Below are 112,798 nucleotides of genomic sequence, written 5' to 3'. Positions count from 1 at the left end.
ACGGTTTGGACCGCGGCTCCAAAGTTTACGCACTGGTGATAACCGCCGACTGCAAAAGCGTTGAACGTGATTTAAAAGCGCACTACCAAAACATCGACTCGGCCTTGGGCATGCCGGTGGAAAAGTACCTGTTCGACGCCATGCGCCGCTTGGTCAAGTCCGGACAATGGACCATCAACGAAAAAGGCGCTCGGCTATGGCGTTTTGAGGATGGCCTGCATATCGTCTGGCGGGCCGGTGCGCAAGACATCGTCACCCTGCTGGCCAAGGACAAAGTGCCCGGCATTCCGCGCGACGAAGACACCTTGGCAGACATCCTGATCGAACGCGGCTTGGCAATCCCTAAGTCCTGGCCAGATGGTCGGCAATACCGTTATTGGCAAATGCAGCCTGAAGGCTTGGACAACCCACTTTATTTGTTGCGCCTGAAATCCGCGGAACTCATTTTCAGCGGCGAGCCGCCGCTTGTGGTTGCAGCGCGCGAAATCAACGAATCGGATGCGATCATCGTAAAAGCCGAGCCCGTTACCGATCAGGCACCGCAAATCAACAAACCGGCAAAAGCCAAAAATGTCGCGACTCTGAAGCAATCCCAACGCACTGATAAGCCGAAGCCAGTTGAGCCAAAAGAACCCCAGATAGAACCTGCTCATGACACGAGCGCTGAACTCGATCCGCCGGTCCTCGAATCGGCACCAGGCATTTTGAATTCCTTGCCACCAGATCCCGATCAAGGTCTGTCGGAATGCACATCAACCGATGGCGCCCCTGCGTTGTGTCAGACCGAGCAACCGAAAAACGCAACGCCAGCCAAACCGACCAACACAGAAAATACAGCTTCAGCAGCAAAGAGTGATTCTTCCTCTACTGATACGAAAAGCATCGCTAATCCGGTCGACAGCGCCAAGTACTGGTTGGAAAACCACGGCGATGCCGGCCAATGGCTAATGGACATCGCCAGCATGCTCAATCAAGGCCAATGGCAGTTAGGCAGCGATCTATTGGAAGTCCAAGACCAATACTTGCTCCCGTTTCCTGCGACCGCTGAAAAACTCGCCGTCGATCCGCCTCAGTTCATCAAAATGCTGGAGGAGACGGGTTGGCTGGTGACCGACGTCCTGTCGCCGATGCGCAAGGTACAAACCATCCAATCGGTCCGCGGCGTCCTGCTGGCATTGGAACCGAGTTTGGCTTTGAAGGCATTATTGAAATTCCAAGCCAAAGACACGCTTACAACGTCATCTCCGCAATCTCCAAGCAGCAATACTGACAAGACCGAAGATCCAGTTAAGTCTTCTCAGCCTCAAGACGCGGCGCCTCAGGAGCCTAAGCCTGTCCGCTCCAAGTCGAACGCGACAAGCAAGAAAAATTCAATCAGCGGCAACGCGTCAGACAGTTCGGTCAATTCCGAGCCTGATAAAGCAAGTGCTCCCCTAACAACCCCACCGGCAAAATCCGGAACAATCGACTTGCTGATCGCGTATGTGCGGCAACAAAACATTCCGCCCGATGAATCATCGCCAAACGGTCACTGGCACACAGTGTCCAATACCGCGCTGGAACAATTTCTGAGGCAGCATCAGACGATCAAGCGCACTCGCCTGATGCTGGATATCGCCAACCATCCGGATTGCCGCTCGGTGAGTGCCACAGAAGGCATCCAGGTTCGGTTACGCCCATGAAATCCGATTACGACTATCAGTTTCCCTGGCGGCCGATCTTCGAGGTGTATGCCATCTCGGGTTGGTTGGGCGGTGCCGGTTTGGCGCATTTCACCAGTCGTTGGTCGGGATTGCCGCACGAACCCTTTGATTGGTTGATGACGGCGTGCGGAGTGATGGCGTGTTGGCGGCTGTCGCCGGCATTGGGTCTCTGGTATCGCAAACGCCGGTTACGTCAGTTTCGTTTCCAATACCTGGATGCCGAGAAGCTTGTCACCCTGGTGAATCGCAACCCCGAGGCCTTGTGGTTCGGTTGGGGATTCGATTGGGTGCAAAAGCACGCGCAATTGGCGTATGAGATTTTGAAACGCGATGTCTCGACGTTGATACCGAGCGATCATCAACGTATGGGTTCGGCCTGGATTCACGGCCTGGAAGTATCCGAAGGTGACATTCGTCAGCCCTTACAGCATACCGCCGGTCATACGCTGCTGGTCGGCACCACTGGCGCCGGTAAAACCCGTGCCTTTGATGTGTTGGTCACACAAGCCGTATTGCGTGGCGAAGCGGTGATCATCATCGATCCCAAGGGCGATAAAGATCTGATGGCCTGCGCCAAGCGCGCCTGTACCTTGGCCAAGCGCCCGGATCGTTTCGTGTATTTCCACCCGGCGTTTCCAGAAGACAGCGTGCGACTCGATCCCTTGCACAATTTCAACAGGCCTTCGGAAATCGCCAGCCGCATTAGCGCCATTTCGCCCAGCGAAAATAGTAATGATCCGTTCAAGGCCTTTGGCCAAAAATCGCTGGATAACGTGATTCAAGGTTTAATGGTGATCGAGGAGCGCCCTACCCTGGTTAAGCTTCGCCGTTACCTGGAAGGCGGCCCTTCGACGCTGGTAATTCAAGCCCTGGAACGCTATTTCGACAACAACCTGGGCCATTGGCGGCAAGAGGCAAGGCCTTACCTGAAAAACGCCAAGGACATCGATTCCAAAGCGGTAGGTTTGGTCCGGTTTTATCGGGAGGTCGTGCAGTACCAACTGCCCAATTTGGATTTGGAAGGCCTATTGTCCTTGTTCGAACACGACCGAGCGCACTTCAGCAAGATGGTCGCCTCCTTGATTCCGATCATGAACATGCTGACCTCGGGCTCTTTAGGCCCCCTGCTCTCCCCTAACCCTCATGATATTGACGATCTTAGGCCGATCACCAATACCGGCCACATCATCGAAAAAGCCCAGGTCGCTTATATCGGCCTGGACTCATTATCGGATGGCATGGTGGGCAGTGCGATTGGCTCGATTCTGTTGGCCGATTTGGCGGCCGTCGCCGGCGATCGCTACAACTACGGTGTCTCGGACCGACCGGTGAATGTGTTCGTCGATGAAGCCGCCGAAGTCATCAACGATCCCTTCATTCAGGTGTTGAACAAAGGCCGCGGCGCCAAGATACGGTTGTTCATTGCCACGCAAACCTTTGCCGATTTTGCCGCACGTACCGGTTCTCAGGACAAAGCCCGCCAGGTACTGGGCAACGTCAACAACCTGATCGCGCTCAGGATCATGGACAGCGAAACGCAGCAGTACATCACAGACAATCTGCCGAAGACACGATTGAAGTACATCATGCGCACCCAAGGCGTGGCGACTAGCGCGACCAATCCCACGGTGTTCTCCGGCAATGTCGGTGAACGCCTGATGGAAGAAGAAGGCGATTTGTTTGCGCCGCAATTGTTGGGTCAACTGCCGGACTTGCATTACATCGCCAAGTTATCCGGCGGCCGCATAGTCAAAGGCCGTTTGCCGATTCTGCGGTCGGCACAAGATCGCCAAGGTGCGAACTTATGACGCGCAATCTGCTGTTCAGCCTGATGCTTTGGCTACTGGAAGTGATCCTGGTAGCCAGTTTTGTTTCCGACCGCTGGACGCGTGAACTGCAGCGCGCCGAAGACCGGATGATGATCGGCTATTTTGGCGCTGCAAAAGAATCTCAAATCAGCCACACCGCGCAACGCTGGTTCGATCGTTTTTTTGTCAGCACCGGTATCCGAGAAAGCGTGTTCCGCTACTTCATCCCGACCGAGCGCGAACGCCAGATGTCCAAAGGCTTCGAGGATGTGGGGCGCCACGATTTGTTTCCCTTTATCGAAAGCCGACTGAACGTGCTGTGGGACACGATCTTTCAAATGTTCAAGCGCCTGACCACGGCCTGCATCTGGTTGCCGTACCTGGCCGCCGCCTTGTTGCCGTTTGTCGTCGACGGACTGGTGCGGCGCAAGATCAGTCAGACCAATTTCGATTATCCAAGCCCCATGATGTATCGTTATAGCCTTTACCTGATTCTGGGCGCGTTATATATTTTGCTTGTCAGTTTGACCTTGCCATTTCCAATTCCACCGCAAGCCGTCCCGGTGGGGGTATTTGTCGTGGTCTACGCTGTCAACGTGCTGCTGGCCAACACGCAAAAGCGGGTTTAGTGATGCAAGCCTTCAATTCAAAACAGCATTTTCAAATCTCAATGACAGTACCCGGGATTTCTGATCAGGAATCTAGGCTTCAAAATGTTGCGCCAAAAAATTCGGCGCTATCGGCAAATTATGGTTGCTGTTGGTTGTGGCCTTATATTTCTTGGCTGCGTTAGCGATTAAACACCATCACCCGCAGACAAGCTTCGATATTGAACTCATGTTGGGTTTTCCAGAAAATCCGGCGCAACCTGTCAAAGCCAGGGCATGCTTGATGGCGAGCTAAGGGGAAAAAATCCGCCCATCATCCTAAAAAACAGTGGCAATGGGTGAGCAAGGCACTCAAGCAACCAGAATTCTAGCCTGAATCCTTCCCAAAAGGACTATTTTGGATCAAAATCTCCATCGAGTTTTTGGCAAAACTGAAATTTCGCACTTATTCAGAGATTCCTTAAATAAGCAATGCGATTTTTATAAAAAATATTTTTTCAATCACTAAAAAACGCATTAATTAAGCGCTTAGCAAAAAGTTAACGTGTATTTTGAGCCAAATTCGGCGCCAATTTCATCAATGGCCTGCTCAAGCTCATCCGGCATAAAAGTCTTGAAAGGAAACCATTCATATTTCATTTTGTGCCAGAGTAATTCAACACAGTTCAATTCAGGGCTGTAGGGTGGCAGAAAATAAAAACGCATGCCTTTTTCTTCTAACAAATCCCAGTAAGGTTTCAGTGTCTTGGCGGTATGAATGGATGCATTATCCAAAACTACCACCAAAGGCCTGTTCACATGTTCCAGCATGGCCATCAAAAAGCCAAAGAACCATAAGCCATTCACGCTTTCCTACAGCGTAGCATCATTAACCGGCCAGATGAAAGCAATGCGCCTATGACATTCAGTCGCCGTGCGCTTATGGCGGTAATGGCATATATCTCGCCGCTTTTAGTCCAACCCGAGCGATTCGGCGGTTGTGGCGCAAAACTTGCCTTGTCGACATAAGCCAATTCGAATGCACCGGCTTCTGCTTGCTGTATCAGCTCGGTGATGTTGTGCCAAGCCTGCTCGAAACGTTCGGGATCGCGCTTTTTTTAAACGTAAGCGCGTAGCGGTACCACGACTCCAGTTTACCGGTAGAAATTAATCGGGAGCAGCAAATGGCAGCAGTTCGTCGATGCGGTTGTTGGGCCAGGCGGGGAGTTTTTCCAGGGTGTCTTTTAACCAGGCGGCGGGATCGAGGCCATTGAGCTTGGCGGTACCAAGCAAGGTTTGAATGACCGCCGCCCGTTGGCCAGCGCGTTCGGAACCTGCGAACAGCCAGTTCTTTTTACCCAAGGCAATCGGCCGAATGCTGTTTTCGACAGGGTTGTTGTCGATGGGCAGATCGCCGGTTTCGGCGTAACGCATCAGCGCAGCCCAGCGTTTCAGACTGTAATCGATCGCTTTGGCCGTTGCACTGTTGGGCGCAGCGGTCAGGCGGGTTTGTTGCAACCAGTCGTGCAGGTTGGTTAGTACCGGCAGGCTTTTCTCTATCCGCAGGCGTTGCCGCGCATCGGCTGTCATATCCCGGCCTTCGGCTTCGTTGGTGTACAGCTCGGCGATGCGGTTCAAGGCTTCTTGCGCGACAGGGCTTTGACTGGTCTGGAACAGATCGAAGAACTTCCTGCGCGCATGCGCCCAACAGGCCAGTTCGATACACGATTCGAGGATGTATTGGGTTTCGGGATGCGCGCGGGTAGCCGCAAACAGGGCTTTATAGCCACCGTAGTCGTCAACGACGAGATGGCCTTGCCAGTCTTGCAGAAACTGTTGCGCATGCCGGCCACTGCGACCGGCTTGGTAGTCGAAGATGATGATCTTGGGACCTGGTTGTAAATCGTTGCTGCGGTAAGCCCATAGATAGGCTTTCTTGGTTTTACCGTTGCCAGGATCGAGCTGTGGCACCGGCGTCTCGTCGGCATGAAGACTCGACCGTTGCCGCAGGTGCCAAGCCAAGCGTTCCGCCAAAGGTTGCAAGGCCACGCCGAGTCGCCCCACCCAATCGGCCAGTGTAGAACGGGACAAACTCACACCGTCGCGGGCAGCGATTTGTTCCAGCCGGTAAAGCGGTAGGTGATCGAGGAATTTGCCGATTAACATCCAGGTCAGCAAACCGACCGCCGCCATACCACCATCGATCACCGCCGGTGGAATCGGCGCTGCCGTGATGGTTTCGCAGGCCCGGCAGGCATATTGCGGACGAATGTGCCGATGCACGAAAAACTTGGCCGGCTCGACATCCAGTTGCTCGCTAATGTCTTCGCCGATCTTGACCAAGTCCTTCCCGCATTGGCCACAGGTGCAGAACTCCGGTTCGTGGCGGTGTTCGATGCGCGGCAGATGAGGCGGCAACGGCTGCCGGCCAGCGCGCAGACGTTTCGGACGAGCAACGGTGGCGCACGGTTGGTCGTCCTGAAGCTGCTCGACTTCGGCTTCGATGGCCGAGATATCGGTATTCCAGGTTTCCTCAAACACATCCCGCTGCAATGGGGCCAAGGCTTCGCTTTTGGTACTGAAACGGATACGCTTGTAATAAGCCAACTCGTGCGTCAGGGCGGCGATTTTGACATCTTTGGCATTAATGACGGCATCTTTGGCTTGGATGATCTTGGCATCCCGTTCCGCCTGTTCGATCAGCGATTGAATCAGTGCCGCCACCTCGGTTTTGGCAGCCGGTTCCAGGTCTAATTGATCGAGTTTAGCGAGCGGATTCATGGTGGCTATTATACCGCAATGGCCTTTCAATGCCTTGATATTACTGGCTTTCAGAGGGATTTTAATCGCCGATTTTACACCGGGTCAGACCTGCCAATCGGGTTGGCATTTTGCCGACAGCCGCTGCCAGTCGACACCGGCCACCAACCATTGCCACTGCGCCTGACTGATCGCAAACACCACATCGTCAGCCTTGGGCCAGACAAAACTGCCCTGATGCAAACGGCGCTGACACAACCACACGCCATTGCCGTCCCACAGCAACAACCGCAAGCGGTTGCCGGCTCGGTTACGAAAGATAAAGGCCGATCCTGCGCAAGGCGAATGTCCCAGGTTCTGCTGAACAATGGCCGACAAGCCATCCAGGCCGCGCCGCATATCGACCGGGGTCACTGCCAACCAAATCTGTGCCGGCGTTTCGATCAAGCCAGGCATTGCAGCAACTCCGCGACCCAGCGCGGTGACACGGAAGCCGCTAATTCCAAGCGATGACCTTGGGCATGCGTAAAGACAATCGCAGCAGGTGGCGCCTGCTCAACCTGCACCGGTATCAACGCAGACGATACGGTGGCCGGTAATTTTCGATAGTCACTCAGTCGCGCCGTGAACGTGCGGACGTTAATCTGTTGCTCAGCGCAATACTCCGCTTGCGACAAACCACTACTTTGCCACGTTTCAATATGCTGACGCCATTTCGATGTGATAGCCATGCCCACTCCTGATCAAAAAATCACAGGATGCCGCAGGCAAATGATTTATTACAGGTGGAATGGCTGATTGCTTACTTTTAAACTATAGCGCGTGCACTTCCAGAAATAATCCATGCGTTTCAGTTCGTTACGCAAGGTATTCGCGCTGATGGTGACACCACATTCCGTTGTGGCGAGTGCCCAAGACCCGACACGTCAGTGGTTCTGCATCGAACCAATCTTTTAATTGGCTTCGATGAGCTTCGGTCAATTTACTCGGAGCACCGCAACGCGGTTGATCTGGCAAACTGGCCACCCCTTTCTTTAGTCATCTTCGGCGCCGCTCACGAATCGCTTCTGGCTTAACATTTTGTTGATTCGCAACCGCAAACACTATCTGAGCTTCGGATAACATCAGAATGGTCAGCGCACGTTCTCGCTCTCGCCAGTCACTACCCTTTTTGATAATCGTCAGCAGTTGCTATCGTTCGATTTCACTCAACCTGAATCCGTGTTCCATTCGGTTTAAGGGGTGGCCTCCGCATTTTCAGCGCGTTTTTTTAAAGAAACCTGCCATCCACCGAAACTTAAATGTCGCTCATCAAGCCTTCAATGGCCAAAATCAACCCTCTTCTGTCGCATTGCCGCCATTGTCGACCGAAAAACCTGACACCAAGACCAGCAAGCCTCTTCTCCGCCTAGAGACTCAATCGATAGCCAGCCGTCCAACATTCGCCGAGTTTATCCCGATGCGGACCCCGGCTGAGCCACCATTGCCGGGCCTTATGGATCACCTGCGCGGCGCGATACATGACTTCTTGCAGCACGGTGCGTAGCCGACGACGTTTTGCTGGGTGACGTATCGGTGCCAAGTGGCCCGTCAAGCCCAATTGACCGATCAGCCGCAAGCAATTGTAGGCCAACATGCCCATTCTCAATAGACAGTCGTTGGTCTCGAATTTACCGGAAGGCAAACGCTCCAGATCCAAATCGGTTTTGAATTCCGAATGGAATTGTTCATGGGTGCCGTGGTCGCGGTAGCGTTCAATGACGGTATCTTCGGATTCCTCCAGACTCGTCCACCAGCCTTCCAGTTGGATGTCCGGCAGCAATAACAGCTGACCGTGCTTGTTGATGGTGCGTTCGATGATCCGTATCACCAGCCTGAAGGAACGTGTCTGCTTTTGCCAGGCGCGATCCACCAACAGGGTCATTAAGGCTTCCCGTTTACCGGGACGCTTTTCAACAAAGGCACCGGCGGCTTCCGCCTTTTCGACCCAGGCGGCTTTATCCTGTTTTCGGGGGTTCCATTTGACCAAATAGTCAAAACTCCGACCCATGGCCGCCCAGCGCGCTTTTTCATCCGCGGCGGCAAATAACAGTTTGGCGCTATCAAACCCTGAGTCTTTGCGTAATAACACCGCTAAGTTCGGCGCCACCAAGCGCTCGACACGGGGAAATAACCGTTCCAGAAAATATTCAACCTCCAGCGAGGAATGCCAGCGACCGGGGCGCAATTCCAGGCCGATGCACCAGCCTTCATTGCCCAAGTAGGCCGCTACCGGCGTATAGCCATCGACGCCTTGATAAGTTCGACTGACCTCTTCCTTCTTAGTCCCGCTCTGATCCATGACGAAGGTATCCATGTCCAGGCAGACATAACCTTTATGCGGCGTCATCGGGGCTTGTGTTCGTTCAATGAGCCGAACCGATAGCTCGTCCAACGGCTCCAACAGGCTGCCGCTGACACGATCCAGTCGCTGCCTCAGCCACACACAGCTGGGAACCTTGCGGATATCCAATGCCGTTTTGAAAAAGCGATCTTCACGAAACGGCTCGACCGCTTCGAAATCGCTTTTGCCTATACACAACAATCCGACCATCGTTTTCAATAAATCCGAGGTCCTGATCCCTAGCGAAACCGGAATTCGTCCGTCCACTATCGCTTCGACATTGACGACTTCCAGGCATTGGCCGATTAACGACAGCCCTGCATAGGATATGAGTTACTTCTTGGATTCCTTAAGCTTAAATCGTGCCATAATCAAAATGGGTGAGTATAGGAAAACTATATTTTACCTTATTTATCATATGTATACAGCGAATTGGCTAAATTCAAACACGGATTCAAGACTCAACTCAATCGATTTTACGTTCATTCTCTGACTACCACTGCACTTAAAATCCCTCTATCTTAATGCATGGATACTTATTATTAATCGCTTATGGTATTACCTTCTAAACGAGCTGCAACACTGTCAAAATTGACAGTTGTTCATAATCAAAAATAAATATCAAATAGTTATCAACAAGGGAAAAAAGTATCAACTCATAGGTGCGTATTTTAGCTGCTGTGTGTTGTGTTTCAAAAAACAACTTTATCAATGCAAGTAGCTTGATGAAGCAGATGTTGTCTAATTTCCTAAATTGAGAGGACTAGATTATGAACGCTATTACCCCTATAGACTTCCACTGCCATGGTATCGGCCGATTTGATTTTGCCGATCCTAATTCATTAGTACTTGACGAGCTAGAGAATCACCTGAAAATCGAAGGTACTGCAGCAATATTAACACTGTACTTACCCAAGGCGCATCTGACTAACTTTATTGAGTTCATGTATGAGTTCGACGCAGGTAAAAAATCAGGACGATATAAACACATTATTGGAATAGCACTTGAAGGACCACTTTTAGCTAGTTTCGGCGGCACACCTGAGCAAGGTTGCTGGAAACCAACATTGTCGGAATGGGAACAATTAGCACGTCTGGGTTCGCATGGACTTGTTTACGTGGTTTTGTCACCAAACGCTGAGTTTAATCAGAAAGATGACTATCCGAAAGATATTATTGAAATCGCAAAAATACTCCTTAATCATCGTGTAAAGCCGGCACTTGGGCATTTTGGGAAAGAAGATGCTGAAGCAACGGCAATTTCTATTTCACATATTTGTGATTATGCTGAACAAGCAGGCATGACGCCTTTGTTTACTGACCATCTGTATAACGACATGCCTGTCAAATGCCAATACCACTGGCGCAACGGAATAGAAAAGTCTAAAAGAAAGTCAATAACTCCAGAAATACTCAAACAGGAATGGACCGATGAAAATATCGAAGACATATTAGGTCCAGTCCCTGCGACTTTAATTGGATATGCCAAAAAAGGTATTTTAAAGCTCTGCCTAAATTGTGATGGTGATCACGTAGATATTGATCTGTGCAAGCGAACAATTGAATTCGTTGGTGCTGAAAATTTGATGCTGATGACCGATCGGATTCAAAGCGAAATACTTGCTGGACAAAAACTAACCAGAAATACAGCCAATACGCTGCTGTATCAAAAAGCAGGTATTGTGGCAGGAGGCACACAATCTGTTATGCGTCAGCTAGGTAACTTGATGCTTATTGGCGTGCCATCAAGGGACATCTTTCAAATGGCTTTTGCGACAGCGGCAGGAGCGCTATTTGGTCAAGATACACTAAGCCTGGATAGGGTGGAGAGCGGTCTATGACTGGTAACACCGAAATTGAACATCATGTTCGTATTGTCACAAAAAATAATTATGAGGAAGGTGTACCTGTCCATACCCCAAAATGGCTGTCTATACATCATGTAAAACGATACCGGTATGGACAAGAACCTTATTACCAGGAAGCGCTTCAGGCTTTCCTTTCATCAAGTAACCCGGAGTATTGGTTGCAAAAACACACCTTTTTGCTCCTAAAGCCAGACGCTTTCCCTCCACGGAGTTTCGACAAGATTATTCATGGACTGACTGTTGATGGCTTTGGTGTCGTTAAGGCTATTCCGATTCGTCTTGGGCGGTTTCATATTCGTGAACTATGGCGTTATGAATATAACTTGGCGAATGTGCAACGTTATCCTTTACTAGATATGCTTTTATCATCAGGCGATTCTATTTTGTTGATCATCCGCGATATTTTAGGACAAGGGTGTGCTTCTGAAAGGCTTACGTCATTAAAAGGCGCCTCAGATCCTGCAATTCGTTCTAAAAATTCTTTAAGAACGAGAATAGGAGCTGCAAATGGTACGTTAAATTTTATACACACCCCTGATGAGCCAATTGACGTTGTTCGTGAACTTGGAGTGCTTTTACCTTCCAATGAAGTGGCTGACCTAATCACGGAAACAAGCAATAACGATGTCGTGTCAAACTCCATATTAAGCGAGATTGGAAAAAAAATAAGTAAAAATTACCCTTCCCATGAACTCACTCTGGATCATGTATTTAATCATTATGGAGACGAATTCAAACAACAAGTTTTTGATTCGACTCATGCACTCAGGTCTCAAACATTATTCGAGATTGAGCGGTTAGCATCAATATTCTCCTTAAACAACTGGGACAAGATCATTCTTGCGAATGAGTTTCTAGAGTTTTGCGTTCCTGGTGTCGTCAAGGCGTTCGAATTCGAAATTGCGGTGAATGACAATGCGATTGCTTAAAACCGATTTTGTTTACCGTAACGATCCTCTTGTGATTGCGGGCGCATCAGGATGCACACTTACAGAAAGGAGTGGGCGAAAATACATCGACTTGCAAGCCTCAAGTGGGGCTGCAATTTTGGGGTATGACTCCTCTATCATGGAAATGGCGGCACTCAGAGCAGCAACTCTTCCTTCAAAGCCGCAGTTTTGCGAGTCAGTTACACGATTAGCCTTAACCGAAAAGCTAGATCGAATGTTTCGAAATGCCTCCGGCTGTGAAGGACGTATTGCTTATGATTTAGGCGGGGCACAAGGAATTGAACATGCGATAAAAGTTATTAGTGCTGAAAAGCCTAATGCGACGTGCATTCTGGCATTCGATGGGGCATATCACGGGCGGTCGCTCGCCACGTCCTTCTTAAGCTCTGGCTCGCGCTACACCAGTTTGCCTGGCCCTGGATTATTCAAAGTGGTTAGATTACCGGTACCCGCTTTGATTTCAGCATCAAGCGGAATTTCCCTGGAAGAGGCTGATGAAGTCTGCCGACAGAAGGTTTCATTGCTTTTCTCAGACGAGCGCTATGGGGTTGTCGGATCCACATACGCACTACATTCACTGGTATTTGAACCCATTCTTAACGTCGCAGGAATGCACCCCTTTGATGAAAGCTATATTTCATTTGTTATTGAAAAAATTCGCTCCAATGGTGGACATATTATTGCGGATGAAATTTTTACGGGTTTTTACAAAGACAAGGGATTTCTAGCAAGCGCTTCTTACTCTTCAATGGTAGACATTGTTGTTATAAGTAAAGGGTTAACTAATGGCCTTGCGCCTTTGTCTGTTATTTGGGTGAATGAGGAATCTGGACTAGAGTCTGCAAAGCCAGGCCTGCACAGTTCTACTTACATAAATAATGAATTTTCATTATGTTGCGCTCTAGAAGTTATTGAGCGTATTGAATTATTAAATTCGAATGATCTTGAGCGACCGAAATCTGCACTTGAATATATTATAGGGAGTTTAAAGAGACAAGATTTAGTTTCGATGATCCATTCAAATGTAGGTGCTATTCGGTTTAAAAATCCAGACGAAGTCAGCGATATTTATTCTAGGCTCATGCACACCGGCGCGGTTGGAGTTGTGACCGCATCCACCGGACTAGCTAAAGATTCAATCATTCTGCACCCAGCGCTCACGTTAACGGATGATGAGATTGAACAAGCCAAAGAAATAATGGAAGTCTCACTTGAGGAATGTTGAGAGTTATGGCTATTAAGTTAACAAAAAACATTGTCTGCTTTTCAAGCCATGGCCCCGGTAATTTTGAAACAGTCCTTGATTATTGTGCTTTATCTTCTGGACGGGCCAGAGTTATCTCATTAATTACTGACAGAGAAAGAATACCATCCATTGATATGGCTAGGACACATGGCATTCCGTATCGAGTGTTTTCATTTTCAACTAACAAGATAAGTGATCCTAATTTCAATTCAGAAAGAGCTAGATCTTCGAATGAAATTTTATCTTATCTTCTAGAGATTGAGAAAAATGAAAGTATTGATTTAATTGTGTGTGCTTTCAGAAGAATACTTGTTGGAAATATTATCCACCACTTTGCGAGGCGAATAATTAATGTTCACCCAGCCGATTTATCAGTATGGGATTTTAATACAAGAACTCGGCGTTACTTGGGTATTGGAGGATTAAAAAAAAGCATATTAGATGGTAACAAAACCACCCGAACAACCATACATTATTTGGATGAAGGTGTTGATACAGGTGAAATTATCTGCCTAGGACCACCAATACCTGTTGAGCATAATGGAAACCCTTTTAATTTTGAAAAGCATGAGTCAGCTCAAAAACTGAAAAGCGATAAACCAGCCCTCATGTTCGCTCTAGATCACGTTTTATTTCCTAAGGGTAGTTTTGATCAACCGATCATTCTTTCTCAGGACACAACGTTTATAAATAGGAGATAGACCATGTCATGTCAGAAAGCTTTGCCAGCTTTAAAAACACTTTTCGATAAATATGACCTTCGGATGTCAGATTTTATTGAATGGTCTGAACTTACAAGGCCGCTATTAAAGGATCTTTATGAATTAGGATCAGAATTCCTTGGTGATTTAGTGCGAGAAGCAAGTGAAGATCATAATCTACGTTCACGATTCGAAACTCACCAGCTCCTTGACTATCTCGTATTATATGAAGATAAAAATACAGGAGTCCGGTTAAGACTTCATATTGCTACTGAAGAGCATCTGCAACGAATTCACGATCATCGGTTTTCATTTTCAACATTGATATTTACTGGCCACTATCAACATTGCTTGTACGGACTTAAGCAAAATCCATATGAAATATCTACACTCGAAGAGTCGCGACCGTACCAAGATCGCTTTCATCCAGATCCAAAGTTTGCAGGATTGACCTCTGACGACTTGTTTCAAATTGAGTGGATACGCAATGAAACGGCAGGAAGTTCATATTCGCTACATCATTCACAAACCCATACCGTATTCACCTCAAAAAACACCGTTTCTTTGGTGTTAAGAGGGCCAATTGAGAAGCCGAGATCTCTGATATTTGACCAAAAACAACAGCAACTCTGGTGGCGATTTGGTCGAGAAGAAGAATCCGGGGAGCGAATTTCACAAAAGATTATGAGTCCAAATAAACTCGAACAGGTTATCCAGAATCTTACTGAATTGGAGGTTATTTTATGAATTCTACCACTGCACATATGCACAACGTTTCGAAAAACTTTCTCCATGACTTGACGCCATTTGACTGGGAAAGCGACTTGCTTTCAACTTCGCTAATTGCCGAAACTTGTTTACGACGACTCGCTGGCGATAAGCGGTTGTTTCGTGAACTCATTGAGGCTGCAGTTGCGGATCCCTATGTTTGGTCAAAATGCGAAGAAGACCTTGTTGAAGACAAGATCGTGCTGTGGGATGACATGGAACGAAATATTCGAATTCGCCTACGGATGTCTACTCGTCGGCAAGAACGCCTTGCGCACAACCACCGGTTCAGTTTCACCAATCTGGTATTGCGGGGCAAATACGTTCATTGGGTATACAAGCCGCTTGCAACCTTTGACGAAACCACTGCCTTAGAAGACGTTGAAGAGGTTATGTTGCATGAAGATCGTGCAAATGATTGTTTTACGATTCACCACACAACTTTACATAGCACGCCCTTTATTGAGCCCCATACCATTTCGTTGGTCCTCCGAGGGAATCCTGTTAAGGAACGTGCTCCCGTCATGTTCAAGGAACCACGCGAACGTGACCAATTTATTGCCCAGCAATCTCAACGTGGAGGTGACATAGAACCAGAGATTGCCGCGAAAGGGGATATGTTTTGGCGTGTTGGTGAAAATCAAGAATCTACCGAACGTAGAAACGAAAGACAGATGGGCCGAGATCGCCATGCTTATTGGTGCCAGCAATTAGAGGAATATGGCCTCATATGACAGCGTCTGGGAAACTTAAAGTCGCGCTCATTGGCACGGGAAATCAGGGATTAGAACATCTGTTGCCCGCGCTACGCCGCTGCTCCAGCATCGAGGTAACTTTCGTTATCTCAAGATTGCTGGACAGCGCCAAAGCGGTTTCTACTGAATGGGGCGTTGGCCGTTATGGAAATTCATGGGAAGCAATGCTAGAGGATTTTGATTGTCCTGATGCAATCGTGATTGCTGTTAATCCGGAATTACATCAATCGGTAGCCAAAGTCGCACTTGAACAGGGTAAGTCGATCTTCGTTGAAAAACCACCCGCAGTGGGATTGAATGCATTGAAGTCATTATGCGAAATAGAGGCAAAGAGTAGTTCTGTAGCCTTTGTGGGGTACAACTTTGCCTTTTCTGAGCAATATAAAAAAGCGTTAGAAATAGCAAATCAACGGGGCGGCATTGCGAGTGCGGATTATCGGTTTGTATCCTCTAAGCCCACTTCACCTGGAACCTATGAAGGGATAATAGAAAGACTGGTGTGGGATACATTGATACACCCTGCAAACTTGGCAACGCGTGCCCTTGGTCAAATAGCAAGTACAGACGCGCGTTTGCTAAAGGTCAACTCGGATAATTACTCAATTCTGGTCACGACCATTCATAAAATTGGTTCAGTGTCCCACATTGAAGTGGGTAATTATCATAACCGGTTTCAATTCGACGTACGCTTTGTAACGCATGATGGAACCACTATTGAAATCGATGGACTCAGGGATATTGAAATTTCCTATGGAAAGGGGCATGTACCTTCGGTTGGTTCGAAGGAAGTTATTTTATATCAGTATCCCATACGTCGGGATAGTTCTCAGATTACTGGGTACCTACCGGCACTCAAGGAGTTTTTCAAGTCAGTAGCGACGTGCTCGCCCTCCAAGTCTTCATTAGCCGATTCAGTGACTACCTATGAATTATTGGAAGCCGTGCTTACTCAGATTCAGCTCAACCAAGGTGGAACGACAAGTTAATAAGATTCGGTTAATAATAAAAATGGACAAATTACTATCAATGAAAAATAGAGTGGCCATCGTTACTGGAGCATCAGGAGGAATTGGCAATGCTGTGACCTCGGTATTAATTAGACAGGGAGCATTCTGTTTGTTGAGTGACAATGTTCCGCCGACATTGGAGCAGAAAAAACTAATAGCCTCTGAGAGTGCTCAGTTTTTACAAGGAGATTTAAGTGAAGAAAAAACTATCAACGAAATATTTGATTCTGTGAAGACTTTATTGAATAGGCCGGCCGATCTCCTGATCAACTGTGCCGGTTTGTATGAACGTTGGGATTTGCTGTGCCTACCCAATTCGGTATTAGAGACGACAATGCGATTAAACGTCAACGTACCTTTCTTGCTTTCTCAGCGCGCCGCTAACGAAATGATCTCAGCAAACATTCCGGGCCGTATCATCAATATCTCCTCTGACGCCTGGATAAAAGGGCCAAGGCGAGGTGCCCACTATGCCGCAAGTAAAGCAGCTCTTGTTGGAATGACACGATCCATGGCTCGAGCTCTTGGGTCCTATGGAATTAATGTTAATTGCGTCAGTCCTGGAGTTACCAGAACGAGACAACCCGGTCTTAATGCGTCTGAATTTAATGACCGTGGAAAAACAATTCCTTTGGGTCGTGTAGCTGAACCAATCGATGTAGCACATGCAGTACTATTCCTCTGCAGTGATATTAGCAATTACATAACAGGGCATGAATTGATAATCAACGGTGGTGATTATTAGGCATGGATGTAAAACCTCGGAGATAAAATGTCTGCTGACTTCGGTGAAGAATCTAATCGGGTGCAGGACCATAACGTCCTAGAACGTTTCTCAAGTGAGCACAGGCCTGCTGAGCGTATTCTAAAAAAAAAGCGGGATGTGCTTGATGATTGGTCTAAAGAATTTATCGCGTTCACTCGGCTGATAATTCTGTCGACTATTGACGCTCATGGACAACTATACGTTTCTCCTAGAGGAGGAGAAAAAGGATTCCTGAAAATTTCAAATGCTAAGCATTTGGTTTTTAATGACCTACCAGGGAATAACCTTATTGAAAGCTATAGGAATATTATAACAAATAATAACGTTGGTTTGTTATGCATTATCCCCGGAAGAGAAGAGATACTTCGTATTCATGGTTTTGCAAAAATTAATGACCTAGAAAACAAAAACACTGGAACTGGGCTTCAAGTTGTAATTAGCATAACTGAATGGTACTACCATTGCGGACGTAGTTTAAGATTGTCCGGCGCATGGGATATGGACATAATCACAAAAAACAAGGATCATGGTTTTTCTAAAAGGCCAAAGTTTGTTCCATAGTTTATGATTTCACTAATTTTATTTTTCTATTAACCATCGAGAGTAATGATGAACATTAAGGCAGTGATTTTTGATTGCGATGGCACACTAGTAGACAGCGAGGTGCTAGCGAATCAAGTCCTCGTTGAGTATGCGAGAGAGTATGGACTTAATATGCCAGTAAATGAAGCAATTGAACTTTATACGGGATGCAAGATGGCAGACTGTATTGCAGATTTGGAGTATCGTCTTGGAAGAAAACTGCCTGATCATTTCGTCACGACATTACGAGAGCGAACACTAAAAGCATTTGAATCGCGATTAAAACCTGTTGAAGGTGCTCTAAATCTCATCAAGAACATGCGTCTTCCATACTTCGTTGCTTCAAGTGGTCCAAGAGTCAAAATCGAGAATAGTCTTCGAATTACCGGGTTATTGCCTTACTTTTCATCATCACAAATTTTTAGTTCATACGAAATCGGCCATTGGAAGCCTGATCCACGCATCTATTTAGAGGTTGCTCGAGAAATTAAGGTAGAGCCAAGCCTTTGTTCCGTTGTGGAAGATAGCTTGCCAGGCATTAAAGCAGGTATTGGAGCCGGAATGAAAACATTCGCATTTGGAAACGCAAGTCGTCTAACTGAAGAACTTAGTCAAGCTATTGCGATAGGACATCTGAGCGAACTCGAATCACTTTTTACACAAGGCGATGCTAAATTCTGATCGAAAAATACTTTCTGTGGTTTCTGGCGTTATTGCTGGTCAGAACGGGCGGATATTGTTGGCGAAAAGGCCAACTTTTAAGTCAAACGGAGACATGTGGGAATTACCGGGTGGTAAAAAAGAGGGATCAGAAACAGCCTTCGAAACTTTAAAGAGAGAACTAGCTGAAGAAATTGGAGTTCACGTATTTTCAGCTGAATATTTAACATGCGTTAAACACGATTATGTTGATTATTCCGTGTCAGCCGAGGGATGGTTCATATCGCATTATCATGGAGAGCCTTCACCTTGCGAGGGACAGACATTGCTATGGGCTAACAAACAATTAATAGCTAATTTAAATATGGTTCCAACTGCTATAGATATTTTATCTATTATTTTTGGTTAAAATTTTCATCGAATTATGAGCTCACTTGATAAATATCGTTGGCAATTCCTAAAACTGCTGTCATTCCGGATGTTGATTGTTCTTTCATATCAAATTATGACAACGGTGGTAGGTTGGCATATTTATGAAATAACAAATGATGTTTTAGCATTGGGCTTAGTTGGACTATCGGAAGTAATACCGTATTTCTGCTGCGCATTATTTGCGGGTTATGCAGTCGATCATTTCTCTCGTCGCATGTTTGGTTTGATTTCAAGCATATTGCTAAGCCTAAGTGGTTTTACGTTGTTTGCAGTTGCAGAAGGCTGGATCGAAAGTAATCCAATAATATGGATTTATGGGGCTATTGCGCTTACTGGTGTAGCCAGAGCTTTTATTAGCCCAACATACAACGCAATCTTCGCGTTAGTTTTACCGCGCGAAAAATATGCAAAGGCTTCAGGATTTAGCAGTTCAGTGCTCCAGATGGGATTAGTGTTTGGCCCAGCACTTGGTGGCTTACTAGTGGAGTGGAGCGACAAGTCTGTTGCTTATGGCGTGGCAACCTGCTTATGTTTATTTGCTGCGTTGGCCCTGAGAATAGTGAGATTCACAGAGCCCGCACCAATATTAAGAACGCCTATTATCGCTAGTATTGGTGAAGGGCTTCATTTTGTATTAAACAACCAAATTTTGCTTGGAGCCCTGTCGCTCGATATGTTTGCCGTACTTTTCGGTGGAGCTATCGCAATGCTACCAGTATTTATTCAATCAATATTTCATTATGGGCCGGAAGGCCTAGGAATCTTACGATCAGCGCCGGCAGTCGGCGCAGTAATGACGGGACTAATTATGGCTCATCGTCCAATCAATTTGTATGCCGGTCGATGGTTATTAACGGCTGTCGCTGGGTTTGGTTTGTGCATGATTGGTTTTGCGCTTTCAGTCAATTTCTGGGTAGGTTGCATGGTATTGATGTTATCAGGTGTCTTTGACGGAATTTCGGTAGTAATGAGGACGACAATTATGCAACTTGCAACCCCTAGCGCTATGCGCGGACGTGTGTCAGCAATCAATGGGATTTTTATTGGGTCATCCAACGAACTTGGGGCATTTGAATCAGGGATAGCTGCGCGATGGTTAGGATTAGTGCCTTCGGTGGTTTATGGCGGTGTGATAACACTTGTGGTCGTTATTGTTACGGCAAAACTATGTCCAAAGCTCCGCAGATTGGCCCTTCACCAATTGAATTAATTTTCCATCGTAAGCTTTAACAGGCTGTTGATTTTATCTCTCCCGCAAACCGCATTGAATCGTTGGACTAAAAACGATGAAAATTAATAAGACATTGTTTTTAATGTAAAATAATATCATTCATTACATATTGCATTGACCTCATGCGCGGCGCCGACATTACTCAAGAAGAACTGTTCAGTTACCGAACCCTGGAAGCGCGGATTCCTCAAAAGCATCCGCTACGCAAGCTGCGCGAAGTGGTCGATCTGTTGCTCGCCACGCTAAACGACGAGTTCGACACGCTCTACGCCCGCCGCGGTCGGTATTCCATCCCGCCAGAGCGCTTGCTGCGTGCGAGTTTGTTGCAAGTTATGTTTTCCATCCGCTCGGAGCGGCAGTTAGTGGAGCATATCGATTTCAACCTGCTGTATCGTTGGTTTGTCGGCTTAACAATGGACGACGAGGTGTGGGACCACTCTACCTTTAGCGCCAACCGTGACCGCTTGCCGAACGAGCGCATCAGCCGTTTGTTTTTCGAGCGGGTACTAGCCTTGGCGGAATGGAAAAAATTACTCTCCGACGAGCATTTCTCGGTGGATGGCGGTCGCAATCCCACGGTCAATTTCAAGGGCGAGAAGTCTCAGTTGGCTTTCCTTGGCCATGCCTTGATGGAAAACCGTAACGGTCTGGTTGTCGATGCCCAAATCACTCGTGCTACAGGTACCGCAGAACGCGAGGCGGCTCAAGCCATGGTCAAGCGTACGATCCACAAACCGGGCGCGACATTGGGTGCGGACAAAAACTATGATACGCATGATTTCGTCACCGCAATGCGTCGATGCAAAGTCACCCCGCATGTGGCCAGCAAAGACAAAGGCTCCGCCATTGATGGTCGCACAACCCGACACGATGGTTACCGTAAAAGCCTCAAAACCCGCAAGCGGATCGAAGAAGTCTTCGGTTGGGCCAAGAACGTCGGCCCGTTGCGGCAAACCAAATTCCGTGGTTTAAAAAAGGTCGCCGCGCAAACAATTTTTACTTTTGCCGCCTATAACCTGACGCGTATGGGCGCGATTTTATAGTACCGCCTAGGTGGTCGTGCGCCTGAAATTCGCCAAAAGGCGGAATTTCATCCCCTTTGGAGCGAATATAACCGGCTGAAACGGGTTTTTGAGACCTGATCGGGCTTCTCGAACCGGCAAAGCCTCGAAAAAGGACTTCGAATCCGAAGGAATGTCGGCAAATTTCAACAGCCTGTTAAACCACTGGCTTTAAGCCGGTTACTCAATGCAGCCGGGCTGACTCGACCAAGCGCGGCAAGTCGCTGCACACCACGTAGTTTGCATGGCGCAGTTTGGCCAAGGTTTCCGGCGGCACCCGGTCGACAATGCCGGATGCGTTATAAAGTGTTAACGATGGCGATAAAATCCTTGCCGAGAGCCCTGCCCGACAGTTCGACGGCCGGTTTGCCGTGTCTTAACAGGGTGATTTCATGTCAAGTTTGCCTGTCGATCTAACAGGAATTGCCCAGTTCGGCGACGAAAAATTTCAACGCGCTCAATACGGCGTACCATCCTTGTGGGCAAACCGAAAGATATTATCGACAAACGCCGCTTGCAAATCGTCGTCCGGGTAGACGACTTGGTCGCCCGCAGTGCGGTCACCGATTTCCAGATAAACGACATCGCTCGCCGTTTCGTCGACCAGTCGGTGGGCATCGCCGCTACCGGCTTTGAAACCGGCGCACATGCCGGGCGACAATGACGTGGGGCCAGCGTCGGTGTACAGGGTCGGATAGCCTTGCAAGATGTAGATGAACTCGTCCTGTTTGGCATGGGCATGGCGTAGCGCGGAAATCGCGCCGGGTTCCAACTTGGTCAAATTGACGCCGAAATTTTGCAGGCCGAATAAATCGCCTAGCCCCCGCTTCTCCCGGCCTTCCAGCCGGCGGCCTGCACATCCAAAATGGCTTGCGGATACAAGGATTTTCTTGCGCGTGGCGGCACTTGATCTGCTACGACGGCAATTGGGAAGGTTGACTCAGTCATTTAGAATGATCCAAAAAGGGTTAAAAACGGTAAGCTTACTCGACAAACGGCGCGCAGATAAAATCGATGTCCCCATAGTCGCAACCGCATTGGCTCAGCAACGCGGTGATTTGGCCGCGATGGTGGGTTTTGTGGTTCAACAAGGTGGTCAGCATAGTGACCACTTCCAGATTTTTATCTTGCCCGGCGGACAAGCTGCGGAAGGCGATGCGGCGCTGCAAATCGTCGGCTTGCATGCCTTGAACCCAATCCAGCAAAGCCTGGTCGCAATCGGCTTGCGCCGCCCGCAATTCGCCGAAATCGCCGTAAATTTCCAAGTCCAGGCGTTGGTATTGCACCGGTTGATCTTGTAAGCGCGCCAGCCAGACGCGATCGCCCAGCAGCAAATGGTTCCAGGTGCCGTGGATGGAATGAAAAAATACGCCCCTATCTCGTTTGCGCTCGTCGTCCGTCAAGCTGGCGCAAGCGTCGTACAGCCGTTGATTCACCCATTGGCTGTAACGTGCCTGCAACACTAAATTTTCCAACCAATTCATTTCTCACCACCGCACTCTTGGTCTATGGTCCGCCCAAAGGCCTGTTGCAAGTGTTGGAACACCGGTCCTGGGCAACTAGGCAATGATCGGCAGTCGATACTGGCGACCGGAATCAGTTCGGCGCCGGTGCCGGTCAGGAAGCATTCGTCGGCGGCGTACAAATCATACACGCCCAGCGGTTGTTCGCGGGTTTCAATGCCGTCGGCTTGCGCCAATTTCAGCACTAAATCGCGGGTGATGCCTTCCAACGCGCCCTCGCTGCAAGGCGGCGTCAGCAAGCGGCCATTGCGGACGATGAACACATTGTCGGCGGTGCCTTCGGCCACCCGACCTTGGCCGTTGAGCAGTAGCGCTTCGTCGGCGCCGGTATGGTTGGCTTCGATTTTGGCCAGAATGTGGTTCAAATAATTCAGGCTTTTGATGCGCGGGTCCAGGCCGTCGGCCGGCAAGCGGCGCACCGACGATACGATCAGCCGAGCGCCGGCCTGTTGGCCGATGTCCATCATCGTCAATTGATCGGCGATGGCGATGACATTGGGCTGAGCACAGCTTTTGGGATTCAAGCCCAACGCTCCGGCACCGCGCGTGACCATCAGGCGGATATAGCCGTCGTCGTCGGCAAAGGCTTCGATGAGCCGTTCGATGATCGCCGTCAATTCTTCGTTAGAAAGCGGTATATCCAACGCAATCGCCCTCGCCGACAGCGCCAAGCGTTGCAAATGCTGTTGCAGCCGAAAAGCCCGGCGCCGGTAAAAGCGTATGCCCTCGAATACACCGTCGCCGTACAGCAAGCCGTGGTCGGTGACCGGAACAGCCGCTTGGTGGGTGGGCAACAATTGGCCGTTCAGCCAGGTTATGGAATGGGTATTCATCAAATGCTCCTGATGTTAACGTTGGAATGAGGATTTTCTGCCGGCCACGACGCAGGCGACAACTAAAGAGGCGGTTGCCAGTTGTTCGATTTCGACGCTTTCGCCGATCAACGCCGAACCGGCCGCCATGCTGAGAAACGGCTGCAGCAATTGCAGTTGGCCGATCCGCGCGGTGCCGCCCAGCGCCAGACCGCGATACCAGGCAAAAAATGCCAGATACATGCTGACCACACTGACGTAGGCGAAGCCTAACAGACTAGGCCAGCGGACCAGTTCGAAATGAGGCGGCGCGGTTTGCACCACCCACGGCAACAACAGCGGCGCAGTTATCAACAAGGCCCAACTGATGGTTTGCCAAGCACCCAGCTGTTTCGCCAGCCGCGCGCCTTCGGCATAACCGTAGGCCACGCAGGCAATCGCCGCCAGCAAATACAGATCCGCTTGCTGCAGTCCTGCCGAACCGGACAGATAGACGAAGATCAGGATCGCGGAGCTACCCAATGCCGTTGCCAGCCAGAATCGCCATGCCGGCCGTTCGCCCGATAACAACACACCGAAACCGGCGGTCAACAACGGCGTTAGCCCAACCACCACGGCACCATGCACCGCCGAAACGTGTTGCAACGCCAATGCCGACAACAGCGGAAAGCCGATCACCACCCCGCCGGCGGTTGCGGCCAACCTGAGCCATTGGCTGCCCTTGGGCAAACGCCCCCCTCGCCACCACAAAGCCAATGCGGCGAGTAGTGCCGCAACTACGGCTCGGCCCAAACCGACGAATACCGGATCGAGTTCCGCCACCGCCAGCCGGGTCGCCGGTAAGGTCAGACTGAAGCCGAGGATGCCGACACAGCCGAACCAATAACCGCGCGTCAGTTCAGAGGATTGGGAAGGCGCCCGAGTGTTGTGGCCGCCAACAGTTGACGCGGCACGGTTTAATAAGTCGAATTTCATGGTTTTGCCCTGTTTGATCGTAGACTCTACTTTAGGCTATGATCGGGCAGTCGATACAGATGCAAATTCTGTAAATTATATCGATACAATTTTGACTGATATCGAATTGTATCGGTAGCCAAACGCCGGAACTGTATTGTAATTACCATGAATCTTCGCTACGAAAACCTCGCCGAACATTTGCTTAACGCCATCGCGCAGAATCTGTACCGGCCGGGGGAACGCCTGCCTAGCGTGCGTCAGCTCAGCCAGCAACATCAGGTCAGCACCGCAACGGCGGTCAACGCATTACGGCTGCTGGAAGACCAGGGCCATCTCGAAGCCCGCCAGCGCTCGGGTTATTACGTCAGGCCGCGTCCGCGCTGTTCGCTACAGGAACCAGCGATTTCGGAGCCACCACACGAACCGTCGCTGGTGACGGGTCAGGAATTGGTGTTGCGTCTAGTCAAGGCCGCCAACGATCCGAGAATCGTGCAATTGGGCGCGGCGGTGCCGGCAGCGTCGTTTTTGCCGACGCAAAAAATGGCCCATCTGTCGGCCAATGTGGCCCGCCATTACAGCCAACGCATTGCCAATTACGAGTTTCCGCCGGGCGCGCCAGAATTACGCCGGCAAATCGCCCGCCGCATGTCTGAACAAGGCTGCCCGGTCGATCCCAACGACATCCTGATCACCAACGGCTGCCAGGAAGCGATGACGCTGGCCTTGAAAGCAATCACCCGCCCCGGCGACATCGTCGCCGTCGAATCGCCGACCTTTTACGGACTGCTGCAAGTCATCGAATCGTTGTCGTTGCGCGCGATCGAAATTCCGACCCACCCGCGCGACGGCATCGCGCTGGACGCGCTGCAACTGGCCTGCGAGCAATGGCCGATCAAGGCTTGTATCGCGGTGCCCAACTACAGCAATCCTTTGGGTTATTGCATGAGCGATACCCGCAAACGCGCCTTGGTGGAACTGACCAATCGCTACCGGATCTCGCTAATCGAGGACGACATTTACGGCGACCTCGGTTTCGGCCCGCAACGGCCGTCGATCGCGAAAAGCTGGGACAGCGAAGGCCGGGTGCTGTATTGCTCGTCGTTTTCCAAATCGCTGTGCCCCGGCTTACGGGTGGGTTGGCTGGTGGCAGGTCCTTACCTGGAACAAACCGAATATCTGAAATACGTCGGCAATCTGGCGACGCCGACTCACGCGCAATTGACGGTCGCGGAAATGCTAGCCAAGGGCGGCTACGAGCGCCATCTGCGTCAGGCGCGCAATCAATACCGGCAAGCGGTGGAAAGAATGACCACGGCCATCGGCGCTTATTTTCCGTCAGGCACCCGCGTTACCCAGCCGGAGGGCGGCTTCGTGATCTGGGTGGAGTTGCCGGAAACTGTCGATGCCACGGCGCTGAGCCGGCGGGCGTTGCCGCAAGGCATCAGCATCGCGCCCGGCCCGATGTTCTCGGCGACGCAAAAATACCGCAATTTCATCCGCCTGAATTGCGCGGTGGATTGGGACGAGCGGGTCAATCGGGCCTTGGTCAAATTGGGACAGATGGTCGGAAAGCAATGACGCGGATGGGAGTTTTCGAATTCATTGTGCCATCCATAATTCAAGCGCTTGGCCAAGCCTTCGTCTCAACGCAGTTCGACTAGCCAACCATTGTTTCAACGACTCGAAGTAACGATAGGCAACACTCCCCTTTCGAGTCATCAGAATCAAACCTCTGCAGCTGAGCGTAAATTCGTCATCAGCTGCAAAAGCCCTATTCAAATTACCCTTCACAATAATGACCATCCCAACCGGAGGTCATTATGGAACCAGTTGCCATTCCCCAATCGATAGACGATCCGATCCACATTTTGTTGTGGAGTGCAGACGAGATCGTACCCTTCATGGTCAGCATGCTCACCGGCATGTTGATCGATCAGTTCATGCCCGGCTTAGTACTGGGATTCATCGCGGTCAAGTTTTACCGACGTTTCCACGATAACCGGCCTGACGGCTACACCTTGCATGCGTTGTATTGGCTGGGCCTGTTGCCCAGTCGCGCCCAGACTATCCCCAATCCCTACATTCGCCGGTTCCTGCCATGAGATGGTCGGATTTTCTGCAAACCTGGGACGGGCACGAGACCGAGAACCGGTTTAGCCGAGTCGTCATTATCGGCTTGCTGGTGGTTTGCGTGATCACTTCGCTGGCCGCCTGGCGCACCGAACGCAGCATCATTCTGGTGCCGCCGAGCTTGACGCAGGAAGTCGAGGTCACCCGCAGCCAAGCGTCCAGCGAGTTCAAAGAATCTTGGGGCTTGTTCCTGGCCGAATTGCTCGGCAACACCACCCCAGCCAATGCCGACTTTCTGAAAACCGCGGTCGAGCCTTTATTGGCGCCGGATATTTACCGCAGTGTCCTGGATGCCATGAGCGATCAAATCAAGGCCATCAAAATGGACCGGGTCGCGATCAGTTTCACCCCGCGTCACGTTGATTACGAAGCCGAGACCAACAAAGTCTTCGTCAGCGGCGAACTCAAAAGTCAGGGCCCCAGTTCCAAACCTGACGTGAAACCTCGTACCTACGAATTCATCATTGCCATCAAAAATTATCGGCCCCGGCTGGAATACATCGACGTGTATCCGGATTCCCCCAGAACCCTGGCCCGTTTGAAAGCCACCCAAGGCCAACCGCATGAGGCTCAACCATGAAACGATTGTTGCCCCCCTGGTTATTTCTTTCCCTCGCCAATGGCGTTTGGGCCGCCGATAACCTACCGGTGACGGTGTTACCACCGGTCACCACGGTAGCCGAAGAGTCACCCGCATCGCCATCACAACCCGTTGTCTCATCGCAGCACGATTTTGGCATCGAGTTACCCCCAGTCGATGTCAGCGTTTTGAAAGCCGCCAAGCAGCAAGCGGCCGCATTAACCTCAGCGTCAGCCTCTTCAATCGGTCCACAGCATATTGCGGTTAAACCCGGTATCAACGAACTGATGCCGATTGCCGTAGGCCACTTGAATCGCCTGGTCACGCCGTTCGAGCATCCGGTGGTCACGACCACCAGCCAGGCAACTACCAGTACCAAAGGCAAAATCGTCTATGTCGCCACCGCCGACGAAACGCCGGTGACTTTGTACATCACCCCCGGCGACAACCAGGACATAGCCTTATCGCTGACCCTGATCCCCGAACGCATTCCGGCACGGGAAATTCATCTCGATTTGGACAAGGACAGCTACCACTTGCTAAACCAATGGCAGCGCGCCGATACCGCAAGCCGAACCTCGAGTCAGCAGGAACAAGCCTACATCAGCCAGCTGAAAGCGCTGTTTCGGGATTTGGGTTTGCAAAAGACCCCAGCCGGTTATTCGCTACGCGAACCGAAGCCCCTGGAACAGATTCGCTGCCTGCAAGACCGCGTGCAGATCAAAACCGGCCAAGTCCTGGAAGGCCAGGACCGGCTGATTTTGGTGGGGCTTGCCAAGAATACCGGCACTGAAATGTTCGAGTTCGACGAACGCAGCTGTGCAACGACGCAACAGGACGTACTCGCCGTTTCAGTTTGGCCCAACGTAGTGTTGAAACCGCAGGAAGCCACCGAATTGTATGTCGTGGTCCGACAATCGCCTGAGGCGTCAGTCAGTTTGAGGCCTTCATTACTGGGCGGAGGTCACCCCTAATGGCCAACGTCGAGTCCTGGTGGACACGCTTGAGTCCGACCGCCAAACGAAATCTGGCAGTCGGTGGCATCGGTACCGTGGTATTGGCGGTCATCATCGCATTGGCCACCGTCACTCCGGAAGTCAGCAAACCGCTGAGCAAACAAGCCACCATCCAACATATTTTGACCGATAGTGATCCACGCTCGCTGGGCATCGACGGTATTTCCGCGCAATTGCGCGATCTGCTGCAGAAGAACGACGAGCAAGCCCGCCGATTGACGGCCATCGAAGAACAGCAGCGGCGCGAGCAGCAATCCGACGAACTGCGCTTCAAACAATGGACCACCGCTGAGCGGGAAGCCTATGAAGCCAAACTCCAAGCGGTCACTGGTGAAGTCGAGTCGTTGAAGAACAAAGCGTCCACACCGTCAACGACTGGCACCCCAGGCGACATCAGCCAACCACCATTGGATCAGCCGGCACCCGGAAGACCATCAAACCATCGCCTGAGCAACGCGCCGTTCGATAACAGCCAAGACGATCTCAACCGCGTCTTCGAGCAAACGGCTATTCCTGGACCGACACCGGGCAATACCGGTGTCTCGGGAGGACGAGCCAACAGCCAAGCGCCGGCGGCAATGCAGATTCGCGTCATCCAAGAAGGCGCTGAGCACTCCAATGGTAAAGACAAAGAGGCCGCGTCGACCAACGCGCACGGCCAATCTCAGCCAGGTCACGCCAACAGCGACGTCTTTATCCCGGCCGGCAGCATTCTGACCGGCGTATTGCTGAATGGCCTCGATGCGCCAACTGGTCGCAAAGCCAAGAAAGAACCCATGCCGGTACTGTTCCGGATCAAGAAGGAAGCCATCTTGCCTAACCGTTTCCATGCCGATGTCCGCGAGTGCTTTTTGTTGGCCGCAGGCTTCGGTGACTTGAGTGCCGAGCGAGCCTACTTTCGCGGCGAGACCTTTTCCTGCGTTCGCCAGGACGGTGGCGTGATCGAAGTGCCGATGAATGCCTACGCCACCGGTGAAGACGGCAAAAACGGGGTGCGTGGCCGGGTGGTGTCGAAACAAGGTGCGCTGCTTGCCCAATCCATGATGGCCGGTTTCCTGCGCGGCTTTTCCGATGCCTTCGGTCGTAACCAGATTCCGGTGCTGATGACCGGTGGTCTGGGTGCGCTATCCGGTACCACGCCGTTCCAAAGCGCCTTTTCCTCGCAGTCGATGGAGGGCGGCGCATTGAAAGGCGCGGGTTACGCCATGGAACGCTTGTCGCACTTTTACATGGACATGGCCGAGGAGATTTACCCGGTCATCGAAGTCGATGCCACCCGCCAGGTCAACTTCATCGTGCAAAAAGGCACGGCATTGAAGCTGAAGTCACCAAGCTGATTCCTTAATCCCAACCTAAAGGTCGTTATGACGCTACGCCATATTTTTTTATTTCTGGTCTCACTATTCGGTACATCGATTGCCATGGCCGCCAATCCGCCAAAACCGCCGGCGTCGGACATTGCCGCAGGCCTGTTGTCGATCAAAATCGAAGGCATGCAGGACTTGCCGATCTCGGGCCTGAAGATGGTCAAGTCCGGTGAACAGACGGTGTTCATTTCCAGCAACGGCCGCTTTGCCTTTTATGGTGGCAAATTGATGGATATCTGGACCCAGCAGGAGATCAAGGAACTGGCGGATATCGATCGCATCGCCAACCGTATCGACCTGTCACGAATGAAGCTCAAGGCCGACGATCTCGGCGCGGTGACCGTCGGACACGGAAAAGCCCAAGTCCTGGTATTCATCGATCCGCGTTGCCCGTATTGCGGCAAGGTCATGAAAGACCTGCAAGCCTTGCAGGATCAGTACACCTTCAAGCTGGTGATGATCCCCATCCTCGGCCCAGAATCGCAAAACATCGTCGTGCAACTGGCCTGCCAGTTAGGCGCAAGCGATCCCAAAGCCAAAGACGCCTTGCGCGACCGCTTGTTGAAACAGGATTACGCCGGCTTGCCGACCGATCCACCCACTCAGTGCAACAAAGAGCCGCTGCAAAAAGCCGTGGTCACCGCCAAGTTATTCGATTTGAAGGGTGTGCCATTTCTGATTGCTCCGGACGGCCGCACTCACAGTGGCGCACCCGAGGTGTTAGCCGATTGGTTGGCCGACAAACCGAAACCATCGCCCAGTCTGGCAACAACGCCCGATACACAAAACACCAACGCCACGGAGAAAAAACCATGAAAGCCATTCGCTCCATTTACCGTTACGGCATCAGTGTCTTGCTGATTACTGTCGCCGCCGGCTGCGCCACCACCGAATACGGCTGTAAAGGCATGCCGGACGAGCCCAGCTGTCTGTCGACGACACAAGCCTACCAGGTAACGAATACGGCGTTGCCGGAAGCGCCATCGCAATCGGGTACGGAATCAGCTCCCGCATTGAACAGGGATCAGGCACCAGTGTTACAACAACCCGTCCCCAAGATCGAGGATCCCACGCCGATCCGCACGCCCTCCCAAGTGATGCGCATCTGGATCGCGCCTTGGGAAGATGCCGACGGTGATTTGATGGTGTCCAACTACGTCTACACCGAACTCGAACTGCGGCGATGGATGATCGGCAAGGCGGCACCGACAGCCAGTTCGTCGTTGATTCCTTTGCAAGTCGAGCAACGTCCACCGGAGAAACGATCCAGCGTCGATACCCCTGAAGACGAGAGTCCAGTGAATCGATTGGGCAATAAATTGCCCTGATCCTTGATCCCTTTTCACTGTAGATCACACACCCTCTGCGAGAGTGAGCGGGCAACCGCTTATACATGCCGGACTGAACGTCCGAGATTCGACGGGCAACCGTCTTGTAACCATAACGAGGACATCTTTGATGAAAACATCCTATCGAACCGGGGTCTTGGTAACCCTGGCATCGTTATTTTTTATGTTGATGGCATCCGACGCCATGGCCGGTACCGGCGGTACCGAGTTCAACAACGTCTGGACCTTGCTGACCGGCTGGGTTGAAGGTTTACTCGGCCGCATCATCGCCATCGTGTTCGTCATCGTCGGCCTGGTCGCCGGTGTCGTGCGCGGCAGCATCATGGGCTTTGTGCTGGGGGTTGCCAGCGGGGTCGGCCTGTTTGCGGCGCCGACCATCATCACCAACATCGTCACCGCCACGATTTAGGCGTGCAAAAACGATGACCGGTTCAAGTATTGATACCGAGAACGCGGCGGGCAACCGCCGCCCTTGCCAATCGGCGAAGGCCCCGCGCAGCGTCAAGGTCCAAGCCGCCAATGGCAAACCCATCAACCCCTGCCATCCGGCCAGAGCCCGGCAGTTATCACGCAAAAAACGTGCGGTTCGCGTTTGCCGGCATCCCTTTACGATTCGTTTACATCCGGAATATCCAGCCGAAGCCTTGCAGAAAATTTACGAAGAGGATAAAGCACCATGACCTCAGCGCAACGCCCACGGCCTGACCAGTTGTTTACGGTACTGGCCTACGAATACGACCATCATCTGTTTCTGATGGCCGATAGCAGTATTGGCTTCGGCTTTCTGTGCCGGCCGATGACCGGCGCAGATGCCAGCGTCTCTGCGCGGGTCAATGTGTTGCTGAACCAGGACTGGCCGACCGACACGCTATTGCAAGTGTCACTGTGGACCTCGCCGGACATCGAAGAGTCGCTGGCGATCATGCAAACCCGGCGTCTGAAACAACAAAAGCCGACCTATAAAACCATGACCCAGGCCAGTATCGATTTTCTGCGGCGCGGTACGACCAAAGCGCCGGAAGCGATTTCGGGGGCACGCCTCCGGCGCAGCCACATCCTGGTGACCGTCAAACTATCCATGGCATCCCCCCGTCCTAGTGAAGCCGACATCCGCCGTGCCAGCGAATTGCAATTGGCGACGCAGCAATCGCTGGCTACCATCGGTTTGTATCCGGAAATATTAGGCGCCGATCAGTATGTGCGTATCCTGAACACGATGCTCAACTGGCAGTCCGATGCCGGCTGGAAAGACCGTGTGGTGCCCGAGTGCGATCCCACCCAACTGATCCGCGACCAATTGCTGGATTACGACAACGCCCTCGAACTCGATGAAAAAGGTCTGTGGCTCGGAAGTAAACGCGTCAAAACCTTGTCCGCCAAGCGTACCCCCGACCATTTTTACTTCGGCAGCGCTAAAAGCTACTTGGGCGATATTTTGTCCGGTACGCGTGGAATTAGGCAAAATGCCTTGCTCAGTTTGACCCTGCATTACCCGGATGCCGAATCGACCCGCACCCGCCAGGAAGGCGTGCGGCAATTCATCACCAACCAGGTCAACACCCCCATTGCCCGGTTTTTGCCGGTATTGGTACAACGCAAACACCATTTCGACGTGTTATTCGATGCTTACCGCGACGGTGACCGGCCGATTCGGGCGTATTTCGGCGTGCTGTTGTTTTGCGACGAAGCTGAAGAAGCCGCAGCCGTCTCCAATGCCCGGGTCTATTTCCGGGAACTGGGTTTTCAGCTACTGGAAGACAAGTATTTTTGCCTGCCGTTTTTCCTGAATTGTTTGCCGTTTGGACCCGAGCGTTCGGCGATTGCTGATTTGAAACGTTATCGCACCTTGGCCACCCGGCATGCGATTCCCTTGTTACCGCTGTTCGGCGATTGGGCAGGCACTGGCACGCCGACTTTAAATTTCGTTTCGCGTAATGGCGAACACATGGCGGTGTCGCTGTTTGATACCACCGGCAATTACAACCTCTGCATTGCCGCCGAATCGGGTAAAGGAAAATCCTTCCTGACCAACGAGATCATCGTCAGCTATCTGACCGAAGGCGCGCAAATCTGGGCCATCGATATTGGGCGTTCCTATGAAAACCTATGCGAGGTGCTGGAAGGCGATTTCGTCAAATTCACTCACGGTTCGGGGATTTGCATGAACCCGTTCGAGATCGTTCAAAACTTCGAGGAGGAAGCCGACATGCTGGCCGGCTTGGTTAGCCAAATGGCGGCGCCGACTGAGAAACTGACCGACTTTCAAACCGCCGGTCTTAAGCGGATATTGAAGCAACTTTGGACCGATAAAGCTCAGGCCATGTCCGTGGACGACATTGCCAGGCAGCTGTGTGCAGAAACCGACCAACGCTTAAAAGATGTCGGTGAGCAGTTGTTTCCATTCACCACCCGAGGCGAATACGGCCGCTACTTCAACGGTAAGAACAACGCCAAGTTTGCTCGCGACTTTACCGTGCTGGAACTCGAGGAACTCAAGGGTCGCAAGCATCTGCAGCAGGTGGTGTTGCTGCAGCTGATTTACCAGATTCAGCAGGAAATGTATCTGGGCGAACGCAACCGGCCCAAGATCGTCATCATCGACGAAGCCTGGGATTTGCTCACCGAAGGCGATGTCGCCAAGTTCATGGAACACGGCTATCGGCGGTTTCGAAAATACGGCGGTGCGGCAGTCACCATTACCCAGTCGGTGAACGACTTGTACCGCAATGCCGCCGGGCGAGCGATTGTCGAGAACTCGGCGAATATGTATTTGCTCGGCCAGAAAGCCGAAGTCATCGAAGGCATGAAACAGGATCGTCGCTTGCCGCTATCGGATGGCGGCTATGAGTTACTAAAAACCGTGCATACCTTGCCCGGAGCCTATTCGGAAATCTTTTTCATCACAGAGATGGGTTCCGGCATCGGCCGACTGATCGTCGATCCGTTTAAACGCATTCTTTTCTCGACCAAACCTGAAGACGTCAACGCCTTGAAGCAGTTACGCCGGCAAGGTTTGAGTCTGGGCGATGCCATTCAACAACTGATCGACAGCCTCCAGTCTAAAACACGGGAGTTGAATCATGGACGCTAAATCACAATGGCTCAGCACCGTTTTAATCGCGGCCTGTCTGGGTGGTACCAGTGGATGGCTGGCTTCGCAACAGCAATTGCAACAGCCCATCGCTCGATTAAATATGGTCACGCCGGTGTTCGTCCTTGATCGCGCCAAATTGATTCAATCGATACCGCCCAACGCCAGCCAGGAACACATGGCCAAAATTGTCGATGACTGGCAAGGTCAGGCCAAGAAACTCAGTGATGCTGGCTATCTGGTGATCGATTCTACAGCGGTGGTGGCTGCTCCGGAGGATGTCTATGTTAGACAGACCGGACACTAAGCCCATGAAGAAACCAAGGTCCCATTCACCATCGTCATACCGTGTCACTCGATCGACTTTAGCCCGATTCCTACTCAAGGCAATGCCGATTCTGTTGCTGGTGTTGGCCGTTGAACGCTATATCGGCCAACGCTTTCTAATCGGCGGCGACGACCAAGTCGATCGCTGTCTGCCGGACAAATGGGTGTACCTGATCGACACTCACAACAAAGACATCTGGCGCGGCGATTTGATCGCGTTCCGCGCCGAGCGCATGGCGCCTTTTTTCAAAGACGGCCAGATCATCGTCAAAATTGCCGCCGGCGTCACCGGCGATACCGTTCATGTCGATCCACAACACACCACGATCAACGGTGAACGGATCATCGACGGGTTGCCTTTGACGGAGAAACTCAAAAAGCCTGCTACCAGTTTTAAACGCCATGAAACCACTCCACCTGCTGCCTATTGGGTAACCGGACAAACCGACAAAAGCTTCGATTCGCGATACTGGGGCTATGTCTACGACCATCAAGTGATTGGACGGGCCTATGCGTTGTTTTGATTGGTCTCAACGTCCTTGGCGTCAATCGGTGGTCTGTTTGTTCTGTTGGTTCAGTGTGCATGCGGTTCAGGCGGAGGAATCCTGGCTACAGCGTTCTCAGACCATTTTGCAGGCCTTGGAAGGCCAGCCTCGACCTGAGTGGTTGAACGGTCAGGCTGATCAACGAGACATGAAACGCCAGGCGCAACAAGTCTTGAAAGCTTCACAAGCGATCCAAGCAGAGGCGCTATCGACGGGATCGGCAGGCGGCCTACGGACAACCCCTTCGAACAAGTCACTCACACTGCTGTTTGTCTCGTTTTCACTCGGCGATACGGCGCTGAAAGGCATCTTTGAAGAGGCCGCAGGCCGTGACGATGTGTTGCTGGTGTTTCGCGGCCCCAAGCACGACCAAAAACTACCGGCATTGATGGCTGACCTCAAACGCTTGCTGAAAGGCATCGAGCCGCTGCCGAACATTGTTATCGATCCCACCCGTTTTCAACGCTGGTCGGTGTCATCCGTGCCGGACTTCGTCGTCGAACAGGAAGGGAAAGCCCGTTTACACGTTCGAGGTGTCAGCAGTTTGTCCTGGTTGGACGAGCGACTCAAAGCCGGCAAACAGGGTGATTTAGGCACCTTGGGTGATGTCGGCGAGATTGCCGAAATCGACTTACTGAAAGAACTCAAGCGCCGGATGGCCGCCATCGACTGGAAACAAAAGAAGCGACAAGCCATCGCTCGATTTTGGGAACAGCAAAAATTTGAAAACTTACCCACGGCTCAGGCCGATCATGATCGGACCGTGGATCTGACCATTACCTCACCGCGCGATTTGGCGGCGCCCAACGGTCAGCTGATCATCCGAGCCGGACAAACCGTCAACCCATTGGACAAAATGCCATTTGGCTTATGTCTGATGGTATTCGATGCCACGGTGCCAGCACAAGTTGAGCTGATTCAGCATCAATCCTGCCAGGACAAAAAGGCCCACGTGATGTATTTGGCCACGTCTCTGTCGCGTCAGGAAGGTTGGGACAGTTTAAAGCGTTTGGAAACCACGTTGCAGGCATCGGTGTATTTATTGACACCGGATGTACGCAGCCGTTTTCAGTTACAGCATGTGCCGGCTGTCGTCGAACAATCAGGTAACCGTTTGATTGTTCATGAACGAAAACTGCCGGTCGCAAATGGAGATCGGTCATGAAACGATTCGTTTTCCCTTGGGTTTTGGGAGGTCTGATAACACTGGCAACCCCGCTTTATGCCGACACCACAACCAATAGCGTCGATCCGTTGTGCTCCGACGCCGAACTGTGGTCTGGCAAGCTGGTCACCGATATTTGCTGGAGCTGTTTATTTCCGATTCGGGCGGCGGGAGCTTCGCTGGGCGGTGGCAACGTACCGAGCATCGCGACTGATGAGAAGTTCTGTTTCTGTACCGATCCGATGGGGATTCCGGAACTTGGCATGACCATGGGTCTTTGGAACCCGGCGAGGCTGATCGAGATTGTCCGCAATCCCTGGTGCTCGCCGGCTTTGGGCGGCCATAAGTTCAGCGCTTCAAATGTGCGCTTGATTGCGACCACCGGCAAGGCTGACTTCGATGCCAGCGAGATGTCGTTTTTCAATTACCACTATTTCGCCTTTCCGCTGACCATCCTGCTGGACTTGTTTTGGGATGGCCGCTGCAACAGCGATGGTTACCGGGATTTCGATTTGCTGTATGTCTCGGAACTCGATCCCACCTGGAATAGTGACTTGTTGGCGTTTTTTACCAGCCCGGAAACGGCGTTATTTGCCAATCCGGTGGCGATATCGGCCTGTGTCGCCGATGCCGCAGCGGCCGCCACCGGCAATCCCTTGGATGCCTTGTTCTGGTGTGCCGGTGCTTGGGGGCATATGTATCCCTTATCCGGGATTTCGCCGACCAGTTACGGGACCGATCCCAGGATTACCAGTTTGTTGGCCACGCGGGCGACGGCCTCCTTGCATCGGCGCGGGCTGGCCTGGAAAACTTCGGGCAACGATGCTTTGTGCGGCGGCACTATCTATCCCTTCATCCCCAAATCGCAATACCGGCTATCCATGTTTTATCCGGTCGCCGAAACCGAGTCCAATCACGCCATTGGCGAGACCACGTTCAAATGGGGTGCAGGTCGCACTTATCCTGGGCCGGGTGAAGATCATCTCTACCTGCTGTGGCGTTGGCAGGACTGTTGTGTGGGGCTGTGATGGGTACCAGGGAGTTATTCGAACCGCAACGCCGGATTACGCAGACACTGTCTGCGATTTTGTGCGTGACCTTGGCCTGGACACCGTTTGGCGTTTCCTGGGCGGATGCGATTCAGGCGGCTGGGCGCGATGGTCAACAACTCGGTCAACAAGTTCTGGGTGGTTTTGCGTTTCCACTCGATACCGGCAACGGCACGCTGACCTTAAATCCAGGGACGGCTCAGGAGAGCGCCATTTCAATCGGCACGCTGTTTCCGGATACGAATAGCACATCAACCACGACCAGCGATTTCGCTAATCTCTACGGCAACAACCCCGGCACGCTAGCCGCTGGCTTGAATGCGCAGACCACGTTGAACGGCGAAACCAGCTTCACCGGCGAAGCCTATCGCACCTTGATAGACAACGCCCACCAGTCGCATCCGGATTTACAAGCTGATCAGATCTGGCAAAGCGGCGATCAGGTATTCAGCAATTTTACGCCTTGGGCACAGTCGTTCTCGGACTGCACAACCACCACAACCCAAACCGAAACCCAGCAATCGGTGCGGGTGCCGGATTATCAGCTCTGTCTCAGGCAGCCCTCGGTGCCGCAAAGCTGCACGGCCACCCACCAAGTCAATGTCGAACCTTTGATTCGCTTCGTCAGTGGCGACGGTGGCATGTCCAGTTGCGGTTCTGGCTGTATGGATTTGTATGTCGGTCGGGTTGGTGACAACTACTGGTCAGCCGGATGTGCGGTGTTTACCTGGCAAGTGACCTATAACGTGTTGCATCCCGAAGCGATCGTCAGCGCCACCCTGGAGGACGTGGAATTCGACGACCATGCTCGTGTGGATTATGGCGGCAACCTGATTTATACCGGATCCACCGGCTGGGGCGGCTCATGCGAACTCAGTAATAGTTGGGTCGATCATCCCAATCGCGACGTCACCTACGCCTTTAACAGTTCGGGACAAGTAGTATTCAAACAAGACACTCTGGTCGGTGGTAATGGCGAGGGCTACTCTCGTATTCGGCTGCGTTACGACTTATCCAAGTTGATTACTCAAGACGAATGGAGCTGGAGCGGACCGACTTGCCAAAACTTGGCCAATGCGATTACCGATGGCATATGTCAGGCTGGCAGCCAATTGAGTTGCACGAACGATCCCGCCAATGCCTCGGGTTGTTACGTCGATCCGACATCGCAAGTCATGGTCTGCGGCTCGGATTTGGCGCAAGCACCAGTAGCCAGTTCGACGGGGATCCGTAATACCTGTATGAGTATCCAGGCCGCCGGGAACTGCGATCTTAATCAGTATGGCCAATGCTGGACCGATACCGCCGGCACGCATTGTCTGGAGCCGCCGGCGAACGGCATACCCAACAAAACCTGCGCATCGTTGGAAACCCAAGGCTGCTCGTTCATCAAAAGCCAATGTACCAGTGTGTTAGCCTCCGGCACCTGCTGGGACAGTGTCGATACTTACGACTGCGGGCAAACGGTGGGCATTCCCGGTATTCAAAGCAACACCCAGCAACAATGCGCTGGTCCGATACGCTGCATGGGCGAAGAGTGCATTACAGTGAATCGCACACAAAGCCAGGATTTCAGCAAGGCGGTGGCGTTACTCAACAGCGCCCAGCAAATGGCGATGGATTTACATTGCGACTACGCCAATGCCGATCTCCAGCAAAAGGATCCAAGCACCTGCCAAGTATTTCAAGGCAAACCGGCCAGTTGCAAAATGGTCGGCGGCGCGCTCAGTCTCGTCGATTGCTGCGAAACGCCCTCGGGAGCGATGGGGCTGGGACGTTACGTCGATCTGTTGATCGCCACCAGCCAGATGGATAGCGCAGTCATGGCCATGGATAGCACTTCGGCGATTCGAGGCGCTTGGGAAACCATGCTCACCCCGTTCACCTTGGCCGGCGATGCCTGGAATAGTTTTCAGGCGGATTTTGCCTCGACGGTGAACGATTTGGTCGGTACCGACATGCTCAGTACCAGCGACATTGCCTCGCAAGGCTTACTGGATTCATTGAAAGGTGAATTGATGAAATCCGTGGCCGAATGGATCGGCCAGACCTTTGGCGAAGCCGCCGGTAATGCGCTGTTCAGTGCCGGTGGCCAGGCGGCCTTTGACTCGGCGGGTAATCTGACCCCGGCAGCGGAATCGGGTGGCGTCGAGTTAGGAGGCGGTGCCGCGGTCGCCGGCGAACTGCTCGGCACCTTGATGACAGCCTATACCGTGGTGATGATCATCATCATGATCATCCAGATCGTCTATTCCTGCGAGGAACCGGAGTACGAACTCGCCGCCAAGAAACAGCTCAAAGTCTGCACGGACCTCGGCACCTATTGCGAAAGCAAGGTGGCTGGCGTGTGTTGGGTGCGCAAGGAAAGTTACTGTTGCTACAACTCGCCGCTAGCACGCATTCTCAACGAACAAATCAAACCGCAGTTGGGTATGGATTTCGGTACGCCGGAAAGTCCCAGTTGTACTGGCATCAAAGTCGCGGACCTGGACCGCGTAGACTGGACACAAGTCAATCTGGACGAATGGTTGGCGATTCTAGCGCAGACCGGGCATTTGCCGACCGCTGCCAATGCCGCGTCCATGCTCAATCTCGATCAACTCACCGGTACCGGTAGCCGGCTCAATCCGCAGAAATACGGCGCAGCCTCTAACGGCCGTCAAGACACCTTAACCCGCACCCAAGGCCGGATGACCGATTTGGATGTGCCTACGGTCAAACGGCAGTCTGAACTGGAAGGCTGGGGAATGGGACCGCAATAAATACAGCCAAATATTTACTGAACCGCGTCTTTCAGGCCTTTACCGGCTTTGAAAGAAGGCAGTTTAGCGGCAGCAATGGTAATGGCTTCGCCGGTTTGCGGATTACGACCGCTACGTTCCGCACGTTCTTTCACTTCAAAGGTACCGAAGCCCACCAAGGCTACGGAATCACCGGCTTTCAGTGCCGACTGAATAGATTGAGTAATGCCATCCAATGCGCGGGTGGCGTCGGATTTGGTCAGGTTGGCGTGGCTGGCGATGGCATCGATGAGGTCGGATTTATTCATGCACATGCTTCCTATGGCGATAGCGTTTAAAAAAGAGCTTGTTATTGTATTTACAGACAGAGTTGCAAATCATATCAACTACATGAGAAATATGTCGTATAGGATTTTATCAAGGCGTCCTACAACCACTGCAATAGTAGAAGTTAAACAAAGTTAAAGGCTTTTACACATGCCCGGCGATATGATATTTTCAGCGATATGAGATTTGTATTGGATACTGATGTCATCGTTTCCGCTATGCGTAGTCCGACGGGTGCGTCTGCGGCACTTTTGCTGGCAGCTTTGGATGGTTTGTTTGTTTTGGTTGCCAATGTTCCTTTGGTCGTTGAATACGAAGCCACCTGTAGTTTAGCGGAACATCAACTGGCTGCCGGCTTAAACAAACACGAGGTGGACCAATATTTGGATGCCTTGGCAGCGTTAGTCGATCCTGTTGAAACACATTTTCTGTGGCGTCCAAGGCTACGCGATCCAGCTGATGAAATGGTATTGGAGGCCGCAGTAAATGGTAGAGCCGACGCCATCGTCACATTCAATCACCGTGACTATGGAACTATACCTAGAGATTTTGGAATCGAAATTCTAAAACCATTTGAAGCCTTGGTGAGGTTACAACAATGAGTAGTAATACTAGTACTTACCCGCTACGTTTGCCACGTTCAGTGAAAGCTGCCGTTGAAAAGCTAGCCAAAGAAGAAGGCGTAAGCCTCAACCAATTTGTAGCAACAGCTGTAGCTGAAAAGTTGGCCGCAATGAATACCGCTGCGTTCTTTTCGGAAAGAAAGAATCGGGCTGATTTCGATGCATTTAAGAAAATTCTAACCCGTGAAGGCGGGCAACCGCCTCGAACCGGCGATGAACTTCCAATAAGCTAACTTAAGCTTTAGGCGTAGTAAAAATCAGGGAATATGAATGCTAAATTTTGTTTACAGTGGGCATCAGTCCTTTGCGCTAAGAATAAGCTGGTTACCCAAAGCTGTAGCAGCAATCGAGAATCAAATTGATCCATTTGGTAATCCTAGAGAAGGAATGAAACACCTAGGATTAGGCAAAAACATGGTAGAAGCACTGGAATTCTGGGTTAAAGCAACCGGTGTTGCCCAAAAAACAAAGGCGCAATGGACACTTAGTGATTTCGCATCTAAAGTGCTGTCTAGGCAGGAAGGCCTAGACCCTTTTCTTGAAAACCAGCAGACACTATGGCTGTTGCATTGGTTTTTATGCAGTGGCTGGGACGATGGGGAAACAACGATACGCCCATACGCATGGCATTTTTTGACGAATGTATTTCCTGACGACGAGATGGTAGCGACTGAAGTTGTTGATCATTTCGCCGGAGCTGTTTCTACTCAGCCTAAGTCACTTTCTACGGTCACGCTTCGTCAGCATTTCGATGTGTTTATTCGGACTTACGTTGCGGGTGAAAGCGACGCATCAAAGGGTACACCGGAAGATACTCTTGACAGTCCGTTGGCAACCCTTAATCTAATTAAGCGATATGGAGAAAAAAAACTCCCCAACGGTAAACGCGAAACAATTTTCCGCATTGACTGCGGGCCAAAGCCTTCTTTTTCAACTGGAGCATTTCGCTTTTGTTTACAAAGCTGGTGGAGCCGCTCACATCCAAATGAAAAGCAACTAACTCTACGGGATATTTCCTTTTCAGAAGACAGTCCAGGTCGCGTTTTTCGCTTGCCGGAAACAGATATTTATTCGAGATTAGTTGCCCTGACTCAGAGTTACCCGCACGAATGGAGGCTGGTTGAATCCCAAAATCAACGTGGCATTGAAAGGCTTGAGGAAACCAATGCCGATCTGCTTTTGAAATCAATATACGAGCGAAAATAATGGGTCAAACTCAAGACCAATTCGTAAACGCAGATCCTGTTATTAAGCGATCTACAGCTAGCAGCTTGATAAGGCTTAATTCTCGTTTCAGGCGCTCAGTTCAGATCGAATTAGACCTGCATGATAAAACTTCAACTGATGGTTACGTTACAACAGATTTTATTAGGCATTGTTTTAAACGGATAAACACGTCATTTAACCAGAATAGCGTCCAGAGAGCATGGCGTATCACAGGCGACTACGGTAGTGGAAAATCGGCCTTCGCACTCGCCGTTGCAAAAGCGGCAGCCGGTAGAGAAGCTGAGTTACCGGCAGAGTTACAAGGCATTATTTCTGGACAAAACTTATTGCCTGTAATTGTTACCGGTGATCGCGAACCTTTAGCTAAAGGAATAGGACGCGCTTTAATCAGTCAGATTGAAGGCCTAAAAAAAGGCGTTTTACCTGAAACGACTGAAGATCTGTTAACGCTTCTTGAGCAATCGCGTCAAATTGCGACACAGAATGAAAAAGCCGGTATTTTGCTGGTATTAGATGAGCTTGGAAAAAATCTCGAATATTCAACTTTTAACCCGCTCAGCTCCGACGTCTATTGCTTGCAACGCTTAGCCGAAACTGCTTCAAGAAGTGAAGACCGTCCTTTCATCTTACTAGGAATTCTCCACCAAGGCATTGCCTCTTACACTGCTTCTTTAGATGCAGCCACTCGACGCGAATGGGATAAAGTTGCAGGTCGTTTTGATGAAATTATCTTTACCCACCCTATTGAACAAACCGTTCTACTGTGCTCAGAGGCATTAAATATTGATGTCGATGGTTTACCCTCGAAAATTATTCAAGAATCAAGAGAGGCAATGCAATGGGCGGTTCGTTCCGGTATCTATGGAACCACCTCAGCCGAGACTTTGGTTGAACTTGCTCCAAGACTATTTCCTCTTCATCCAACAGTACTGCCCCCATTACTTAATCTATTGAGGCGATTTGCTCAAAACGAACGATCGCTATTTGGATTCTTATCAGGCTACGAACCTCGAAGTCTCCAGGATTTCTCGAGTATTTGCCTTACTGAGCCTAAATTCTTTCGCTTAGCAAATCTCTATGACTACGTTAAGGAAAACCTAGCGCATACGATGACAAACGGTAGAGCTACTCATTGGCGAATTATTGAAACAGTCATCCGTCAGTCACAAGACATCGAAGCAGAGCATACTACGCTCTTAAAGAGCATAGGGATTCTCAATCTAATTGATGATGACTCGCTACTTGCGACACAAGACATACTGATCAAAGCGGTCGGTCTACGACAGCCTAAAAAGCTGAAGAGTGCATTACAGCACCTTGAATCTCAACATGTTTTGTATGAGAGAGGATCCGTTCGAGGTTATTGCCTTTGGCCGCATACAAGTGTCCATCTAGCGGATTGCTTTGAAAATGCGCGACTCCAGTTAGGAGAGCCAACTAATTCCATGCGAATGGTTGTGTCGCTTCTGAGCCCCCAAACGATTGTTGCCAGACGCCACTATGTTGAGACGGGGAATCTTCGCCATTTTGAAGTGCAATTCCACCCGGCAAGTGAATATGAGCGACTTTGTACAGCCGGAATAAAACCAACGACCGGTCTTGAACCTGATGGATATATTCTTGTTCTTCTCCCTGAAAATGATCGAGAGTCTATAGTAATCACTGAAAAGCTTAATAATTCTTCAGCCCCCCTTAGCTCGAAAATCGTGGTGGGACTAACAAGGCCACCAGTTGAATTAATCAGTGCAGCAAATGATTTAAGATGCTGGAAATGGGTTAGTGAAAACGTAATGGAATTGGCCGGAGATCAATTCGCGCGCCAAGAACTTAATTCCCAAATCATTAATGCGAAGGACCTATTAGATAACCGACTGGAAAAATTAACAGGTTTAAATAGCGGCGACATGGCATCGATTAATTGGTTTTGGCAGGGCAAGCCATTCCAGGTCGATGCGAATGGAATTGGTGCAAGCCTCTCAGCTCTATGCGATAACATTTATTCCGAATGCCCAATCGTCACCAATGAGCTCATTAACCGTAGAATCACTAGTTCAGCGGCTTCACGGGCACGAACACTTCTAATAGAAGCTATTTCTACCTATCCGGATAAACCGTTTCTGGGAATGGATACTACAAAAAATCCCCCGGAATTAGCGATCTATCTATCCGTGTTGTTGACCGGCAATGTACACACTTTTAATCAAGATAAATGGTCGATTGTTATTCCAACCGAGCAAAATGACATCGGAAGACTCCGTCCTGCTCTGCTGACCATTGACAAATTATTAAAAGACAATGACGGCCAACGGATCGACATTCCACGCATTTTTGTTGAACTCCGCAAAGAACCGATTGGTGCTCGCGATGGCATGCTCCCCTTACTCTTGGCAATTTATCTGGCTGCATGTTGGCATCAGACGGCTGCCTATGAAAATGGCACTTATCGGCATCGTCTGGGGGGCGAAGAATTTAAACGACTCATTAAGGAACCGGAGCATTTTGAGCTACAACACTGCTCGATTGTCGGCGTGCGCCTGGAGTTATTTCATAGCTTGAGTACTGTACTGGGGCTTACTCCGTCTGATAGCCCGGAAGTTCTCGACCTGGTTCGGCCATTAGTTAAATTTGTTGCAGAGGTTCCCGAGTATTCACGGAATACGAAAAAACTAAGCACAGAAGCCTTGGCGTTACGAAAATGTTTGCTTGAAGCTAGAGAGCCAGGCAAACTGGTTTTTACGGATATTCCAATCGCCGTAGGTGTTTCAATAGATGATTACGATACGCTTGCCTCCAAGCTTCCTAAACTAATTGCTGAGATTCAAACTAGTTATGATATGTTGCTTAATAGAGTTGCCTCAGCCATTACCGATTCATTCGAAACTCACGTTTCTATTGAAGAGCTTCGTTCAGAATTAATCGCTCGATGCGCGGCCATTTCCAACAAACTTGCCGAAGAGGAACTCAAGAGTTTCGTGCTTCGTCTTGGAGATGCTCACCTGAATCATCGGCAGTGGTTGGAATCACTTGCCAATCATTTAAGTCGAAAATCCGCGGCACGATGGAATGATAATGACGAAGATACTTTTCATCAGCGTCTTGGTGTTTTAGCTAAACGAATGTTACGCGCGGAAGCGGCCAACTCGGATTTTATCGGAGACATTGGGATCCAAGATGCTGAACGAGTTGTCCGTCTAGCGTTAACCAAACCAAACGGTATTGAGTCTACCCGCATGCTTCATTGGTCGGAGTCGGAAGAAGAACAAGTCACACAATTGGAAACGCAAATTACTAACCTAATTCAGGAGCATGGTCGCGCGGGCTTAAGTGCTGCAGTCCGTGCTATCTGGAACCAATTTCAAAAAAGTTAAAATTATGCCCGAGTCAACAATCCAACCAGTCCGCCACATTCTTAGCCTCTCCGGCGGCAAGGATAGTGCTGCATTGGCGATTTATCTTAGAGACCGTATTCCAGACATGGAGTACATTTTTCATGATACTGACAAAGAGCTACCAGACACCTACGAGTATATTGATCGTCTTGAGGATTACCTTGGAAAAAAGATTGTTCGCACAACATTCGGGACAACTTTCGATGATTTATTACGAATGTACGGAGGTATGTTGCCCTCAAATCACCGTCGGTGGTGTACCAGAGCAATGAAGCTAGAACCTTTTGAAAAATATATCGGGGACACTAATTGCATTAACTATGTTGGCATTCGTGCCGATGAAGATCGAGTTGGCTATATTAGCCACAAGCCCAATATCAAAGCAGTCTTTCCATTTCGCGAAGACGGTATCGATTATGATGGCGTGCAAAAAATTCTTCGTGAATCAGGCATTGGCATGCCTCCTTATACCGAGTGGGGTCGAACACGATCAGGCTGTTTTTTTTGTTTTTATCAGCAAAAGATTGAGTGGGTTCGTCTAAAACAGCAATATCCTCACCTTTATGAAGAAGCGAAAGCTTACGAAAAGCCAAACCGAGTCAATGGCAATATCTTTTATTGGTGTAAGGACGAACCTCTGTCAGAGCTGGAAAAACCAGAGCGTATCGCGGAAATAATTAGTAAATGGGAAATACAGCAACTCCGTCAAAAGCAGAATCAGAAAAATCTCCCGCTTGTAACGACTTTAGCTGGGCTGTCAGTTGACGAGCCACCATCCTCTGGCTGCATGATTTGCCACCTGTAACGCTAATAGAAAACGTTCTTCGCTAGGGATACGAGTATATGCTCAATTCAGGATCAGTTAGTTAGCAAAACTCAGAACATGGAAAATCCAATAGTCTTTCTCGACAACAATTCGACCACGCGCGTCCTGCCAGAGGTCATCGAAGCCATGCTGCCTTATTGGACTGAGGCCTACTTCAACCCGGCATCTGTTATCGGCGAATTGAGCGGCTGCATGTACCCCATTTATGAGGTCAAACAAATACTTTGCGAGGCTCTAAATGCTAGCGATCCTTCAGAATTCACTTTAACCTCCGGCGCCACAGAAGCAAATAATTGGGTTTTACGTTCCATATTGGATTCAGAAACGGAACATAGAGGCAACACGCATTTCATCGTGTCGGCCATTGAACATCCCTCTATTCTTGAAACTGCTCTCGCTGTTGCACGCCATCCTTTTATCGATCTCACATTAGGTGCTGTTAATTCGAACGGCGTGATCGATATAGATAACATCGTGTCACTTATTCGACCAGACACACGTCTGGTATCAATTATGTTAGCCAATAACGAAACTGGCGTAATTCAGCCGGTGGGTGAGCTAGCTCAACAAATTAAAAAAAAATACCCTGAATGCCTAATCCACACAGATGCAACTCAAGCCATTGGCAAAATTCCTGTTGAACTATCCGATGAATTGCGTGCGGTTGATTTTTTATCTCTATCGGCGCACAAATTTCATGGTCCCAAAGGCATTGGTGCTCTATATATTCGTCAAGGTCGTTATTTAAAGCCACTTTTATTTGGTGGTGACCAACAGGAGGGACGTCGGGCGGGAACTGATAATCCCGCTCTTGCTGCAGGCATGGCTACTGCCTTACGAAAACTAACATCTGCGCTAGTTAATCAGTTTTCTGCAATCGCTTCATTGCGCGATGATATGGAAGCGCAAATGGAAAAAATTATTCCCGGAATTCAGATCTTGGGAAGAAGTGTTAAGCGCCTTCCCAATACCACGCTTGCTATTTTTCCGACCATAGATGGAGAGCTATTGGTTCATCAACTGTCAGAGCATGGGATTGCCGTCTCGACAGGCTCGGCTTGCGCTCAAGGAAGTGACCGCCCTTCACATGTTGCAATTGCAATGGGTATTGATTATGAGAAAGCCAGAAATACTCTACGAATAAGCCTTTCTCGACATACAACTGAACAGGAAATTAACTTTTTCTTAAGAGTTTTGTCGCAAATGCGCTAAAGAATTTTGGTCAAATATTAGACTTTAAGTGTGCAGTGGGGTTCTATAAGAATCAATTTTAAGATTGGAATTTTTTTCGAATTAATTCACAGGGGGTATAGTAAATGGAACGGAGAAAGAGCATTGAATTTGAACAGAAATTTGCAAAGGTTAACCTCGCCAAAAAAAATCCGAATCATTATGCTAAAGGATTATCAGAATTGTCATTTTTGAAATAGATATTTACTTATGTCCTTTAAAATCACAGCTCGAACCATACTTCACCTAGGAGCCGAACTTATTTCATCCGACTCAGTGGCGCTCTATGAGCTCATCAAAAATGCCATCGATGCTAAATCCCGAACAGGAGTAGATGTCAAGTTTGAAGTTGTTATTCGGGAATCAGACTTCGCCTCAATCCTAGCCTCTTTAGATCAGGAGGACTCCGATATAACTGTCGATGAACTAAAAGATGAATTGTTACAACATTTACTTCCTGATGCCCCAGAGCTGCTCAGAGAGCAGTTTAAAGCCACTATAGCTGGAGCAAGAACTATCCAATCCTTAGTAAAACACGCCAAAGAAGCATACCGTAAATGTAACCGTATTGTGGTGGCCGATAGTGGTCATGGAATGTCAAAGATTGATCTTGAGGATATCTACCTTACAATCGGAACGACAAACAGGACAAACGCTGTCCGTCAATCGGTAATTGAAGGTAACGATAAAACAAAACCACCATATTTAGGTGAAAAAGGTGTTGGGCGTCTTTCTGTAATGCGTTTGGGGCGCATGGTTCGGATTGAGACCGCTACTAAAGATGACCTGCTAACTAATGTTCTTGAAATCGATTGGAACCGTTTCGAAGAAGCTTATGATAAACCTGCTGATAGTGTAAAGCTGGCTCCAATAAAGGGTGAGCCAAAGTCAATTGGAGATTCTTTCACGCGAATAATCATTTCTGACCTATCTGCCTCTTGGTCATATGAACGACTTTCCGAAATAGCAAAGGATCAGATTGCTAAAATGATGGATCCTTTTTCTTGGGACGAACGTAGAAGATTTCCTATCAAACTTTCATTTAACGATGAACCTGTCGAACAAGCCAGAACAGTTGCAATCGATTTACTAAAGAGCGCTCATGCACAATGTACAGGTGAGCTCAAATTCAAAGGTGACAAACCATCGCTCACGGTGGAGTTCAAGTCTGGCTTATATAATGCTGATGAAACAGTTTTGACCTTTGATATTACTGATTTACATTCTATGAGTGGATTGAAGGAGTCTGGCCAGCCACTTTCGATTCTTCGATCCTTAGGCCCATTTAACTTTGAATTTTATTGGTTCAACCGCCAAAGGTTTCGAGCAGTCGAAGGTATCGGAGATCGTGAAGCAGTACGAGCCCTTGTCAAAGCCTGGATTGGTATTTCACTGTTCCGCGATGGCTACAGAGTTTTGCCGTATGGGGATGAGGGCGATGACTGGCTTAAGTTAGATCGGGCGGCACTTGCTGCAACTGGCTACAAGCTCAACACTAAACAAATCATTGGACGTGTTCGCATTGGACGTATTACAAATTCAAAGCTTTTAGACCAAACAAATCGACAGGGCCTTACTGACTGTCCCGAGAAAACAGTGCTAGTCCAGTTGCTTAATGAAGTCATAACTCACTGGTTTCATGACTATCTCGTTGAAGCGAGCCGAGCGCAAAAGGCCGGGAATGCTTTGGCGTACGATACAGTAAAAGAAACTGGTTCGGTTGATAGCCTTGAACGACGCACGCGAGAATCACTGAAAACAATTAAACGACACTATTCTGGCGATGCACAGCTTCTACAAGAAGTAAAGGATGCCTTCCTAGAGATAAAGGACGCGCATGCGCGTGCTGTGGAGCGTATTGGCACAATTGAAGAAGAGAAAGAGCGTTTAACTCAATTGGCAGGAGTGGGATTAATGATAGAAGTAATAGCGCACGAACTTACTCGCGCAACCGAAGCCACTCAAAAGACGCTAAAAAACATCAATAGACAACTCGTCGATAATGATACCGCTGCAGCTTTCCGTGTCTTATCCCAGCAAATCAAAGTCATTCAAAAACGATTGCAGACGCTCGAACCGCTCTCCATTAGCGCTCGTCAGCGCCGCAGCACATTGAATTTAGCAGATATTGTCACTTATGTTCTTGATGCACATAAAGACCAATTTGGCCGACATCGAATTGGGGCTGGCATATCGCAACAATCTTCTCATTCTAAAACCGCCTTCATCATCGAGGGGCATGTCGTTCAAATTCTCGAGAATCTGATCAACAACAGCGTATATTGGCTTGATATCGAGAGCAGAGCGCATGCAAGCTTTGAGCCACGAATCAAGATTGTGATCGAGGGAGATCCACCTAGAATCCGCTATACTGACAATGGCCCAGGCATTCCAAAAAGTCGAGTCGAATCAGTTTTCGAACCGTTTTTTTCCACTAAAGTAACCACGGCCACTCGGCGACAAGGACTGGGGCTTTACATTGCTCGTCAGAATGCAGAGATGCTCGGCGGAACCTTAGGATTAGTGGACGAAGGGAGCATTCATCCGGGACGCTACAACACGTTTGAGCTTGAATTAAAAGAGAAAGTAGAATGAGTTTGGGGAAAATTTTTGCAGAAAACGGTGTGCAGTGCGCTCACATTATTGACGATGCTTACAACAAAGAACCAAACTTAAAGCTGCCTCCAGGTAAGGTGCAGGCATTCATTGATGCTCTAGAAGACGCTCATTTTGATTTCGTTTGCAACTTACTAGAAATGAAAGAGGCTGATGATGCGATCTTGATGAATGCGCTCGGCGATACTGATAGCGTGACGAAGATTTTCAACGCTCGAGGAGAACTAGAACCATCTCACTTTAACCAGTTGTTTGACGAATATCTGGTAGAGCAAGAAGCCAAGCTAGCTCAAGTGAAGCCTTTAACCGAACTACTTCAGAGTTATGGGATAGACTGCCAAACTTTCGGTGCGGACTATTCACTTGATAGCAGCAACGAGCCTCAACTCATCTTCATTGACCTTAGGCTAAGAGAGGAAGGACCAGTGCAAGTCGATGATGCAATCGCCGCTTACAATAAGCTAAGGAATACCCATCAAGATTGTCTCCCTTTCGTCTTTTTGATGTCGAGTCTACCGACCGCTCTTACAGAACGTAGGGAAGAATTTCGCAAGCAATCAAATCTGTTTGCCTCCCAGTTTGAAGCCTTAGAAAAAAGTAATTTCCAGGACAAGACTGACCTTGAAGCTATTCTTGCGCAGTATGTGCGCGTGCTACCTCAACTTAGAAACCTACATCAGCATGTTGGCGGTATTAGCCTGGCTGTTGATCAAGCGGCTGAACAGGTTAAACGAGAGCTAAGAAATCTTGATTTGGCTGATTACTTCGTTCTCCACCGCAATACTGTTTCTATCGAAAAAGTAGGGTTAGGGACTTACATTTCAGACCTAATACTCGAGTACTTTGTTCATGAGCTGGAAAACACGTCCCAAATTTGGGATCTCGCAAAAGCACTTGATGATTGGAAGCTAGAAGATCTACCACGATCTCGGTTTGGCTTAACCCCCGCTGCAGGAAATATTTATTCAGGTAATCTTCTTCATGCCACAGTTCGCCTAGAAAGTGAGATTGACCGCAAACTAGGCCCTAAAGATGGGTATTTTTATCTTGGGGATATATTTTTTAATGGAGAATACCAATCCAAAGCTCTTGTGATCGCAACACCCGCATGTGATTTGGTTAGACCTGACGAATTGCGCAAACGGACTATCTTTCTCTGCGAGGGTTCCGTCAAAAGTGTGACTGCTGCCAGTGTTCCAGCAGGACAAGATGGCCTGGCTTCCGTAGTGATACAAGACCCCAAAGATACTACTAAGCAGCTCATGATTAATTGGAACAAAAAAAGACTGCACACTTGGCATGCTGAGGAAATCGATAAATTTAAGGAAGATAAGTCTGATTGGATTCGAGTTGGTCGCTTAAGACCTCTTTATGCTATTCAACTTCAACATGCGATTACTGCCGACCTAAGTAGAATTGGTGTTCAGCGTCCGCCGAATATACTAATACCTCATGGTATTGAAGCCTTTGTGAGACATAATGGAAAATGGAAAACTCTTTATGGAGAAGAAAGAGTCGTAGCAACCGCAGCAGCGCTAGCAGATTCTGAAGATGGAAAGAAAACGGTATTCATTATCTCTGACTCAACTGTACGGAAAATTCGTCGAAAACTCCTCAAGTGGCTTGAAAATAATCCTCAGGAATTGCTGACGAAAATTGTTCAATTGCCAGATTTTGATAATCGACTAATGTACTTGGAGCATAAAGTCCCTCAGAAAGACCAATCTGGAAAAGATATTGATATTACAGGATATGCAATGCAAGGAGCAGAAGGTTTCACCGCTGAGGAAGTTAAAGCAATTGCGCTTACTCGCCCTGCGAAACCATCATTATATCTTAATGTAGCCGGAGGAAATTCTATATCTGATGAACAATCTGCATCTCTCGTAATCAAGTTCATCAAGATTGATTAAGATATTTAAGCAGCTAAATCCAAAATTATTGAAACGCATTCCAAACAAATTATGTGTTCAGGCAAACTTTAGGCTTCTTTAAAAGCTTTGAATCTAGTGTTTAATTGCATTAATAATATTTTTTATCAGCTATACTGGGCACTATGCCTAGAAAAGCGATAGAAATAGCACTGACAACCGAACAAAAACAGCAAGCCTTTATCGTAAGACATAATCAAAATGCTCAACCTTTTAAATGGCGTCGGCGAGAGGTGCAAGGGAGCCAGATTAAAAATACGATAACTAATTTACGCAATTAAACACTAGAGGGTGTCCTGAATTTTGTGTAAACAGGGTTGGTTAATGGTTTGAATGAGCTCGTTCCCCTTCGTATCTTGGGTATTAGCTTGCCTCCCTTCCCAGTAACCATCTCAACAATTTGACGAGAGTTATCTTGCCCATAACTCAAATGTATAGGCTTATTTCTACCATAAATATAGATTCGATCAAAGGGTAAATTCTGACTAATCCAATGAACGACTTCTTCCATATCCTCGTCTTCTACATTGAAATCCACCGCGGCACCTAGTCGCGGACAAATCGGCTGTCCATTTCTATTAAGTTCATGGGCAGTATGTTGATCCAACTTTGGGGCAATACGACCTTTGATCTGCCTAGCTAACTCAGGGGAGCAAAAGCCATACGTTAGCCTAATCATGCCAAAATAATCGATTACGGGATCAAGGATATTAATGGCAAGTTCATATAGTGCATTGTAGCTTTGCGGTTCCTTGGGTAAATTGAGAAGGCCCGTGCGAGTCTGAGTTTCGCCGCATTCAATCAATTGTCGAAAAGTAAAATAGCGACCACAGGAAGTATCAATATCAGGAATGGATAGACTACGGATTAGACTAAAATCCTTGACTTCCCAACGTGCTTGAGAAAGCTGGGCGTCAAATTCACTTGGTTTTGGACCATAGCCACTGAAGTTGAGCAAACCTGCTTTTTCTAATGATTCCTCAAAAGCTATCTGCTCAACATAGTGCGGAAATTCTTCGTTAATGTAACGTGATTTACGATAAAGATAGGGCGGCTCAAAACTATCTCCATAGTCAAAAACATCCAGATCTTGTTCACGTAGTTTGATTTTGATGCGTTGAAGCATTCGTGGCAGAGGTTTACCAGTGAAATCATCGAAACTCATCAGAGTGAGCTTACCAGAATATATGTGAACTTTGATTAAATCAGCACTAGTCGCGTCACCATATAAACGAAGACCGCAACCGACATAAGTTCTCAATACTGGTGGGAGTTGAACAATAAGCTCGGTTGGCAAGATTAGAGATTCACCGTTTTCCAGCCAGCCAACGCCATGCTCGGCAGCATCACGGCAAGCCGCATCGATATTGTCTGTTTTGCCAGCAGCAAATAAAAGTTTCCGACCAAGTTCCATTGCGTCGCGATAGTCACCAAAAAAAGCTTTTACGTCTTTTTGTAAGCGACTTTCCTGGTGGCGATAAGGCTTACGCTTTTCAAATTGTAGCAGGGCAAAATAAACGCTTAAATCATTGATCCGCGACTGACGGGCGGTTTCAATCATCTTCTCAGCGTCGTCTTTTCGGGATTTAACGAATCGAAGTGCTGCCGGTAGTGAACCAAAATTGGCGGATATGGCAGACATATTCAGTATGAATTGGTTGGAATCTCTTACCTTGTGACCAGCATCCGAAGCTCGAGCTGGATCGACAGGAATTTCACCTCGATCTGGATCGCGCCCTAATGCGAGGCACATTTCCCATAGAGATTCTAATAACGCATAGTGCTGCTGGTATTTTTCCTCCGCCTTGTCATGCCGCTTCGGTTTTTCGGGTCGGGATAAGTGGGCTAGTCTTAGAATATTCCGTCGATTAACCTGACGCCCAACCATAAAACGTTGTTCGGCATCTTTATCCTTGAACACGTAAAAAATGCCAGGACCCACAGGTATCGGTTCTTCATCCAATGCTTCTGCTAGATAGCCGCGCAACTCTCCTTGAGTAAAGTACTTCTGAAATGTGTTGCGAGTGGTTAGCACTCCATCGCCATATGGCCTGCCGCGTACAGTGTCTGGATTGGCCAACATAGCCGATACGACCAATAGCTCATCTGTTAAAGAATAGGCTCCCTGCAAAGCATCTAAACGTTCGATCGGATTTTCGATAACATTGATGACAAAACCCAGATTGACGATATTGGCTATCTGCTTCTTTTCATTAGGCGCGTAATACGGATCCCAGCCCGTCGCGTCAATACCATTCTCTCGCAATCCACGCAAATCGTCTCCCCGACCACAGCCATAGTCAAAAAGAGATTTTGATCCATCAAGCAAACCGAAACGTGCCAGCGTTTGAACAGGTGCTGAAAATCCATAGCGGGTTAAGGCTGTAAGATGTCGATCAACACCTCTAAAACTTTCAACTTGAGGTTCGCCGCTAAAATCCGATTCGTCGTTACCAATGGGAACTAGTTGATGATCAACAACGCGATAGCCTTTTTGCATCAGCAATGCATTCCATGCTTGCAGAAAACCTATTCGGGCTGTGTCATCGAACATGCCGATTTGCTCGGCTGCTATAGTCAGTGCTTCGAACTGGGCATACTTTGGATGATCAACTGAAAGTAATAATTCTTTCCGATGCAAAATTGGCGGATTTAGAGAATCTTGGTAAGTTCGAAATCGAAATGAGCCGTTTTCGATATCGACAGTCCAGTAACATCGAAGAATCGGAAAGCTCTCTTCAAAGAAACTAGGATAGTTCAATAAGGTGATACGAGACTCATCTTTATTCAGTTTTATGACATTGAAATCTTGACCAAGTTTTAAATTGGCAATAGTCGATGCTAAGTCAATAGCTTTTTGTTCATCAGAACCTAACGTTTGAATCGCGTCGATATGTAAATAAAGATTACTGGAAACTTTTTTACCTGTTGGTTTTGCATTCATTCAGAATATCCTTTCAACTTTTTTTAAAGTTTGTTATCTCAGAATAACCTAGCCACCAATCTGATTTTAGCCCCTAAAATGATTGCAATTTTTCTAATTGAAATAATATGGATTTGCTATCGGGAAAAATGTGAGCATCCATATTGTGAAGACAAATTCCCACACGAGAAACAAGCGGTCGGCTGTTATCAGTGCGCCTTCGGGTAAATCCTTGGAATTTTCAAGCAAGACATTGACCTTGGAATAATTACGCTCGTAAGACACGACGGTTTCGGGCGCAGAGCGAACGGAATGAATGAAGGAAATCTCATTGCTGCGGCAAGTAGAATTGCGGTTGGCAAAATCCACCAGATAAAGCGCCGTACCTTGGCTTTTAAAGATATCCGACAACTGCTCCAAAAAAACCAGCCACAATTCCGGCATCAGGGCGGCATCGTAAATTTTTCCGATTAAATGATCGTATTCCCTTTCATTCATAATCGAATTGACGCATTTTATTTTGCCTACGTTTCCTGGCAGCACGTCTTAATTTATCAGCACAATACCGGCTTTTCCTTCGGCCGACAAAAGCAAAACGTTAGATTATAGCTTAGATAACTGATGTTACGCATCCGTCGCACTAACCGGTTATTCTGAGGGAATGAAAAAAGCAGAATTAGAGTTATATACGGATTACCTGATCAGCACATTTAGTGCGGCGACGGCCACCGGGATGTCGTCGATGTTGGATGGTGAAGTAAGTCATGATCGAGTGACACGCTTTTTAGCGGAGCGCGAATACACATCGAGGGACATATGGCAGCAAGTAAAATCAACGGTCCGGCAGATAGAGCGCGAAGACGGGGTATTGATTTTCGACGATACGATCCAGGAGAAAGCCTGGACGGACGAGAACGAGGTGATGTGCTGGCATTATGATCATTGCCAAGGGCGTTCGGTCCGCGGCATCAATTTGCTCAATGCCTTGTACCACAGCGGCGGCGTATCAATTCCGGTCGCGTTCGAACTGGTTCGGAAGCCCTTGCAGTTTTGCGATGTGAAAACCCGCCAGGTCAAGCGAGCTAGCGAAGTCACGAAGAACGAAATGATGCATATCGATTTCGGTACAATCAGCTTATCCTTTGAAAATATTGTTTTTCTTGGGGAAACACTAATTAAATCAGCGTTTCCGGGAATGAGGGGATGAACAATCAAAATCTATCACTGAAAGTAATTAATTTTGTAAGCTCAAGGAAAATCGCATTTTCCTCGGGCTCGCGCCGAGAAATTCTGGATTTATTCAACGCTTCCCTAGATACTAATATCTATCCAGCATGCAAAAATTGGATGTCCATCGACGATCATTGGCGGCCCAGCCCGGTGGGCGCGTAAGCCGGTTCGATGTAGCAAGCGCTCAATGCCAACTGGCGAAACCGTTATGATGCGCTTTGCGCCATTTTCAGCGGCAACAGCAATAGATTCGTGAAGTAAAGATAAGGTGATAGGAGAAGAAAACTGTCCAACCGCGGAGGATGTTTTTGTATTGAAGTCAACCGAAGCAAAGCGCGATAATTCCCATACATCCGGTGAATTTGGCACAGGCATTCCATTTAACAATTGCGGAAAAACTTCTCCAAGCAGATAGGGCCGAGTGGTTGGCAGCAAGCGAGCACATCCTGTAATATCTCCATACTTATCTCTGGAGATGACATAGATCGTATCGTCACGGTCAAATTGATCCTGTTCGGTGTTACCAAAAGTCTGGAGTTGCCAACCTAGTTGCTCAACGAACACTCTGTGGCGATAGTTGGCAACCATTGAATATAGGCCGGCAGGAAGGTCTTCTTGTCTACCTTTTACAACGCACATCCTCTGTCTCCTCAATAGGTCGTATGTTGAGGTTAATTTGACAGAGACCCGCAACTAGAAACAACTGTCAACCTTGACAGGTTAATAAGTGTAGCGCTTGCTTATATATTGTTGAATTACATTTTGCCAAACTATTTCGTCAATCACGGTTTCGATCAGCATAGCCGTTTTGACCGGCCCAAAATCTTGCTGTTGTGAATCAATCAGCATGAGGTTGCTTCTTGGCTCACTGATTCTCTTATAAAAACCTTCCTTTTCTTGGGGCGGCTGGATCATCCAATCCCATCCGATGCTAATGGTTGGTGTCGTTTCGCTGACCCATTCTGTATAACCCGTAATTTCAGTGAAAATAGTGCCTTTCTGTAACATTGCCGGTTTATCTTCATCAAGACCAGAAACCAAATGTACAAACGTAATTTTCCGGAACCTTTCAAAGGTCAGGCGTATATAACTATCAGACGATATGGCTATAATCGGCATGATTGCAATGCCTTCTGCTCCGGTTATTTCGTTAAATTGCATGTTGTGCCTCTCAAAAAACGGAAAAGACAAAACACTACATAAAATCAGTAATATTTGATAGTGTAAAGATTGACAGAAGACGAGTTTTGACTCTCATCAAAGAATCATTCTAGGTGTATCGCGAACTTACCATTATGTAAAGGATTTTATGAAGGTATGGCAAGAAAATCAGCTCCAAACATTGATGACTAATCAAAGCGATCATCAGCTTTTTCAAGCAATTTGTGAACGTAGTAAAGAACTTGGCTTCGATTATTGCGCCTATGGCTTACGAATGCCACTTCCCTTGATAGAGCCAAAGGTTTTTATGCTCAATAATTATCCCGAGGGCTGGCGAAAACAATACCAAACCAATAATTATCTTGCGATTGATCCTACGGTGCAACATGCAATGCATTCGCTATTACCGCTCATCTGGACAGACGATGTGTTTGTCCAAGCACGTAGTCTATGGGAAGAAGCGCATTCATTTGGATTGTGTTTTGGATGGGCTCAATCCATTCGCGATTTCAATGGCGTTGTCAGCATGCTAACGCTGGCACGATCAAATGAACCTATTTCAGAAACAGAACTGAATACCAAGCGGATTGAAATAGCATGGCTGACTCAAATTGCGCATGAAGGTATGTCAAAGTGCCTAAAGGTATCGCAACTGATGCCTGAGGTTAGTACAAAATTATCAAAACGTGAGATAGAAGTGCTCCAATGGACAGCTGTTGGTAAAACATCAGGTGAAATTTCTGAAATCCTTAATATTGCTGAACGTACGGTTAACTTTCATATCAATAATTTAATAACAAAATTGAATACGACCAATAAAACGGCTGCCGCAATAAAAGCCTCAATACTTGGTTTGTTGTAAACTGAAATGGTCTTTGCCCCATATATTGCTTACCACCATCGGCGCCTACCGCATGCGTATGTGCCGTTTAGCGCCCCAGTAGAGGCAATTTAAACCCAGCGATCTAGCTCCCCGCAGCTACTTTTCCTTTATTGCTGATTTCGTTCGCTCGTTAAGATGATTGGCTTGCATTGGCCTTAGAATCGTCTTCGAAAATAACTTCCGGCTCAACCTGCAAACCTGATTCTTGTCGTGCCAACCGCACCTCTTCCCCATGCCCCTGTTCATACGCCGCCTGATGCGCATGTTTTTCCATCGTCACAATTTTATTCGCTAGTCGCTGCAATCGCTGCTGCCACTCTAGGCGCGCGGCAATGCAGTGTTTGTTGGAGATGACCTGGCACAGCCACAAGGTGTCCATCACGATCATCAATTGGTCCAATAAGCGAATCAACTCGACGAATTGCGCAATCTGCGGCGAAGCGATTTTCGCCACAAATTCCCTGGGATGCGTGTAGGTCGGCGTTTCGCTGATACCGTTATCGGCCTTGAGTTTTTCCAGTCGACTTTTTTCCTGCTGTAGCTGCTCCGCGCATTCGGCAATCATCTGACTGACGAGGCTTTCGATTTCATCGACGGTTTCCTCCCGGCCGATGATGCGCAGGATCACGTCGATCGCATACAAAGACACCATCAGCCGCTGATAGCTGTTGCGAATCACCCGAATGGCTTGTTCGCTGTTGATGCTAAACGTACGCTCAAATATCGGCCGACTAATGGCGCGACGCTGGGCTGGTTTGGGCTGTGGGGCTGCTTCGGACATGACCGTTTCCTGATGTGGACGAATGGTTCATGATCGTATGCCAAATTCTTTTTAGCCTTTCCGCAGACGACGGCGAATTCGTCATCAGCTGCAAGAACTCTTCAAAAAATCTCTGCTTCAATACCCGCCAATGGAATCGGTTGGCCATCGGCCTTTCGCTTCTTCCCAGACTTTCTCGGCTGGTCTTTCATGATCGCCTTGATCCGACTTCGGTCGGCGTTCCGTTTTTAAGCGGCGACGGTGGTTTTCCATCGGCGTGTCAGGTGCGTCAAGCCTGATGTGACTATTGATTGTGTTTACCCTGCCGGGCGCCTCGATTCCCGCGGGGATTCGGCGTTCCGGCATACCCATCGCCGCGCCGCAGGGTATTGTTATCGTTGAGTCGGGCGCGGCCGACAGGAGGAATGTCATCATGGCCAATCGCGGCGTGAACAAAGTCATCTTGCTGGGCCGGCTCGGCGCCGATCCGGATGTTCGCTATATGCCCAATAACGGCGGCAAGGTCGTCGCCGTCCGTTTGGCAACCAGCGAAATCTGGAACGACCCTAAAAACGGCAAACAGGAGCGAACCGAATGGCATCGAGTGGTGTTTTTCAAAAAACTCGCCGATACCGCCGAGCAGTATTTGCACAAAGGCAGCCAGATATACATCGAAGGCCGTTTGCGTACCCAGCAATGGGGCCAAGCGGGCGATAAACGGTACCGTACCGAAATTGCCGCCTTTGAATTGCAGATGCTGGATCGCCCTAACGCAGCGGCAGTCGCCAATGGTTCGCCATCATCGCCTCCGGCTCCTGAGGACGCCGATTGGGACGACGAATATAGCGATATGCCCATCCATTAAATCCTGTAACGCCGATTATTGGCGTTCGTTGGTTTAACGGTTACACCACCGACCCTTTTGCAGGTTTCGGTATTTCAACCCCCCGGGGAATTCCATTCCCCGGCGGGCAATGGCGTTCCCTTTTTTTATTGAAGGAGACCCACCATGAACCAAAACAATCGCAACACCTTACCCAAAACTCGTGACTTGCCGATGCCGGCTGTTGTGCAACAAAGCTACGGTCTGTCGGAGCAATCCTGGAAGGTACTGACCGAAGTCACCTTTCCCACGGCGAAAACCCCGGAAGCCATTCTGATGGCGCTGGATTATTGCAAGGCCCGCAAGCTCGACATCTTCAAAAAACCGGTGCATATCGTGCCGATGTGGAGTGCCGCTCTTGGCCGCAATGTCGAAACCGTCTGGCCGTCCATCATGGAAATTCAGACCACCGCCTCGCGTACCGGGGTTTGGGCCGGCATGGATAGGCCCGTCTGGGGTCCTGATATCACCAAAACATTTACCGGACGCTACAAGGACGACAACGAGCAATGGCAGGAATCCAGTGTCACCGTGACCTTCCCTGAATGGGTGGCGGTTACCGTGTACCGGATCGTCGGCGGCAAACGTTGCGCCTTTACCGAGGAAGTCTACTGGCTGGAGGCTTATAGCACGGCCGGCGGTAAAAACTCGCAAGTCCCAACCGCCATATGGATCAAACGCCCCAAGGGGCAATTGGCCAAATGCGGTAAAGCGGCATCCTTGCGTGCAGCCTTTCCGGAGGAATGCGGCTATGCCGCCGAGGAAATGGATGGCAAAACGCTTGACGACATCCAGGACGGCACGGTCATTGACGGCGAAGCGACGGTTTGGGACAGCGATGCAGGCGATCGGTTTGCCGACTCACCCGAGCACATACCTCAGGTGATCGACGTGTCGCAAATTCATCCCAAGGTGCAAAAAGCCGTGGCGGAATTGGTACGTCGTACTACGGCGGCCGGTGCCTGGAAAGCGGCCTACGACTATGCCAACCAAAAGTTCAAAGGCATCGATCTGACCTTTGCCTTGGCCGAGCTGGATAAGGTATCGGAGGTTGATCCCAGGGCAACATCAGCCTTAGGTAAAACCGACAGTGCCGGCATGCCGCCCTTGTCCGCAAAAGACATGGCCATGAATCAGGCCCGTCAAACTTTGGGCCACGCGGCGTAGAAGCGCTGCAATCCCAAATTCTTTAACCACCCACGAGGGCGTCATGATTCGCCCACGGGGTAGGACATGACGCTCTTGTTTTATCAGGAGAGGTCATGAATACAAACGATCAATCATTAAACCGCGTGCCCTGTCATACCGACTGGCAACGTTACGATTCACCCACGGTGTTACGCCGTCACGGCCGAGGTTTTCTGGAACGCCTGTGGCGCCCTCAGAGTAACGAACCCAATCCGCAGCCCTTGAGCCAGCCGGAACTGACGACACTGGCAGAGAGTTTTGGCGGGGTGTGTTTGCCGGCGCAAGACGAACTGCTATTGCTGTTCGGCGATGGCAATTGGGCCCGGCGTTGCCAGACCCAGTTGCACAAGCTCGGCATCGAGACGGTGCGCTTCGGTTGCCAGGTGCAGTTGACCGGATTTTCGCGATGAAGGTCGTCGACGTATCGCAACGTTCCGACGTATGGCGCCTGTGGCGATTACAAGGTGTCAGTGCCAGCGAAGCGGCCATCGTCATGAATCGCTCGCCGTACAAAACCCCTTGGCGGCTTTGGGCCGAGAAAATCGGCTTGGTGCTGGAAGCCAGCCTGGACAACAACCCGTTGATCCGTGCCGGCATCCAGCAAGAGCCCGAGGCTCTGCAACGCTTTGAGGACAAACACGAGCTGATGTTATTGCCGCTATGCGGTGAGTCGGAACAGTATCCGTTGATGCGGGCTTCGTTCGATGGTTTGTCCGACTCGAATGAACCCGTGGAAATCAAATGTCCGCACGAGACCACGTTTTTGGATGTGCTGTTGAATCGGGAAGCCTCGGCGGCCTATCAGTTGTATTGGTGCCAGGTGCAACAGCAATTGCTGGTGTCCGAAGCGCAACGCGGCTTTTTGTTTTTTTACCACCAAGGCCAGGACATCGAGTTTGAAATTCAGCGCGATGAGAGCTTTCTCACCGAGTTGGTTGATACTGCGATGGACTTCTGGTCGTCGGTCAAATCGAAAAAGGAGCCGAGCAAGGATCCCGAACGTGATTTGTACTTACCCAAAGGTGATGCGGAACAGCAATGGCAACAACTGGCGGCGAGTTATCGCAATCGAGCCGTGAAAATCTCGGATTTGAAAGCGGAGCTAACCACCTTGGAGGCTAATCAGGCGGCCATTGAAAACACGTTGGTGTTGCTAATGGGTGATTACGTGGCCGCGGAACATTCCGGGTTGCGGATCAGTCGGTTTCAAAGCCAGGGCGCCATCGATTACAAGGCGGCACTCCACGCCTTGCAACCGGATGTTCCGGCTGCCGTGCTGGAAGTTTATCGTAAACCTTCTGCCACGCGGGTTCGCGTGACCTGCCGGGATGACGACGGTAAACATGCCGAAGTACCGTTCGATGCACAAGCCTTGAAAGACCTGGCGGGTGTGGACTTTTGGTTTTGAGTCTTGATGGTTCGTTTAACGACATCCTGTAACCCTGGTGGTTACGGGATGTTCATTCATTGACGGCACGATCGAGTTAGATGGCGCATGTCGGTTTTAGGCTGGGCTTTGCCGTAAAACCCAACCCAAAACCCGCATCGTTCAGGTATTCCCTTCGTGGAATCCCGAATCCGGTTTCGACCGGCGTTCCGTTGTTAAGCGGCATGAGCGTTTGCCTCGTGTGCCAGGTGCGTCAAGCCTGGTGTGTTTAGTTTGTCCCGTTGGGGTTCATCACCTTTGCGGGGCTCGGTGACCCCTTTTAATCATTGAAGGAGGTCATCATGAATCACGACTTTTGGAAAACCTTGCACGGCTGGTTGAACGTTGCGCATAGCGACGACATCCAGGCCAAAAAGCGGTTGTTGCTGGACATGTACCGTCAAATCTCGGACCCCGGTTTGAGAAGCGACATTCAGCGCATCCTGCGTTTGATGGATCGGGAGCTGTTGGCCCGCGCCGAATGGGCGATGTACTGCGTGATGCAGTTACGTTAACCATTTTTTATCTGCCCTGGTTTGCCAGGGTTTTAACACCCGTTGGGGGCGCATCTCCCCTCGGGGTCGGTGCGCCCTTTGTTTTCTGAGGCTAGTCCTCGAGGAGCTCACCATGTATCAATCCTATTCCATTGTCGACACCTTCGGCATTCAGGCCCCAGCGTCCATGAAGGTGGAAGGCTTTTCCCCGGCCAAAAACCCGTATGTGCCCGCTATCAAGCCGTATGTGTTTCGCAAGGATCACTTGCGCGATGTGTTGGCGTTTTTAGGCGGCCACAATGGCGACGGCTTATACCTGACCGGTCCTACCGGATCCGGTAAAACCTCGTTGTTGGAGCAAGTCGCGGCGCGTCTTAATTGGGGCGTGCATTCGGTCACCGGTCACGGTCGACTGGAACTGAACGACCTGCTCGGTCAGTACATGCTGGTCGACGGCGGTGCGATGAAGTGGATTGACGGCCCCTTGACCCTGGCGGTACGCCTGGGCCATGTGCTGTTGATCAACGAAATCGATGCCATTGATCCAGCCGAACTGATTGGCTTGAATGAAATCGTCGAAGGCAAACCGTTGACGATTCCGCAGACCGGCGATGTGATTACGCCGCATCCCAAGTTTCGTTTGGTCGCCACCGGTAACAGTGCCGGCAGCGGCGATCAATCGGGCTTGTACCAAGGGGTGTTAAGGCAGAACCTCGCGTTTCTGGATCGGTTTCGCTTGATGGAAGTTGGTTACCCCGAACCCGAAGACGAAATGAAACTGTTGGCCGATGTGGTGCCGACCATGCCGGAATCGGTACGGGAAAGCATGATTAAGGTTGCCAATCAGATTCGTAAAGTCTTCATTGGCGGTGCGGATGGCGGCGGCATGTTGTCGGTGACCTTATCGACGCGCGGTTTAGTGCGCTGGGCATCGTTGGTCGCCACCTTTAAAAGTGCACCCAATGCCTTGGCCTATTCGCTGGATCGCGCCTTGACCTTTCGCGCCGAACCCGCCGAACGCGAAGCGATTCATCGCATCGCTAAGGATGTGTTCGGGGACGATTGGGCGGTGTAGCTATGACGGCCTGGACTTTATACCGTTATCGTAATACTGACGGCAGTTCCAAAGACTGGGCGGTCCGAAGTAATGCGGATGGCAGTATCACCACCCGTTGGGGCAAAACGGCCAATCGATTGCCGGGCGTGAGTAACCGGTACGGAATTGAGCAACGCGAAATCGAACGGCAAAAACAGGCCAAAGGCTATGTATGGGTCGGCTTGGTGGATATTGATGTGAACGGCAATGTCCGTTTTCCGGACTCGTCCTTGTCGACCACCCCGTTAGTTCCAGAAGCTATAGCCATTCCGTCTCCGCCAGTCGCGGTCGACAAGCTGTATTGGCATGTCGATTGTCGCGCCGGACACACGACCCTGCTCGACATGGGTATCGCGCTACGGCGTTGGTTGGGCGATCTGGAAGCCTGGTCTCAAGCTCAAGAACTCGCCGAAAGCAACTGGTCCGGTTGGCAACGGCTGATTGATGCCAGTTTGGACGAGGAAGCCTTCGATCTCAGTGGGCAAATCCACCGCGAACACGGGGTATTGCCTTGGCTGTGGTTGATGGCCTTGAAGCATGCCGAGTTTCCCGGTGTTTCGGTGGGCATTGCCACCGAAAATGGCCGCGACGTGTCGGCGGACCTGAAAGCCGAAACCGAAGTCTTGGCATTATTCAAGACCGACCTCCCGGCCATAAGGCCGTTAGCGGAATGCCTTGGACTGTTGAAACCCAAGCTCGACCTGGCGTTGGCCATGGCCGATCAGACCGATCACTGGTTTTGATCGGCTGAGGTTCCGACCATTGATTCCTGCAGCGAAAATTCGATGCAGGTACTTTTTACATTCACCCGGAAGGGGCCATTAGTCCCCATGGGATCAGTGTGCCTTCTTCCATAGGAGGTTTACATGACACGAACCCAACTCATTTTAGATCAAGTGGTCTTGATCAAGGTCGACGCTACGATTTACGGCGCTCGCAAAAAGCTCAACAAGGAGGATCTGGTATTGGCCGACGGTAGTAAATTACCGCCGGAGGATTTGGCTAGTCTGGGCTCGAAGCGTTTGCTCGATCCGGATCGGCTATCGGTGTTCAACCGCCTGAAAAAGGAAGCCGAACGCATTTGTTTACGCGTCGGCACTCGATTCCTGGGTGGATTCATCGTACCGGTTTCAGCAGCGGCGCAGGTTACGGCGGAACTGGATCGGATTTCCGGGGATTTTGCCCAGGCCCGGGCCGAGTTTCTGGATGGCTACGATGCGGCGGTACAAGACTGGATGGTCAAGCATCCGGAATTTGCCGGCATCATCGAAAAAGCCATCGACTCGGTGGCCTTGGTCGCCACCCGCCTGGCGTTCGATTATCTGGTGGTGTCGGTCGCTTTACCCGAACAGATGCCAACACAAGAGGTCGAACGCCTGGAAAGCAAAATCGGTTCGTTGAGCGAGCAGATGTTTCATGAAATCTCAGTGGATGCCAACTTGCTGGTCGAGCAATCGTTACTCGGCAAGGAACAAGTCACCCGCAATGCGCTTAGGCCGATCAAACGCATCCGCGACAAGCTTGATGGTTTGAGTTTTCTGGATCATCGCGTGGCGCCGGTGGTGGCGACCATTGACGACTTGCTCGGCAAAATCCCGAACCGGGGTTCGATCGAGGGCAGTTTGCTGCAGGAAATCCTCGCCACGGCGATGTTGCTGGCCGATCCGAATAAAACCCGGAGGCACGGGGAAGGTTTGTTGGCGGCGCAAGTGCCGGCAGTTCAGACCGATGCCAATGTTGATATTGATGTTGAAGTATCCGTTGCTCAATCGGAACTCGAATCATCAGTACAGCCAGCATTACCCGCTCCAGTGATTGTTGAGAACATTGCAGACGATCCGGATTTTACCGATCTGTTTGACGGCATCTTTGATGATGAACTCGAACCGGAATCGGCATCGGATGACTGGGCGCTTGAGGTCTTACTTGATAAAAATCAGACCAAACTGGTAACCGACAGCGATGCAGATGAATCCAACCCTTCTGAGCATTCAGCAGAACCGGCAACAGTGACGGCGGGAGACGATGAGGAAGCGGACGATTCTGACCAGGACTACTGGTTCTGAATGATCTGACGCCATTTAACTATTCACCCATTGGGGCAAATTCATGTCCCAATGGGGTCATTGTTTGCCCTGTATTTTGGAGCACACCATGAAAAATAGAACCTTACACAACGCATTCCCCATCGTCGCGGCGGCCATTGGCAATCGCTTTGGCGTCAAAGTCAGTGTCGGCGGTGATAAAGCCGAAACCGATGGTCAAACCATTTGGCTGCCGGCCTATGAGGGCGACGATGCGGATTATCAGGATTACGCCTGGGGACTATTGGCCCACGAGGCGGCGCATATTCGTTATTCGGATTTTACGCTGCGCTTTGGGCATTCGGTATTACGCAGGCGCTTATGCGGTGCCATCGAAGATGTCCGCATCGAGCACGAACTGGCCAAGGACTTTCCGGGTACCAGGCTAACGATACGCACAGTGATTGAGAAGATGATTGCCAAAGGCGACTTTGTGGCCAGCAATATCGATGATCATCCGGCCAATATTCTGTACAGCTTTGTGTTGAAAAATTTGCGGGCCAAGGTGTTGGGCCAATCAGCCTTGCTGCCGTTGGTCGAACAAACCGAAGCGGTACTGAAAGCGAATTTTCCGAAAGGTGTGGTCACGCGGCTGAAAGGCTTGTTGTCCGAAGTCCCAGAGGGATTGCAATCGGAGAGTGATTGCCTGCAATTGACGGATCGCATCCTGACCATGATTGAGCAGGAATTCGAGCAACAACGGCAGCGTCATCAGGCACAGCCATCGGCAGATGATGACACATCGCCTGAACCGGACGATACGGATCAGGATGTTGAAACAGCTGACTTTGACGATTCGAACTCCTCGGATTCTCCGGATGACGTGGAACCCGATGAACAGTTACCCAACGACACTGATGACGAATCGTCGTCAGAATCGATGTGTAACGATGATGCGAATCCGGAAAATCCTGACGATGAACCGGCAACGCCATCCAATCCGCAAGGTGAAGATGAAAAAAACGCGGAGATTGCCGACCCTATGGGCGTCTTGCAAACCCTGTTGTCCGCCGGCGACGGTGACATCGAGCAGGATATGTTTGAGTCGTTGAAATCGGCGTTGTCGTTGGCTGCGGAAAATGTATCGGAATTGCTGATGCCCAGTGGTCACGAGCCACCTATGGACGAGCGGGCCGGTGCGTTTTTACTGCGTAAGGTGCAAGGCGAATCGGGAAAAATCCGCGGCGCTTTGCAAGGCTTGGTGCAATCGCAAACCTTAAACCGCTCGCAACACGCCAGTCGTGGACGACGGCTGGATGGCAAGCGTTTACACCGCTTACCTCTCGGCGAAACCAAGCTGTTTCAGCGCAAGCAGTCCAAGGTGGCACCGAATACGGCGATTCATTTGTTACTCGATAAGTCCGAAAGCATGGGTTATCAGGTGGCCGATAACCAAGGCCAACCGATGGGATCGCGAATGCCGATTGCGTTGGAAGCGACTTTGGCGCTGGCATTGGCCTTTGAAGGGATTCCGGGGGTTAGTCCTGGCGTCACTGCCTTTCCCGGTCATCAAGATGACTCGGTTTTTCGGCTGCTTGAGCATGGCCAACGCGTGAATGCCCGCACCGGTGCCTTTTCACTGGCCGCTACGGGCAGTACGCCGATGACGGAAGCGATTTGGTTTGGTGCAGCGTCACTACTTCGTTGCCGGGAACCGCGTAAAGTGCTGATGGTAATGACCGATGGTCAACCCAACGAGTCACTGAGCACTCTAGAACTGTTGCAGCGTTGCCGCGATAGTGGCATTGAAACGGTCGGTGTCGGTTTGGGATTGGATGTAAGCCATCTATTCCCGATTGCCATCACCATTAATGACCTTTCAGAGCTGAGAGCACAATTGTTCGAACTCTCCAAAGCGGTGTTGTTGGCAGCGTAACCATCAGTCCGTTATCCGTAGCCCAATCCTTAGCTTAATGCCTTGGATTGTGGCTATGGGTAGCTGATTGCAACCGCAGTTTGTCGAATGCACTCACTTACTGGAGTCCATTCGACAAACAGACATTTCATGCGTTCTTTCCAGAATGCTGAATCCGACTTTGGTCGGCGTTCCGTCTTTAGGCGGCGAGCACGTTAATCGTGATCGTGTCGGGTGCGTTAAGCCCGATGTAAAACGCAGAGGTATTAACTGCTGCAAATCAAAAAACCCGCTTCGGGCGACCATCGCTCGGCCGGGTGCTGTTCATTCGAAGTGTTTTCTTAAATTTTTAAAGGAGAACTTCAATGAACTTTATTTTCGGCGTCATCCTACTGGCTATGTTCATCCTCGCCTTGCGAGTGATTTGGGCAACGGCATTGCAACTATTGAATGCATTGAAACACGCAGTTCAAACGCTTCACCGCTATCGCGCGCAGCGTTTGGCACGACACCGGCTACCGATCATCATGCCCAGCATCCGTCATGAGATGGATTGGTTGGCAATATCGGATTCGGTGCGTCAGGAAATTCAGAGTCGCAATCGTGAATCGAATCGCGAACTGGATAGCTTGGAACTTCAATATCAAGCCAAACAGAAAACAATCAAACTCTACGAGGCGGATATTGAAATCGCCAAACTGGAGCGGGAGCTTTTAAAAATCAAACCGACAATTGTCTTGGCTGAAAGCGAAGTTAAACCCCGTCGACGGTCTAAAAAAGTGGGCGAATCAGTCCTGGTAGATGAAAAATCCACCAAAACCGCCCAACAAGTTTTTCAATTGCGGGAAGCGCTGAAAGGTAACGCCAACGCGTTACCGATTAATCAGCAAGCCCGCCATTGAATACCCGCAACGTGGTTCCGGTTGCCGTATTGATACGGCGAAGTGGAATCTCGTGTTGATTCGATTCTTCAGCAAACACCCAGCTACCTTCGGGCAATAGCGATAACAAATCGTTCTGGGTTTCCCGACGAATCTGTCGAATCTTGTTTAGAAACGGCCAGGCTTGTTCAGGGTTATCAACCCGCTTGAGCACGTCGGCTTCCAAAATATCCAATTTTTGGAAAATTTGTTGGCAATGTCGAACGACTTTTAGTGGTTCGTCGACCGGAATCGCCATCGGTTTTCGACTTGGATACTTCTCTTCCGTCTGCTTAGGACTGAGGAAATCAAAAATGCGCAAAATATCGTCAAACATGGTCATTTCTCTGCTTTTTAATGAGTTTTAGCCACCATATACCGATTTTTTTCGTTAATTCAACCCCACTGTGCGAGCTGATTTTCGGCATTAATCAGCGACTTTAAACTTGCAGGAACCACATCCTGTTGGGTGGTCGTTCCTGCATTTTTTGGAGGAAATGACCATGACATTAATCGAACAACCAAGCGTTACTGTAATGCAGATCGAAGCCAGCACGGTTCGCTATCTGAATCAGTACCGCTGTCCCTACTGCCAAAACGAATGGGAGGATGTATGGGATTGCGGCTGTAACGATCGCTGCCCGGATTGCAACAAGGAAATCGAGCCTTATGACAGCGCATTGATCGAGGGTGAATCGGCGGAAACCGAATTGCCAGTCGAAGAACCCGCCTCAGCCAATGTCACGGCGGCGGGCGTGAATCGGCTCTTCATAGTCTCCTACGAAATCGACTATGTACACCGGGTTTCGGTTGGCGTCACCGCGGATAGTCTCGAAGCGGCACAACAGCTTGCCGAGCAGGCATTCAATGATGGCACGATTTGGGATGACACCGCTGCCATGCCGTTATTTTCGGACGAATACCATGAAGTGGAGGGTGAAAGCTTGGCATGGGAATGCGTTGCCGTTGCACAGTTGCCAGAACCGGATCATTCAGTACGGCAATTGAAGAAAGAGCAAGCGACCATGCAGGTTTGCCGGGGATTAGTTGAAGCCTATAAACAAGGCGAAGCCAACGGCGGCATTATCGATTGGGAGGATTTGGATCAGTTAATCCCTCTGGCCCTACAAGCCTTGGGAAAACCTGTACTGGACATCCAATCCTAAAAAATGCGCGCGGTGTTTAAGCGCGGAATTTGCAAAAGCCTGAGTTAGCCAAGTCATTCGATTCGGCACTCATTTTTATCCACCCACACGGGAATGTCCTATTCCCGCTGGGGAATCGTGATGTTCCCATTTTTCATTGAGGACAACATCATGAATCAAATCTTTGAACACACCTTCAGCACGGGTCATTGCATCCACTATCAGCGTTTGCCGTCAGGCACCTGTTACCACGCCGACACACCGGAACCGGTAGTTGAGTTGTTGGAACAGCTTCGCCATAGCCGACGCAAAATCCGGCTGTATTACGGCGATCCAGCTACCGGTCAGTCGTGGCTTGATGAGCACGATGTCATTGGTTGGATCGGTCGCTCGACCGGCACGATTAAAGTGCCGCTGTTGGTCGAACCGGGTGACATCGGTGGTCCGGCATTGCTGGATCAGTGCATCGTTCGTATCGATAGTCCGCGCCAGGTGCTTTACCAACAAGATAATTTTCGAGTGGGTGACTTGGAACTTGTGAGAGGTGAGCTTAACCGCTTGCCTTGGGAAATCTGGATTGATGGCAGTGTGCATGCCCGGTTCAAAGCAAAAACCGAAGCTCGGCAGTATCAGGACTTCATTCAAGGTAAACGGTTCGCGTTGATCTGACGCGCCGTTTTCATTTTTGACACTCGGTTAAGTCGAGTTTTTCACTGTACCCCTGCGGGATGATTCTATCCTGCCAGGGATAAATCGGTCGTCAGGGGCTTTTTTTGGAGAAATACCATGACAGACCCTTATCAATATTACCCCACGCCAGAGGCACTGAGTCGTAAAGCTTGGGCGATGTTCAAGAACCAGCAATTCGCGCGGGTATTAGAGCCTTCAGCAGGCGAAGGACATTTGCTTCGTCCAGGGCCATACCAGTACGGTAATCGTTTGCCGATCGATTGCATTGAAATCGATATCCGCAAACACGCGGTTCTGCGCGATGAAGGCTATGCGGTGGTGGGGATGGATTTTCTGCAGTTTCAAAGCGGCAGTGTCTATTCTCACATCATCATGAATCCGCCGTTTGCCGAAGGCGCCAAACACGTGTTGAAGGCTTGGGAGATTTTATTCGACGGTGAAATCGTCGCCATTCTCAATGCCGAAACTGTGCGCAATCCTTTTTCGAAAGAACGCCAGCTGTTATTGCGTTTGATCGAGCAGCACGGCGAGGTCGAGTTTCTGCCAGAAATGTTCGCCGGCGAGGATGCCGAACGCAAAACGCCGGTCGACGTGGCCCTGGTCTGGTTGAAAAAAACTTCGACGTACGAACAGGACATCCTCGGCAGTATTCTGGACGATTTGCGAAAGGATAGGCGGGAGGCTGACGATTTAGCCGGCGAGTTTCATTTGCCTCATGAGTTGGCCTTGCCGAATGCCTTCATCGATAACGCGGTGTTGATGTTCAATGCCGCCGTCGAAGCCGCGCGACAGGCCGTGGTCAGTGAAGCCCGTGCCAGCCGTTATCGGACCATGCTGGGCAAAACCCTCGGCGAACTGAGCGGTGGCGGTATCAGTAGTGAAGACGACTCGTCGTCGGATGCGGTGAAGCGGACGCTGTTCAAACGCTATCGCGATCTGAAAAATCGGGCCTGGGCCAGTATTTTACGCTCTACGCAGGTGACTTCACGCTTGTCATCGACGGCGCAGAAACGCTTGGAGTCGGATTTTGAAGCGGTGAAGTCCTTGGAATTTACCGTGCAGAATATCTATGGCTTTCTGCAAGGCATCATCGATCAGCAAGGTAAAATTCAACTGAGTATGGTCTGCGATGTGTTCGATTTGATCACCCGCTACCACAGTGACAACACAGTGTTTTACATGGGCTGGAAATCCAACGACAAACATCGTGCGCTGGGCATGCGTATCAAAACCACCCGCTTTGTCATTCCGGGTCACGCCACCGAATCGTATCAAAACGATTTGTCGTGGGAGTCCCAACGGATGCTGGCGGATTTTGACAAAGTGTTTGCGATGCTGGATGGCAAGTATGAAGCGGCTGTAAGGCTGGAATCGGTTTTCCGAAATCACTTCCATGCCCTGCGAACCGGGCAACGGATTAGCGGCAGCTATTTTGATGTTCGCTACTATCCCGGCGTGGGCACGATTCATTTCTTCCCCAGCAACAAAGCGCTGATTGATCGGATGAATCGCCTGGTTGGCAATCATCGCCGTTGGCTACCGCCAGCGGAAACCAAAGCAGGAACCGGTTTTTGGCAGCAGTTCGACCAAGCGGAAAAACTCGATAAGGCCTTCCGTACCGAAGTCAATAAACACGGTAAACGGGATGGCCGGCATTTTCACTTTGATCCATTTTGGGCAGTCAAATACGGTGGTGAATCGGAGCGTGAGCGTGGCAATGCCATGCTTACCCAAGCGATGAGCACTGTATTGGCGAATCATGGCATCGATCCCGACAGCTTGTTGGATAGCGATCAAAACGGTGTCCGGCAATTAGATTGGGATGGCCTGCCTGATAGCCAGTTGGCTTTAGCTTCATAGCCAGCGCACAAAACCTAAAGCATGTCTTTTAAATAACCACTGGTCTAGCCAGTATCACCTGCCTCGGGGAGATGAACAACTCTCCCCAAGGGGTTAGTCTGTTTCATATCCTCGGGGCTTTTTATATCCGGAGATCACACATGAACACACAAACCAATGAAATCGCGATGAAAGTCAACCAAGCCAATTTGGTCAAAAGTCTACGCTTCAGTTTCACCAACAAAACCACGGTGCTGGGCGAGCTAATCCAAAATGCTCGCCGGGCCAATGCGGCCATGGTGGTGATTAACTTTTGTCCTGAAACCAAAACACTACAGGTTTTGGATGATGGCTGCGGCATCGACTCGATTGCAACACTACTGACAGTAGCCGAATCCGGCTGGGATGCAGACGTGGTTGCCCATGAGCATCCGTTTGGAATCGGATTTTTATCGGCACTGTTTGCCTGTCGGCACATCAGCGTCATGAGTAAAAGTGGTTCGATCGATATCGAAACCGACCACATTTTGGTATTCAAACCTGTGACGATCACGCCAGTCCACGACTGGAACGGCATCACTAGCATTACCTTGCAGGATGTGGCGTTGGACATGGGTCAAATTGCCAGCACGCTAAAACGCTTGGTGCGCGGTTTCCCCATTCCAGTGCTGTTCAACGATCAATTGCTTGAACGTCACTCCGCGTTGGATAGCGGATTGAGCTTTGTTGACACCGAGATTGGCGCGATTTATCTGCATGGCATGGACCAACCCAATGGGGCGCAGTATGAGTTCGATGTCTATCTGCAAGGTTTGCCCATTTATACCTCGCACAGCTACACATCGCATCGTCATATCATTCATCTGGACTCATCCCGTTTTCACGCCCGCTTGCCGGATCGTGACAAGCTGGTCGATGAAGCAGACGTCATCAAACGGATTAAAGCGGTTCTGGCACAAACCATCGAACAGCGCTTTATCCGGATGAAAGCCACTGTGTCTGCCGATGCGTTCGTGGGTTTTTATGAAATGCTACGGCATTGGGAGCTGTTAAAGTTACTCAACGATGTACCTGTCGTGCCGCCAGAAGCCTTACGCGAAATCATTGCCTATCCGGTTTGCGATACCGAGGTTTTTGATAACTTCGAACAGCGGCTGGAAAAAGCCATGACCCGTGCAGAAATTATGGCCCGCGGCATCGTCTCGATTGATGATGACATCAAGCAAAACGGCGCTGGCCGATATTTGTTTGCCTGGAACCGTGATTATTTGCTGTACCACGGCACGCTGGATAAAGGCCATTGGCTTCATTCACTGGTTCGACATCTCAATGATGAAGAGCTAGTGATTGAAACGGTCAATGAAAGCCACCAGGCTCAATTCCAAGGTGATTGGTGCTGGGTCAACGTGCGGTTTTGCGAGGCTTACCGAATCCGGCTTGGGCAGGATGTTGTTGAAATCACGGATGAGGCTTGCTACCAAGGCCAGGAAAACGCTGATGACATCCTTGTGCCCAAGGGCGATTGCTCGGCGCAGGTGTTGCAACAAATGGCCAGCTTCAGAAGCGAATACGATGAATTTCAGGAATCGACCTTTGAAAGCGATTCGGATGCCTTCATCGCCTTTGTGGTGGCCAATACCGCCAGTGATCCGGCCAATGCCATGCAGCGACTGTTGCCAAACTTTTGCGGCTGTCCGGCGTTGTACGGCAAAGCCTTCGTGGTGGAGTTGGATCAGCAAGGCAAACCGGCTTCGGTGATGGCGTATCCGGTTCAATCCGGTCAAACGCAAACACTCGAAGCAGACATGGGTTGTTAAATCTCTTTCAATACAAGAGCGCATTATCCAGACGGATAATTGCGCTCATTTTCATTACCAAAAATGAAAGCAAACCATAGCTCCATCCTTACCAAAATGGCTGAGACGACCTTTGAAACGGTTATCGATCTATCAGTAACCGCCCGCAACGCGTAATCCGATCAAAACTGAACACATGCTCTCTTGGGCTTTCATAACATCGCCCCACCAATCTTCGCCGGTAATCTGGCTCGCCTTTTTCGAGATAAATCGTGGCTCCACAAATGGGACATGCCGCCGAATACCGAACCAACCGAATCACTCTTAAATCTCCGTCTCGAAGGAGTTCGAACTGCGCAGACTGTTCGTGAAAATTTGTGAACAGTTCATGGGCTACGACGATTCGATCATCCAACAATAATATCCAAGGCTTGATGATAGTGACCCAGGCACCATAGGGAATCGCGAAAATACTGACCAGTAATGTCAAATCTTGTGTTGTCACCGGCCTAGGCACGGATAACGATAGCCATCCAGCATAAGCAATTAACACCGCGAACCCAGCTATGATTGCTAACCAACCCAATAAAACCCAAACATGCCATTGTCTTAATTCGATTTGTCCACGCCGAAATAACCGGCTCGCGATCCAACTGGGTTTGATTTCACCTAGTTCAGTCATTTGATAGCTGGCTTGCAAATCGGCTGCATTGTTCCTGCCCAGAACACCTTCAATCCCTTGGTCTTCCTCCGTAATTTCCGGAACCGGTTCCGCTTTGATATAGAACGTCGTGAGTCGCCCCGGACCGCCCTTTGTGCTTTTACGGTCGGGTTTTGGATAACAAGACAACCCACGTTTACGGGCGAACTCTACGATTTGCGGCTCTCGGGTTTCGCAATATTTCTTTAATGAACCCGGCCAGTCGATCCATTTTTTAGGTTCGGCACTTTCTAAAGTTTCACCAACAGCGGCGACGATTTCTTCGGCTGTGAACCGTCGCTTCGACTCATCGAAATCCGCTTTCTTTAACGATTCCTGGGCTAACGCGCGCAATATGCGGTGGCCTTTTTCATCGCTTTTCTCACTATCCAGCCAGTCAATCAAGCATTGAATTACCTCGCGCATAAACCACCCCAAACCAGGTAACCGACAGTAACGGACTGGTTAGCGAATAGCCGATTCATAACAATGTCCTCCATAACAAATTCGAGATGAGCGATATAAAAATGATTTTGGAATGCACTTATTCAGGTCAAACACCAATTATGGCTCCACTTGTTGTAGGCAAAGGCAAAGCCTCTGATAAGCAGAACGAGATTAGAAGAATTTCAGGATCATTCAATCCATCAGGCCGAACAAATAGCCTGGCGTTATCCAAGTGGCCATCCATCACACGCCGAAAGAGGCATCACCAACTCAATAGGACAATTATTTTCAACAAAGCCAAATCATATCTATCGGGGGTTCCGGAGCTTTGTGACCCAAAACAGGTCACTTTGCGACCGGGACATTTGCGTGTTGTCTTCTTAGCATATCGACAACAGTCGTTAATCAACTCAGAGGCGCTTATGTCAACACTGGATGAAGATCTTGCCCGGTTAAATTTCGAATATCTCATGCTCGCAAGGGAATGCGCACGCAGCAATCCGGCGGAAACAGCCTGGCGCTTTGGATTAGATCGGGTTGGCATAGACCGTCTCGCAGGCATGACACAGGAGCGACTTCGTGAACGGGCCGAAAGTAGTCGTGCAGTGATTCAGTTATTACCTGTCTATGCCCCAAGCAAATTGCCCATGCTTGCCTATGTGGATCTTCTCCAACCCTGTATCACTGGAACTGCGGATGAAACCAATGCCCTTTAAAAGCAGGCCAAACATAGGCGCGGACTTGCTCTTGGCGGAAAGACTAATCCAACTCGGCGCCCGTCCGCCCATTGTCAGCCAACTCTGCCATTTAACCCGAAAGCAAAGCATCGCATTTTTTAAGACGGTACAAGGGCAATCGCCCAAACAAGGCATGCTGCCACACGATCATCAATGGCCCATCCGCTCGGCCCACAACAACATTCATGCCTCGCTATTTTTAAGCATGATTGAAGATATTCGGCACCGGCTTTCTACCCCGAACCTGAGTGCGACCTTACTGGTTGCAGCCTATGAGATCTACAGCAACGTTGCTTCCAGAATTTTAGCCGATCGGCAATATATCCAATCTCGCTCCAGCCAACATTATCCGTTAGACATCAACCGGGCTTGGTATTTAATCAGCCTGCTCTCGGCGGGTGATTTGGTTTTCATGATCTGCGGGCGTTGCCGCGCCCGTTACCTGGGTATGATTCACCCTGATGCCGCATTTAGTCAATGCCCTATCTGTGATGTATGGACTGATCGCTCAGGTCGACGACGCTGGATAACCGCAAAATCAAACAAGCTCACATTGAACAAGCCACGCGCTCGTTAGAGACGATCCATCAGCTACTAAGGAGAAGTCGCATGCATATCGTTGTCGTCACAGCCACCCATTCCCAAATACCTCAGCCAATCCATGGCAAAAATCTAGCCCGCTTGGCCCGCGAATGCTTTGCCAATCAGCAAACGCTGACGATAGATTTTAAGGATGTCAAAACCATCACGCAGGGGTTCTTTCAGGAATTGTATTTTCCGCTGGTCGCCGAATTCGGATCCGATTTTCTGAAATCGAAACTAAAAATAGTAAATATGGCGGGGCACATCGACAACATGATGCAGTCAGCATTCAAAAATCTCGAGGTCTACTTTGACAAACTGACGGCGATTGATCAACTGGGTTGCGATGAAGAGATTTACGCCATGAATCAAACATGGCTTATTAAAGCCAGAGAAATCGCTCGGGAGAACTCGGTTCTGACCGAATTAATCTTGGGGATTACCGATGAGGCCATGCGCTTGGCAGTTGGCCGTTTATCTTTTGAAGACATTGACTTAATTGCCCGCTCAAACTGGCTATGTTTTACCCCCCGATTTTCGAGTCAATTTATTCAAAACATCAACAGAGAATCTCCACCGATGGTGGAAACCATGCTCGGATTAAGCGGCACTATTGATTAAGGGAGGCAGCTAATGCTCAAGAAATATCAACAGCAATCTCTGGCAATTGAACTGCTTAATCGTCACGCCAAAGTCAAAATCGTGCATCAAGCCACGGGGATTCCGATCAAGCTATTGAGACAGACATACCGTCAATTACATGGCCGTTCGCCCAGTCGTGGATCCATCAAATTTTCCACCCGTGGCTTGACTGGAAGCCGGCGGAAATACAAGGACGTAACGCTGTTTGCCGTGTGCTATCGGGCAGCCTCAAACAAATCGGCCGACAGTCAAATCCAAACACTGATAAGCGCTTTTGACGCCTACAAGCGTTCCTATCCTTCCGGGCAACTCGACTTTTCGGCTGCTTGGGTGGTGGCCCAGGACATCAAAGATAAAAAGGTTCAGATTTCGACATGCAAGAATTGTCGAGCCTGGGTCTTGTTAAATGCTAGGGATGATCATGATCGCTGTGAGATCTGTAAGACCGGCATGTAAGCGATATGTTGATAATAACCATAGACGCCTAATTCAAAAAACTGCTATGGAGACACTTGATTTAAACGAAGCCGCACTGTTTTTAAAGATCAATCCAGAAGTACTCCGAAGAAAAGCAAAATCGAAGCAAGTTCCCGGTAAAAAAGTTGGGAAACGATGGATTTTTGTTAAGGAACATCTTGCCGATTGGGTCAGTGATCGTTATCCTGCATCTGCGAGAAATCAGCAAGTAGTTGACGGATATACATCTAAGGAGAATATTCCATGTCAATCTACAAGCGAAAAGACACATGGTGGATCCAATTCACCGCGCCGGACGGAACGAGAATACAACGATCTGCTGGCACTAAAATCAAGCAAGAAGCGCAAGAACTGCACGACAGATTAAAGGCTGATGCTTGGAAAACGAAAAATCTTGGCGCGAAGCCAATACGCACTTGGCAAGAAGCAGTTATCAAGTGGCTTATCGAACAGGGTCATAAGCGAAGCATAGAAACCGACAAATTTCACCTTCGTTGGCTTGATGACATTCTTGGCAACAAGACTTTAAATCAAATCGACAAAATGATGTTGGAGCGCATTACGGAGGCAAAAAAAGCCGAAGGTTCGAGTAATGCCACTGCCAATCGGATTCTTTCGCTGATCCGGGCGATTTTGAATCGTGCTAAAAACGAATGGGAATGGATTGATGCTGTACCCAATTTTCGCTTTTTGCCAGAACCGAATGAGCGAATCCGCTGGTTAACACATGAGGAAGCCAGCAAGCTCTTAATTGAGCTGCCAAGTCATTTGGAAGCCATGGCAAGATTCGCTCTTGCTACTGGCCTGAGGGAAGCCAACGTCACCGGTTTAAAATGGTCGCAAGTCGATTTGAGGCGAGAATGTGCATGGGTAGATGCCGCGCAAGCTAAAGCCAAAAAGCCGATTTCTGTACCGCTCAATACTGATGCTATGGTAGTACTTAGAAGTCAACAAGGGCAGCACAATACCTTTGTTTTTACTTTTGATGGCGAACCCATCAAAAAGGCCGGCGGAAAAGCCTGGAAAAAGGCGCTAAAACGCGCAGAAATTGAGGACTTCCGATGGCATGACTTACGCCATACTTGGGCAAGTTGGCACGTTCAAGCGGGAACGCCGTTAAACGTTCTGCAAGAACTAGGAGGATGGGCAAGTTACGACATGGTTTTAAGATATGCACATCTTTCGAGTGAACATCTTAAAGTCCATGCAGGAAACTCAAAGCTTGTTGTGACAAAAATACTACACTTCGAAAAAAGAGCATAGTAAAAAATCATGTAAGCTATTGAAAATATTGGTCGGGACGGCGGGATTTGAACCCACGACCACTTGCCCCCCAGACAAGTGCGCTACCAGGCTGCGCTACGCCCCGAAGTTTATCAATAAACCAATGCCCACCTAGGAGAGCAAGCAGGACATAATATCATATTATTTGGGAAACGCTATTTCAGCAGCTCCAAAATATCTTCCAGCTCGCCAATCATCTGATGAATAAGTTGTTTGGTGCGTAAACTGTCTTCCTTCGCGCTACCACTCGCCAGATGAGCACGCGCACCACCTATTGTGTAACCTTGCTCGTATAACAAAGCGCGAATTTGTCGAATCAACAACACGTCATGGCGCTGATAATAACGGCGATTTCCTCGGCGTTTTACCGGACTAAGCTCGGTGAACTCTTGTTCCCAATAGCGCAATACATGGGGCTTTACCGCGCAGAGGTCGCTAACTTCGCCAATCGTAAAATACCGCTTGGCCGGAATAACCGGTAATTCGTTATTATTACTGGGTTCCAGCATACGCTTCTACTCGAGCTTTCAATTTTTGCCCTGTTCTAAAAGTGACCACACGCCGAGGAGTGATGGGAATTTCTTCACCTGTTTTGGGATTTCTACCCGGCCGACCACTTTTGTCGCGCAATTCAAACTTACCAAACCCGGAAATCTTCACTTGCTCGCCGCTTTCCAGGCTTTTTTTAATTTCGTCGAAAAACAACTCTACGATTTCTTTAGCTTCACGCTTGTTTAAACCGAGGTCTTCAAACAATTTCTCTGCAATATCTGCTTTGGTTAATGCCACAATCACTCCCTCAATTTTGCATTCAGTTTAGCCGCTAAAGTGTCCAGCACTTTGCGAAATATAGCATCAATTTCTGTATCGGTAAGCGTTTGCGTAAAATCCTGCAAGAGTAAAGCTAACGCGACACTCTTATAACCTTCGGCAACGCCCGGTCCGCGATAAACGTCGAAGATCGATATTTCACGTATCGCCGTCTCCATGCATTCTTCAATTACACTGGTGATTGCGGCAGCCGATACAGCCTCGTCCACCAATAAAGCCAGATCGCGGCGCACCGACGGGTATTTGGATAACGTACTAAATTTAGGCACGTTACGCTCCAAGACCGCATCCTGTTCGAGTTCAAACAAGAATACCGGACTATCGAAACCCAATTGTTTTTCGAGCGTTGGGTGCAGCATGCCCAATAAACCTATCACTTCGCCACGTTGGTTTTTGATTTGCGCGGTTTGGCCAGGGTGTAACGCCGGATGTTGATAGGCGACGAAATCAGCACAAACTCCTGCTAAATCAAACAAAGCTTCAATATCAGCTTTCACATCGAAGAAATCCAGCTTTCTGGCTTTTTCGCCCCACTGTTCGGGATTAACGGTACCCAAGGCCAAACCGGATAACATTTTTCGCTGTTGAATTTGCCCATCTTGATAGAAAAACCGCAAGCCGGCTTCGAATAAGCGCACTCGACTCTGTTGGCGGTTGATATTATACAAAGCCGCATTCAACAAACCGCACCACAGCGTAGTGCGCATCACGGCAAGTTCTGAGGATATAGGGTTTTGAATCCGGATAAATTCTTCGCCCGGAGCGACGGCATTTTGCATTGCCTCATCGACAAAGCTGTAGGTAATCGCTTCCTGATAACCGCGATCTACCAAGCAATCCTGCAATCTCGCCAATGGCAACTGCGCCTCGGGCGCTTTGCCAAGCTCAGAGCGCATCAACAAATTGCTACTAGGTAGATTGTTATATCCATAGATTCTGCCGATTTCTTCCAGCAAATCTTCTTCGATGGCAATATCGAAACGAAAGCCGGGCGGGGTAATTTCCCAGCCGTTCTCGACTACTTGTACCTGCATACCCAAGCCTTCGAACAGCGCATGCACTTCATCGTCGCCAAATTGAATGCCCAACACCTTTGTAATACGTTGGCTACGCAGTTTTACCGGCATTCTGGCGGGCAGTTCCGCAGTGGAGATTACCTCTTGAACCGTTCCAGGACTACCGCCGGCTATTTGTAGAATCAATTGCGTGGCGCGTTCGATCGCCCGGCGTTGCAAGTTAAAATCCACACCTCTTTCAAAGCGGTGCGAGGAATCGGTATGCAAACCAAATTGGCGCGCCTTACCGGCCACATCAATGGGCATAAAAAACGCACATTCAAGGAATATATCGCGGGTTTCGCCAAATACGGCGCTGTCCTTACCCCCCATAACGCCAGCCAAGGCCAAGGCTTGCCGTTGATCGGCTATGACCAGTGCCTCGCCGTCCAGCTCTATGGTTTGGTCATTCAATAAAGCCAGGGACTCGCCGGCCCGGCTGCGTCTAACCACGATAGGCGCACTCAGTTTATCGGCATCAAAAGCATGTAGCGGTTGACCCAGTTCGATCAGTACATAGTTAGTAACATCGACAACCGGGCTTAAACTTCTAATGCCGCAACGACGCAGACGCTCCTGCATCCACAATGGCGTGACTGCGGCAGGATCGATATTTTTAATCAAACGCCCCAGATAAACCGGGCAAGCGTCAGTGGCTTCGACTTTAACGTCCAGGGTTTCCGTGTGCTGCGGTTCGACAGTAGCAAACGCCGTAGCTTCGAACGGCAGATTATTCAAAACCGCCACTTCCCTGGCGACGCCTTCGACGCTCAGGCAATCCGCGCGATTTGGCGTTAAGCCTAACTCGATCACGTTGTCATTCAACGCCAAATAGTCGCGAATATCGACACCGACCGGCGCATCAACCGGCAACTCCATCAAGCCTTCGGAACTAACCGCCAAACCCAATTCCTTTTCCGAACACAGCATGCCGAACGACAATTCGCCACGCAGCTTGGATTCCTTTATTTTGAAATCGCCGGGCAATATCGCACCGATCAATGCTGCCGGAATTTTCAACCCGGGCCTGACATTACTGGCACCGCAAACGATTTGCAGGGGCTCAGCTTGGCCGACGTTGACCTGACAAACTCTAAGTTTATCGGCGTTTGGATGTTGAATAGTGGAAAGTACCTCACCCACCACCACACCGGAAAATTCGGCTGCAACAGGCGTCACGGCGTCAACTTCCAGACCGGCCATGGTCAGTTGCGCGACTAATTCGGCGGTGGCGACAGGCGGATTGACCAGTTCTCTTAACCAAGCTTCACTGACTTGCATGATGACTATCCACCGTTAATTAAACTGTTGTAAAAATTTCAGATCGTTTTCGAAAAACATCCGCAAGTCGTTGATGCCATATTTCATCATCGCTAGACGTTCGACTCCGGTTCCGAAGGCGAAGCCGGAATAAACTTGGTTATCGATACCGACCGATTTGAATACTTCCGGGTGAATCATGCCGCAACCGCCTACTTCCAGCCAGCCGGTTTGTTTGCAGACGCGGCAACCTTTGCCGTCGCACATTACGCAGGACACATCAAATTCGGCGGAAGGTTCTGTGAATGGAAAATAAGAAGGGCGAAAGCGCACGTTGACTTCTTTTTCGAAGAAGGCGCGCAGAAATTCAAAAATCACACCCTTCAGGTCACCGAAACTAACGTCAGTATCGACCAAGAAGCCTTCGACCTGATGAAACATGGGCGAGTGGGTCATATCCGAATCACAACGGTACACTCGGCCCGGCGCAATAATTTTCAAGGGCGGCTTTTCGGATTCCATCACCCGAATCTGTACCGGCGAAGTGTGAGTTCTCAATACGGTATGCGCATCGAAATAGAAGGTATCGTGCATCGCCCGCGCGGGATGATGCTCGGGAATATTCAAGGCGCCGAAGTTATGGTAATCGTCTTCGATTTCCGGGCCTTCGACGATATTAAAGCCGGCCTCAGCAAAAATTTTGGCAATCCGCCGCAAGGTGATCGTAACAGGATGCAATCCGGATACGGTTTGGCCGCGCCCCGGCAGGGTTACGTCGATACATTCGCTAGCCAAACGCGCCGCCAATTCGGCATTTTCCAAAGTCGATTTCCGAGCCTCTAACGCCTCTTGAAAAGTATTTTTGGCATCGTTGATAATTTGCCCGACACTGCGGCGTTGCTCGGGGTCCAGGCTACCCAACTCCTTCATCTGCTGAGTGAATAGACCTTTTTTGCCTAGATAATTGACTCTGACCTGATCCAGTTGGCTAAGGTCTTGTGCTTGTGCAAGCTCTTGTAATGCCTGCGTAACAATATCTTCGATACTAGCCGACACGACTCAGCTCACTTTTGTCTGCAATTGAGGGAAATTCCAAAACGATAGGCTTCCGCCAACGAGATTTGGCGGAAAACTCCCCGTCAAAAACGGGGAGTCGAGCAATTAAACCGCTCTTTCAAAGCGGCTTAATGTTTTCCTTACGGTTTGCTTTGGTTTGCTATAGCCACTTTCGCAATCGCGCCGAAAGCGTCGATGTCGCGTACAGCCAAGTCGGCCAATACTTTGCGGTCGATCGCAACATTGGCTTTATTTAGACCGTTGATCAAACGGCTATAGGAGATACCGTACAAACGTGCGGCAGCGTTGATACGCACGATCCATAAGGCGCGGAATTGGCGTTTTTTCTGTTTACGGTCGCGATAAGCGTATTGACCGGCCTTGATGACCGCCTGCTTGGCGACGCGGTAAACCCGGCTACGGGCACCGTAGTAACCTTTTGCCAGTTTTAAAATCTTTTTGTGTCTTGCTCTAGCGGTGACGCCGCGTTTAACTCTAGCCATGTTCTACTCTCTTCAATATCAATGATAAATCAACTGTACGGCAGCATACGCGCAACCAATGGCGTATCCGACGGATGAAGAATGGCTGTTTTACGCAGTTGTCTTTTACGTTTGGTGGTTTTTTTAGTCAAAATATGACGTTTATGCGATTGTTTGCATTTAAAACCGCCGCTTCCAACTTTCTTGAAGCGCTTGCCGGCACCGCTATGGCTTTTCATTTTTGGCATTTGTTTTCTCCAATGATTAAAAGTAAAGTCCCTGAGATAAAACCCAGTGAGGCAAAATGCTTGGCCCCATTGAATTTCCGGACACAAAAGTATCCTTTAACCGATTCGCTCCTGAATCGCCTTACCGTTTTAAAAAACGGCTAAAACCGCGTGATTGAGTTATTTCTTTTTCTTCGGGCCCATCACCATGACCATTTGCCGGCCTTCCAATTTCGGAAATTGCTCGACTATGGCCATTTCTTCCAGATCGGTTTCAATACGTTTCAACAAGTCCATACCCAACTCACGATGAGTCAACTCACGGCCTTTAAAACGCACGGTGATCTTGGTTTTGTCGCCTTCGTTTAGAAATTTGATCAGGCTGCGCAGCTTGACCTGGTAATCGCCTTCTTCGGTACCGGGCCTAAACTTGATTTCCTTGATCTGGATTTGTTTTTGCTTTTTCTTGGCGGCTTGCAGTTTTTTGTTTTGCTCAAACTGGTATTTGCCAAAGTCCATGACTTTGCAAACCGGCGGATCGGCATTGGGCGATATTTCGACCAGATCCATGTTTGCATCGTAGGCGAGCTGTAACGCTTCGTTTATGGAAACAACCCCGACTTGTTCACCTTCAGCGCCTACTACCCGAACCCGCCTGGCGGTAATTTCGGTATTTAAGCGCGTTGCATCTTTTTTAGAGCTGATACCCTAATCCTCCAAGTTGTTATTATTTTCGATCCGCAATCTGGTTCCTCAAGCGTTCGCCAAGTTCGCCAATTGACAGACTTCCTAGATCCTCGCCCTGTTGTGTGCGTACACTAACAGTCCGAGTTTCTAATTCCTTGTCGCCGATAATCAAAAGATACGGCACTCGCTGCATGGAATGCTCGCGGATTTTAAAGCCTATCTTCTCGTTTCTCAAGTCAATTTTGACTCTAAGACCTTGTTTTTCAAGTTCTCGCCGCACCTGCTCCGCATAATCGGCATGGCGGTCGGTGATATTCATCACCATCACCTGCACTGGCGCCAACCATAGCGGAAAAGTTCCGGCATATTGCTCGATCAAAATTCCGATGAAACGCTCCAAGGAGCCCAGTATTGCCCGATGCAACATTACCGGCACATGCCTGGCGCTATCTTCGCCTATATACGAGGCATCCAGCCTTTCCGGCATCGAGAAATCGACTTGTATAGTACCGCATTGCCAGACCCGACCTATACAATCTTTCAAGGAAAACTCTATTTTAGGACCGTAGAAAGCACCTTCGCCCGGCTGCAATTGCCAATCCAGGCCTTTATTGTTCAAGGCCAATTCCAGCGCGCTTTCCGCCTTATCCCAGACCGCATCGTCGCCGACTCGATTTTCCGGACGAGTTGACAGTTTGATAATCACTTCCTCGAAACCGAAATCCTTGTATACCTCAAACAACAGATCGATAAACGTGGAGACTTCGGATTGAATCTGATCTTCGGTACAAAAGATGTGCGCATCGTCCTGCACAAAATTCCGGACCCGCATCAAGCCATGCAGAGTGCCGGATGGCTCGTTACGGTGACAGGAGCCGAATTCAGCTAGGCGCACCGGCAAATCCCGGTAACTTTTAATACCTTGATTGTAAATCTGAATATGGCAAGGACAGTTCATCGGCTTCACCGCATAATCGCGGCTTTCCGAATGCGTGGTGAACATCATCGCACTGAATTTATCCCAGTGACCGGATTTTTCCCACAGCGTGCGATCAACGATTTGCGGGGTTTTGACTTCGCCATAGCCATTGACGCGCAATTTCTCGCGCACGTATTGCTCGATCTGCTGATATATGGTCCAACCCTTGTCGTGCCAGAACACCATGCCCGGCGCTTCTTCCTGGGTATGAAACAAATCCAGGGCCTTGCCGATTTTACGATGATCGCGCTTTTCAGCTTCTTCCAGACGATGCAGATAAGCGGCTAATTCCTTAGCATCGCCCCAGGCAGTACCATAAATGCGTTGCAGCATCTCGTTCTTGGAATCGCCGCGCCAATAGGCGCCGGCAATTTTCATCAATTTAAACGCTTTTAATTTGCCGGTGCTGGGCACATGCGGACCGCGGCACAAGTCGGTAAAGTCGCCTTGTTGGTATAAAGACAAATCTTCATTGGCAGGAATCGAAGCGATAATTTCAGCTTTGTATTTCTCGCCTAAACCTTCAAAAAACTTTACGGCTTCGTCGCGCGACAACAGCGAACGGCTAACGGCAATATCTTGCGCAACCAGTTCCGCCATTCTCTTTTCGATAGCCGTCAGATCTTCAGGCGTAAAGGAACGCTCAAAGGCAAAGTCGTAATAGAAACCGTTTTCTATCACTGGACCGATGGTTACCTGCGCTGAGGGGAATAACTGTTTGACAGCCTGAGCCAGCAAATGCGCTGTGGAGTGGCGGATCACATCAACACCCTCCTCGTCCTTGGCAGTGACGATTTGCAAACTCGCATCGGAATCGATCAACGTGCCGGCATCTACCAATTTGCCATTTACTTTACCTGCCAACGTCGCTTTAGCCAGACCCGTACCAATAGACAGGGCCACATCCATTACAGATACCGCTTGGTCGAATTGACGCTGAGAGCCGTCGGGCAAAGTGATTACAGGCATTTTCGATTCCACAATAAAAAAAGCACCGTCATGCGGTGCTTTATGTTTTGGTAGGCGCGAGTGGACTCGAACCACCGACCCCCACCATGTCAAGGTGGTGCTCTAACCAACTGAGCTACGCGCCTAAAGTCTATCGTTCGAGCCGCGCATTATAACGACCTAAACCGTTTATGCAAGCTTTTTCTATAGCAACAACGGTTCAAGCTGTAGCAGTTAAGATAGATCCCTTGGCACCAGAGGCCGGAGTGTTACTCTCACGATTACCTGACAACTTGTTTAAAAACTCCAACAAAGTCGGTTTTTTACCATTCGCCGGAGCTCCCAACACGTTCACTAAATCGTTAAAACTATCTTGCAATTCTTTATATTTGCCACCAGTTTGACCAGTAGCATCACCCAAAGCCGCGATCAAATTTTGCAAATTATCGGTGAATTTACCATAGCCATTTCGACCTACTGCTTTGTCGCCATGCCGACCGTCATCGTCGGAGCCGTGACGACGATCAGCACTGTATTTCAAAGCCTGACGCAAATCGTGCAAGAAGCTGTGCAACGCTTGGCGTACATCGGCAACAGTTGCGCGTGGCGCGGCAGTAGGTGTGGTCGTTGCAGATCCGTTGGTCGTCGTTGCTTGCGTACCCGCATTATTCGTTACGCTAGTTGACGATGTCGCAGCCGTTGTCTGTCCGGTTTGCGCCCTACTCGTTGTTGCAGGCGTCGGTGTAGTCGCGGCCGATGCGACCTGCTTTTGCGGCGTTTGAGCAGCACTTGCATCGCCTTGCGCCGCTGTAGCCGGTTGCTGCACACCGCTTTGTTTCAATACCTGCCTTAAATCCTGCAAAAAGGTCTGCAACAATTGCCCAAGATTGGATGAATTATTTTGACTACCGCCAGCATTGCTCTCAGTAGTGTCATCGGCGGCAGAATCACTATTACCACCAGGAATATTCAATCCAAAACTTTGCAATGTTTGTATGACATTGCGCATGAACGCCCCACCACTATGATGATGCCCATGCTTCTCCCCTCTCCCGCTTACCGCCGGACGCTCTTGATCGTCATCGTTGTGCGTACTTTTGGTGCTGGATATGCTGATGGTGGTTTGCGATACATACAATGATGTTGTCAATGAATTGATCGTAGTCATTAGATTCACCTTGACGCTGCATAAAAACAAATGGCGGATAGCCAAAGTCAGGACAGATTCAAATCACTTCCTATATTTTGGCGATTACAACCATGCCGTTTCTTTTAGCGGCAGAAATTTTGTGAACTTTAGCTAACTATCCAAAAAAAAGACCCCACACGCTTGACTGAAAACAAAACCTTGCAAACAAATCTTGCTAAGACATTCCGAAGCACTGTTACTAACCAATTTCCGCCTAAATTCCCAGCCAGTTTTGTGGGCGTAAAAATGTGTCGTATAACCGGGCTTCCGGACTACCTGATTCAGGCTGCCAATTGTATTGCCAGTGCGCGACCGGAGGCATGGACATCAAAATCGATTCGGTCCGCCCGCCAGATTGCAGCCCGAATAGAGTCCCCCTGTCGTACACCAAATTAAACTCGACATAACGCCCACGCCGATACAATTGAAAATTACGCTCCCGGTCGCCATAGACCGTGTCTTTACGCTTTTGCACGATGGGCAAATAGGCATCCAGGTAATGATCGCCAACACTCTGCATAAATGCAAAAGCTTGAGCAAAATCGGGCTCGTTCAAATCGTCGAAAAACAACCCGCCGACGCCACGAGTTTCGTTGCGGTGCTTTAAAAAGAAATATTCATCGCACCACTTTTTATAACGTGGATACACATCCTCACCAAACGGCAGACAAGCCTGACGCGCCACTTGATGCCAATGCAACACGTCTTCTTGGAAAGGATAAAACGGCGTCAAATCGAAACCACCACCAAACCACCAAATAGCCGGCTCACCGTCTTTTTTGGCGATAAAAAACCGCACATTGGCGTGCGAGGTCGGCACATAAGGATTGCGAGGATGCATCACCAGGGACACGCCCATCGCTTCAAATTGCCGATTGGCTAGCTCGGGACGTTTGGCGGTTGCCGATGGCGGCAGATGACTGCCAAACACGTGCGAAAAATTAACCCCGCCTTGCTCAAATACCTCACCATTCGCCAACACCCGCGAACGCCCACCACCACCTTCGGCGCGTTCCCAGGCATCTTCAACGAAGCGCGCGGTGGGTTCTTCCGCGTCTAAAGCAGTGCAAATTCGATCTTGCAACTTCAGCAAATACGTTTTAACTGCGGATATATCGTTCTCAATCATGATAAAGCACTGTCCCGTCGATAGTAATTTTACTCAGCAACCGCTATGCGGCAGCCCTCTGAGCGCAAATTACCACAATAAGCATTCCGCAAACACTTAAGTCGGTTCTCCGGAAAACCCCGGCAGCACCCGATAAAGTGCGGAACGCTATGTTATTTATCTAAGAAATTGTTAGCCGAGCGCACCAAAATTCGATTGCACTATTGGCTTGATGTTTCCCGATGTACAATCTGCTTTTTATTCCTTGATAAAAGTGTGGATACATTATGGGATTTGAAGAACTAGCAGCGCTTAGAGATGAACTTGCCAAGCAAGCAGCTGCCAATAAACCGGTAAAACGAGAAAAAAAGATAGCGGAGAAATCGCCTATCAAAAAGACCGGCAAAGCTGACGCGCTAGTCGCCATTATCGGCTTGCTGCAAAAGAATTTTCCCTTGGCATTTCCCAAAAAACCCGCTGCCAAACTGCCCTTAAAAATAGGCATCCACAAAGACATCCTGGCCCATGCCGATCAACTCGGTGCAGATAAAAACCAACTCCGCACCGCACTGAAGGCCTGGTGTTGGGGACATCGATACTGGGATTGCCTGACAGAAGATGCCGTCAGAGTGGATTTGCAAGGAATGCCGGCCGGCCAAGTAACAAAAGCAGATGCTGAACAAGCGAGCAAATTAAAAGCGCAACGGCGGAAACAGCCAGAAGCCGTCGAAGCATTACCTACAGGGTCAGCATAAGTTTTTCTCATAAAGAGATTGCACACACCAGGATAGCGCGACTTCAAACTATTGATTTTCCAAGACTTTAAAGCACGTATAAGCACCGAAACAAGTTATTTCCAAAGCCTGCTTGCCGATGCGACAGCCCGTCCCCATCCAAATCTCAGAACCAATCGATACGCGCTTAGCACCCAAAGTTGTCTCGGGTGCTTACCGACCTTGTCAGTTCCCGGAAAATTTTTGTCATAAACCCTGAATAAGCCATTAGAATGCGCAAATATTCTGCAAAAATATTGTGGAATCACAACGTATCGACTGCAACATTTGCGTCGTTTTCTTCGCGCGATCACGCCTTAGGTTAATCCCCCCAAGGCAACCTCTTCACGACCAAGCCCAAAAAGCAAAAGTCGGCAACACAGAGCCTTAAAGCCCCTCGGCATCTGCCAGGCGTTACTCTTATACCCTTTTCAAACTCCGACACTGGATCGCAGTTTACCCGATCCTAGATTATTCCCAGGGGGAATTATGTGTTGGAGTGGCGAGGCATCAGCCGCGCTTGCCTTAACCGGCTTTGCGAGCACTGCTTTTTTTTATCGGCGCGGCGAATCCCAGGTCTTATGCCTGGCACTGGCCTACTTTTCCCTGATGGAATTACTACAGGCCTATACCTATTCGGTGATAGACCAATGCCTAAATCCGAACAACCAGATTGCTACGTTTTTGGGATATATGCACATTGCGTTTCAACCGTTTTTTGTCAACGCAGTAAGCATGCATTTCATCCCGGAACCGTCACGAAAACGCATCGCGCCGTTTGTCTATATCTTGTGCTTTGCAGCGGCCACTGTTTTTATGATGCGAATTTATCCGTTCCAATGGAGCAGTTTTTGTTTTGACCACTACTATCAATTTCTACCGGGTACTCAACTCAAATTCTTAATGCCCTTTTGCGGCACGGAAATTTGCTCAACATCCGGACAATGGCATATTGCCTGGGCCATACCGGCCAGCGGCAGTATTCAGATGGCTAACAGTTACGTATACGCTACCTTTTTGATGCCATTGCTTTACGGCTCATGGAAACTGGTGTTGTATCATTTCACGACCGGCCCGCTGTTGGCCTATTTGACTACCAACGATATGAACGAATGGGCTGCCGTATGGTGTCTATATTCGATAGGGCTGCTGCTATTGCTAATTAAAACACCCATCCGCCACTATCTGTATGTAACCAACTGGTACGGTTGCCGGTATCCGCAGTTTTTTAAATAAGTTGATCAATTAACCGCACATCCCTCAAGTTTGTTGAAGGTTCAAGCCGACTAGGAAATAATGCACAAAAGGGTAGTTCTATACTGACAGCCAATCACTGACAATGCCCGCATAAATCTCAAACTACCCAGCCATGGACACAGATAAAATCTTCCGCAAAGGCGTGTTTGCAATCCCCATAGGAATTTTCGGCGTATCCTCGGTTTTAACTTGCGCTCAAGCGGAATGGCATGGCGAACTGACGTTTCTCAGCGATTACTTATACAGGGGCTATTCCAAGAATCGCGGCAACCCGCTGGCTCAGGCGCATATCGATTACCAGGATGCTATGGGCTGGTTCGGCGGCGTAGGCGTTTCACAAGTCAGCTTCGACGACCGTCGCTATAAAAACCATGCCGATGTCGAAATCAAACCCTATCTGGGTTGGAGCTTGCCGTTAAATCGCGACTGGCGTACTGAACTCTCAGTAACCGGCTATCTGTTCGACGGCAAGATTTTTGGGAAATATGCCGATTACGCCGAATTTTACGCATCCCTACACTATCAGGACTGGCTCAGCGGCACCGTGTCCGTTGCGCCTAACGCCTATCGCCGCGACGCCACTGTGCTGAATTACGAACTCAAATATCGCCGCGACATTCTCGACAACCTACAATTTTCAACGGGATTGGGCTACTACCAAGCCAACAAACTATTGGATGAGGATTATTTTTATTGGAATGCTGGGGTCTCCTGGTTCATCACCCACAATCTGGCACTAGACTTACGCTACGCTGACGTTCATCTGGACAATCATCACGCAGATACCCATCACCACGAGTTTTATCCACGCTTACAGGACAACAAGTTTTTAATCTCCGTGACCGCCGGATTTTAAATAAATTTCCCGCCTTTGAACCTTCCGGCCTCGCTGCGGAATACACTCGCACACCAAGCTAAAATCACCGGAACCCAGGTTTGAGCCATGCTGCGTTTAGTCCCTAACTTACATCGACCACCCATGCCCGAACAGCCCCAAATCGGCTCGGACGAGTACGCCCTGCTGCAACGTATCGGCGAAGGCGATACCGCTGCATTCGAAGCCTTCTACAAAAACTACTATCCAAGGTTGTTTCGATTCATCTTGCGCATGACGCGCCAACCCGAAGCGGTGGAGGAATTGATACAGGAGACCTTGCTGGTGGTTTGGGAAAAACCCCAAGGCTTCAATCATGAAAGCAAAATTTCCACCTGGGTATTCGGCATCGCCTATCACAAAACCTTGAAAGCCATGGCCAAAAGCGCCCGGCGTAACAACGATGTCGACATAGACGACTTGACCGAATCCATGGGTGATCCAACCGCGAATCCAGCAAATAACTGGGAAAACGAGGATTGGTTAAACTATGCCTTGGCCACTTTACCGCCGGACCAACGCGCCGTCATCGAACTAACCTTTTACCACGGCTTGTCTTATCAGGATGTCGCCAGAATCCTCGATTGTCCGGAAAATACCGTCAAAACCCGTATGTTTCATGCCCGCAGGAAACTGCAGGTTTTTGCCGACGCACAGGAGAAATAAGGCCATGAACTCACAGATTTCCTCATCCACTACTTCCCATTCGGACATCGTGTTGTTACTGCCCTGGTATGTCAATCAAAGCCTGACAGTTAACGAACGCCAACAGGTAGACCAACATTTAAAAAGCTGCCTAGTCTGCAGACGCGAACTGCTAACTTTGCAAAAACTTGCGGCAGCCGTGCAACAAGCAGCCGACCTGGACATAGCCGCTGAAGCCTCTTTTGCCGGCCTGCGTGCCAAAATGCAAATAGCCAGTCAAGTCCCGCGTAGCAAACAGACCGACATCCCAAGCGAACAACTGGGTGGCGGCAATATAAAACCATTCAGCGCGGGCCAGGGATTTTGGCGAATCGCCAGCAATACCGGTAAAGGTCTGGCTATTGCCGCGTCCTTGTTATTGGTCACCCTGCCGGCAGCCGTCCAATACCTACGGCCGGCCAACACCTCCGATTATCACACGCTGTCAGCGGCCAAACCGGACGCCAGTGCGACCGGTCAGATGCGTGTGGTATTTGCAAAGAATCTGATGGAAAAAGACATAGACGCCGCGCTTAGCCAAATTGGCGGGATACGGGTAGATGGACCGAACAGCGTCGGCGCCTATACTGTCAAAATCGCGACCGGCAAGCCCGATGCCGACATGGCCGGCGCCTTGGCGTTGCTGCGCAGCCGACAGGATGTCATGCTAGCCGAACCGATTTTACAACCATAATCGATCATGAAATTAGTGCGCTTAAATCTGTTTATTTGCTTGATCGGGCTGCTTAGCGCCTGCGCGAGTACCAGCGATTTATCGCGACTAGGCGACAGCACAACTGCCGAAGAGCGGCGTCTGCTCGTCACCTTTACCGACCGCAGCATTGACCGCGCGTTGCCCGCCAACAGCTTGGACGGTTATCGCTTGCGCGGCCATTACGGCAACTCCGGCTGGAGCGAACATATTGCGCAGGAACTGGCCGAGCGTCACCATTTACAGTTCGTCGCCCAGTGGCCGGTGACGACCTTGGGCGTCAGCTGCGTGGTGTATGAGGTACCGGACAGCCTGCCCGTGCAACAGGCAATAACGGAGTTGCAACAGGACAGCGACGTGTCGTCCGTCCAGCAAATGCATAGCTTCCAGGTTTTAGGTAAACAAGTTGCGCCGACTCAAACCTACAGCGACCCGTAGCTGCATTTACAAACCGGCTTCAACGCCCTCGGCATAGCCGATTTGCACCGCACCACCACCGGCAGAGGCGTGCGTATTGCCGTGATTGATACCGGCGTAGATACCGAGCACCCGGACTTACGAGGCCGGATCAAGTATTCGGAAAACACCGCACCGGAACCCAGCGATCATAATTTGGCCGACATTCACGGTACGGCGGTAGCCGGCGTATTATCCGCTCACCCCAACAACGGCATAGGCATAGCCGGTATCGCCCCCGAGGCGGAAATCTTGGCATTTCGGGCCTGCTGGCCGGAGAAACCCAATGCCTTGCCGGCACATTGCAACAGCTTTACCCTAGCGTTGGCCTTGAATCAGGCTATCAGAATGAATAGCCATATCATCAATCTGAGCCTGAGCGGCCCCGAAGACCCTTTAGTGCAACAGTTAATCGAGAAAGCGTTGTCCAAAGGCATTATCGTGGTTGCGGCAGTCCCTAGCCAGGACCAAAGCGGTGGTTTCCCGGCCAACATCGCCGGTGTGATAGCCGTTGGTCAGGAAAACAACGGCAACCACCAGCAAATAGCCGCACCTGGTAAAGACATTCTGACCACCGTGCCGCACCAAGCCTACGACTTTATGAACGGCAGTTCCTTCGCCACACCGCATGTGGCCGGCATGGCCGCTTTGCTGTTGCAATTGCATCCGGACTGGAAAGCGGCAGACATCAAACGCCGGCTGGGCAACGACGCCTCGACCGCCAATTTACTGGATTCGAGCACCGCCCTCGCCGTTCCAGAGCGCGCTCACTGATCTTCACAAAAGTCGCCGTCAAGGATTGCCCTTATCCGCCGACTGATTTCGGCCGCGCCGTTAATCGCTATGGCCTGCTGCGGATAAGCCTGATTTATCGTTTCTCTGATCTTGATACTAAGCCGTTCCGGCGGCAGATCGTTGTCGGTTAACGGAAACACAAACCCCTTGCCGGCCAGTTTTTCAATCCGCAGCCCTTGCTCGCTATTGCCGGCGTAAGGATACGCCAACGCCGGCGTGCGGGTGCTGATCACGTCCATCAATGTATTGTCGCCGCCCAGACTGATCGACAACGCCGCAGACTGTAAATTTTCCTGAAAGTTGTGCAAAAACGAGACGACTTGGACATTAGGACTGCTGACCAGCGCTTGCAATTCAGCGATTTCGGTTGCCGAAGCTCGGGAGCTGGTAATCACTAAAAATTGATATTCCGGCAGCAGCGGCGCGGTCCGGATCGCGGCGCGCAACAGCGATTTACCGATTTCGCCGCCGCCTTGGCTGACCACTATCCGGTTTCGTCTTACTGGCCAGCTTGTTGGCGGTGGCGGGCTGACGTAGCCCACGTAAACCAAACGGTCGGCAATTTCGGCGGTCAAGCTAAAGGTTTCCTCGAAGCGGACAATATTCGGATCGCCACGCACGAAAACGGTATGGATATGCTCCCGCACCAGTTTCACCATGCGCCTTTCTGCGTCTAGCGCTGCCGGCACCAAAATTTCCCGCACAAAACAAAAAATCGGAATCGCCCCGCAGCGCTGTCTGACCTTGGCAAATAAACCCAGAATCTCTTGTTTCAAGCGGCGCCGGCCGAACGGGAAAAACTCGACTATTACCGCATCGTAAGGCCAGTTTACAAATTGCTCGATAGCCGCCGCCCGTTCAGCCCAGATACGTTCGATAGGCTCATCGCTGTCCGGTGCGTATAGTTCGTCGCTGGCACTATCGATCAAAATCGTCGGCAAACGCAGATGCCGAAATCCCGGCAATTCCGGCATCTGCTGTAGGCCTTGGCCACCGTGGATCAAGTCCACATCGGCGTAAGCCGACAGCTCGCGGATCACCAACAAGCTGCTGGTCAAATGCCCCAGGCCAACCAGGCTTTGGCAATAAAACAGCATTTTGCGGCGCTTTGCAGGCATGGCAAACAAGCCGCTAAAAGCTGTATTTAAAGGTCAGGTCGAGCTGGAAGGAGTTATTCCCTTCCAACGCGCCGAACGCCGGGCCGGCCATGAAGACCGAACCGGCAAATTGCACCTGCAAATGCTTCCATTCGTCCAATGACAACACCAGATCAAACTCGTCGCCCAGCGTGCCGCTGCGGCCGTTGGGCGTGGCGCGAATTCGCGAATCGCGAATCACCGACGACGGCGTAGCCTGTTCGTAGTGGTGGTAAAGCAAATCGATAGAGCTTTGCTCGGAGATCGGAAAGCCCAGCGCCGCAGTCATGATGTTCAAATTCGATAACTCCGGTCGAAACAGTTCGCCGTAATAACGAAAGCGTTGGCTTCCGGATAATTTTATTTTGTTATTGTGGATGCCTGATTGCCGGTAGCTGTTGTCGGTGCCGTCATCGGGATTGCTGTCGCCGGAGCCGTATGCGTAGCCCAGCGTGACATAGGGTTCGAGGAACAGGTTGCTGTACCAGGTGATGCCGGCGTCCATGCCCCAGGCTGCGACGTGTTTGGGTGTTTGCGCGCCGACGCGGGATACATTGCTGTTGATGTCGGTAAAGGTCTGGGTAGTCTCATCGCCGAACACTAATGCCGAATCCAGCCAATAGCCGATTTTACCGATATGTTCGATTTTGAATTTACCCATGGCTCGGCCGCCAAACCAGGTCAAGTCACCATCGCTGCTGTCTTTACGATTGGCGCGGATCAAGTCGCCGGGGCGTTGATTATCGGAATTGTCGAACTGGCTGAGAAAAAACAAGGATAAATTTTGCTTCGGGTCCCATTGCCAGACCATATCGCCCATTAGCCGTACCACCCGGTCGCTGACCGGATCGATGAAATCCTGATCCGACTGTTTCGAGCCCAGTTCCTTAGCAATCGCCAACTCGGCGAACAGCGTGTCTTCGCCAAAATAAATCCGCGCCGCGTCCAGTTCGTCGTTCCACCACCATTGGCGCTTATCGGCAATGCGTTGCCGGCCCAATTGCAGACTAAACCCCGAATCCAGGAGTTGGTGAATAAACAGCCAGGCCTGGGTCAGTTTGATGCCGGCCTCGTATTGGTCCAGACCGCTTTCTGTGTAGACCTCTGGGTCGTAATACACATCGGACTGCACAAAAAACGATAGCGATTTAGACCACTGGTAAAACAACTCCAGCTTTAAATCTTGGTAAACATTGGCCACGTCGTCATCGCGGCGTGGGTCCAGCCGTCGGTCTTCCACGTAGCGAGGTTCCAGTTCGTAAGCGCCGCCAATGGTCAGCGGATGGCCGAACACATCGACCTTGAACTGGTCAGCCGGCCGTTTATCGCCGGGGTTGATACGTAGCGGCTCTTTTCTGACGGTATCGCCGTTATCCTGGCGGAAGGCGTTGTCTGCGCGTTTTGTGGAAGCCCCTGCTTGTTGGAGACTCGCGTCGGCAAACACAGACAGGCTGAGCAAGGCGCCGCCGGCCAGCAGGGCCGACTTAATTGTTGTTATTTTGAAGGGTTTGGAGCTCATCAGTGGAACGAAAATCAGTGGATGGGTTGATCAGAGGCAAGGCCCAGGGGCGTCAACGGCTTGACCAGGGAATCAAGCGCCAAAGCACCGGTCGCCATATCGACAACGTCTGCGGGACGTAAAAATTCGCGCATCAAGCGGCAGCGCGTATTGGGATGTTCGCGGAATAGCTGCAATACGGCTTGCAGATGCTCAAGGTCGTCACCGTCCATCACGGCGTGGTGCAACATGATGCCCAGTGGTAGCGGGTGCGTCGGATACAACGCCTCTGCGATGGCTTGGCCCAGCGCCATCCAGGGCTGAGCGGATTTGATTCTGATCCCGCACCAATCAATAGCCACCGGAATTTCCCGTAATCTTCCGGTATACAGCGGCGCGGCGCCTAGGTTGCGCGACAGGGCTTGGAAACCCAGTTTGATCAGGCTATCAGCCGTGGTTTGGCTGCAGCGGTTCCAAGGCGGCGTGAAGATGCTGTCCAGCGCCGACCCGAACAGGCACTCAAGCTGGTGTTTGCCAGCCAATAAATCCTTAAATTGCTGCTCTTCGCTACGACTGATGCCGAATTCGCATTTGCGGCCGTGGTTTTCATGGTTTTGATGGCTGCATCCATGTTGATGTACGCCCAACAGAAACGGATTTCGCCGCCAACACCCCAGCAGCGAGTCCGCCAGCGACTGGCTAAGAGCATCGGGAATCACCGCAAGATCGATGGGCGTATGGCAATCCCGAAAGCAGTCCAGCAAGGCATAAAGTCGGTCATCATCCCAACCAGCGTCGTCGTCGCGAAAGAAAATCTGGATGGCTTGTTCTCGGTCATCCAAGGCCATACGCACAGGTCTGAGCCAATCAGCAAGCATGGGCATACTCCTTTGATTGAGCTTCTGGGATAGAGTCGTTTTTGCTGGCCCGCAAGTCCTGAATCAGGCGTACGGTGGTATCGGCCCCAGCCAAATCCAGGCCGGCGGGATTGGGTGAAAAATCCCTTAGTTGCAAAATCCGTTCGGCCAAACGTTGGCCGGTCAATTCGCTAGGATTCAGCATTTCGACTAATCCCAATTCGGCTAACTTTTGCGCCCGCTGAATTTGCTCGTCTTCCTGGCCGCGCACGAACGGCACGACCAGGGCCGGCGTGCCTGACTCCAGAATATCCATCACCGTGTTGTAGCCGCATTGGCTGACCGACAGGCTGTGCGCCTCCAACAAAGGCTGCATCGCCGGCACAGAGCGCAACAGGGTCAGACCCTCCAAGCCTTGGGCTTGCGCCGATAGTTCCTGCCAATCCGCCTCCGGTAAAAACGGCCCGGCGACGATGGTCATCGGTAGTTTTTCAAGGGCCCAATTGATGACATGGGCCTGAACCGCTGCTTGAAACAACGGTGCGCCGACCATGCCGCCACCGGCCGACACCAACACGCCGCTCCGTGGCGGTTTGATCGCGGCCGGCACACGGCCTGGAGCGACAAAACCGGTGTACAGCAGCGGGGTTTGCAAGGGATGACGCGGCTTAAAACTGTCTTCCAAACGGGCAAACCTGGGGTCGGCATGCACCAGCAGGCCGTCGAAATAGCGGTCGGTTATCCAGCGCGCGCGTTCGTCGTGGCGGCTTTGATCCTTGCGGGCGTTGACCATGATGTCGCGCAGACTGCACAGCACCAATGGCCTAGCCTGTTTGTCCCGGCGCGCGATTTTTAATAGCGGCAGCAACTCGCCAGCCAATTTCTTGCGGCCGAATGGGAATAATTCAATCAATACCAATTCCGGCCTGAGTAAGGCATAGGTATCGAGTATCAGTTGCCGGCGCACCGCCAGCGCTTCCTTAACGCTGTAACGCTCATCCTGGCTATACAGCTGATGATCCTCGCCCATGCCCAGCGGCGGCAGATTCAACATATCCAGGTCGCCAGCAGTTGTCTGATGATCGGGAGCCCGTCCGCCGTTCAGAAATGTCACACTAAATTCGCGGCTCAAGGCATTGGCCAAAGTCATGGCTCTGACCCAATGGCCCATGCCCAGTGAATGCTGGCAATACAGCAATAAGCGCGGTTTGTAGTGGTTCATGCGGCACGCAATCCGTGTTGAAGTTTATACAGTTCGTGATAATGGCCGCCCATCTGCATCAAGGCTTCATGACTGCCTTGCTCGACAATCACGCCTTGCTTGAGCACTAAAATCCGGTCGAAATGGCGGATGGTGTGAAACTGATGGGCGATCATCAGCACGGTTTTGCCGCCGTGCAATTGGTCGATGGCATCGCGGATTAGTGCTTGAGACTGGGCATCCACTGCGGAAGTCGGCTCGTCCAGAATCAGAATCGAGGATTGGCGCAACAAGGCCCGCGCCAGACACAGGCGTTGCTTTTGACCGCCGGACAGATTGCCGCCGCTTTCGCCCAGCACCGTGTCGTAACCGTCCGGCAGATTGCGGATGAATTCGTCGGCATGCACCATGCGCGCGGCTGCTTCAATCGCTTCAATCGTGGCATCCGGGCTGCCGTAGCCGATGTTCTCGCGAATACTGGTGCCGAACAGAATCGAATCCTGTAACACAACACCTATCTCCCGGCGCAAGCCGGCGCGTTGATAACGATCAACTTCAATGCCGTCGATGCGCACAACGCCCTGTTGCGGGTCGTAAAGTCGAATCAGCAAGCGGGCGATGGTGGATTTGCCGGCCCCCGAAGCACCAACCAACGCCACCCGTTCGCCCGGCTGAATATGAAAGGAAACATCCCGCAGAATGGGTTTGCCAGTCGGATAGCCGAAGGAAACATTGTTAAATTCGATTTCGCCGCGCAAGCCGCTGGGCACTATCGCATTCGGCGGGTCCTGAATGTCCGGCTCGGTATCCAAAATTTCGCTGATGCGTTCGATGCTGACGCTGGCCTTGGAAAAACGGGTGGCCAAGCGGGTGATTTGCCGAATCGGTTGATACATTTGGGCGATATAGGAACTGAACACGAGCACATCGCCCGGCGTCAGCACGCCGTCGAATACCTGCAAGCAGCCGAACAACACCACGATGCCGGTGCCGATGGCGCTGATGATTTCGATCATCCGCGTCGCGCCAGCTTCGATGCGCGCGGTACGCACGCTTTCGGTCATCGACTGGCTGCTTTCCACATCGAAACGCTCGCGCTCGACATCTTCCATGCCGTAGGTTTGCACCAGCGGCACCGCGTTCAACAGTTCGCTGACCCGCGACGCCAAGCGGCCTTCGTTATGCCGTTGCTTGCGCGCCGAGCGTTTCACCCTGCGGTAAATCAGCACGATAGCCAAACACAGCAGCGGAAAACTGGCCAGCACAATCAAGCTGAGTTTCACGCTCAGGCTGAACATGATCACGAACATGCCCAGGACGGTCAGCACATGGGTGGTGAAGGTCAAGGCCGAATCGGCGTAGACGTCCTTCAAGGTGTTGGTGTCGCTAGTCAGTTTGTTCAGCAACTCGCCAGACGGCGTGCTGCTGTGAAACGCCAGCGACAGGCGTTGCAAATGATCGAACAATTCGCTGCGCAAGGTGTAGACCAATAAATAGCCGATACGCGAGGTCAGGAACAACTGGTAGTAGGAAAACACGCCTTTGCACAGGGCAATCAGCACCATGCTGCCGCACAGGATCCACAACGCTTGTTCGCTGCCGCCGTGCAACAACGGTTGCGCAGCCGCCAGATGGGCCGGCAAGGGATGATTCAGCAACACATGATCGAAAATCAGCTTCATCGGCCAGGGCACGATCAGGCTGGTCAGTGTGGAACCGATAATGCAGACAATCGCCGTGACTATACTGCCGCGTACCCGGCGCAGATGCGCCCATACGATTTGTCTGAAGCGGCTGTTCGATTGGGTTTGGTCGGTCATGGGTAGTTTTCCGGTGAATTCATTCGGCCAGCGGCCAGGGACGCAAAGCCAGCGCAATAAAATCAGCGACCCGTTGCTGGGCTTCTGATTTTTGTTGGATGAAGCAACGGTAGGCGCGGGTCAGCAACTGGCCGCGCAGATGCCAAACAAAGCGTTGCGGGTCGGTTTGGTTGTGGTTGGCTGAATAAGTCGTAAACAGTTGCTGAACCAGTCGGTCTATTACGGCAACCGGATAGGGATAGTTGTATAAATCCGCCGCGAAATTGGCCAAATCCTGCAACGGGTCGCCCAGCGTCAATTCGTCGTAATCAAACAGCGCCAATCGGCCGTCCGCCAACACCAGTAATTGATCGATGTGAAAATCGCCGTGGATCAAGCCCAGAGTTGCAAACTCCGGGCGAGTTTGGCCCAGTTCGCTTAGCAAAGCAGTCAGTTTCGCTTGCTGCGCGGGATAGGCCACGCTCAATTTGTCGGCTTTCTTACGCCACTCTTGCAAGTGCTGCGGCAAGCTTATGGTGGGCAGCGATGGTGGCGGTGTAAGCCGATGAAATGCGGCAAGAGCAGCGACCAGAACCGGGAGTTTGGCTTCTACCTCGCGCGTAAAATCCATCGCCGCCAACGCTAGGCCCTGCAAGCCGTCCAACCACAGGGTCCGGCAGTTGGCAGCGTAAGCCAGTGCTTGGGGCATGACAAAGTCTGCGACTGAAGACGGTTGCTGTTGCAGCAAACCCAGATTTTGATAAACCGTCCGGCCGCGTTGATCGACATAAGTTTTGCCGTAAACCACCCGCGCAGGTTCAGTTTCGCCGGCGGCGAAGCGGTAACGCGCCGTGCAGCGAATTTCCGGCCGGTAATTGACGATCTCGATAGCCGATATTGGCCGTTGTTCCAACTCGGCAATCTGCCGACTATCCATCAACGCCGCCAGCCAGGGCATCGCCGGATCGTCCGGAAAATGCCAGCCCACCATGCCCAGTTCCGCCAGATGTATCGCCCGTTCGCCGTTGGCTTGCGCTTCGCTGTAGGCCTGCTGGCTGCGCTGACCCAGATAAGCGCGGGCGTACAGTATGCGCTGCTCGGCGGTCATTGCCGCTGGATGCCGGCCGCGTAAATGGTAAACCAGCGATAAAAACGAGCGCTCGCGGTTTTCAGCCAGCCGATAGGTTTTGTAACGCGGATGCTGAATCTCGCAGCCGGTCACTTGCCAGTCACCGGCTTGGCATTCGGGCAAATGCTGGTGCAGCGCGGCGGCCATCAGATCGGCATTCAGCAAGGGGGCAAATTGCGCCAAGGGGTTAGTCATGTGCGCAACCCCGCATAGCGCCGGCCATGCTGCTCCCCGCCCAGACGTATCGTCATCACCTCCGCGTTACTGTGTAAATCGATGGCGTACAGGTATTTGTTTTTGATATTGATCTTGGCTACGCCGGCAAAATCGGCGCCCAACAATTGGTTCAAGATGATTTCGTTGGTGTTGCGATGGGCGACGATCAACATCGCCTCGCCGCCGCCGGCCAACATGGCTTGCAGAGTGCTCAGCACCCGCGCGCTAAAATCCGCATACGCTTCACAACCGGGTACGCTGAAGCCGTGTTTATCCAGTTCCCGCGCCGCCCATAACCGGCTGGCCTCCGGGTCGCGCTCGTCAACATGCCGGCCTTCCAAGATACCTAGGCCAATTTCCCGTAGACCCGCCAAAGTCTTGATGGGCAAACCCTGCATGGCCGCGGTGGGTATGGCGGTTTGTATGGCTCGGATCAGGCTGCTGCTGTATATCGTGCTCAAAGTTTCCTGTTTCAGCACGTCCGCCAAGGCTTCAGCTTGCTGCATGCCTTTGGCGGATAGTTTCGCATCGGCTTGGCCGGAAATCCGTTGTTGCAGATTCAATTCGCTCTGGCCGTGACGAGCCAAATAAATCCGCCGAGGCTGATCAGATGAGTACATCGTCCACCCCAGCAGCCTGCCCACAGCGCCCCGCGTACATATCGCTCAGTTCCAGATAGCGTTTAATTTGTTTGAGGCGTGTTTCGTCCAATTGACGCAAACTGCGGCGCACCACTTCGTGTATCAACGCGGCGGCAACCTGCCAACGTAAATCCGCCAAATTCAGCGTCTGCCGACGGTGACGTTGGTAACTCAATACCAAGCGATTGACCAGTGGATGGATGGATTCAATCGAAGCTGCATCGCGGATGCCGTTTAAATAAATATTGGCGATCAGGCTGGCCAAATCCAGCAGCGGGTCGCCGAGGCATACGCAGTCCATATCGATCAAGCCCAAGCGCTGACCATCATATAAAAAGTTATTCAGTTTCAAGTCGTGGTGCAGCGTCGCCAGCCTAGATGGCGTTTGAAGCGGCGCCTGCGCCAACAAGCTGTTTACCGAGCGGGCAATACGGCCGGCCCATTCCGGGCAAACTTGCTCGGCCAGCGTTGGCGTATCCAACAAACCCTGCACCACATCGCTTTGCGTGTAACATCTTGGCGTATCGATATGGCAGGCGTGCAACTCCGCCACGCACTGTGCCATCTGATCGGCCACTACCCCATCACGATCCGCCTGCAACTCCGCCCACGTCAAAGCCTGACCAGGCAGATGGGCTTGCCAAAGTGTCAACGTGTCCGCGTCAAAAGCCAACGCCTCGGCGCCCCAGTTAAATGGTCCGTTAAGTTGGCGCATGACGGCAAAGGTTTCGCGGCCCGCATCATCGGCATAATTTTTGGCGTACACCAGCCGCGGCTGCGTTGATTCGGCAGTTTGCGCGCTGTAACGAAGCATGCAGGAGCGCTCGGCAAGATAATGCAACACCTCGGATTGCAAACCTTCTACCGGCATGCCAAGCAGGTCGGCTGCTTGCAGGCGGATTGCCATTGCTTGGTGGTCCAGCAACTTGGGCAGATGGCGTAGTTTGCGATCATACGGAAACGCCCACACCAGCATGGCCGGGTGTTGCAATAGTGTCAGCGCGCCTTTTGCCAAGTCGGGCCGTTTGGCGAGCTCCCGTTCAAATTCGCGGTTAACCTCAGCCGGCGAACATAGCCGCCCGGTGGCGAAGCGGGTGTGCGGATTGTTAGATTGTCCAGTCCAGCGATAGCCCACCAATAGGCTCTTCCCCGGTTTGTAACGTTTTTCGCCGATCTGCCAGCCGTTTCCGGACGATTGACTGCTCGCGCATTCCAGCAGCCAATCCAGCAAGGGCCCCATCAAGGTTGGATTCAATGCCTCCGACATCTGCGGAAATTGCGGGTCTTGACTCATGCCGCGCGCTCCCAAACCGCCGATGGTGTTGGATTGGTCGGGCTTAGCCGATAATTTAACGTAACCGGTTTGTCTATGCTGTCCACCAGCGTGCGGCCTGCAATGCTCAGACTTTCGATGGCATCGGCTTGCAAGCTGACGATCTCCCCCAGCAGATTGCGACGCACGAACAATAGCCGCGCCCGGCAGACAATATCCGCAAAGCGGTATTCCGCAGGCTTATTGAGATGGCTAACAAAAAAACAGTCGCTATAAACCGTGCCGGTGGTCTTTAGCGTAATACTCAGGGCCATGGCCTGCATTGGCGTTGCCGGATGCTGCGACTGACTGACCGGCAAGCTGTCGATCCGGATGTCAGGCGCGTCATCGCGATAGGGATACAGCACGGTTTGAAACCAACGGGTACCGTCGCCCTCTTGGCTGAAACTCAGCACCGGCGCGGCGTGTTTGACGCCATACTCCGGCGAAAACCAGCCCGATTCAATGCGCATCGCCACCTCGGCACGCGGCGCCTGCGCGATTATTAGGTTAGGCAGGCAAACGCCCTGGCCTTGCCGATTATTCAGGGACTGAATTGGCGCTGACCATGGTGGCGGCAGATGAAAAAATTGTTGGTAGCGATGACTGGTACAGCCGCTTAGCAGGTCGCTGATAATCCAGTACTCGTTTTCGGCATAGAAGATGCTGCGCTGATGATCGACTTCGTAACGCGGGCTGAGGGCGCGGCCATGCACGAAATCAAAGCCTTGATTCGATTCAAAACGGATTACCGCAGCATGGGGTTGCGGGCCGACCGGTTCATGACATTGGTAGGCCATTTGATCCTTGCCATCGATCATGACGGTGTTGTGGGCGGCGGTGCCTTTAAACGCATGCCGCCAGTTGACGTCGTCGCTTGGGTGTTCGTGATAGGTATAACGGCCCGGATCGACGATCAAGGAGCGGCCGAAAGCGGCCATTTCAAAACTTAACAAGTCATAATGGCCGTGGCTGCCAAAGCCCAAATCGCCGCAGTCGAAAAACAGATAACGGCCGTCGGCATAAGGCCGTTCGGCCCAGTCGCTGCGCAGAATGCAATAACCGCTGTCGGCAAACAGCCGCGAGCGTTGCGTCGGCGGCTGGCCTTGCTTGCCTTGGCTGAGCACATAGCGCAGCGCGTCGCTGGGGTAATAGCGTTCGGCTTTACCCAGTAGCGATAGATAACTGTTGACGTCGCCGTCGTTGATGGCCGGCAGCCAGCCGTCGGGTTTGTGGGCGTAAATCGAAAATTCCAGGGCTTTTTCAATGACGGCATCGAATGGCTCGGGCAAGTTCACGCCGTTTAAATCCGCCAGTTCGCGGACCCGTAAAAAGTTCTTCAATACGGTGTGGTGATAGTCGGTGGACAGCTCTTTTTGCACGCCGTCGGCCAGGAAATCCTGGCGTAGATTGGCCAGCAGTTCGCTCTGGGCAAAGGTCAGTAACTCGGCCGAAGCGCTAAGCTCCGGGAATAAAATCGCAACCGTGAAAATCGCCGACAGCTCGATGGTGCGGTGATTGCCTTCCTGGGTGAGATTGCGGCTGAGAAATAGCGCCTGCGACTGTATTGATTGCAAAAAAGCCAGCAAAAATTCGGCGTTTATCGCTTGGCAGTGCCGGCCCGGCACGAAGTAATGGTAAGCCAGCAGCCATTGCTGCAAGCGGCGGCCGGTCACCTGGCTGTTCACGAAACCGTCCGGCACTTGCTTGATCCAGGAACCGACCAACGCCACCCATTTATCGGCATAACGTTCGTCGCCGCTGTAGTCGTAAGCCAAGGCCAGATCGCGGGCGTAGTAAAATTTGTGCAGCAGAATCAACCATTCCAGATCGACGCTGGGGTTATGCAGCCAGTCAAATCCGCTGTCTAAACGGTGGGTTTCGTTGTTCAGAGTAAATTGGTTGTCGAGAATAGGTGCCGCGCTGGCGACATGTTTGGCTTTTCCGAGTTTGAGCGGAAAATAGTTATCCACGGCGCGTTGGCGAAAATGAACCAGCACCTCAGTAGGTGACCACGCAGCGAACGCCGGCAGCAATAACGCAGCTATACCGGCGCCTGGGTTGCCTGACAAGATTGATCTATCCATCCCGCGAAATTCGGGTTTCATCATTTATTCCCTTACCGCCGCAGCCGATTCGGTATGCCATGCCATCACCCGGCCCTGACTATCCTGACGGCGGAATACGAACGCGCTATCGGTGTATAGATCGGCAAGCGCGTAGCTGCCGCCCTCGCGATGCGCCAGGAATAGCGTGTCGAGATAGTCCCCGTGCGCCTGTTGGCTGTGAATCCGCAGGGCACTGGCTATGGTATTGCCCACCGATTGACCGTGTTGGCTGACCGGCAGCTGTGCAAGCGTCAGCCGAGGAGGCGTCGATTGATAAGGAAACAGCATGGTCAGAAAGCAATAGTCGGCGGCATGCGCGGCAAACTTGACGACCGGAGCAGGGTATTTGACACCGTAGCTGGGCGAGACAAAACCCTGCTCCAGCGTTAGTTGGGTATCCGGTTGCGTGGGTTGCAGCATGAGCAGATTCGGCGAATCGACGCGCAAGCCGGCGGCATCGACTCGGGTGGTCGTACGTTGCAGAGCTAGCGCATCCAGATGAAACCGCAGTTCGTAGTCGTGGTTTTGCTTCGCGCGCAGCAAATCACAGATCAGCCAGTATTCGCCGGCGATGAACAGGATTTTGCGCTCGTGAATCACCGGATATTCATGGCTGGCGGCGATGCCGTGCAGATAGTCAAATCCCGGCCGGTGCAGCGCGCATTTAAATTCGCGCGCCGGTTCCGGGCCTTGAATCTTGTATTTGCGAATGTGCGGCGCATAAAGCGTCTGATTTTTGCCGTCCACCTGCACGGTGTTGTGGTAGCCCGTGCCGCGAAACACTACCCGCCAGTTGGTGTCGCCGGATTCGTCGTAGGTATAACGGCCCGGATCGACAATCAACGAGCGACCGTAAGCGGCCATTTCGATATTCAGTAAATCCAGATGGCCGTGGTTGCCGGCCCCCAGTGGCGCGCAATCGAAAAACAAATAGCGTTCGTCCTGATACGCTTCGCCTTGATCGCCCCAGCCGCTGCGCAAGATGCTGTAGCCGCTGGCGGTAAAGGTTTTCGAAGGCTCCGCTGGCGCTTGACCTTGTTGGCCGGCCATGGCGACATACAGCATCGCCTGATCTTGATACAGTGCATGGCCTTGGCGCAGCAAGTCCAGAAAATTGGCGCTGTCACCGTCGCTGATGGCCGGGATAAAACCGTCGGGTTTATGCGCATGCAGGCAAAAGTTCAGGGATTTTTTGATGGCTGCGTCCATGTCGGCCGGCAGCGCGATGTCGTTCAGCATCGCCAACTGCTTAATCCCCAGAAAGTTGCGCAGGACAATGTGGTGGTAATCGGTCGATAACTCGCAATGCACACCGTCGGCGAGCAAGTCGGTTTGCAGGTTGCGCTGCAATTCGGCAATCGAAAATTTCAACCATTCATCGGCACCGCGCAATTCCGGAAACACCACCGCCGCCAGAAAAATCGCGTAAAGCTCCAGGGTGCGGTGATTGCGGGCCGGGGTCAGGTTGTCGCACAGATAAGCCACTTGTTGTTGCAGCGAGGCCAGAAAATCCAGATGAAATTGCGCATCAATGGCCGGTTGGGTGGCCGCCGAGACGAAATAACGGTAGGCAAAAATCCAGTTTTGCACGCGGCGGCCGGTCACATCGCTGGAGAGAAAATCGATGGGTACGCTAGCTATCCAACGGCGGGTTAGCGCTTGCCATTTATCGCGGTAGCGCCTATCGCCGGTCTCTGCAAAGCGCCGGCCCAATCCGACTGCATAATAAAACTTGTGCAAAAGAATCTGCCATTCGACATCGGCGCTGGGGTTGCTCAGCCAATCGAAATCATCAGCAAGCTGATAAGGCTCGTGGTTGAAATCAAAGCGATTGCGCAATATGCCGTCCAGTTTTTCCGGGGTATTTTGCTCTTCGTCGATCACCGAAAAATAGCTGACATGCCGGCGGCTATGGAAATAAGTCAGCAAGTCAACCGGCGTCATATCGCAATACGGCGCCGCCAGCGCCTGCAGACGCGGGTCGGTATTAAGAATGTTCAGCACAGTAGACATGCGCTTCCACCATTTCACCGGCCAGGCAGGCGTCGAACAGGTTTTTCAAGGCTACCGTGGTGTGGCGGGAGTTGAAATCCCGGCAGACGGTTTGCCGCGCGGCTTGGCCCAGGCGCTGGCGCAGAGCCTGATCTTTTAACAAGCGTTCGATGGCATCGGCCATGGCTGCGGCATTTTTCTCCGGCACCAGCAGGCCGTTGACTTGGTCTTGAATCAGTTCCGGGATGCCGGAAATGTCGGTGGAGATGACCGGCATTTCCATCGCCATGGCTTCGACCAAGACGTTGGGAATGCCATCGCGGTCGCCGTTGTCCACCACCAGACAAGGCAGGGCAAACACGCTGCCTTGCTGATAAATGCCACGCAATTCTTCTTGCGTGACCGCGCCGGGCAGGCTGACCAGATCTTGTAAATCCAGATCGGCGATCAGTTGTTTGATCACCTGCGCGTATTTATCGGCCCCTCCGACGATGCGGCAGTTAAATTTAACGCCACGGTCGCGCAGCATCGCGCAGGCTTTGACCAGATAATCGAAGCCTTTTTTCTCGACCAGCCGCCCAACTGACAGAATGGTTGGAACAGAATCAGCGACGGATTGCTCGCGCGGCTCCGGCACAAACAAATCGGTGTCCAGGCCGTGATAAATCCGGTGCACGGCAATATCGCTGCCTTTGCAGGCGTCCAGATGTTGCTGATTGGCGCCGGTGCAGGTCACGGCAAATTTAGCGCGGCGCATTTTGATTTGCAGCAAATCGCCGGGATTCAATTCCTTTAGGTAAATATCCTTGGCGTGGGCGGTAAAGCTGAACGGCAGGCCGCTGATCCGGCTAGCGAACATCGCCACCGTCGTGGCGCCGTGGCAGAAATGCGCATGCAAATGACGAATGGCCGGATTCTGCAATACCGCTTCGGCGATAGTGCCGGCTTGCAGAAATTCCTTGATGAAAACGGTGCGAGGCCAATCCAGCCAGCTTTCGCGGTACTTGATCGACATGCTGAAACACTCCAGCAAAGCGCTGAGATAGGCGATTGGCCGCTTCCGGAACAGCCGGCCGTGGCTGGCCGTAAATTTCGGCAGGTTTTCCTTCAGCCAGACCCAAAAGCTGCGCCCGGTCAAATCGTCGGCTTGCGGCAGATAAGTTACCGGCGCTTTGATTTGGTCAACCACGGCATGGTGCTTTTGGCCCTCGAGTTGCTTGATCGAAAAGATCGACAGTTTGAGGCCAAAGGTTTCCAATAAATGGATTTCATTGGTGATAAAGGTTTCCGAGGTGCGCGGAAAGCCTTTGAGGATGTAGGCGACTTGCGCCTGGTTGTCGTGGTTTTGCATGGTGTAATCCATAAGGGGCCGTTCGGCGTTGCTCGCGCCGAGTGATGTATTCGGCAAATTGAGTTAGTCGGCGCTGGCGCTGCGAGTCGAAGCCCTGATCGTTGCCGGCAGGTTTGCCGGGCAGTCGTAAAGCAGGTCGCTGATCGACTGGCTGATGCGCGGCAAGCCGCCCATGTCGATTTGATACATCCGGCTGTGGTGGACGTTGGTGCGGCGCAATTCCTCGCGGACGGTATCCATCAGCAATTTGGGCGTCAGATTGTTGGGGTGAATGGCGCGCACCAAACCTTGCAGGGCCAGGCGTTCCGCGCGTATACACTGTTCCTGTGAAGGTTTGACGCGCGGCACCAAAATCGCCCGTTTACGCAGGGTCAAAAGTTCGCAGGTGGTGTTGTAACCGCCCATGCTGACCACCAAATCGGCGGCTTCCATGCAGGCCATCATGTCGGTGTTAAACTCCTGAATCACCACGTTACGGCAACCACGAGCCAAAACTTCGAGCTGGTGGCGGCGGCTTTCCGACATTTCCGGGCCGCAAATCATCAGGGTCATGGTGTTGTCGCCCAGATCTTGCCGATTCAAGCCTTCCAGATAATTGTGCAGCAATTGGTAGCCGTCTTCACCGCCACCTGCGGTCACCAGCACCAGTCGTTCCTGGGTACAGCCGATTTGCTGCCGAATATCGCCGGCGCGTTTGTCGCTGCGTTCGCGGGCGATGTAGCCGCAGAAATCGACTTTTTCGTGGCTGGCGTCGGGAAATTCGTATTCCTTGCGCATGTCGTAAATCTCAGGCGAACCGACCACCAGCACCTTGTCGTAATGGGATTGAATGGCGTCGTGATAGCCGTTTTTTTTCCAGACCGGTATCGTGCTTTCCGGACTGTCGAGGATGTCACGCAACAGCAAAACTAGCTTGGCACGGTGCCCGCGGCGTTGCATCAGATTGAGAGCCGCGCCCAATTCGTCGCTGACGCCGTAGGGCTTTTTATCGACCAAAATCAAATCGGGGTCGAAATCCAGCACTGCGCAGCGGATGATGTTGCTGCGCAGTTTGAGCAGTTGCGCGTATTCCATGTCCAGAAACTTCACCGAATAATCGCCTTTCACGCTACGCGACAGACACGGCAATTTGATGTAATCGATCCGGTCCGGAATCCGGAAGGCGTGCAACATCGGCGAACCGGACAAAATCAGCACCGAGACATTCGGGTCGGCATCCACCAATGATTTAGAAATAGCCAACATCCGCCGGATATTGCCCAGACCGAAGGTATCGTGGGAATACACAATGATTCTTTTGGATTGTTTGCTAAGCGTCATGGCCCGGATTCCTTTTGCTGCATCGTCACTATGCGGGCGCAAGTACTTTCCAGTGAGGATAATCTGACGCCCGGTTCAATTTCGGTAACCAGACAAAACCGTGGTTACGTGCAGCGTTTATTCCTGGGTAAACCAGCAAGGTTCATTCAAATCGGCATTTTCATCAAACTTTAATCTGGCGATGTTACCCGGCCTGACCAAAGATGCATGAACCTGGTTATTGCGCAGCATGTTTTAAACACGGTGGAAATAAATTGAGAAGGACGGAATCCGGGATTTTGAAGCGCTTCGGGAATGTGGCTCCAATGGTTTGGGCGATGTGCGAGTCGGCATTCGATCTACTCTGCGTTCAAACAGCGCAGCGGAATTAAGAGGTTTTTAAGCAAAAAGGCGAACAATCCGCTGCGACTGAAACAATCCCACAAAGGAGGATATATGTTCAGGCTTACAACGATATTGTTAATCGGCGTGTTATGGTCCGGAACCGCTTTGGCGCATGGAGATGATTGGGGACATGGCCACCATAGGCGGCATCATCACCATCACGGGCATGCTTACCGGCCATATTTTAGGATGCATGGCCCGGCAAGATTGGGCTATTACCCGCCCCCGCCTCCGCGTTATTTCGCGCGGCCGCCGCTGGACTATTACGGCTATCCGCCGCGGCCGATGCCCCGATATGATTACCGGGAGCGCTGGTGATTGGAGGCTTGCCGGGAGTCAAACGATTGATTGCTTTGACTCAGGATTAGAGATAACAGCCATTTGCATTTGGGGTTGGTTGGCACTTCCAAGCATCTGGCTTCAATCGGCCATTACCGGTCGATCAAAACTTTTTTTGAATGACTGTTTAGCCCTGAAATTGCTCGGTCATAATGCTGCATTCTGCGGATTTTGGGGAGAGCCAGCGAGCAAATTTTCCGTAGCAGTGTTTTATTAGCTTTTATTCTGATTGCTCTTCTCCCAAATTGAAATAATTGGCTGTATTATATTTAATCCTTCAATGCCATTTACTGATACCTCTCCATAAGTTATTCCCTCAACACCCCTTGAAAATGGGACCATAAAAAAATATCCCTCACCTGACTTGTTGACACCAATTAGGTTTAAAGCCTCTTGTCTATCAGGGCAGTCAGCAGCATGTCTATGTGGATAATTTGGATCAAATGGTGCTGTCCAAGCCTCTGAAACCATCAAGAATTGGTTTGCACCGATCTTTTCCATTTCCGAAGCAACAAGTCTTAATGTACGATACTTGTCTGTTTGGTCCTCATTCCGTAGCTCTTTAATTGCAACAATTTTAGAGTCAACAAATATGACAACTAAGTGAACATGATATCCATCTTTCTTTAACACGAACATCGCTTGCTCTAAGAACAACTCACATAATTCTTTAAAATTGGTTGGATTAATTTTTTTATTTAAAAATGGAGAGTCACCATACCGCTCCTTAGAATTCTCAGCATCTGTTTTTGTTATAGTAATTGATTCTTGGTGCATTTGAGTTGGTACAAGATCATCGTCCTGAACTTTC

At 50.6% G+C, this 112,798-nt stretch carries 108 protein-coding genes, 2 tRNA genes and 3 pseudogenes (1 of these 113 only partly in view); 70 read left to right on the top strand and 43 right to left on the bottom strand.

The annotated features are described in order from the left end of the window. The 3 genes from CWO84_RS24035 to CWO84_RS24025 form a co-directional block, all read left to right on the top strand. The coding region (locus CWO84_RS24035; protein ID WP_101055725.1) for a TraI domain-containing protein at nt 1-1,682 on the top strand (1,682 nt) is incomplete at its 5' end. Further along, the gene (gene traD, locus CWO84_RS24030) at nt 1,679-3,511 is read left to right on the top strand and encodes a conjugative transfer system coupling protein TraD (RefSeq protein ID WP_101055723.1); all 1,833 of its coding nucleotides are present in this window, start codon (nt 1,679-1,681) and stop codon (nt 3,509-3,511) included. The genes CWO84_RS24035 and traD, both read left to right, overlap by 4 nt. After that, nucleotides 3,508-4,140 (top strand): DUF4400 domain-containing protein, encoded by a 633-nt coding sequence (locus CWO84_RS24025; protein ID WP_101055721.1) that lies wholly within the window; start codon nt 3,508-3,510, stop codon nt 4,138-4,140. The genes traD and CWO84_RS24025 overlap by 4 nt, the downstream gene beginning before the upstream one ends. Nucleotides 4,141-4,647: 507 nt before the next feature. On the opposite strand, the gene CWO84_RS24020 is transcribed toward CWO84_RS24025, so the two are convergent. The 5 genes and pseudogenes from CWO84_RS24020 to CWO84_RS24000 form a co-directional block, all read right to left on the bottom strand. After that, nucleotides 4,648-4,965 carry a transposase gene (locus CWO84_RS24020; protein ID WP_101055720.1) on the bottom strand — a complete coding sequence of 106 codons (318 nt, stop codon included), beginning with the start codon at nt 4,963-4,965 and terminating at the stop codon, nt 4,648-4,650. A gap of 300 nt (nt 4,966-5,265) precedes the next feature. Continuing rightward, nucleotides 5,266-6,879 (bottom strand): IS66 family transposase, encoded by a 1,614-nt coding sequence (locus CWO84_RS24015; RefSeq protein WP_101055719.1) that lies wholly within the window; start codon nt 6,877-6,879, stop codon nt 5,266-5,268. Nucleotides 6,880-6,963: 84 nt separating this feature from the next. Then, complete coding sequence (gene tnpB / locus CWO84_RS24010; RefSeq protein ID WP_101055718.1) at nt 6,964-7,314, bottom strand: IS66 family insertion sequence element accessory protein TnpB; 351 nt, start codon at nt 7,312-7,314, stop codon at nt 6,964-6,966. Further along, on the bottom strand, nt 7,302-7,589 hold the full coding sequence (locus CWO84_RS24005) for a hypothetical protein (RefSeq protein ID WP_101055717.1): 288 nt from the start codon (nt 7,587-7,589) through the stop codon (nt 7,302-7,304). The genes tnpB and CWO84_RS24005 overlap by 13 nt, the downstream gene beginning before the upstream one ends. A 752-nt stretch (nt 7,590-8,341) precedes the next feature. Next, nucleotides 8,342-9,571: pseudogene (locus CWO84_RS24000) on the bottom strand (IS1380 family transposase); the annotation flags it as partial. Nucleotides 9,572-10,011: 440 nt separating this feature from the next. Between CWO84_RS24000 and CWO84_RS23995 the strand changes: the two are divergent. The 13 genes from CWO84_RS23995 (at nt 10,012) to CWO84_RS23935 (ending at nt 21,250) form a co-directional block, all read left to right on the top strand. Next, entirely contained in the window at nt 10,012-11,082 is a 1,071-nt protein-coding gene (locus CWO84_RS23995; RefSeq protein ID WP_101055716.1) for a hypothetical protein, read from the top strand. Next, nucleotides 11,079-12,038 carry a nucleoside-diphosphate kinase gene (locus CWO84_RS23990; protein ID WP_101055713.1) on the top strand — a complete coding sequence of 320 codons (960 nt, stop codon included), beginning with the start codon at nt 11,079-11,081 and terminating at the stop codon, nt 12,036-12,038. The genes CWO84_RS23995 and CWO84_RS23990 overlap by 4 nt, the downstream gene beginning before the upstream one ends. Then, a complete protein-coding gene (locus tag CWO84_RS23985; RefSeq protein WP_165786438.1) occupies nt 12,025-13,284 on the top strand; it encodes an aminotransferase class III-fold pyridoxal phosphate-dependent enzyme in 1,260 nt (419 codons plus the stop codon). The genes CWO84_RS23990 and CWO84_RS23985 overlap by 14 nt, the downstream gene beginning before the upstream one ends. A 5-nt stretch (nt 13,285-13,289) precedes the next feature. After that, nucleotides 13,290-14,006, top strand: a complete 717-nt coding sequence (locus CWO84_RS23980) for a formyltransferase family protein (RefSeq protein ID WP_165786437.1) — start codon at nt 13,290-13,292, stop codon at nt 14,004-14,006. A gap of 3 nt (nt 14,007-14,009) precedes the next feature. Beyond that, nucleotides 14,010-14,753, top strand: coding sequence for a hypothetical protein (locus CWO84_RS23975; protein WP_101055709.1), 744 nt, complete (start codon nt 14,010-14,012; stop codon nt 14,751-14,753). Then, the gene (locus CWO84_RS23970; RefSeq protein WP_101055708.1) at nt 14,750-15,508 is read left to right on the top strand and encodes a hypothetical protein; all 759 of its coding nucleotides are present in this window, start codon (nt 14,750-14,752) and stop codon (nt 15,506-15,508) included. The genes CWO84_RS23975 and CWO84_RS23970 overlap by 4 nt, the downstream gene beginning before the upstream one ends. After that, nucleotides 15,505-16,515, top strand: coding sequence for a Gfo/Idh/MocA family oxidoreductase (locus CWO84_RS23965; RefSeq protein ID WP_101055707.1), 1,011 nt, complete (start codon nt 15,505-15,507; stop codon nt 16,513-16,515). The genes CWO84_RS23970 and CWO84_RS23965 overlap by 4 nt, the downstream gene beginning before the upstream one ends. A 22-nt stretch (nt 16,516-16,537) precedes the next feature. Then, entirely contained in the window at nt 16,538-17,281 is a 744-nt protein-coding gene (locus CWO84_RS23960; RefSeq protein WP_165786435.1) for an SDR family oxidoreductase, read from the top strand. Nucleotides 17,282-17,308: 27 nt separating this feature from the next. After that, entirely contained in the window at nt 17,309-17,863 is a 555-nt protein-coding gene (locus CWO84_RS23955; RefSeq protein ID WP_101055703.1) for a pyridoxamine 5'-phosphate oxidase family protein, read from the top strand. Nucleotides 17,864-17,911: 48 nt separating this feature from the next. After that, entirely contained in the window at nt 17,912-18,565 is a 654-nt protein-coding gene (locus CWO84_RS23950; RefSeq protein ID WP_165786433.1) for an HAD-IA family hydrolase, read from the top strand. After that, nucleotides 18,552-18,953 (top strand): NUDIX domain-containing protein, encoded by a 402-nt coding sequence (locus tag CWO84_RS23945; protein WP_101055699.1) that lies wholly within the window; start codon nt 18,552-18,554, stop codon nt 18,951-18,953. Before CWO84_RS23950 ends, CWO84_RS23945 begins: the two co-directional genes overlap by 14 nt. A 15-nt stretch (nt 18,954-18,968) precedes the next feature. Further along, complete coding sequence (locus CWO84_RS23940; protein ID WP_101055698.1) at nt 18,969-20,186, top strand: MFS transporter; 1,218 nt, start codon at nt 18,969-18,971, stop codon at nt 20,184-20,186. 143 nt (nt 20,187-20,329) lie between these two features. Further along, entirely contained in the window at nt 20,330-21,250 is a 921-nt protein-coding gene (locus CWO84_RS23935; protein WP_101055695.1) for an IS5 family transposase, read from the top strand. A 475-nt stretch (nt 21,251-21,725) separates the two neighbouring features. Here the strand turns inward: CWO84_RS23935 and CWO84_RS23930 are convergent, their stop codons facing one another. From CWO84_RS23930 to CWO84_RS23915, 5 genes are read right to left on the bottom strand one after another with little or no spacing between them, the layout of a single operon-like run. Beyond that, nucleotides 21,726-22,049, bottom strand: coding sequence for a cupin domain-containing protein (locus tag CWO84_RS23930; RefSeq protein WP_240618140.1), 324 nt, complete (start codon nt 22,047-22,049; stop codon nt 21,726-21,728). A 35-nt stretch (nt 22,050-22,084) separates the two neighbouring features. Then, nucleotides 22,085-22,216, bottom strand: a complete 132-nt coding sequence (locus tag CWO84_RS25205) for a hypothetical protein (protein ID WP_276308168.1) — start codon at nt 22,214-22,216, stop codon at nt 22,085-22,087. 35 nt (nt 22,217-22,251) lie between these two features. Then, nucleotides 22,252-22,752: a DinB family protein gene (locus CWO84_RS23925; RefSeq protein ID WP_101055693.1), complete on the bottom strand. Its 501-nt coding sequence runs from the start codon at nt 22,750-22,752 to the stop codon at nt 22,252-22,254. Beyond that, nucleotides 22,749-23,624: a branched-chain-amino-acid transaminase gene (gene ilvE, locus CWO84_RS23920; protein ID WP_101055691.1), complete on the bottom strand. Its 876-nt coding sequence runs from the start codon at nt 23,622-23,624 to the stop codon at nt 22,749-22,751. Before ilvE ends, CWO84_RS23925 begins: the two co-directional genes overlap by 4 nt. 15 nt (nt 23,625-23,639) lie before the next feature. Then, entirely contained in the window at nt 23,640-24,578 is a 939-nt protein-coding gene (locus CWO84_RS23915) for a DMT family transporter (protein ID WP_101055689.1), read from the bottom strand. Nucleotides 24,579-24,725: 147 nt separating this feature from the next. Between CWO84_RS23915 and CWO84_RS23910 the strand changes: the two genes are divergently transcribed. The 15 genes from CWO84_RS23910 (at nt 24,726) to traN (ending at nt 39,941) form a co-directional block, all read left to right on the top strand. Next, on the top strand, nt 24,726-26,138 hold the full coding sequence (locus tag CWO84_RS23910) for a PLP-dependent aminotransferase family protein (protein WP_101055687.1): 1,413 nt from the start codon (nt 24,726-24,728) through the stop codon (nt 26,136-26,138). A 242-nt stretch (nt 26,139-26,380) separates the two neighbouring features. Further along, nucleotides 26,381-26,662, top strand: a complete 282-nt coding sequence (traL, locus tag CWO84_RS23900; RefSeq protein ID WP_101055683.1) for a type IV conjugative transfer system protein TraL — start codon at nt 26,381-26,383, stop codon at nt 26,660-26,662. Continuing rightward, entirely contained in the window at nt 26,659-27,270 is a 612-nt protein-coding gene (locus CWO84_RS23895) for a TraE/TraK family type IV conjugative transfer system protein (protein WP_101055675.1), read from the top strand. The genes traL and CWO84_RS23895 overlap by 4 nt, the downstream gene beginning before the upstream one ends. Beyond that, the gene (locus CWO84_RS23890; protein ID WP_101055674.1) at nt 27,267-28,244 is read left to right on the top strand and encodes a type-F conjugative transfer system secretin TraK; all 978 of its coding nucleotides are present in this window, start codon (nt 27,267-27,269) and stop codon (nt 28,242-28,244) included. Before CWO84_RS23895 ends, CWO84_RS23890 begins: the two co-directional genes overlap by 4 nt. Beyond that, nucleotides 28,244-29,623, top strand: coding sequence for a TraB/VirB10 family protein (locus tag CWO84_RS23885; RefSeq protein ID WP_101055673.1), 1,380 nt, complete (start codon nt 28,244-28,246; stop codon nt 29,621-29,623). Before CWO84_RS23890 ends, CWO84_RS23885 begins: the two co-directional genes overlap by 1 nt. Nucleotides 29,624-29,650: 27 nt before the next feature. Continuing rightward, nucleotides 29,651-30,469 (top strand): DsbC family protein, encoded by an 819-nt coding sequence (locus CWO84_RS23880; RefSeq protein WP_101055671.1) that lies wholly within the window; start codon nt 29,651-29,653, stop codon nt 30,467-30,469. Continuing rightward, nucleotides 30,466-30,981: a TraV family lipoprotein gene (locus tag CWO84_RS23875; RefSeq protein WP_165786431.1), complete on the top strand. Its 516-nt coding sequence runs from the start codon at nt 30,466-30,468 to the stop codon at nt 30,979-30,981. Before CWO84_RS23880 ends, CWO84_RS23875 begins: the two co-directional genes overlap by 4 nt. 130 nt (nt 30,982-31,111) lie before the next feature. Further along, nucleotides 31,112-31,411, top strand: a complete 300-nt coding sequence (gene traA, locus CWO84_RS23870; protein WP_101055669.1) for a TraA family conjugative transfer protein — start codon at nt 31,112-31,114, stop codon at nt 31,409-31,411. Nucleotides 31,412-31,424: 13 nt separating this feature from the next. After that, entirely contained in the window at nt 31,425-31,682 is a 258-nt protein-coding gene (locus tag CWO84_RS23865; RefSeq protein WP_101055667.1) for an RRXRR domain-containing protein, read from the top strand. After that, nucleotides 31,679-34,093, top strand: a complete 2,415-nt coding sequence (gene traC / locus CWO84_RS23860; protein ID WP_101055665.1) for a type IV secretion system protein TraC — start codon at nt 31,679-31,681, stop codon at nt 34,091-34,093. The genes CWO84_RS23865 and traC overlap by 4 nt, the downstream gene beginning before the upstream one ends. Next, nucleotides 34,083-34,400, top strand: coding sequence for a hypothetical protein (locus tag CWO84_RS23855; protein ID WP_101055663.1), 318 nt, complete (start codon nt 34,083-34,085; stop codon nt 34,398-34,400). The genes traC and CWO84_RS23855 overlap by 11 nt, the downstream gene beginning before the upstream one ends. An 82-nt stretch (nt 34,401-34,482) precedes the next feature. After that, on the top strand, nt 34,483-34,944 hold the full coding sequence (gene lepB, locus CWO84_RS23850) for a signal peptidase I (RefSeq protein WP_240618139.1): 462 nt from the start codon (nt 34,483-34,485) through the stop codon (nt 34,942-34,944). After that, nucleotides 34,931-36,130 (top strand): TrbC family F-type conjugative pilus assembly protein, encoded by a 1,200-nt coding sequence (locus CWO84_RS23845; RefSeq protein WP_165786429.1) that lies wholly within the window; start codon nt 34,931-34,933, stop codon nt 36,128-36,130. Before lepB ends, CWO84_RS23845 begins: the two co-directional genes overlap by 14 nt. Continuing rightward, complete coding sequence (locus CWO84_RS23840) at nt 36,127-37,158, top strand: TraU family protein (protein ID WP_101055659.1); 1,032 nt, start codon at nt 36,127-36,129, stop codon at nt 37,156-37,158. The genes CWO84_RS23845 and CWO84_RS23840 overlap by 4 nt, the downstream gene beginning before the upstream one ends. Beyond that, nucleotides 37,158-39,941: a conjugal transfer mating pair stabilization protein TraN gene (gene traN, locus CWO84_RS23835; RefSeq protein ID WP_101055656.1), complete on the top strand. Its 2,784-nt coding sequence runs from the start codon at nt 37,158-37,160 to the stop codon at nt 39,939-39,941. The genes CWO84_RS23840 and traN overlap by 1 nt, the downstream gene beginning before the upstream one ends. 14 nt (nt 39,942-39,955) lie before the next feature. On the opposite strand, the gene CWO84_RS23830 is transcribed toward traN, so the two are convergent. Continuing rightward, a complete protein-coding gene (locus tag CWO84_RS23830; protein ID WP_101055653.1) occupies nt 39,956-40,228 on the bottom strand; it encodes an HU family DNA-binding protein in 273 nt (90 codons plus the stop codon). Nucleotides 40,229-40,438: 210 nt separating this feature from the next. Here CWO84_RS23830 and CWO84_RS23825 point away from each other — a divergent pair, with 210 nt between their 5' ends. The 9 genes and pseudogenes from CWO84_RS23825 to CWO84_RS25105 form a co-directional block, all read left to right on the top strand. Further along, nucleotides 40,439-40,849 (top strand): putative toxin-antitoxin system toxin component, PIN family, encoded by a 411-nt coding sequence (locus CWO84_RS23825; RefSeq protein ID WP_205800471.1) that lies wholly within the window; start codon nt 40,439-40,441, stop codon nt 40,847-40,849. Further along, the gene (locus CWO84_RS23820; protein WP_101055651.1) at nt 40,846-41,103 is read left to right on the top strand and encodes a YlcI/YnfO family protein; all 258 of its coding nucleotides are present in this window, start codon (nt 40,846-40,848) and stop codon (nt 41,101-41,103) included. The genes CWO84_RS23825 and CWO84_RS23820 overlap by 4 nt, the downstream gene beginning before the upstream one ends. A 37-nt stretch (nt 41,104-41,140) precedes the next feature. Beyond that, nucleotides 41,141-42,076 carry a DUF4007 family protein gene (locus CWO84_RS23815; RefSeq protein ID WP_101055650.1) on the top strand — a complete coding sequence of 312 codons (936 nt, stop codon included), beginning with the start codon at nt 41,141-41,143 and terminating at the stop codon, nt 42,074-42,076. Next, entirely contained in the window at nt 42,076-45,465 is a 3,390-nt protein-coding gene (locus CWO84_RS23810) for a hypothetical protein (protein WP_101055648.1), read from the top strand. Before CWO84_RS23815 ends, CWO84_RS23810 begins: the two co-directional genes overlap by 1 nt. A 4-nt stretch (nt 45,466-45,469) precedes the next feature. Then, the gene (locus CWO84_RS23805; protein WP_101055647.1) at nt 45,470-46,291 is read left to right on the top strand and encodes a phosphoadenosine phosphosulfate reductase family protein; all 822 of its coding nucleotides are present in this window, start codon (nt 45,470-45,472) and stop codon (nt 46,289-46,291) included. A gap of 78 nt (nt 46,292-46,369) precedes the next feature. After that, a complete protein-coding gene (locus CWO84_RS23800) occupies nt 46,370-47,524 on the top strand; it encodes a cysteine desulfurase family protein (RefSeq protein WP_101055640.1) in 1,155 nt (384 codons plus the stop codon). Between the two features lie 228 nt (nt 47,525-47,752). Further along, nucleotides 47,753-50,137 (top strand): ATP-binding protein, encoded by a 2,385-nt coding sequence (locus CWO84_RS23795; protein WP_101055639.1) that lies wholly within the window; start codon nt 47,753-47,755, stop codon nt 50,135-50,137. Further along, nucleotides 50,134-52,071: a hypothetical protein gene (locus CWO84_RS23790; protein WP_101055638.1), complete on the top strand. Its 1,938-nt coding sequence runs from the start codon at nt 50,134-50,136 to the stop codon at nt 52,069-52,071. The genes CWO84_RS23795 and CWO84_RS23790 overlap by 4 nt, the downstream gene beginning before the upstream one ends. 191 nt (nt 52,072-52,262) lie before the next feature. Beyond that, nucleotides 52,263-52,370, top strand: a pseudogene (locus tag CWO84_RS25105) (IS630 family transposase); the annotation flags it as partial. Here CWO84_RS25105 and CWO84_RS23780 read toward each other — a convergent pair. Together CWO84_RS23780 and CWO84_RS23775 are read right to left on the bottom strand one after the other, a co-directional pair. After that, on the bottom strand, nt 52,367-55,033 hold the full coding sequence (locus tag CWO84_RS23780) for a DNA phosphorothioation-associated putative methyltransferase (protein WP_101055637.1): 2,667 nt from the start codon (nt 55,031-55,033) through the stop codon (nt 52,367-52,369). The pseudogene CWO84_RS25105 and the gene CWO84_RS23780 overlap by 4 nt on opposite strands. 93 nt (nt 55,034-55,126) lie before the next feature. Next, nucleotides 55,127-55,510, bottom strand: a complete 384-nt coding sequence (locus CWO84_RS23775) for a hypothetical protein (protein ID WP_205800469.1) — start codon at nt 55,508-55,510, stop codon at nt 55,127-55,129. A gap of 163 nt (nt 55,511-55,673) precedes the next feature. Here CWO84_RS23775 and CWO84_RS23770 point away from each other — a divergent pair. Beyond that, a pseudogene (locus CWO84_RS23770) lies at nt 55,674-56,117 on the top strand (transposase); the annotation flags it as partial. 206 nt (nt 56,118-56,323) lie between these two features. On the opposite strand, the gene CWO84_RS23765 reads toward CWO84_RS23770, so the two are convergent. Both CWO84_RS23765 and CWO84_RS23760 read right to left on the bottom strand, forming a co-directional pair. Beyond that, nucleotides 56,324-56,881, bottom strand: coding sequence for an acyl-homoserine-lactone synthase (locus CWO84_RS23765; protein WP_101055635.1), 558 nt, complete (start codon nt 56,879-56,881; stop codon nt 56,324-56,326). A gap of 81 nt (nt 56,882-56,962) precedes the next feature. Further along, nucleotides 56,963-57,403, bottom strand: a complete 441-nt coding sequence (locus tag CWO84_RS23760) for a DUF4902 domain-containing protein (protein ID WP_205800467.1) — start codon at nt 57,401-57,403, stop codon at nt 56,963-56,965. A 148-nt stretch (nt 57,404-57,551) separates the two neighbouring features. Between CWO84_RS23760 and CWO84_RS23755 the strand changes: the two genes are divergently transcribed. Next, nucleotides 57,552-58,265, top strand: coding sequence for an autoinducer binding domain-containing protein (locus tag CWO84_RS23755; protein ID WP_101055634.1), 714 nt, complete (start codon nt 57,552-57,554; stop codon nt 58,263-58,265). Nucleotides 58,266-58,416: 151 nt separating this feature from the next. Here CWO84_RS23755 and CWO84_RS23750 read toward each other — a convergent pair whose 3' ends face one another. Then, the gene (locus CWO84_RS23750) at nt 58,417-59,067 is read right to left on the bottom strand and encodes a hypothetical protein (RefSeq protein ID WP_101055632.1); all 651 of its coding nucleotides are present in this window, start codon (nt 59,065-59,067) and stop codon (nt 58,417-58,419) included. 29 nt (nt 59,068-59,096) lie between these two features. Here CWO84_RS23750 and CWO84_RS24240 point away from each other — a divergent pair, with 29 nt between their 5' ends. From CWO84_RS24240 to CWO84_RS23700, 11 genes are all read left to right on the top strand, one after another. Then, nucleotides 59,097-59,345: a hypothetical protein gene (locus CWO84_RS24240; protein ID WP_133120730.1), complete on the top strand. Its 249-nt coding sequence runs from the start codon at nt 59,097-59,099 to the stop codon at nt 59,343-59,345. 65 nt (nt 59,346-59,410) lie between these two features. Continuing rightward, on the top strand, nt 59,411-59,911 hold the full coding sequence (ssb, locus tag CWO84_RS23745) for a single-stranded DNA-binding protein (protein WP_101055760.1): 501 nt from the start codon (nt 59,411-59,413) through the stop codon (nt 59,909-59,911). A 144-nt stretch (nt 59,912-60,055) separates the two neighbouring features. Then, a complete protein-coding gene (bet, locus tag CWO84_RS23740) occupies nt 60,056-61,096 on the top strand; it encodes a phage recombination protein Bet (protein ID WP_101055630.1) in 1,041 nt (346 codons plus the stop codon). A 95-nt stretch (nt 61,097-61,191) separates the two neighbouring features. Beyond that, nucleotides 61,192-61,527, top strand: coding sequence for a hypothetical protein (locus tag CWO84_RS23735; protein ID WP_101055628.1), 336 nt, complete (start codon nt 61,192-61,194; stop codon nt 61,525-61,527). Continuing rightward, on the top strand, nt 61,524-62,525 hold the full coding sequence (locus tag CWO84_RS23730; protein WP_101055627.1) for a lambda-exonuclease family protein: 1,002 nt from the start codon (nt 61,524-61,526) through the stop codon (nt 62,523-62,525). The genes CWO84_RS23735 and CWO84_RS23730 overlap by 4 nt, the downstream gene beginning before the upstream one ends. A 320-nt stretch (nt 62,526-62,845) precedes the next feature. After that, complete coding sequence (locus CWO84_RS23725) at nt 62,846-63,058, top strand: hypothetical protein (protein WP_101055625.1); 213 nt, start codon at nt 62,846-62,848, stop codon at nt 63,056-63,058. Between the two features lie 112 nt (nt 63,059-63,170). Further along, a complete protein-coding gene (locus tag CWO84_RS23720; RefSeq protein ID WP_101055624.1) occupies nt 63,171-64,112 on the top strand; it encodes a MoxR family ATPase in 942 nt (313 codons plus the stop codon). 2 nt (nt 64,113-64,114) lie between these two features. Further along, a complete protein-coding gene (locus CWO84_RS23715; protein WP_101055622.1) occupies nt 64,115-64,876 on the top strand; it encodes a hypothetical protein in 762 nt (253 codons plus the stop codon). Between the two features lie 123 nt (nt 64,877-64,999). After that, entirely contained in the window at nt 65,000-66,199 is a 1,200-nt protein-coding gene (locus CWO84_RS23710; RefSeq protein ID WP_101055621.1) for a DUF3150 domain-containing protein, read from the top strand. 88 nt (nt 66,200-66,287) lie between these two features. After that, nucleotides 66,288-68,093 (top strand): VWA domain-containing protein, encoded by a 1,806-nt coding sequence (locus CWO84_RS23705; RefSeq protein WP_101055620.1) that lies wholly within the window; start codon nt 66,288-66,290, stop codon nt 68,091-68,093. Nucleotides 68,094-68,437: 344 nt separating this feature from the next. Beyond that, nucleotides 68,438-68,974, top strand: coding sequence for a hypothetical protein (locus tag CWO84_RS23700; RefSeq protein WP_101055618.1), 537 nt, complete (start codon nt 68,438-68,440; stop codon nt 68,972-68,974). Here CWO84_RS23700 and CWO84_RS23695 read toward each other — a convergent pair. Further along, the gene (locus CWO84_RS23695) at nt 68,952-69,329 is read right to left on the bottom strand and encodes a hypothetical protein (protein WP_101055617.1); all 378 of its coding nucleotides are present in this window, start codon (nt 69,327-69,329) and stop codon (nt 68,952-68,954) included. The genes CWO84_RS23700 and CWO84_RS23695 overlap by 23 nt on opposite strands. Nucleotides 69,330-69,495: 166 nt before the next feature. Between CWO84_RS23695 and CWO84_RS23690 the strand changes: the two genes are divergently transcribed. The 4 genes from CWO84_RS23690 to CWO84_RS23670 all read left to right on the top strand — a co-directional run bounded on the left by CWO84_RS23690 (nt 69,496) and on the right by CWO84_RS23670 (nt 74,483). Beyond that, the gene (locus tag CWO84_RS23690; protein WP_240618138.1) at nt 69,496-70,158 is read left to right on the top strand and encodes a hypothetical protein; all 663 of its coding nucleotides are present in this window, start codon (nt 69,496-69,498) and stop codon (nt 70,156-70,158) included. 150 nt (nt 70,159-70,308) lie between these two features. After that, nucleotides 70,309-70,806: a hypothetical protein gene (locus CWO84_RS23685; protein ID WP_101055758.1), complete on the top strand. Its 498-nt coding sequence runs from the start codon at nt 70,309-70,311 to the stop codon at nt 70,804-70,806. 117 nt (nt 70,807-70,923) lie between these two features. Then, a complete protein-coding gene (locus CWO84_RS23680) occupies nt 70,924-72,687 on the top strand; it encodes a DUF4942 domain-containing protein (RefSeq protein WP_101055613.1) in 1,764 nt (587 codons plus the stop codon). A gap of 140 nt (nt 72,688-72,827) precedes the next feature. After that, on the top strand, nt 72,828-74,483 hold the full coding sequence (locus CWO84_RS23670) for an ATP-binding protein (RefSeq protein ID WP_240618137.1): 1,656 nt from the start codon (nt 72,828-72,830) through the stop codon (nt 74,481-74,483). A gap of 121 nt (nt 74,484-74,604) precedes the next feature. On the opposite strand, the gene CWO84_RS23665 is transcribed toward CWO84_RS23670, so the two are convergent. Then, complete coding sequence (locus CWO84_RS23665; protein WP_101055611.1) at nt 74,605-75,588, bottom strand: hypothetical protein; 984 nt, start codon at nt 75,586-75,588, stop codon at nt 74,605-74,607. 86 nt (nt 75,589-75,674) lie between these two features. On the opposite strand from CWO84_RS23665, the gene CWO84_RS25100 reads away from it, so the two are divergent. The 5 genes from CWO84_RS25100 to CWO84_RS23640 all read left to right on the top strand — a co-directional run bounded on the left by CWO84_RS25100 (nt 75,675) and on the right by CWO84_RS23640 (nt 79,310). Continuing rightward, entirely contained in the window at nt 75,675-76,325 is a 651-nt protein-coding gene (locus CWO84_RS25100) for a flagellar transcriptional regulator FlhD (RefSeq protein ID WP_240618136.1), read from the top strand. Then, on the top strand, nt 76,267-76,923 hold the full coding sequence (locus tag CWO84_RS23655; RefSeq protein ID WP_165786425.1) for a FlhC family transcriptional regulator: 657 nt from the start codon (nt 76,267-76,269) through the stop codon (nt 76,921-76,923). The genes CWO84_RS25100 and CWO84_RS23655 overlap by 59 nt, the downstream gene beginning before the upstream one ends. 32 nt (nt 76,924-76,955) lie before the next feature. Next, on the top strand, nt 76,956-77,549 hold the full coding sequence (locus CWO84_RS23650) for an STAS-like domain-containing protein (protein ID WP_101055609.1): 594 nt from the start codon (nt 76,956-76,958) through the stop codon (nt 77,547-77,549). 12 nt (nt 77,550-77,561) lie between these two features. Then, nucleotides 77,562-78,026, top strand: coding sequence for a FlhC family transcriptional regulator (locus tag CWO84_RS23645; protein WP_101055607.1), 465 nt, complete (start codon nt 77,562-77,564; stop codon nt 78,024-78,026). 264 nt (nt 78,027-78,290) lie between these two features. Then, nucleotides 78,291-79,310 carry a site-specific integrase gene (locus tag CWO84_RS23640; RefSeq protein ID WP_101055605.1) on the top strand — a complete coding sequence of 340 codons (1,020 nt, stop codon included), beginning with the start codon at nt 78,291-78,293 and terminating at the stop codon, nt 79,308-79,310. A gap of 29 nt (nt 79,311-79,339) precedes the next feature. Here CWO84_RS23640 and CWO84_RS23635 read toward each other — a convergent pair. The 12 genes from CWO84_RS23635 to hemF form a co-directional block, all read right to left on the bottom strand. Continuing rightward, nucleotides 79,340-79,416 (bottom strand) — tRNA-Pro (locus tag CWO84_RS23635). Nucleotides 79,417-79,486: 70 nt separating this feature from the next. Further along, nucleotides 79,487-79,840 (bottom strand): MerR family transcriptional regulator, encoded by a 354-nt coding sequence (locus CWO84_RS23630; protein WP_020481982.1) that lies wholly within the window; start codon nt 79,838-79,840, stop codon nt 79,487-79,489. Then, a complete protein-coding gene (ihfA, locus tag CWO84_RS23625) occupies nt 79,824-80,123 on the bottom strand; it encodes an integration host factor subunit alpha (protein WP_197027036.1) in 300 nt (99 codons plus the stop codon). The genes CWO84_RS23630 and ihfA overlap by 17 nt, the downstream gene beginning before the upstream one ends. Beyond that, nucleotides 80,123-82,498 (bottom strand): phenylalanine--tRNA ligase subunit beta, encoded by a 2,376-nt coding sequence (pheT, locus tag CWO84_RS23620; protein WP_033158014.1) that lies wholly within the window; start codon nt 82,496-82,498, stop codon nt 80,123-80,125. The genes ihfA and pheT overlap by 1 nt, the downstream gene beginning before the upstream one ends. 15 nt (nt 82,499-82,513) lie before the next feature. Beyond that, the gene (pheS, locus tag CWO84_RS23615; RefSeq protein WP_033158015.1) at nt 82,514-83,533 is read right to left on the bottom strand and encodes a phenylalanine--tRNA ligase subunit alpha; all 1,020 of its coding nucleotides are present in this window, start codon (nt 83,531-83,533) and stop codon (nt 82,514-82,516) included. 140 nt (nt 83,534-83,673) lie between these two features. Further along, nucleotides 83,674-84,036, bottom strand: coding sequence for a 50S ribosomal protein L20 (gene rplT, locus CWO84_RS23610; RefSeq protein WP_020481986.1), 363 nt, complete (start codon nt 84,034-84,036; stop codon nt 83,674-83,676). 29 nt (nt 84,037-84,065) lie between these two features. Further along, nucleotides 84,066-84,263, bottom strand: a complete 198-nt coding sequence (rpmI, locus tag CWO84_RS23605) for a 50S ribosomal protein L35 (RefSeq protein WP_033158016.1) — start codon at nt 84,261-84,263, stop codon at nt 84,066-84,068. Nucleotides 84,264-84,422: 159 nt separating this feature from the next. After that, the gene (gene infC / locus CWO84_RS23600; protein ID WP_084153369.1) at nt 84,423-84,947 is read right to left on the bottom strand and encodes a translation initiation factor IF-3; all 525 of its coding nucleotides are present in this window, start codon (nt 84,945-84,947) and stop codon (nt 84,423-84,425) included. 22 nt (nt 84,948-84,969) lie between these two features. After that, the gene (gene thrS / locus CWO84_RS23595) at nt 84,970-86,877 is read right to left on the bottom strand and encodes a threonine--tRNA ligase (RefSeq protein ID WP_033158141.1); all 1,908 of its coding nucleotides are present in this window, start codon (nt 86,875-86,877) and stop codon (nt 84,970-84,972) included. A gap of 48 nt (nt 86,878-86,925) precedes the next feature. Next, nucleotides 86,926-87,002, bottom strand: a tRNA-Val gene (locus CWO84_RS23590). A gap of 74 nt (nt 87,003-87,076) precedes the next feature. Then, the gene (locus CWO84_RS23585) at nt 87,077-88,024 is read right to left on the bottom strand and encodes a hypothetical protein (RefSeq protein ID WP_133120729.1); all 948 of its coding nucleotides are present in this window, start codon (nt 88,022-88,024) and stop codon (nt 87,077-87,079) included. 235 nt (nt 88,025-88,259) lie between these two features. Then, the gene (gene hemF / locus CWO84_RS23575) at nt 88,260-89,174 is read right to left on the bottom strand and encodes an oxygen-dependent coproporphyrinogen oxidase (protein WP_101055600.1); all 915 of its coding nucleotides are present in this window, start codon (nt 89,172-89,174) and stop codon (nt 88,260-88,262) included. 266 nt (nt 89,175-89,440) lie between these two features. Here hemF and CWO84_RS23570 point away from each other — a divergent pair, with 266 nt between their 5' ends. From CWO84_RS23570 to CWO84_RS25090, 7 genes are all read left to right on the top strand, one after another. Continuing rightward, on the top strand, nt 89,441-89,908 hold the full coding sequence (locus tag CWO84_RS23570) for a ProQ/FinO family protein (RefSeq protein ID WP_033158021.1): 468 nt from the start codon (nt 89,441-89,443) through the stop codon (nt 89,906-89,908). A 507-nt stretch (nt 89,909-90,415) separates the two neighbouring features. After that, complete coding sequence (locus CWO84_RS23565; RefSeq protein WP_033158022.1) at nt 90,416-91,162, top strand: DUF5765 domain-containing protein; 747 nt, start codon at nt 90,416-90,418, stop codon at nt 91,160-91,162. 133 nt (nt 91,163-91,295) lie between these two features. Further along, nucleotides 91,296-92,039 carry a TorF family putative porin gene (locus CWO84_RS23560; protein WP_033158023.1) on the top strand — a complete coding sequence of 248 codons (744 nt, stop codon included), beginning with the start codon at nt 91,296-91,298 and terminating at the stop codon, nt 92,037-92,039. A 123-nt stretch (nt 92,040-92,162) separates the two neighbouring features. After that, entirely contained in the window at nt 92,163-92,723 is a 561-nt protein-coding gene (locus CWO84_RS23555; RefSeq protein ID WP_033158024.1) for a sigma-70 family RNA polymerase sigma factor, read from the top strand. 4 nt (nt 92,724-92,727) lie between these two features. Then, a complete protein-coding gene (locus tag CWO84_RS23550; protein ID WP_051670225.1) occupies nt 92,728-93,435 on the top strand; it encodes a zf-HC2 domain-containing protein in 708 nt (235 codons plus the stop codon). A 6-nt stretch (nt 93,436-93,441) separates the two neighbouring features. Further along, nucleotides 93,442-93,891 (top strand): hypothetical protein, encoded by a 450-nt coding sequence (locus tag CWO84_RS25095; protein ID WP_240618135.1) that lies wholly within the window; start codon nt 93,442-93,444, stop codon nt 93,889-93,891. 42 nt (nt 93,892-93,933) lie between these two features. Beyond that, nucleotides 93,934-94,683 (top strand): S8 family serine peptidase, encoded by a 750-nt coding sequence (locus CWO84_RS25090; protein WP_240618134.1) that lies wholly within the window; start codon nt 93,934-93,936, stop codon nt 94,681-94,683. Here the strand turns inward: CWO84_RS25090 and CWO84_RS23540 are convergent. The 12 genes from CWO84_RS23540 to CWO84_RS23485 all read right to left on the bottom strand — a co-directional run bounded on the left by CWO84_RS23540 (nt 94,677) and on the right by CWO84_RS23485 (nt 111,264). After that, nucleotides 94,677-95,822 carry a glycosyltransferase gene (locus CWO84_RS23540; protein WP_033158026.1) on the bottom strand — a complete coding sequence of 382 codons (1,146 nt, stop codon included), beginning with the start codon at nt 95,820-95,822 and terminating at the stop codon, nt 94,677-94,679. The genes CWO84_RS25090 and CWO84_RS23540 overlap by 7 nt on opposite strands. 13 nt (nt 95,823-95,835) lie before the next feature. Continuing rightward, on the bottom strand, nt 95,836-97,359 hold the full coding sequence (locus CWO84_RS23535; RefSeq protein ID WP_033158027.1) for an alginate export family protein: 1,524 nt from the start codon (nt 97,357-97,359) through the stop codon (nt 95,836-95,838). A gap of 14 nt (nt 97,360-97,373) precedes the next feature. Further along, entirely contained in the window at nt 97,374-98,216 is an 843-nt protein-coding gene (locus tag CWO84_RS23530; RefSeq protein WP_051670226.1) for a hypothetical protein, read from the bottom strand. Next, nucleotides 98,206-99,417 (bottom strand): glycosyltransferase, encoded by a 1,212-nt coding sequence (locus CWO84_RS23525; protein WP_101055594.1) that lies wholly within the window; start codon nt 99,415-99,417, stop codon nt 98,206-98,208. Before CWO84_RS23525 ends, CWO84_RS23530 begins: the two co-directional genes overlap by 11 nt. Beyond that, entirely contained in the window at nt 99,414-101,216 is a 1,803-nt protein-coding gene (locus tag CWO84_RS23520; protein WP_101055592.1) for an ABC transporter ATP-binding protein, read from the bottom strand. The genes CWO84_RS23525 and CWO84_RS23520 overlap by 4 nt, the downstream gene beginning before the upstream one ends. 19 nt (nt 101,217-101,235) lie before the next feature. Continuing rightward, nucleotides 101,236-102,519, bottom strand: a complete 1,284-nt coding sequence (locus CWO84_RS23515; RefSeq protein ID WP_101055589.1) for an aminoglycoside phosphotransferase family protein — start codon at nt 102,517-102,519, stop codon at nt 101,236-101,238. Then, a complete protein-coding gene (locus CWO84_RS23510) occupies nt 102,516-103,160 on the bottom strand; it encodes a histidine phosphatase family protein (RefSeq protein WP_101055587.1) in 645 nt (214 codons plus the stop codon). Before CWO84_RS23510 ends, CWO84_RS23515 begins: the two co-directional genes overlap by 4 nt. After that, a complete protein-coding gene (locus CWO84_RS23505) occupies nt 103,147-104,475 on the bottom strand; it encodes an aminoglycoside phosphotransferase family protein (RefSeq protein WP_101055584.1) in 1,329 nt (442 codons plus the stop codon). The genes CWO84_RS23510 and CWO84_RS23505 overlap by 14 nt, the downstream gene beginning before the upstream one ends. Further along, a complete protein-coding gene (locus CWO84_RS23500; RefSeq protein ID WP_165786423.1) occupies nt 104,472-106,601 on the bottom strand; it encodes an alginate lyase family protein in 2,130 nt (709 codons plus the stop codon). Before CWO84_RS23500 ends, CWO84_RS23505 begins: the two co-directional genes overlap by 4 nt. 3 nt (nt 106,602-106,604) lie before the next feature. Beyond that, on the bottom strand, nt 106,605-108,614 hold the full coding sequence (locus CWO84_RS23495) for an alginate lyase family protein (RefSeq protein ID WP_101055580.1): 2,010 nt from the start codon (nt 108,612-108,614) through the stop codon (nt 106,605-106,607). Then, complete coding sequence (locus CWO84_RS23490) at nt 108,589-109,944, bottom strand: glycosyltransferase family 4 protein (protein ID WP_165786421.1); 1,356 nt, start codon at nt 109,942-109,944, stop codon at nt 108,589-108,591. Before CWO84_RS23490 ends, CWO84_RS23495 begins: the two co-directional genes overlap by 26 nt. A gap of 63 nt (nt 109,945-110,007) precedes the next feature. Further along, nucleotides 110,008-111,264, bottom strand: a complete 1,257-nt coding sequence (locus CWO84_RS23485; protein WP_101055576.1) for a glycosyltransferase — start codon at nt 111,262-111,264, stop codon at nt 110,008-110,010. A gap of 514 nt (nt 111,265-111,778) precedes the next feature. Here CWO84_RS23485 and CWO84_RS23480 point away from each other — a divergent pair. Then, complete coding sequence (locus CWO84_RS23480; protein ID WP_133120727.1) at nt 111,779-112,204, top strand: hypothetical protein; 426 nt, start codon at nt 111,779-111,781, stop codon at nt 112,202-112,204. Here CWO84_RS23480 and CWO84_RS23475 read toward each other — a convergent pair. Further along, on the bottom strand, nt 112,201-112,798 hold the final stretch of the coding sequence (locus CWO84_RS23475) for a hypothetical protein (RefSeq protein ID WP_101055573.1). 635 nt of this gene lie beyond the right edge of the window; only the last 598 of its 1,233 coding nucleotides appear in the window; its start codon lies beyond the right edge, outside the window; it ends in the stop codon at nt 112,201-112,203. The two genes, CWO84_RS23480 and CWO84_RS23475, sit on opposite strands and share 4 nt — an antisense overlap.

It is taken from the genome of Methylomonas sp. Kb3 (assembly GCF_002834115.1).
Taxonomy (GTDB): Bacteria; Pseudomonadota; Gammaproteobacteria; order Methylococcales; family Methylomonadaceae; genus Methylomonas; species Methylomonas defluvii.
The sequence above is the reverse complement of the archived record's forward strand: the minus strand, read 5'-3'. Positions and strand labels throughout refer to the sequence as shown.

Coding starts and splice junctions, on each gene's coding strand:
- CWO84_RS23765 (WP_101055635.1), bottom strand. CDS start 56,881: ATGTGCGTTGTAAAAGGTAGACAAGAAGACCTTCCTGCCGGCCTATAT.
- CWO84_RS23995 (WP_101055716.1), top strand. CDS start 10,012: ATGAACGCTATTACCCCTATAGACTTCCACTGCCATGGTATCGGCCGA.
- CWO84_RS23685 (WP_101055758.1), top strand. CDS start 70,309: ATGAATCAAATCTTTGAACACACCTTCAGCACGGGTCATTGCATCCAC.
- CWO84_RS23520 (WP_101055592.1), bottom strand. CDS start 101,216: ATGACCGACCAAACCCAATCGAACAGCCGCTTCAGACAAATCGTATGG.
- thrS (WP_033158141.1), bottom strand. CDS start 86,877: ATGCCTGTAATCACTTTGCCCGACGGCTCTCAGCGTCAATTCGACCAA.
- CWO84_RS23880 (WP_101055671.1), top strand. CDS start 29,651: ATGACGCTACGCCATATTTTTTTATTTCTGGTCTCACTATTCGGTACA.
- CWO84_RS23980 (WP_165786437.1), top strand. CDS start 13,290: ATGGCTATTAAGTTAACAAAAAACATTGTCTGCTTTTCAAGCCATGGC.
- CWO84_RS23670 (WP_240618137.1), top strand. CDS start 72,828: ATGAACACACAAACCAATGAAATCGCGATGAAAGTCAACCAAGCCAAT.
- CWO84_RS23940 (WP_101055698.1), top strand. CDS start 18,969: ATGAGCTCACTTGATAAATATCGTTGGCAATTCCTAAAACTGCTGTCA.
- CWO84_RS23760 (WP_205800467.1), bottom strand. CDS start 57,403: ATGCAATTTAACGAAATAACCGGAGCAGAAGGCATTGCAATCATGCCG.
- CWO84_RS23960 (WP_165786435.1), top strand. CDS start 16,538: ATGGACAAATTACTATCAATGAAAAATAGAGTGGCCATCGTTACTGGA.
- CWO84_RS23585 (WP_133120729.1), bottom strand. CDS start 88,024: ATGACTACGATCAATTCATTGACAACATCATTGTATGTATCGCAAACC.
- CWO84_RS23810 (WP_101055648.1), top strand. CDS start 42,076: ATGGGTCAAACTCAAGACCAATTCGTAAACGCAGATCCTGTTATTAAG.
- CWO84_RS23695 (WP_101055617.1), bottom strand. CDS start 69,329: ATGTTTGACGATATTTTGCGCATTTTTGATTTCCTCAGTCCTAAGCAG.
- CWO84_RS23525 (WP_101055594.1), bottom strand. CDS start 99,417: ATGAACCACTACAAACCGCGCTTATTGCTGTATTGCCAGCATTCACTG.
- CWO84_RS23865 (WP_101055667.1), top strand. CDS start 31,425: ATGACCGGTTCAAGTATTGATACCGAGAACGCGGCGGGCAACCGCCGC.
- CWO84_RS23480 (WP_133120727.1), top strand. CDS start 111,779: ATGGCCACCATAGGCGGCATCATCACCATCACGGGCATGCTTACCGGC.
- CWO84_RS23750 (WP_101055632.1), bottom strand. CDS start 59,067: ATGTCCGAAGCAGCCCCACAGCCCAAACCAGCCCAGCGTCGCGCCATT.
- CWO84_RS23505 (WP_101055584.1), bottom strand. CDS start 104,475: ATGAGTCAAGACCCGCAATTTCCGCAGATGTCGGAGGCATTGAATCCA.
- CWO84_RS23485 (WP_101055576.1), bottom strand. CDS start 111,264: ATGACGCTTAGCAAACAATCCAAAAGAATCATTGTGTATTCCCACGAT.
- CWO84_RS23830 (WP_101055653.1), bottom strand. CDS start 40,228: ATGAATAAATCCGACCTCATCGATGCCATCGCCAGCCACGCCAACCTG.
- CWO84_RS23690 (WP_240618138.1), top strand. CDS start 69,496: ATGACATTAATCGAACAACCAAGCGTTACTGTAATGCAGATCGAAGCC.
- CWO84_RS23630 (WP_020481982.1), bottom strand. CDS start 79,840: ATGCTGGAACCCAGTAATAATAACGAATTACCGGTTATTCCGGCCAAG.
- rpmI (WP_033158016.1), bottom strand. CDS start 84,263: ATGCCAAAAATGAAAAGCCATAGCGGTGCCGGCAAGCGCTTCAAGAAA.
- pheT (WP_033158014.1), bottom strand. CDS start 82,498: ATGCAAGTCAGTGAAGCTTGGTTAAGAGAACTGGTCAATCCGCCTGTC.
- CWO84_RS23890 (WP_101055674.1), top strand. CDS start 27,267: ATGAAACGATTGTTGCCCCCCTGGTTATTTCTTTCCCTCGCCAATGGC.
- CWO84_RS23650 (WP_101055609.1), top strand. CDS start 76,956: ATGCATATCGTTGTCGTCACAGCCACCCATTCCCAAATACCTCAGCCA.
- CWO84_RS23515 (WP_101055589.1), bottom strand. CDS start 102,519: ATGACTAACCCCTTGGCGCAATTTGCCCCCTTGCTGAATGCCGATCTG.
- CWO84_RS23490 (WP_165786421.1), bottom strand. CDS start 109,944: ATGCAAAACCACGACAACCAGGCGCAAGTCGCCTACATCCTCAAAGGC.
- bet (WP_101055630.1), top strand. CDS start 60,056: ATGAACCAAAACAATCGCAACACCTTACCCAAAACTCGTGACTTGCCG.
- CWO84_RS23560 (WP_033158023.1), top strand. CDS start 91,296: ATGGACACAGATAAAATCTTCCGCAAAGGCGTGTTTGCAATCCCCATA.
- CWO84_RS23645 (WP_101055607.1), top strand. CDS start 77,562: ATGCTCAAGAAATATCAACAGCAATCTCTGGCAATTGAACTGCTTAAT.
- CWO84_RS23915 (WP_101055689.1), bottom strand. CDS start 24,578: ATGAAATTCGACTTATTAAACCGTGCCGCGTCAACTGTTGGCGGCCAC.
- CWO84_RS23955 (WP_101055703.1), top strand. CDS start 17,309: ATGTCTGCTGACTTCGGTGAAGAATCTAATCGGGTGCAGGACCATAAC.
- CWO84_RS24025 (WP_101055721.1), top strand. CDS start 3,508: ATGACGCGCAATCTGCTGTTCAGCCTGATGCTTTGGCTACTGGAAGTG.
- CWO84_RS23805 (WP_101055647.1), top strand. CDS start 45,470: ATGCCCGAGTCAACAATCCAACCAGTCCGCCACATTCTTAGCCTCTCC.
- CWO84_RS25100 (WP_240618136.1), top strand. CDS start 75,675: ATGAGCGATATAAAAATGATTTTGGAATGCACTTATTCAGGTCAAACA.
- CWO84_RS23775 (WP_205800469.1), bottom strand. CDS start 55,510: ATGAATGAAAGGGAATACGATCATTTAATCGGAAAAATTTACGATGCC.
- CWO84_RS23840 (WP_101055659.1), top strand. CDS start 36,127: ATGAAACGATTCGTTTTCCCTTGGGTTTTGGGAGGTCTGATAACACTG.
- CWO84_RS23925 (WP_101055693.1), bottom strand. CDS start 22,752: ATGAATTGGTTGGAAAATTTAGTGTTGCAGGCACGTTACAGCCAATGG.
- CWO84_RS23950 (WP_165786433.1), top strand. CDS start 17,912: ATGAACATTAAGGCAGTGATTTTTGATTGCGATGGCACACTAGTAGAC.
- CWO84_RS23755 (WP_101055634.1), top strand. CDS start 57,552: ATGAAGGTATGGCAAGAAAATCAGCTCCAAACATTGATGACTAATCAA.
- CWO84_RS23640 (WP_101055605.1), top strand. CDS start 78,291: ATGTCAATCTACAAGCGAAAAGACACATGGTGGATCCAATTCACCGCG.
- CWO84_RS23910 (WP_101055687.1), top strand. CDS start 24,726: ATGAATCTTCGCTACGAAAACCTCGCCGAACATTTGCTTAACGCCATC.
- hemF (WP_101055600.1), bottom strand. CDS start 89,174: ATGATTGAGAACGATATATCCGCAGTTAAAACGTATTTGCTGAAGTTG.
- CWO84_RS23705 (WP_101055620.1), top strand. CDS start 66,288: ATGAAAAATAGAACCTTACACAACGCATTCCCCATCGTCGCGGCGGCC.
- CWO84_RS23565 (WP_033158022.1), top strand. CDS start 90,416: ATGTGTTGGAGTGGCGAGGCATCAGCCGCGCTTGCCTTAACCGGCTTT.
- CWO84_RS23735 (WP_101055628.1), top strand. CDS start 61,192: ATGAATACAAACGATCAATCATTAAACCGCGTGCCCTGTCATACCGAC.
- CWO84_RS23935 (WP_101055695.1), top strand. CDS start 20,330: ATGCGCGGCGCCGACATTACTCAAGAAGAACTGTTCAGTTACCGAACC.
- CWO84_RS23570 (WP_033158021.1), top strand. CDS start 89,441: ATGGGATTTGAAGAACTAGCAGCGCTTAGAGATGAACTTGCCAAGCAA.
- CWO84_RS25205 (WP_276308168.1), bottom strand. CDS start 22,216: ATGACTGAGTCAACCTTCCCAATTGCCGTCGTAGCAGATCAAGTGCCG.
- rplT (WP_020481986.1), bottom strand. CDS start 84,036: ATGGCTAGAGTTAAACGCGGCGTCACCGCTAGAGCAAGACACAAAAAG.
- CWO84_RS24240 (WP_133120730.1), top strand. CDS start 59,097: ATGATCGTATGCCAAATTCTTTTTAGCCTTTCCGCAGACGACGGCGAA.
- CWO84_RS23550 (WP_051670225.1), top strand. CDS start 92,728: ATGAACTCACAGATTTCCTCATCCACTACTTCCCATTCGGACATCGTG.
- CWO84_RS25095 (WP_240618135.1), top strand. CDS start 93,442: ATGAAATTAGTGCGCTTAAATCTGTTTATTTGCTTGATCGGGCTGCTT.
- lepB (WP_240618139.1), top strand. CDS start 34,483: ATGCCGATTCTGTTGCTGGTGTTGGCCGTTGAACGCTATATCGGCCAA.
- CWO84_RS23965 (WP_101055707.1), top strand. CDS start 15,505: ATGACAGCGTCTGGGAAACTTAAAGTCGCGCTCATTGGCACGGGAAAT.
- traL (WP_101055683.1), top strand. CDS start 26,381: ATGGAACCAGTTGCCATTCCCCAATCGATAGACGATCCGATCCACATT.
- CWO84_RS23885 (WP_101055673.1), top strand. CDS start 28,244: ATGGCCAACGTCGAGTCCTGGTGGACACGCTTGAGTCCGACCGCCAAA.
- traN (WP_101055656.1), top strand. CDS start 37,158: ATGGGTACCAGGGAGTTATTCGAACCGCAACGCCGGATTACGCAGACA.
- CWO84_RS23730 (WP_101055627.1), top strand. CDS start 61,524: ATGAAGGTCGTCGACGTATCGCAACGTTCCGACGTATGGCGCCTGTGG.
- CWO84_RS23990 (WP_101055713.1), top strand. CDS start 11,079: ATGACTGGTAACACCGAAATTGAACATCATGTTCGTATTGTCACAAAA.
- traD (WP_101055723.1), top strand. CDS start 1,679: ATGAAATCCGATTACGACTATCAGTTTCCCTGGCGGCCGATCTTCGAG.
- CWO84_RS23845 (WP_165786429.1), top strand. CDS start 34,931: ATGCGTTGTTTTGATTGGTCTCAACGTCCTTGGCGTCAATCGGTGGTC.
- CWO84_RS23800 (WP_101055640.1), top strand. CDS start 46,370: ATGGAAAATCCAATAGTCTTTCTCGACAACAATTCGACCACGCGCGTC.
- CWO84_RS24005 (WP_101055717.1), bottom strand. CDS start 7,589: ATGGCTATCACATCGAAATGGCGTCAGCATATTGAAACGTGGCAAAGT.
- CWO84_RS23665 (WP_101055611.1), bottom strand. CDS start 75,588: ATGCGCGAGGTAATTCAATGCTTGATTGACTGGCTGGATAGTGAGAAA.
- CWO84_RS23710 (WP_101055621.1), top strand. CDS start 65,000: ATGACACGAACCCAACTCATTTTAGATCAAGTGGTCTTGATCAAGGTC.
- CWO84_RS23720 (WP_101055624.1), top strand. CDS start 63,171: ATGTATCAATCCTATTCCATTGTCGACACCTTCGGCATTCAGGCCCCA.
- tnpB (WP_101055718.1), bottom strand. CDS start 7,314: ATGCCTGGCTTGATCGAAACGCCGGCACAGATTTGGTTGGCAGTGACC.
- CWO84_RS23985 (WP_165786438.1), top strand. CDS start 12,025: ATGCGATTGCTTAAAACCGATTTTGTTTACCGTAACGATCCTCTTGTG.
- CWO84_RS23500 (WP_165786423.1), bottom strand. CDS start 106,601: ATGAAACCCGAATTTCGCGGGATGGATAGATCAATCTTGTCAGGCAAC.
- CWO84_RS23795 (WP_101055639.1), top strand. CDS start 47,753: ATGTCCTTTAAAATCACAGCTCGAACCATACTTCACCTAGGAGCCGAA.
- CWO84_RS23820 (WP_101055651.1), top strand. CDS start 40,846: ATGAGTAGTAATACTAGTACTTACCCGCTACGTTTGCCACGTTCAGTG.
- CWO84_RS23655 (WP_165786425.1), top strand. CDS start 76,267: ATGTGGATCTTCTCCAACCCTGTATCACTGGAACTGCGGATGAAACCA.
- CWO84_RS23680 (WP_101055613.1), top strand. CDS start 70,924: ATGACAGACCCTTATCAATATTACCCCACGCCAGAGGCACTGAGTCGT.
- CWO84_RS23725 (WP_101055625.1), top strand. CDS start 62,846: ATGAATCACGACTTTTGGAAAACCTTGCACGGCTGGTTGAACGTTGCG.
- traC (WP_101055665.1), top strand. CDS start 31,679: ATGACCTCAGCGCAACGCCCACGGCCTGACCAGTTGTTTACGGTACTG.
- CWO84_RS23815 (WP_101055650.1), top strand. CDS start 41,141: ATGCTAAATTTTGTTTACAGTGGGCATCAGTCCTTTGCGCTAAGAATA.
- CWO84_RS23855 (WP_101055663.1), top strand. CDS start 34,083: ATGGACGCTAAATCACAATGGCTCAGCACCGTTTTAATCGCGGCCTGT.
- CWO84_RS23875 (WP_165786431.1), top strand. CDS start 30,466: ATGAAAGCCATTCGCTCCATTTACCGTTACGGCATCAGTGTCTTGCTG.
- CWO84_RS23535 (WP_033158027.1), bottom strand. CDS start 97,359: ATGAGCTCCAAACCCTTCAAAATAACAACAATTAAGTCGGCCCTGCTG.
- CWO84_RS23510 (WP_101055587.1), bottom strand. CDS start 103,160: ATGTACTCATCTGATCAGCCTCGGCGGATTTATTTGGCTCGTCACGGC.
- CWO84_RS23715 (WP_101055622.1), top strand. CDS start 64,115: ATGACGGCCTGGACTTTATACCGTTATCGTAATACTGACGGCAGTTCC.
- CWO84_RS23495 (WP_101055580.1), bottom strand. CDS start 108,614: ATGTCTACTGTGCTGAACATTCTTAATACCGACCCGCGTCTGCAGGCG.
- CWO84_RS23555 (WP_033158024.1), top strand. CDS start 92,163: ATGCCCGAACAGCCCCAAATCGGCTCGGACGAGTACGCCCTGCTGCAA.
- CWO84_RS23895 (WP_101055675.1), top strand. CDS start 26,659: ATGAGATGGTCGGATTTTCTGCAAACCTGGGACGGGCACGAGACCGAG.
- ilvE (WP_101055691.1), bottom strand. CDS start 23,624: ATGAATACCCATTCCATAACCTGGCTGAACGGCCAATTGTTGCCCACC.
- CWO84_RS23700 (WP_101055618.1), top strand. CDS start 68,438: ATGAACTTTATTTTCGGCGTCATCCTACTGGCTATGTTCATCCTCGCC.
- CWO84_RS24015 (WP_101055719.1), bottom strand. CDS start 6,879: ATGAATCCGCTCGCTAAACTCGATCAATTAGACCTGGAACCGGCTGCC.
- CWO84_RS23970 (WP_101055708.1), top strand. CDS start 14,750: ATGAATTCTACCACTGCACATATGCACAACGTTTCGAAAAACTTTCTC.
- CWO84_RS23780 (WP_101055637.1), bottom strand. CDS start 55,033: ATGAATGCAAAACCAACAGGTAAAAAAGTTTCCAGTAATCTTTATTTA.
- CWO84_RS23790 (WP_101055638.1), top strand. CDS start 50,134: ATGAGTTTGGGGAAAATTTTTGCAGAAAACGGTGTGCAGTGCGCTCAC.
- CWO84_RS23540 (WP_033158026.1), bottom strand. CDS start 95,822: ATGCCTGCAAAGCGCCGCAAAATGCTGTTTTATTGCCAAAGCCTGGTT.
- CWO84_RS23975 (WP_101055709.1), top strand. CDS start 14,010: ATGTCATGTCAGAAAGCTTTGCCAGCTTTAAAAACACTTTTCGATAAA.
- CWO84_RS23945 (WP_101055699.1), top strand. CDS start 18,552: ATGCTAAATTCTGATCGAAAAATACTTTCTGTGGTTTCTGGCGTTATT.
- CWO84_RS23530 (WP_051670226.1), bottom strand. CDS start 98,216: ATGCTTGCTGATTGGCTCAGACCTGTGCGTATGGCCTTGGATGACCGA.
- traA (WP_101055669.1), top strand. CDS start 31,112: ATGAAAACATCCTATCGAACCGGGGTCTTGGTAACCCTGGCATCGTTA.